This window comes from Cellulophaga sp. 3_MG-2023 (assembly GCF_030546975.1).
Classification (GTDB): Bacteria; Bacteroidota; Bacteroidia; order Flavobacteriales; family Flavobacteriaceae; genus Cellulophaga.
In genome coordinates, this window is sequence record NZ_JAUOPS010000002.1 from 749,730 (window position 1) to 865,072 (window position 115,343).

Below are 115,343 nucleotides of genomic sequence, written 5' to 3' on the forward strand. Positions count from 1 at the left end.
ACCAAAGCCCATAATACCCATTGTCCAACCTCCTGGCTTTAAAACAGCGTCTTTTAAATCTTTACCGTAAGCGGTTTCCGCAATAACTTCTTGCCAATTACCTCTAGTTGCACCACCCTGGTAACCATAACCTCTTAAAAATTCTTTACGATCTGTATCACCTCCTAAATTCCTAAACCTTGGAATATACACACCATTAGCTTTTCTTCCTTTATAATATTTATCTTCAAAACCATCAAACTTACCATTAGCTCCACAACCTAAGTGATGATCCATAATGTTTCTTCCTAATTGATCTGATTCGTTCCCCATACCATTAGGAAAAGTATCAGATTTAGACTGCATTAATATAGATGTAGATGCTATAGCAGAAGCACATAAGAAAATTACTTTAGCTTTAAACTCAATTTTTTCTTTTGTTAATCTATCTATAACTTTAACTCCTGTCGCTTTTTTTGTTTTTTCATCATAAATAACCTCGTAAACTATAGAGTCTGGTCTAAGTGTTAAGTTACCGGTAGCCTCTGCAGTTGGCAAAGTAGATGAGTTACTACTAAAGTAAGCTCCAAAAGGACATCCTCTACTACAACGGTTACGATACTGACATTTAGATCTTCCGTCTCCTGCAAATTTTTTATCACTGGTAATGTGGGCAACTCTACCAGCGGTAACAACACGACCGTCAAAATTTTCGGCTACGCTTTCTTTTAATTTTTCTTCTACACAATTAAGTGGCATCATTGGCTCAAACTTACTATCTGGTAACTGAGGCAATCCTAAACTTTCTCCAGAGACACCAATAAATGTTTCTACCTTATCATACCATGGGGCAATATCTTTATAGCGAACAGGCCAATCTACACCATGACCATCATTTTTATTTGCTTCAAAATCTATATCACTCCAACGGTAACTATGCCTACCCCACATTATAGATCTACCACCAACGTGGTAACCACGCATCCAATCAAAACGTTTTGTTTCATTATAAGGGTGTTTTAAATCATTAACAAACCAATGCTTAGTATCTGCATTTGTAGTGTAACCTGTTCTAGACTGCTTTAACTGCTTTGCTTTTTCTTCAGGAGAAATAGCTCCGTTGTTTGGCAAATCCCAAGATTCTTTAAAAGCAGTAGTGTAATCATCTCTATGTGTTACCATTCTACCCCTTTCTAATATTAAAGTCTTTAAACCAGCTTCACATAATTCTTTAGCAGCCCATCCTCCACTTATACCAGTTCCTACAACAATAGCATCATAAGACTCTTGTTCTTCGTTATAATAAAATTTGCCCATTCTTTGCGTTGTTTATTTGATAATTTTCTCAAATATAAAATAAATTTTCTACATTTAAACCCTGTAAATATTGAGGGTAACGTACTATAACGTTATAGTTGATGTAAATTCCTAAAAATTAAATATCTAAAAAATGAAAGTTAAAAACCTAGTTAGCCAGAGTGTAAAATACCCATTAATTTTACTTGTTTTCTGTTTTGCATCTTGTAAGGATACGCCTAAAAAAACTGAAGACATAAAAGAAGAAGTTGCTGCCACAACTACAGACGTGCAAAAACCTTTTTTTAAATTGTCTTTAGCACAATGGTCTTTACATAAACAAGTTTTTGATGGCGGTAATCCTTATGATTTTGCTGAAAAAGCAAATAAATTAGGTTTTACTGGCTTAGAATACGTAAGTGCTCTTTACAATGATGTTAAAGAAGCTAATTATTCTGATGAAGCAATGGCAGAATTTGTAGAAAAATCTAATGAAGCTGCAAAAAAACACGGAATGACAAATGTTTTAATAATGATAGATGGTCAAGGAAACCTTGCCCTAGCAGATGCTGAAGAACGTAAAAAAGCTGTTGAAAGTCATTACAAATGGGTTATAGCAGCTGCAGAAATGGGTTGCCACGCTATACGTGTAAACTTAGCAGGTGCTACTGAAGAAAAAGAATGGATAGCTAGTTCTGTAGATGGACTGAAACAACTTGGAACTTTTGCTAAAGAACACAACATAAACGTAATTGTAGAAAACCACGGTGGCTTATCATCTAATGGTAAATTACTTTCTGAAGTTATGAGCCTGGTAAATATGGATAACGTTGGTACACTACCAGATTTTGGTAATTTTTGTATTAAAAAGTCTGAAGAAGGTTGCGAAGAAATGTACGATAATTACAAAGGAGTAACAGAACTAATGCCTTACGCTAAAGCAGTTAGTGCAAAGTCTTATAATTTTGATGCTAATGGCAACGAAACTAAAATAGATTATGCTAAAATGCTACAAATTGTTAAAGATGCTGGCTACACTGGTTTTATTGGTGTTGAGTATGAAGGTGATGAAAAAGGTGAAGAAGAAGGAATTATTGCAACTAGAGATTTATTAGTTAATGCATCAAAAAATCTAAAATAAAAACATTTTAAAAGATATTTTTATGAGTAAAAAAATTAGACTAGGAATACTAGGCGGTGGCGGAGATTCATTAATTGGTGTTTTACACAGAGTTGCTTCTTTTATTAATGACAATTACCAAATTACTGGTGCTGTTTTTAATCCAGATTTTAATGCAAGTGTTAGTTTTGCCAAACAAATTGACATTCCTACTAACAGAATATATAAAGATTTTGATACTCTTGTTGAAGAGGAATTAAAGTTACCTGAAGAAGAAAGAATACAGGTCTGCTCTATTTTAACTCCAAACTTTTTACATTTTCCTATGGCTAAAAAGTTATTAGAAAATGGGTTTAATGTTATTTGTGAAAAACCAATGACAACCACCTATGAAGAGGCTAAAATTTTACAAGCTACTTTAGAAAAAGCAGGTACCATTTTTGCCGTAACACATACGTATACTGGTTACCCAATGGTACGTCAAATGCGAGAAATGATTAAAGCTGGCGCTATAGGAGATATTCAAAAAGTAGATGCACAATATTACCAAGGATGGATAAACCCAATTATTCATGAAAAAGATAAAAGATCTTCTACTTGGCGTTTAGACCCTGAAAAATCTGGCATTAGCTGTTGTATGGGTGATATAGGAGTACATGCTTTTAATATGATTGAGTACACAACTGGAATGCAAATAAAATCTTTGTTAGCAGATTTAAATTATTTGTATGATGACAATAAAATGGATATTGACGGCACCGCTTTAATTCGTTTTAACAGCAACGCTAAAGGCATTATAAGATCTAGCCAAATAGCAACAGGTGAAGAAAACGGACTTACCATTAGAATATACGGAAATAAAGGCGGTTTAAAATGGGAACAAGAAAACCCTAATTACTTGTATGTTATGAGTGATGACAAGCCTGTACAAATTTACAAACCTGGACACGCTTATAATTCGGACTTATCTTTAGATGGCACAAAATTACCTCCAGGACATCCAGAAGGTATTTTTGATGCAATGGCAAATATTTACTTAGGTGTTGCCAGAGCCGTTAGAGGAGAAAAGTATAACGATGGCGAGTTCCCAACAATGTTAGATGGTGTACGCGGCCTTAACTTTATACAAGGTAGTGTAACATCACATCAAAAAGGAAATGTTTGGATAGATTTAGATTAATTTACTTACCATACATAAAACAAAAACCACACTTTAATGTGTGGTTTTTTTGTGCTTATTTTTTTATGATTTTTTAAAAAACTTTTTCAAACTCTTCACAAACCACAATCATACTATCCGTAGGTTGCTTTTTAAACTCAGCTAACTCTCTCTTATAATAATCTACGTGTGTGGTTTTCCAGTATTTTAAACTTTTATCTCCCTCACCTTCTTTTTGCGCATAATTTTCATCAATACTAAACAAAGGTTTTAACTTTACAGCTGTAGTACGCACAATGCATTTTGCTTGTCCTTCCCAATCTGTAACAATTCTAAAATCTCCAATTTTTGGCAAACGCTCTTTACGCAGTTGCAATCCTAAAAGCGAGTGTGTTGTTGCTTTTTTTATCCCTTTTTCTACCAATAAAACACATTCATTGGCATCTTTTTCATTATCACAAAAATGCTCTACTTTAGGGTCTTCTACAAAAGCATCTTCTAAATGCTTATCTAAATAATCTCCCCATAAACTCTTAGCTGACCTATTGTTTTCCACAGATATAGATTTATATTTTTATTCTAATATAGATTTTATGTTGTTCATCCCACAAAACCACTCAATTCGTATAAAAAGAGACCACAAATCATTTACAAATTATTATATTTATGACTTGGGTTATTCTTAGTTATAACCTTAAGAGTTAAACGTTAAATATAGCATTAAATTACATAATACAAACACATAAAATGAAGACAATTAAAGGTCCATCGGTTTTTTTAGCACAATTTATAGACAGTAAAGCACCATTTAATTCTTTAGAAGGACTATGCAAATGGGCGGCTGACCTTGGCTATAAGGGAATACAAATTCCTACTTGGGAAACTTTTTTAATAGATTTAGATAAAGCAGCAGATAGTCAAGAATATTGTGATGAGCTAAAAGCAAAAGTTAACTCTTACGGCCTAGAGATTGCAGAATTATCTACTCATTTACAAGGACAGTTGGTTGCTGTACACCCAGCTTATGACGTTATGTTTGATGGTTTTGCACCAGAACACTTAAAAGGTAACCCAAAGGCAAGAACAGAATGGGCAATAGAAACCGTTAAAAAAGCAGGTACCGCAAGCAGAAGATTAGGTATTAAATCCCACGCTACTTTTTCTGGTTCTTTACTATGGCATACAATGCACCCTTGGCCACAAAGACCTCCTGGTTTAGTGGAACTTGGCTTTGAAGAACTAGCTGCCAGATGGTTGCCAATTTTAGATCATTTTGATAAGGAAGATGTAGATGTTTGTTATGAAATTCACCCAGGGGAAGATCTTCACGATGGTGATACTTTTGAACGCTTTTTAGAAGCTACTGGCAATCATAAACGTGTAAATATATTGTATGACCCTAGTCATTTTGTACTGCAACAATTAGATTATATTGCCTTTATAGATCATTACCACCCATACATAAAATCTTTTCACGTAAAAGATTCTGAATTTAATCCTACAGGAAAAAAAGGCGCTTTTGGAGGTTATAACGACTGGAAAGATAGAGCTGGAAGATACCGTTCTTTAGGAGATGGCCAAATAGATTTTAAAACCATTTTCTCTAAACTTACCCAATACGGATGTGATGTTTGGGCTACTATGGAATGGGAATGCTGTATTAAAAGCCCAGAGCAAGGCGCAACCGAAGGTGCAAAATTTATACAAGATCACATAATTGAAGCTACAGAAAAAACTTTTGATGATTTTGCCAAAACTGGCACCGATAAAGAAATGCTAAAAAAAATGCTTGGCATTTAATAAACAACAATTACTACTTATGAAAAAGACATTACTAATAGTTTGCCTATCCGCTTTAGCCTTTAGCTGTAAAGACAAAGCCCCTAAAGAAACTAAAGAAGCAGAAGCTACTGCAGAAAACACTATTAAAGAAGAACCTAAAGAAAATGAATGGACGGTTTTGTTTGATGGTAGCAACCTAGATAATTTAAAGTTATACGGAAACAATAATGCCATAGAAAACTGGAAGATAGTAGATGACGCTTTGGTTTTTTACCCACCTACAGATCGCCCAAAAGACACTTATTATAACCTTGTAACAAAAGAAGAGTACACAAACTTTGTCTTGTCTATAGATTGGAAAATTTCTGAAGGCGGTAACAGTGGTATTTTTTGGGGAATTAAAGATGATGGCACGTACGGACAGCCTTACGAAACTGGCTTAGAAGTACAAGTGTTAGATAATAAAAACCACCCTGACGCAAAAAACGGAACAGATCGTCAAGCTGGTGCGCTATATGATATGGTTGCGCCAAGTAAAGATGCTACAAAACCTGTTGGAGAGTGGAATACTGCCGTTATTACAATAAACCACAAAACAAACAAAGGCAGCTCTGTTTTAAACGGAGTTACTGTTGCTGAGTTTCCTTTAAATGGTAAGGACTGGGATAATCTATTAAAAAACTCAAAATTTAATGGCTGGGATGGTTTTGCTAAATACAAAACAGGAAAAATAGGTGTACAAGATCACGGAAATATTGTCTCTTACAGAAATATAAAAATTAAAGAACTAGATTAAGAATGAAAAAGATTTTACTATCCGTATTAGGCATAGCATTGTTGTTTTCTTGTCAAGAAAAAGTGACTAACAAAACTACAGAAGCTCCTAAAGAAGAAGATTATATTGTATATGAAGAATACAGCGGCACAGAACCTACAAAACCTGAAGAAACAGAACTATACAAGCCAGTTCCGCCAACAGTAACTCCAGCAAAAAATAACGCAGCCCCTAGCGACGCTATTGTTCTTTTTAGTGGTGCAAATTTAGACGAATGGACCAACGCAGATGGCAATCAAACAGCCCCTTGGAATGTTGATAAAGAAGGTGTTTTTTTTACTGTAAAAGACAAGTCTGGAGATATTAAAACAAAAAAAGAATTTGGGAGTATACAGCTACATATAGAATGGAGATCACCTGCTGAAGTTTTAAGAGATGGACAAAACCGTGCAAATAGTGGTGTATTTCTTCAAGATAGGTATGAGATTCAAGTACTAGATAATAATGATAATGATACTTATGTAAACGGACAAGTAGGGTCTATTTACAAGCAACATATTCCGCTTGCAAAAGCATCTGTACCAACAGGAGAATGGAATACTTACGATGTTGTTTATCATGAACCAGAATTTAATAAAGAAGGCAAAAAAATAAAATCTGGAACATTAACTCTTTTACACAACGGAATTCTTGTTTTAGACCATGTAGAAATTAAAGGAACCACACCTTATATTGGATGGCCCAAAAACGAAGCTCACGGCAAAGCTCCAATAAGACTGCAAGACCATGGTGATAACAGTAGAGTTAGCTACAGAAACATTTGGGTAAGGGAAATATAATTTTTATTGCAAATGAATAAAAAGTTTTAAGTTAAAGTTCTGTCTAAATATATAGACAGAACTTTTCTTTTAAAAACTAATCAATAGTACACAAAACGTTGCATTCACAACAAAAAAAGCTTTAAAAACAACCTCTTAGCCTCAACTAGTATAGTTTAATTATATTTGCATAAAATTTACAATATATGATTCAGTCCATGACCGGATTTGGAAAACACGTAGTGCAACTTCCATCAAAGAAAATTACCATTGAAATTAAATCTTTAAACAGTAAAAGTTTAGATTTAAATGCACGTATGCCTTCTGCATACAGAGAGAAAGAGCTGGAGTTACGTAAAACTATTGCTAACGGTTTACAAAGAGGCAAAATAGACTTCAATTTATATATTGAAAGTACCGGAGCAGACACATCTGCACAAATAAACGAAAGTGTTGTAAAACAATACATGCAACAACTAAAAGCTATTGCTGAAGGTGATGATGTAAAACTTTTAGAAATGGCATTGCGCCTACCTGACGCAATGAAAACAGAGCGTGAAGAAATTGATGCTGAAGAATATAAAGCTATACAAAATACACTTATAGAAGCTCTAAAAGAAATTAATGTATTTAGAACCGAAGAAGGTGCTGTTTTAGAGCAAGATTTTAAACAACGTATATCTTCTTTAGAAAACCTATTAGAACAGGTTATTGCTATAGACCCTGATAGACAAGCAGCTGTACGTGAACGTCTGGACAAAGCTGTCTCTGATTTAAAAACTGAAGTAGATCAAAACAGGTTTGAACAAGAACTTATTTACTATTTAGAAAAATACGATATCACTGAAGAAAAAGTACGCTTAGCAAACCACTTGACATACTTTACTACAACCATAAACTCTGACGATTCTAACGGAAAAAAATTAGGTTTCATTTCTCAAGAAATAGGAAGAGAAATTAATACAATTGGCTCTAAAGCTAATTATGCACCAATGCAACAATTAGTAGTGCAAATGAAAGACGAACTAGAGAAGATTAAAGAACAAATGCTAAATGTTTTATAATGAAAGGCGGTAAACTTATCATATTTTCAGCACCATCTGGCAGCGGAAAAACTACTATTGTAAGACACTTATTAGGTAAAGAAAATTTAAATTTAGCATTTTCTGTTTCTGCTACATCTAGACCAAAAAGAGGTAAAGAAAAAGACGGAGAACACTACTATTTTTTATCGTTATCAGAATTTAAAAACCACATTAAAAACGATGACTTTTTAGAGTGGGAAGAAGTTTATAGAGATAACTTTTATGGAACTTTAAAAACAGAAGTAGAGCGTTTATGGGCAGAAGGCAAAAACGTAATTTTTGATATTGATGTCGTAGGAGGCTTAAGAATTAAAAAGAAGTTTCCAGAACAAACATTAGCTGTTTTTGTGAAGCCACCAAGTATTGATGAGCTAAAAATTAGACTAAAAAAACGCAGTACAGAAAGTGATGATAAAATAAATATGCGAATTGCTAAAGCATCTGTAGAGCTAGCAACTGCACCGCAATTTGATACTGTTATTAAAAATTATGATTTAAATACTGCTTTAGCCGAAGCAGAAAAATTGGTTGCAGATTTTATTAGCAAGCCAAACTCATAAACAAAGTTTGATATGAAAAAAGTAGGGTTATATTTTGGAACCTTTAACCCAATACACCTAGGGCATTTAGTTATTGCAAACCACTTGGTAGAATTTACAGATTTAGACGAGGTTTGGTTTGTAATAACACCACAAAGTCCGTTTAAAACAAAGCAATCTTTATTAGATAATAATCACAGATACCAAATGGTTTTAGAAGCAACAGAGGAATACCCTAAGCTTAAACCATCTAATATAGAGTTTAATCTACCACAACCCAATTACACGGTACACACTTTAGCTCACTTGCTAGAGAAGTACCCAACTGGTTATGATTTTTCATTAATTATGGGAGAAGACAATTTAAAAAGTCTTCACAAATGGAAAAACTACGAGGTAATTTTAGAAAATCATGATATATATGTATACCCTAGAGTTTCTAGCGGTACTGTAGATCATCAATTTAAAAATAATCCTAAAATTAAAATGGTTACTGATGCGCCAATTATGGAAATCTCATCTACATTTATTCGTAAAAACCATAAATTAGGAAAAAATATAACTCCATTACTACCTGCAGCTGTATTTAAATATATGGATGAAATGAATTTTTATAGGTAAGTACTAGTTTAAATGCACACTTCTATACTCATTAACCATTGCAATAAACTCTAACTCCAATTTTAAAGGAGAACCGTCTGCTGCAATATTAGGGTGGTCTTCACCGTAGTCAAAATCATTATTAGCTATACGCAATTTTAGACTAGTTAACCCCATTAATATATTTCCTAAGTGAGTAGTAAAATTAGTAACAACAGGCATTGGCTTACCAAACTCTTTTACAATTAAGTCTTGATTTTCTTTTAAACCCTCTAGAGCAACGTAAGCAGCTCTAAGCTCTTTTATTTTAAGATTAATAACAGTAAAATCCAATGTTAAAAGTCCATCTACATCTCTACCTCCAATTTCATTCAGGATAGTTTCTGTAGCATTTATAGCAGTAAATAGGTTGTACTGCACAACCAATTCTTGTTCTTTAAACTTTTCTTTTTCATAGTTCTCTACACTGTCCTGTAGCCTATAAAAGACAATGGACATATCATCAAAAGTAGAAAAGTAATTTCTGTAAGCCTCTAGTAATTTTATATGTAATTTTTTTCCCTTGTTTACATCTACTTTTTCTACAATACCTTTTTTATAATACGCATCTAACTCTATTATGGTATTATATAAAATCTCTGCTGTTTTATATACCAAAAGCATATTTGCATCTACCTTTTTTATTGCAGGAGTGTGTACAATAGTAGATTTTAACAAGTCTAATTGATCTATAGGTAAACCTATTTTACTTTTTAAATTAGTAGTAATTTTTGGTTCGCTTTGGTTTACCCAGCTTAAGTAATTAGCATAGGATTTACGAACCTTATCATCATAGGTATTAAAAAACTCTATGTAATTATTATACTTAATTACAAAATCTGCAGAGTTATAAGAATCTTCAATAGTTGCAAGTTTTTCCTCTCTTTCGTCAGAAGAAAAAGGCTCTAAAGAACTAGTAACCGTTTTTAATTCCTTGTCATCTTCCTCTTGCTTTACGTTTTTGCAACTTACCACTACAAAAGCAATTAGACATGTATGTACAAGGTGTTTTATCATTTCTTATTTTTAATGAGGTGCAAAAATAAACAAAGTTATTGCGTTAACTATCACGGCTTACCGTGATAATTTGCATTTGTTATCAACAATTCACAATTACATTAACTTTTCTCTAACAAATAAGCTATTTTACATTTATTATCTTGTGATCCTAACAAACTCCTAATGAAAAAAATACTCTTATTATGCGTAGCTGCTACTCTTTTTTCTGCTACTAGCATAAATGCTCAAAAAAAGAAAAAATCCAAAAAAGGCAAAGCCGAACAAACAACTCCCCTACAAAAAACCAAAAAGGGAGACATTAAAAACTATAGTCAAGTTGTAACTAAAGATGCCATAACCGACGAAGGCTTATTTAAAGTACATAAAGTAGATAAAAAGTATTTGTATGAAATACCATTTAGTAAGCTAAACAAAGATATGTTATGGGTTACAAGAATTGCAAAAATACCTACAGGCTTAGGCGGCGGGTATATGAATGCAGGCTCTAAAACCAACGAACAAATGGTTAACTGGACGCGTTTTCAGGATAAAATTTTATTAAAATCTAAATCCTACAGCAATGTAGCAGATAGCACAAAAGCAATTAGCGCATCTGTAAAAGTTAACAATTACGAACCTACTCTGTTTGCTTTTGATATTGAAGCTTTTAGTACAGATTCTACCAGTGTAGTTATAGATGTAACCTCGTTATTTAGCACAGACGTACCAGCAATAAGTGGTTTATCTAGTAGGTTAAGAAAAACTTACAAGGTAAAAAGATTAGATCCAAAACGTAGTTTTATAAACAGCGTCAAGAGTTTTCCTGAAAACATAGAGGTTAAGCAAGATTTTACCTTTAACGCATCTGAACCATCTACTTTAAGATCTACAGAATCTATTAGTTTACAAGTAAATCAATCTATGATTTTACTTCCAGAACAACCAATGCAACCACGTATCTCTGATCCTAGAGTTGGTTATTTTACTGTTAGTCAATATGATTTTGGTAGCGATGAATTAAAGGCAGATGAAAAAACATATATTCGTCGTTGGAGATTAGAGCCTAAAGATCCTGAAGCATATGCAAGAGGCGAATTAGTAGAACCAGTAAAGCCTATAGTTTATTATTTAGACCCAGGAACTCCTGAAAACTTGAAAGAATATATAAAACAAGGTATTGAAGATTGGCAAAAACCATTTGAAACAGCTGGATTTAAAAATGCAATAATTGCGCGTGATGCTCCTACCGCTGAAGAAGATCCAGAATTTAGCCCAGAAGACATTAGATATTCTATGATACGCTATGTAGCTAGCACAACAAGAAATGCTGTTGGACCAAGCGTATCTGACCCTAGAAGTGGAGAAATTATAGAAAGTGACATTATCTGGTACCACAACCACTTGCGTAGTTACAGAAACAGATATTTATTAGAAACTGGAGCGGCAAACCCAAGCGCAAGAACATTAAAAACAGAGCCTAAAGAAATAGGTGACATGATGCGCATGGTTATTGCCCATGAAGTTGGTCACGCTTTAGGATTCCCTCATAATATGGCCGCTAGTTACGCGTACCCTGTAGACTCTCTACGTAACGGCGAGTTTACACAAAAAAATGGTATTGCTGCTAGTATTATGGATTATGCTCGCTACAACTATATAGCACAACCTGGTGATAAAAACATTAGATTTATTAGACAAATGGGACCTTATGACCATTATGTTACAAACTGGGGCTATCGTTATTTAGCATCTGAATCACCAGAAGCAGAAATACCTACATTAAATAAATGGATATTAGAAAAAGCAGACAATCCAATTTACAGGTACGGCAGACAGTCTAGTCGCTTTGATCCACAATCACAAACTGAAGGATTAGGAGATGACCCTGTTAAAGCAAGCACATACGGAGTTAAAAATCTAAAGTATGTAGCAAAAAATCTTAGCAGTTGGACATCAGACAAAACAAATAATTACGATGACTTAGAAGAGTTATACGGAGAATTATTAGGTGTTTATAGTAGATACGCAGGTCATGTAGTTACTAACATTGGTGGTGTTTTTGAAAACTTAAAAACTCCAAAACAAAGTGGCTCTGTATACACAGTTTTAAGTAAAGCAAAGCAAAAAGAATCTATGAAATGGTTACAAGATAATGTGTTTAGCACACAACCTTGGTTAGTAGACAAGACCATTTTACAAAATATAGACTACGCTGGCTACCCAGAAAATTTACGTAAAGTACAAGCCAGACACTTAAACAGTATTTTAAGTGCAGATCGTATTGGCAGATTGTTAGATGCAGAAACAACAAATAAAACGTATTACAGCGCCTTAGAAATGTTAAGTGACCTACGCAAAGGTATTTGGAAAGAAGCCTACACAGGTAGAAGCGCAGATATTTACCGTAGAAATTTACAACGCACCTATGTAGAACGTATGCAAACACTACTAACAGCTAAAAACGGTAGAGGTTCTAGTTTTGATGTAACCACTTCTGATGTTAGCTCTTTAGTTAGAGGAGAACTAAGAACATTACGTTCTAAATTAAAACTTGCTAAAAACGGAAATATAAACACCGTAACTCGCTACCATTATGAAGATGTAATTGCTAAAATAGACCAAGCATTAGATCCAAAATAAATAGAGTTTTAAAAAATAAAAAAGGGCAATCTGTTTAGATTGCCCTTTTCTCTTTTACAACACAAAAGCTTATTTTTTGGTAAGCACATCTGTACCTAAAAGCTTGTCTTCTTTATTAGTATACCAAGCTCTAATAGCCGGCATACGCACACCGTTTATAATTTCAGAATTGCTTAACACAATATACTCCCCATCATTCTTAGACTCATCGTGAAAAAACTGATACCTTTCCATATCTAAAGACTTAGGGTCAAAATAGAAATACCAAGTATCCTTACCAACTTCTTTATCATAAGTAGCTTTTATAACTTTATACCATTTTTGATTAATTTTTTTAGAGTAAATTTTAGGATCTATTATGGTACCTTTATCTTTTAGCTTCATTGGCAAACCATACAGATAGGTATAATAATTTCTCATAAAAAGCGCTCGCTCTTTAGTAAACTTAAACGTTTTTTGTTCGTCGGCATTTCTTATTTCTTTGTCATAAATAAAAAAACTAACACTATCATTTACAATTTTAGTAGTACGCTTTTTCCCATCTACTGTATTAGACAAAATAAAAGTACTCTTAGGTATATCTATATGAATATCCGTAACTCTATCTTCTTTATTTGGCGTACTCATAGTTACCACTAAATCTCCCTTAAAGGTTGGCCAATTATTATTAGGGTCGTGACGAGAAATTACTTTTTCTAAAAAATCCAAAGCACTATCTTCTTGCGCTTTTAAAGTTGTTAAACAACTAACAAATAGCATTATTACAAGGAAACTATTTTTCATAAAATATATTTTTTTCAATTTACAACAAAAGGTTAATGTTTAGAAAAAATTTATCAACTAGATAAAACTTATGTAATTTGTAGTAAAAAATAATCTATGAAGAAATCATCAATCTCCGTATTAATATTAAGCTTAACAACAACAGCTTTATGTGCACAGCAAAAAAATCAATTTAAATTAGATCCTATAATTTTAGAAACAGCTATTAATAAAACGTATTTGCCACAAAAAAAAGATGACTTATCTAATACTTTTGCTAGTTACAACAAAGAACATTTATTAAAATACAAACAAGATAATTTTCTGCTCACTCCTCCTTTAAAACAAAAAGCAGAATTTATATCTAAAATGCCTGTACACAAACCCAAGGGAAAATCTATAAGCAATACCATAAAAATAGATTCAACAGTTAATTACAGCTTACGAATTATAAAGCTTTAACCAATAAGGTTTAAAACAAAAGAAAGCCCAACACCTAAGGTATTGGGCTTTACTTTTTATAGTATTTAATTATGATATAGTTGCCGGTGGCACACTACTATCATGTTCATTATAATACAGCTCTAACATATTTATTGTTGCCGTCATCAAATCTTTTGTCTCTAGCAATAAAGAGAAATAAAGCGTTGTATTTTTAGGACTAGATTCTTCTGTTCTAGTACGCTCTACTTGCTTCTGTATTTTCTGAGAAAGCAACTCAAATAATGCTTCTTTCTCTTCTAAAATTTGTGCAATTTTATCAAAAGAACGTGTTTCAAATACAGCTTGAGTTTCATTTAAAATATGCTCCAATTTATAGTCAATTTCTTTTAACTCTTTAATTTGGTTGTATTTTAATTTTTTGTGATTGTTGTTTATATGCTTGTATGAAATTTTAGTAATATACTCTAATGACTGAGCCATATCTTGTAACGAGCCAAGTATATTAATATAAAAGTTACTTGCACCAACACTAGCATCGTCTAAGTTTTTGATAAAATAAAATATGTGATCTCTTAAATCATCTACCTCATCACCTAACTTAACCACTCCTTTTTTATTCTTTTTAAGAATATCCAAGTTTTGCTTAGCCAAACCATCTATAGCATTTGTATATATTTTGTTGGTTCTTTTTACAACGTTAGCTGTATTTTTAGCACTTTCTACAATAACACCTTGTATAGAGCTACTTTCTGCTCTTCTAAGACTATCTTCTGCTTTTATTTCTTTAGACTTTTTATTGTAAGAGATATAATTTCTTGCCAATAACAATATTGCCACAAATAATAAAATAGCTATGGCAGCGCCAGTACCAAAATTAATAAGAGTTAAAATAATACCCGCGGCAGTAAATGCAATAATTGCAGTACCAAACCATCCGCCAATAACATTTAAAACACCAGCCACTCTATAAACAGCACTTTCTGCTCCCCAAGCCCTATCTGCTAATGATGTACCCATTGCAACCATAAAAGTTACGTAAGTAGTAGACAAAGGCAATTTAAATGATGTTGCCACAGATATTAAAATACCTGCAACCACCAAGTTAACAGCTGCCCTTACCATATCAAAAGCTGGCATATCATACGTTTTATCTTTAGCCAGAGCTATCTTTGGCTTTTCAAATCTAGCTTCAACCTTATCTGTAATAGATTTAGGCATAACAGATGATGTGTATGTAGAAATTGCTATTCCAATTCTAACTATTCCTCTAGATAAAAAGTTAGGTTCAAAACGCTCTTTACCTTCACCTTCTCTAGATAAGTTAATTTCAGTTTCTGCAACATAACGTGCCTTTTTAGAAAACCATAAAGTAGCCACCATAATCATCCCAGAAATAAACAACAACAAAGTTGGTGTTGGTACTTTTTCTGTTAATATAGCCATACTAAATGCAGATGCATCTACGCCAGATGCAGACCATTCTGTATAGGATTGGTATGCAGCAATTGGCACACCTATAAAGTTAACCAAATCGTTACCTGCAAAAGCCAAGGCTAAAGCAAAAGTACCAACTCCAATAATAATTTTATAGATATTAAGTTTTGCAAATACAGTTAATACGTATGACACAACAAACCAAATAACAAAGTTTACAAGCACTATAGGAAACCATTGTACTTCTAAAAAGTGTTTAATAGTCATATCTCCTATAATATCTATACTCTGACTTGCAAAAGCAGTACCTTTTATACCTTTCATAAATATAAAGTACGTAATAGCAGATAAACCAACACCTCCAAAAACAGCACCTACCCATTTAGCCTTTCTCTCAAAATCATAAGACAATAGCAAACGAGAAAACCATTGCACAATTGCACCTATAGAAAAGGCAATAACAACAGAGAGGAGAATACCTATTATAATCTCTGTTGCTTTAGATGTATTAATATAATTTACTACATCTGATGCACTACCACCAGCTTGTAATATTTTAATTAATGCCATTGCTACAGCTGCACCTAGCAACTCAAAAACAATAGAAACCGTTGTAGACGTTGGCATACCCAGGGTATTAAAAAAGTCTAACAACAGAATATCTGTAATCATTACGGCCATAAAAATGAACATAATTTCATTAAAGTAAAACTCATTGGGGTTAAAAATACCTTTTCTAGCAACCTCCATCATTCCACTAGAAAATATAGCGCCACAAGCAATACCCACACTGGCTACAATCATTATACTTCTAAAAGAAATAGCTTTAGATCCTATAGCCGAATTTAAAAAGTTAACCGCATCATTACTAACACCAACCACAAGATCTGCAATAGCTAAGACAGCTAAAGCAATAATCATTATTAAGTAAATATTACTCTCCATAATTTATAAAAATTCAATTTGCAAATATGCTTTGTTTTAAACTGTCTAACGTTATGTTAAGGTTATTTTTTTTCTTAAAAATGAACCTCTAATTGCAGTCTGTATATAAGTCCGTCAGGCCCACCAACTTCTGTTAAATAAGTAGCATCTGTTTGTACTTTTAATTTGTGCCCCACTAAATACTTAGACACTCCAAATGTATATTGATTTTCTTTATTTTCATTTGTAATTTGCTTATCTAATTCTACAGATGTATACCTACCCGTAATTTCCAAGTTATTTTTAAAAACATAACCAGACATTAGATTTAAACCCTTACCTACTTGTACCACATCTCCCGTGGCAGTACCGTCTTTGTTTACAGCAATAGCGTTATCTGCTTTACGATCTGCATATTCTCCTAAAAACGAAAACCCATTGTATTTAAAAATAGCATTTACAAACAACGTATTAATATCTGTCTCATAAAAACCAGTATCAGTAAACATATAATCACCTTGATTACTTCTTGTTTTTACCGCATTTTTATTTGCATCATAAGCTACACCAAGTAATAACTTTGGAGATTGCTCCCTTTTTAAATCACTTCCTACATACTCTGTATTTCCTGTAAAAGCCCCAAAAGGCAATAATTCTAAACGAGTTGTATACTGGTAACCGCCCAAATTTCCTTTAGACACATTCCTTCCTTCTCCTTGAGACAAAGCAAATGCCTCCCGAATTAAGAACTTATCTGACAAATAAAATTTATGCCTTAACTGAGCTCCCATATCCCTATCTATAGTAAACCTATTATTTAGCAAAGACCTATCTACCAATTGCATATTAGCAGATGAAACTATACGCTCTATATTTCCTGGTAATTTTGTTTGCCCAATCCATAACTCAAAATTTTCATAGAAATTCCACATCACAAAAGCATCTAAAATATAACGTGGTGCGTCGTGTGTAAACTCAGATGCCCCAGAAATATCTCTGTTAGACAAACCTAACTCTACCTTATATTTTAATTTAGGAGAATACGCAAAACCTTTAAATTTTAAACGCCCTCTTCTAATTAAAAAATTAGATCCAATAGAGGATAATTTCTCATTATCATTCTCTGACCATTGTCCTATACCCAAAAATTGCATTCTTCCAGAAACATTCATACTCCAAGTACTATCTTTTCCTACTAGGTTTAAAATACCTTTACCAAAAGCAGGCGCCTTAACCTCTTGGGATTTAACCGAGTTTAAACCAATAAAAAGAAATAATACCGTTAGAATTCTAAAACACATAAATGCTATTTTTTTCGATTACAACAATCCACCTCTGATGTTAATTAATTGTTTCTAAATTATTAACTCATTGCAAATTTAGGGAAACTAAGTTAAAGACTAAGGTGTTATTATATATAACCGATGTAGACACTAAAGTTGGCTGATACAAAATTCTTTTAAGTTTAATCTACTTTGTTTAAAAAGCTATTTAAGTATCTTGCAACTTTAAAATTGAGCATTATGAACTGGGAGCAATTATTATCTTTAAAACGCTTTGGAGACACCAATAAAAGACTACGAAAAGAACAGGATGAAACTCGTTTAGGATTTGAGGTAGATTATGACCGTGTCATTTTTTCATCTGCATTTAGAAGCTTACAAGATAAAACCCAGGTAATTCCTCTTTCTAAAACAGACTTTATACACACCAGACTTACACATAGTTTAGAGGTTTCTGTGGTTGGTCGTAGTTTAGGACGTATTGTTGGTAAAAAAATACTAGAAAAACACCCACACTTAAAAGAAGTTCACGGTTACCATTACAATGATTTTGGAGCTATTGTTGCCGTAGCATCTTTAGCGCATGATATAGGAAATCCACCATTTGGACATAGCGGAGAAAAAGCTATTGGCGAATATTTTAAAACAGGTAATGGCCTAAAATATAAGGATCAACTAACCGATAAAGAATACCAAGATATTATAGATTTTGAAGGTAATGCTAACGGATTTAAGCTATTAACAGAGTCCAGAACAGGTGTAGAAGGTGGTTTAAGATTAAGTTATGCTACGCTAGGTACCTTTATGAAATACCCAAAAGAATCTTTACCTAAAAAACCCACAAAACATATTGCAGATAAAAAATTTGGTTTTTTTCAGACCGAAAAGGATTTTTTTAGCGAGGTAGCAGAAGAACTGGGATTAATGCAAACCAGAGATGGTAAAGACATCTCTTTTTCTAGACACCCACTAACTTATTTGGTTGAAGCAGCAGATGATATTTGCTACACAATTATAGATTTTGAAGACGGAATAAACCTTGGTTTAATATCTGAAGATTACGCTTTAGAATATTTAATTAAGTTGGTAAAAGACAAAATAAACACTAAAAAATACAATGAAATGGTGTTTATGCAAGATCGTCTTAGTTACTTACGAGCTCTTGCAATTAACACACTTATTACAGATGCTGTTGCTATATTTTTAGAAAATGAAGAAGCTATTTTAGATGGATCTTTTGACGTATCTCTTTTAGATAAAAGTAACTACATTGCACAAATAAAAGATATTATATCTTTAAGCGTATCCAAAGTTTACAAATCACAAGAAGTAATAGAAAAAGAAATAGCTGGATATAAAATTATATCAGACATTTTAGATGTTTACACAAATGCTCTAGTTAAAACAGCAAATGGCACAGCCTCTAATTATGATAATATAGTGCTACAGACATTACCAGAGCGCTACCAAAATACAGATGCTCCTCTTTATAATTTACTATTAAACACTTGCTGCTATGTTGCTAGTTTATCTGATAGTGGCGCTGTACATATACATAATAAAATTATGGGCAAACAACTTTAAAAATCATAAGACAACCCTACACCAAGCAATTGCTTAAATTGTATTTTAGGCCTGCCTTGCGTAGTAACTACTCCGTCTGTTACAACCTCATCAAAAAGTATATCGTCATCATACAAAAGGTTGGTGCCAATATTAGCTTTTACATATTGGTTTACCTTCATGTCTAAACGTAACTCCCAATCTATATCAACGTTACCAAAACTATTTAGATAATCGGTATACAAAGTTAAATCATGCGCTAAAGTCATATTTTTTGCTACGTTGGTTTTCCACGTGTTGGTAACCAAAAAACCAAATTCCATTAAAGTACGCTCTCCTTCTTTAGTGATGTTACCATCTGCATCTCGCTCGGCTTTTTTAACACCAAAGGCACCAGAATTTGCCAACTCTTGATCTAAAACAAATGTTGCTTTTTGGGTAATAGGAGAAATGTATAAGTTAAACTTTTTCCCCTCTGGAATATAAGACGTACCCGCACCTATAAACACATAACCTGGAGCCATAAATGTAGAAATTATATTTTCTGTATTAGGATATTTATAACCATCTGCAAATTGCGTATTAAAGTTTGCTTTTACAGAGTAATACCAATTACTTATTGTATCTCTTCTGTAGGCAAAAGTAGAACTAAAACGTATGGCGTCATCTGCCTTCCTAAGCTTTTCGCCCTCTATAGCACTTAATCCAAATCTAAGATCTAAACTATTGCTCCACTGTACGTATCTAAATTTGTAATTACGAACAAATTTAACCTCCCCAATGGCAGAAACAGAATTGTTACCACCGGCTTTCCAGTTTACAAATGCAACTTCATTTATATTAACTCCTAAATGATTGGTTTTTTCCCAGAATGAAGGAACCGTAAACCATCCAAAATTCTCCTTTCTTGGATTGGCTTCATAAGTAAGCCTAGGATTTGCCAATTTAACACCCCTAGGAATATTTTTTATCTTCTCTTGATTTTTACGAACCACAATAGTACCTACAATAGTAGTATCTACTTTTACTGAATCTACCTCTACAGGGTTAGCTACCTGTGCATTTAGTGCACTTATACATAGAGTTAAAACTAAAAGTGCAATTGTTTTTTTAAACATAATCCTATTCATTTTCATACAAAGATTCTATATAAGCCGTAAAGCTATTTGCTCCAATATTATTTAACTCGTGCAGTTCTTCTACATTGCCATGCTGCACAAAAACATCATCTATACCTAAAATATGCACTTTATTAGAGTAGTTATTAGCATTTGCATACTCTAAAATTGCACTACCAAAACCTCCAATTTTACAACCATCCTCAACAGTAACTATTATTGAATATTTGTTAAAAATAGACATTAATTTATTAGTATCTAAAGGTTTTACAAAACCCATATTAATATGTCCTATTTTTCTAGTTTCCAAATCATCTAAAACAGAGGCTACCATATTGCCAATATGACCTATAGATAGCACCACAATTTCTATGCCCTTTTTTAACTCCTTTGAGTTTCCAATTTCAATTTTAGTAAATGGCTTCTTCCAATCTTTGGTAACCCCTCTTCCTCTAGGATACCTTATAGCAATAGGATGCTGCAACCCCAATTGAGCCGTGAACATAATATTTCTAAGCTCAACCTCGTTCATAGGAGCATATATTATTAGATTAGGAATACAGCGCAAGTAAGCTATGTCATAAACCCCATGATGTGTGGCACCATCTTCACCAACTAGACCAGCTCTATCCAGACAAAAAATCACAGGTAAATTTTGTAGTGCTACATCATGAATAACTTGGTCATAAGCACGCTGTAAAAAAGTAGAATATATATTACAAAATGGCACCAAACCTTCTGCTACCATACCAGCAGCTAAAGTTACCGCATGTTGCTCTGCTATACCAACATCAAATGCCCTATCTGGAATTTCTTCCATCATAATTTTTAAAGAGCTACCTGTTGGCATTGCAGGTGTAATACCCACTATGCTTTTATTTTGTTTGGCCAACTCAACAATAGTTAAACCAAAAACATCTTGGTACTTTGGAGTTCCTGCCCCATTAGACTTTGGAATTAAATCTCCGGTAAGTTTATTAAACTTTCCTGGAGCATGGTAAGTGACTTGGTTTTCTTCAGCTTTTTTAAGTCCTTTTCCTTTGGTGGTAATAACGTGCAAAAACTTAGGTCCTTTAACCGTTTTTAATCGCTCTAACTCTTCAATAAGCAATGGTAAATTATGACCATCTACAGGACCCGAATAATCAAAATTTAAAGCTTCAAAAATATTATCTTGTTTTGCCGTGCCTTTTTTAACATTGGTAAGGTATTGCTTTAAAGCACCAACACTAGGATCTATACCTATAGCGTTATCATTTAAAATAATTAACACATTTGCATCTGTAACACCTGCGTGGTTTAAACCTTCAAAAGCCATACCACTAGCTATAGAAGCATCTCCAATTACAGCAATATGTTGCTTGGTATGCTCCCCTTTAATTTTAGACGCTATAGCCATGCCCAAAATAGCAGAAATAGATGTAGAACTGTGCCCTGTTCCAAAATCATCATAAACACTCTCTTCTCGCTTAGGAAAACCACTAATACCGTTTAACCTCCTATTTGTACTAAATACATCTTTCCTGCCAGTTAATATCTTGTGACCATATGCTTGGTGACCAACATCCCAAACTAACTTATCTACAGGCGTATTAAATACATAGTGTAAAGCAACCGTTAAGTCTACAACACCCAAACTAGCACCTAAGTGCCCCTCTTTGGCAGAAACAATATCAATAATAAAATCCCTTAATTCCTGCGCAACAATTGGCAAGCTTTGCGTTGGTATTTTACGCAAATCATTTGGAGTAGCTATGTTGTTTAAATATATCATCTAAAAAGCAAATTTAAACGGTATTTATGAGTTAATAAAGAAATAAGCAAAGAGTTATACCTTTACAACCAATTGTATTACAAAAAGTTGGTGTTTTTATTTCTAGACTGATAAAAAACAATACATTACACTACAAATAGCTGCTGCTTATTTTATACTTTTGACACTATGATAAACCCTTTTGATGACACCTATTTTATGAAAAAAGCTTTAGAAGAAGCTAATGTTGCTTTTGATAAAGGTGAAGTACCCGTTGGCGCAGTAATAGTAATTAAAGATCGTATTATAGCACGGGCTCATAATTTAACAGAACAATTAAACGATGTTACAGCACATGCAGAAATGCAAGCAATTACTTCCGCAGCTAATTTTTTAGGTGGTAAATATTTAGAAAACTGTACACTCTATGTAACCCTAGAACCCTGCCAAATGTGTGCAGGAGCTTTGTACTGGAGCCAGATTTCTAAAATTGTATACGCAGCTAAAGATCCTAGGAGAGGCTATATTGCTATGGGCACAAAATTACATCCAAAAACAAAAATATCTGGTGGTTTATTAGAAGAAGAAGCTTCTGAGCTTTTAAAACGTTTTTTTGTTCAAAAACGAAATTTAAACTAACACTGCTATAAATAGAAAAAGCCTTGCTACTGCAAGGCTTGTTTTTTAATCAAAATAAATATACTTTATTAGATTACTTGCACTTGGCCAGCAACCACTCCTTTTCTTCCTTCTTCCTCAACGTATTCTACTTTGTCTCCTTCGTTTAACTCTGTTCCGTTTAACGATGTTGCATGAACAAAAATGTCTTTTCCTGTTTCGTCGTTTGTAATGAATCCATATCCTTTAGAGTCATTATAAAATTTTACTGTTCCAGTCATTAAAATAAATTATAAAAAATGTTAATACTCAAATATAAGATATTTTCATTAGAGGAATGTTAAGAGAAGCTAAAATTGTTCAAAATTATTGATTTTCAGTCTTTTCCAAGTTTTTTCCTTGCATTTTTCTAATATTTTCTTCGTTTAACATATAATTTTTAACATTCTTCCCCTTACTAACTCGTATTAAAAAAAGTGGCATTGCTATAAAAAATATTCCTACAGTTCCAAAACCAATACACTTGTGTGCAACAACTTCATTTCCTTCTAAAATAATAAAACCATAAATTATTAAACCCAGTGCAATTAATGCAACTATACCACTACTATACTTCATCATACTAAACTATTTATTTTGTAAAATCTATTAATTTACGCCTGTATGCCGTTAATAATTTTGACTTAGACACAAACCCTATATATTTACCTTCTTTTACAATTGGTAAATTCCAAGCTCCAGAAAGCTGAAATTTATTCATTACCGCTTGCACATTATCTTCTTCGTAAACTATTACATCTGGCACATTACGCATAAAATCTGACACTTTTAATGTTTTGTATAAATCTTGTTTAAACATTACATCCCTAATATCATCTAAAAGCAAAATACCCTCTAAACATCTTCCTTTTTTATCTAAAACAGGAAAAATATTTCGGTTAGACTTTACAATTGCTGTACGCACAACATCCCCCAAGGTCATTTTTTGTTTTAGTGCTATAAAATTAGTTTCTATAACCGTATCAATATCCATTAATGTTAATACCGCATGATCTTTATTATGCGTTAGCAACTCACCTTTACGACCAAGCTCCATTGTGTACACAGAGTGCGGATAAAAATACCTTGTAATACCAAAAGACAATGTAGCCGTAATCATTAAAGGTACAAAAAGCTCATAACCACCAGTAACTTCTGCAATTAAAAATATAGCTGTTAATGGCGCATGTAAAACTCCCGCCATTAAACCTGCCATTCCTATGAGCGTAAAATTACTCTCAGATACAGGAGAACTAACCAAGCCTGAGTTATTAATAATTCTGGCAAAGCAGTTTCCCATAATACTACCCATAAACAATGTTGGCGCAAAAATACCACCAACACCACCTGCTCCAAAAGTTAAGGAACCTGCAATAACCTTAAAAAAAACTAATCCGGCTAAAAGTGCAATTATAACCCATACATTCTCCAAGTCTAAATGCAGAGAGTTATTTGCCAATGCTTTCTCTGGTTGCCCAGCCATAAGATGATTAATAACATCAAAACCTTCACCGTAAAGCGGCGGAATAAAATAAACCAAAATCCCAATAGAGAGTCCGCCAATAATTAATTTTTTTAAAGGCGATTCTATCTTATCAAAAAATTGCTGAATACGATCATAAACCTCTGTATAATACATAGAAACTAATGCAGAAACTACACCTAGTGCCATATAAAAAGGAACATCAGAAATAACAAACTTATCTTCTAATGTAAATGGTAATAAAACATCATCACCAAAGAAAAAATAAGATGTAATTATTGCTGATAATGACGCAAGCAACAAGGGTAGCATAGATGCTATTGTTAGGTCTAAGCTAAAAACCTCAATTGCAAAAACTATTGCTGCAATAGGTGCTTTAAAAATTGATGAAAGTGCACCAGCTGCCGCACAGCTAATTAATAAGTTACGGGTGGTTTGGTCTAAATGAAAAAATCTAGATAAGTTAGAGCTTATTGCCGCTCCTGTTGCAACGGTGGGTCCCTCTAACCCCACCGAACCACCAAATCCTACCGTTATAGGTGCCGTAATTAAAGATCCAAACATTTGGTACCTTTTCATAAACCCTTTACGCTTAGCAATTGCGTACAATGTAGACGGTATACCGTGACTAACTTTGTTTCTAATAACGTATTTAACGCAAAGATATACTAGGAAAAAACCTAGTATTGGCGATAAAAAATAAAATGCATGATGGTAATTAGCCACCAATTTACCCTCTAACGCGTGTTGTATAAAATGAGTTGCATTTTTTAGCAACACTGCGCCAATACCAGATGTTATACCTACTATTACACTAAGAATATAAATAAACTGCCTATTTGTAATGTACCTTGCCCTCCATACTAAAATACGTTTAAGCAACTTTTTGTTAGGCATTACGAGGCAATTTTAAATTCTTAATTATTAATTTTCACTTGCAAGCTTAGTTCTTTTAATTGATCGTCATCAATAGCCGCAGGAGCATCTATCATGACATCTCTACCACTATTGTTTTTAGGAAAAGCAATAAAATCTCTAATTGTTTCTTGCCCTCCTAAAATAGACACTAATCTATCTAAGCCAAAAGCTAAACCTCCATGAGGCGGTGCACCGTATTGAAAAGCATCCATTAAAAAGCCAAATTGCTCTTTAGCCTCTTCTGGCGTAAAGCCTAAGTGCTTAAACATTGTAGCCTGTGTTTCTTTATCGTGTATACGTATAGACCCACCTCCTATTTCATTACCATTTAAAACTAAATCGTAAGCATTTGCTTTTACAGCTCCCGGATCTGTATCTAACAACTCTAATTGCCCTGGTTTAGGAGATGTAAATGGATGGTGCATTGCGTGGTAATGACCTGTTTCTTCATCTAATTCTAACAAAGGAAAATCTATAACCCAAAGTGGCGCAAACTCATTAGACTTACGTAAACCTAAACGTTCTGCCAACTCCATACGCAAAGCACTTAATTGTGCACGCACTTTGTTAGTTGGTCCAGACAACACACAAACCAAGTCTCCTGCTTTAGCATTTGTTCTTTCCGCCCATTTAGCAAGATCTTCTTGGTCGTAAAATTTATCTACAGAAGATTTAAAAGAACCATCATCATTACAACGAGAATAAACCATACCTAAAGCACCAACTTGCGGACGCTTTACCCAGTCTATTAATTTATCTATTTCTTTTCTTGTATAAGCATTACCACCTGGCACTGCAATACCAACTACCAACTCTGCATTGTTAAAAACGCCAAATTCTTTGTGCTGTGCAATATCATTAAGTTCGCCAAATTCCATTCCAAATCTAATGTCTGGCTTATCATTACCATACAAACGCATAGCATCATCAAACAACATTCTCGGGAATTTATCTACTTCTACTCCGTTTATTTCTTTTAATAAGTGACGCGTTAAGTTTTCAAAAATATTTAAAATATCTTCCTGCTCAACAAAAGCCATTTCACAGTCAATTTGAGTAAACTCTGGCTGGCGATCTGCACGTAAATCTTCATCTCTAAAACATTTTACAATCTGAAAATATTTATCCATACCACCTACCATAAGCAACTGCTTAAAAGTTTGTGGCGACTGTGGTAATGCATAAAACTGACCCTCGTTCATACGGCTAGGAACCACAAAATCTCTTGCTCCCTCTGGAGTAGATTTTATTAAATAAGGAGTCTCCACCTCTATAAAACCGTTACTAGATAAAAAATTACGCACTTCCATAGAAACCTTACTTCTAAAAATAAGATTATCTTTTACAGGATTTCTACGAATATCTAGGTAACGATATTTCATACGTAAATCTTCACCACCGTCGGTTTCATCTTCAATAGTAAACGGAGGCACAATAGCTTTGTTTAAAATAGTTAATTCTGAAACAAGAATTTCTATTTCACCAGTGTTCATATTAGGATTTTTAGAAGCTCTTTCTATCACCTTACCTTTAACTTGTATTACAAACTCACGCCCTAATTTTTGAGCACGCTCCATCATTTCTTTACTAGTACGCTCCTCATCAAAAACCAATTGAGTTATACCGTAACGGTCACGTAAATCTACCCATACAATAAAACCTTTATCTCTTGATTTTTGCACCCACCCAGAAAGTGTTACTTCTGTATTTATGTGTGATGCGTTTAATTCTCCACAATTGTGACTTCTATACATTTTTAATAGCTAAAGTTGAAAGCAGCAAAGGTATAAAAGTATCTTATTAACTTAAAAACTATATCAACATTAAAAAAAATAACCTACAGTAAGAAAAAGATTATAAACAAAAACATAATTTAAGTGTGTTAAAAACACACATTTGTTAATTTATTATTTGTTTATATGAATAAAATGTCATTATCTTGTCATATAACTAATAAAACACTTAATTAAATGAAAAATTATTTATCAAGAAAATTACTCGGTTTAATCTTTCTTGTTTCCCCATTATTTGCAATGGCTCAGGGTGAGATAAGCGGAACCGTTACAGATCAGAACAATGAGCTTTTACCTGGTGTAAATATTGTTATTAAAGGGACTACAAATGGTACTACAACAGATTTTGATGGCAACTATAGTATTACAGCAGAAAGCTTTCCTGCAACCTTAATTTTTTCTTCTATTGGCTTTAACACTAAAGAAATGGTTGTAAACGCTGCCGGAAAAGTTAATATGACTCTACAAGAAGGTTTAGCTTTAGACGAAGTTGTACTAACAGGTAACAGATCTAAACCTAGAACTATTTTAGATTCCCCTGTTCCAATAGATAATATAGGTGTAGCAGAACTTACTAGTAGTGGCAAACCTACAGTAGACAGAATGCTAACCTTTAAGGTACCTTCTTTTAACGCACAAACACAGGCAATTTCTGATGCAACAGCACATTATGATCCTGCAGATTTACGTGGATTAGGACCAAGTAGAACTTTAGTTTTAGTAAACGGTAAACGTAAAAACCAAAGTGCTCAAGTATACCTAAACAGAACACCTGGTAAAGGTGAGGTTGGTGTAGATTTAAAAAGTATACCTACAGCTGCTATAGAAAGAGTAGAGGTATTAAGAGATGGTGCATCTGCACAATATGGTTCTGATGCCATTGCAGGTGTAATTAATATGGTGTTAAAGAAAAACGCTAAATACACTACAGTATCTGCAAGAACAGGAATTACATCTGAAGGAGATGGTTTTAATTTTGCTGCAGATATGAATACTGCCTTTAATTTTGGTGATGGCGGTTTTATAAACTTAACTTTAGGGTATTACAACCAACAACTTACAAACAGAGCAGGTTCTCCTGGTATTGCAGATTTACCAAATGACGCTAGACCTAATGAAATACAATGGGCTACTGAAAATCCTGAATTAGGAATGAAAGTTGGACAGCCAGATTTAGAAAAAGGTGACTTGTTTATTAACCTTGGACACCCATTAGGTGAAAATGCAGAGTTGTACTCTTTTCACGGATACTCTACCAGAAAGGGACGTAGTTTTGCTTATTACAGAGCTCCTTATTGGAGAAGAGATGTTGCTGACTCAGAATTTTTAACGAGATCTGAAGATTTTGTAGGTTACCAACCAAGTTTTGAAGCAGAGATAGATGACCATATCAATGCTTTGGGTGTTAAGTTTGACATTACTGATACGTTTAATGCAGATGCCAGTGTAACTTACGGATCTAACAGCGTAGATTACACAGTAAACAACTCATTAAACAGAGACTACTTAGCAGACAAAGGAACCTCTCCAAGATCTTTTTCTCCAGGAGGATATACATTAAGCAATGTAGTAATGAACTTAGATTTTGCTAATGTTTTTTCTGAGCAACTTTCTTCTTCTTTTGGTATTGAGTACAAAAAAGAATATTACGAAGCTAGGGAAGGTAATCCGCTTTCTTATTACAAAGGAGGATCTGATTCTTTTGCTGGAATTAAGCCAGATGAAGCTGGAAAATGGAACAGAGACAACCTAGCTTTTTATGCAGGCTTAGATTATGATATTACTGAAGATTTATTATTAGGTTTAGCTGGTAGATATGAAGACTTCTCTGATTTTGGAGATAATTTCTCTTGGAAAGTATTTGGACGTTACAAAATAGGAGACAAAGGAGCTATTAGAGGTTCTTACAGTACAGGTTTTAGAGCGCCAACATTACACCAACGTTACCTAACAAACAGCCAATACATTATTGCTGATGGTTCTCCAGAGCCTGTATTACAAGGTACTTTAGCAAACGACAACCAAGCTGTTAAAGATTTAGGTGTACCAAGTTTATTTGCCGAAACTTCTAGAAACATTTCTGCTGGTTTTACATATAAAATTAACCCTAAATTCTCTGCATCTATAGATTTTTACCAAATATATGTAGACGATAGAGTTTTATTCTCTTCTCAACAAGGATACAAGCAAGATGCCGGCGATGTAGACACAGACAATGATGGCGATGTAGAAGGCGATGAATTGCTACAAGACGTAAACCCTGTAGAACAAATTCTTATAGACAATAACGTAGTAGCATTACAATATTTTATTAACGCAGGAGATACTAAAACTACTGGGGTAGATTTTGTGCTTAACTATAGAGGTATAAATATGGGCGAAGGCAAACTTAATGTGAGTTTAGCTGCCAATGTTAACGAAACTACTATTGATGCTATTGAAACACCACAGGTTCTTGCAGACAATGGATACAATATTTTTACAAGAGAAGAGAAAGGTTTAATTATAAACTCTAGACCTAAGTCTAAATTTATTTTAGGGATAGACTACGATACAGATAAATTTAATATAGGTTTAAACAACACTCTTTTTGGTAAGGTAACTGTTACTGCTCCAGAAACAGGAGGTATAGACCAAGAGTTATCTTCTATGTTAGTAACAGATTTAAACTTGAGTTACAAGGTAACAGACAAGCTTAGCTTTACAGGCACAATTAACAATATGTTTGATGTGTACCCAGATAAAACTTTAGCAACCACTAATACTGCAGAAGCTGGCGGAAGATTTCAGTACTCCTCTGAGGTACAACAAGGTGGACAATTTGGAGCTAATTTTAGCTTAGGAATGAACTACAGATTTTAATTAAAAAAAATAAATAATTCTAAAAGCGGCTGATGAGCCGCTTTTTTTATAGATGAATGTTAAGTAGTTAAAATACATAATGATTTGAAAATCAATTATTTAAAGTTTTAATGTAAATTTAATGTTAACTTAAAGTGTGTTTATTGTAAAATAAAATGTATCTTTATAACGTTAATGTTAAGCAGATAATAATTAAAACCTACATATCATGAAAAAAATAGCACTAGTATTCGCATTTATATTCTCTATAGCAATAGTTAACGCGCAAAGCACAAAACCAGTTTTTGAAAAAGCAAACAACAAAGTTAAAGCAACATATTTTCACTCTAACGGAGAGATTGCACAAGTTGGACATTTTTTAAACGGCAAGTTAGATGGCGAATGGACAATGTTTAACGAAGAAGGAAAAAAAGTTGCTAAAGGAAATTACGCTGAAGGAAAAAAGACAGGAAAATGGTTTTTCTGGAATGATGCTGAGCTAAGTGAAGTTGATTACCAAAACAGTAAAATTGCAAATGTAACAAAGTGGAAAAGCGAAGGAACTTTAGTGAAAAACTAAAACTCCTAAACCATAAAATATTAAAAAACCCAGTGAATTTAAATTCACTGGGTTTTTTATTTTGAGCTGTTTTACTAAACAAACAAATGGCAGTCTTTACAATCTTTAATTTCTCCGTAATACGTTTGCCTATATTTATAAAGCGTTTTTACAGGAATTCCTAAAACGTATTTCTTAACGTAGGTTACTTTAGCCACAAGCTGCCCCATTCTTTTGGTGTATCTCTTTTCTACTTTGCTTTTTCTTTTGACTTGTATAATCTTCATAATTGAAATTGTTTGCCTTAACATACATTTATACGAGCCAAATGCAAGATAAAAGTGTTAATGTTTTGTTATAACACTTAAAAACCCACACTACAACGTTATAGCAACAACCTAATTTACAATTACTTACTTTTTTTAAAAATGAAAAACTAGCACCAAACATGGTGCTAGTTAAACAAACTAAAAAACGATATTTAAAAATGTATATAAATACCTTACTTTAAAATCCACATTTGTGAATTAATATTATCACCACTAGTAAACTGCCTATTAATAGCTTCCTCTAAATTTTCAGGGTTATTAGTAGACTCACTTGTTGGGTACAACCATCTTTTTGGTATTCTAGCTTCGTTTAATGTACCGCCTCCGTCTACATTAAATTCTGGATAACCCGTTCTACGTTGGTCATAAAACATTTGCCAACCAGTATTTAAAAACAACGCGATGTGTTTTTGAGTTGCAATACTCTCTATAGGGTTTGTAACATTGAGTTGCACATTTGGGTTTGCCAAATAATCATCAGTATTTGTAATACCATAAAACTCCATAGAGGCCTTAATACCCTCTGTATAATACGCAGAAGCATCACCAGAAATCCATCCTTTTACAACGGCTTCTGCTAAAATAAACTGTAGCTCTGCATAACCAATTAACAAGCTAGACTCATTAACAGGGTCATTATAATACCTTGGAGCAATTCTAGATGCATTACCAGCTACTGCCTTGGTTGCATTATCACTAAAAACAGCACTACCATATAATCCTCCATAAGCATTAAAATCTGTTTCATCTAAAGCAGAAGCACTTGGCATTTTCTCTGCAAAAACAAATAACCTTGGGTCTTCTAAATTTTTCAATTTATTTACAAAAGACTCTTCTAAATAATATGCAGTTTGCAAGTTGTTGTTGTTAAATAACGGGTAACGATTGTTTTGTATGTTTACAAAAGTTAACGCCCCATTATCATTATTAGAACTAAACAAAGGATATTTACTTGGGTTACCCACAACCTCCTTAAACCTACCCACAACGTTTAAAGATGCAACATCTGTTTTATTAGACAACATTAACAAAACTCTTAAGTAGTACGAGTTAATTAACTTTTGCCATTGCTGTTTATCTCCATTGTAAATTACATCACCCAAAATAAGTTCATCATTAGCAGCAAGCTCATTAGATGCCGATTTTAAATCTGTTAACACCTTTAAAAAAATTTCTTCTTGTGTGTCATATACAGGTGCATAAACTTGCTCCTCTACAGCAATAGCCTGGCTGTAAGGGACATCACCAAAAACCAATGTAAGCTCTGTTATAAAGTACGAGTTAAAAAACTTGCCCAAAATAGCATAAACCTCAGACTCTGCATTCTGGCTCTCTTCTATCATTTTATGAACTTGCTTTATATTGTCATAATTAGCAAAAGAAGCTTGTTGCCAATTGTAGTATTGATTTTCATTAACACCATCTGTAAATGCTAAATACCTACTTGCCAAAGCACTATTTAAACTAACAGTATTAAATGCTAGGGTTTGAATGTTGGTTAGCAATAAATCTGGACTAACTGCTGTTGCCCTGTTAGGATCGTCTTGTAACTCTCCTATATCTGTACAACTTACTGTAAAGAAAATTGCACATAAAATGTATATACTAAATTTTTTCATTATGCTTTTATTTAAAATTTTACATTTAAGTTAAGTCCAATATTCCTAGTTGACGGAGCCTGTAATGCATCTACACCAGAATCTGGATCTACATTTGGCACATCAGAATTTAACCAAAGGTTACGTCCAATTAAGGACAAACTAAACTCATGTATAGGTGTGTTTGTTAATGCTTTTTTTGGAAAATTATACGTTAATGTAACCTCTCTAAGTTTTACAAAAGACTCTTTATAATAATGGTAGTTTTTATTTTGACCGTTACTAGTTGTCTGCATAAAGTTAATGTAGTTAACAGCAACATCATTAGGAGCATATGTACGCGTATCACTAGTAATATTACCATTAACATCATACGTTGCTGTGCCGCTTACAACCTTTACTCCCGGAGCAACATAAGAACTAACTCCGTTATTTGCATCATCTCTAAACTGGTTTACCGTGCCTTTGTGTTTACCACCCCACCACATTTTTTGATTAGTAGTAGAGTAAATTAAACCTCCTATTCTACCATCAAACAAGAACGATAAATTAAGATTTTTATACTTAAAAGTATTTGTAATACCGTAAGTCCAATCTGGATCATCATCTCCAATATATCTCTGGTAAGGATCATTTACAGGGAAACCATTTTCATAAATAACTTCACCGCTAGAATTAGTTTGGTATACGTTAGCATAAATTTGATCTGTACGTTCACCAACTTTTACAAAACCTTCTGTTTGCTCTCTATCTCCGTAAATTTCTTCTTGAAACCTTCTAAACCTACTAAAGTTTACAAGCATATCCCAACTAAAATTAGCTGTTTGTATAGGTTTAGCATCAAAAACAAACTCTAACCCCTTACGCTTATACTCATCTCCATTAAGTAAAACACTCTCATACCCAGATCCTTCAGAAATTGGACTATAAATTAGGTTATTGTAATCTTTAGCTTCAAAATAAGCAACATCTAAACCTAAACGATTATTAAACAACCTAACATTTGCACCAACCTCCCAAGTGTCTGATGTTTCTGGTTCTAAACCAGGAGAAAGCAAGCTAGATCCAAAAGACGCTGACGTATTTCCGTTCCACGTTGTTCCCTTATCATAAGCTTGTATATAACTATAAGGATCGTCTCCTATTTTACCTTCTGACACCCTAGACCAAGAACCTCTTAATTTTGCAAAACTAATAGCCTGTGGCATATCAAAAAGACTAGATAAAACTAAAGAACCAGATACAGATGGATAAAAGAAAGAATTGTTTTCTTTTGGCAATGTAGATACCTTATCGTTTCTACCAGTAATAGACAAGTAAAATGCATTGTAAAAAGACATATCTACAAAACCATAAACACTCTTTATAGCTTCTTCTTGCTCTAAGTTAGAGGCAATATAACTTACCCCAGCATTATTAGCAAAATTGTAAAAACCAGGAATATTTAAACCATCTGTTTGCGTACTTGCAGCTGTAGATTTACGATAGTAGTTAGAGTAAGCAACTTCACTTTTTAGTGTAAAATTATCTGAAAAATTCTTTTCAAACTTTAAACCAAAATCTGTAATAATATCAAAATATCTACTATCTGCATTGGTAAAATTACCAAGAGATTTATTACCATACCCTACATAACTTTTAGGCTCTTTATACGTTCTGTTTAAGCTGTAAACATTTATACCGCTTGTGCTTTTTACACTTAGTTCTGGCGTAATATTATACTCAAAGGCAACATTACCGTAAATATTATCTTTATCATAACCACGCTCATACTCATATGCCTGAAAATAAGGATTGTTATAATATGACACATTAAAATGTCTTTGTTGGTAACCCTCTTGCCCCTCTCTCCAATAGTTACGCAAATCTTTAACATCTACATCTACACCTGTCCATAAAACTAAATTGTACAAATAATTTGTTGGTCCGTAACCAACTTCAGGAAAATTATCTGTGTATTGTTTATTGTAAGTTAAGTTAGAACTTACTTTAAAATTATCAGACGGATTTAATGTGCCACCAATTGCAAAAGAAGTGTTACCCAAATCTGTATTAGGAACAATACCCTTTTGATATACGTTAGACACAGACATTCTATAACTAGCTTTATCATTACCCCAATTTACACTTACGTTATTGGTTTGTATAGATCCTGTTTGAAAAAAATCTTTGATATTATCTTTACCTCTAGATGTAAACGGAATTGGAATTAAATTACCAGCAGCATCTGTAGGACTATTGTATTGTGTAGTTTCAAAAAAACCGCTTGCTGTACTTGGATCTAATTGATTTACTTTAGGTCCCCAAATCCAGCCACCACCTTCAGAGCCACTACCTAAACCGCTAATATACGCGTATTGCCCTTGATTACCATTGCCATAAACCCTTTGTACATCTGGTACTTTTATAAAAGAAGGTTGAAAAAGTACTGAACTATTAACTGTTACAGTTAACCTTCCTTTTTCTCCTTTTTTACTTGTAATCATTATAGCTCCGTTTCTACCAGCAGAACCATAAAGAGCAGATGCAGTTGCACCTTTAAGCACACTAATACTTTCTACATCATCAGAATTAATTTTCCAAATATCTGCAGAGCGGTCTGGTATACCATCTATAACAACTAATGGTGTTGCTCCTCTTAAACTAATTTTAGGATTCTGAAATAAGTCGGTAGAGTTTTTAATATTTAAACCAGCTACTTTACCCGTTAAAGAATTTACCAAGTTAGGCTCTTTAGCTTTTTCTAAAGAAGCTCCCTTAACTTCTTGTACAGCGTAACCCAATGCTTTCTTTTCTCTTTTAATACCTAAAGCCGTTACCACTACCTCTTCTAATGCCGCAGCATCTTCTAAAAGAGTAACATTAATTACTGCAGCATTTAAAACCGTAATTTGCTTTGTTTTAAACCCCATTGATGAAAATGTAAGCACATCTCCCTTTGCAGCATTAATGGTATAATTACCATCAAAATCTGTTGTTGTACCATTTGTAGTATTAGCAACTACAATGCTAACACCCATTAATGGTGTATTGCCCTCATCTACAACACTCCCCGTAATAGTTTGTTGTCCGTAGCTAAAACAGCATACAAACAACATTACAATAAACGTAATTCTAAAATTCATTTTCTTTAATGTTAAGTTAAATTGGTTATTAGTTATTGTTTATGTACCAAGTATTTAGCACATTATTTGGAGTCTCTAATACTATTTTTAACATCTTGCCCGTATGCTTTTTAAGCGATAGCGTAGTCTCTTCACTAGTCAAACTCACTGTTACCTCCTTTGTGTAAGTATCTTTTTTTCCTTCTTTAAATTGATTTGTAGCAGAAGTATAAATTGTTCCTTTTACGTTTTTGTCTGAATTACTTTTCCAGCGAACAACAATTTTGTCGCCTTCTTTAACAGCGGATAAACCATAAGCATCTACCTCGCCTATAAAAGGAGTTCCGTCAATTTCATAAGCAATATCTTTTGAAACATCAATATTTAAAAAACGAAGCATAGTTGGGTAAATATCTGTAATTGCTAGGGTTTCATTTTTAAAATAATTGTTAGTGTTTTTCTTATTAGTTACAATCCAAGTAGCACGCTCTCTATCTGTTTGTCCTCCATGATGGCGCCCATCTTTTGGACTACGACCGTGGTCTGTAGTAACTACCAACAACCAATCTTCATTAAACTTAGCTTCACGTATTTTAATAGCATTCCTTATTTTGCCAACCAAAGCATCTTCATACGTAATTGCATCATCTAGTTGCGGACTATCACCTAAACCGTGGCCAACATCATCTGTATACTCTAAATACACCCAAGACAAATCTGGCGCATCTGTTTTTATATACCTAGCAGCCTCAACAGCCACATCATTATCAATTTTTTTAATGTATTGCTTGTAAACATCATGCGGATAATTAATAGTGTCTAATTCAAAACCATCAAAAGCATAATCTAGCTCTACATTTTTTGTTTCAGATTCTCCCTCAATAAGTTTTGTTCTGTTATCTAGCCAAGTAGAAAAAATAGCTGTTTTTTTAGACGGATATTCATCTTTAAATACCTTAAAAATTGTTGGATAATTGTAATTTGGCTTTTTAATACTGTTACCATATACATTGTGTTTATTAACCCAAGTACCTGTAAGCAGACTATTATAACCTACCGCAGAAATTGTTGGTGTTTGCGAGTAACCTCCTTTTTTACCACCCACATAGGCTTTAGTATAACTGCCAATATTAGCTATACTATCTAAAAAAGGAGTTGGAGCTTTTTGCAGCATATCTGTAGAAATACCATCTACTATAACAAACACTACTTTCTTGTTTTTTATAGCCTTGTGAGTTTGTTGAGTAAAACCTACCTGCACAATTAAGCACATAACAAATACTACATATTTAATTTTATTCTCCATTTTTTAGATTGATTGGTTACACTAAAATCCGGGTCAAAAGTATTTTTATAAATTATAAATTGAATGAATGTTCAATTAATAAAACTTTAAATAAATGTTAACTTGCACAGGCAAAGCAAGGCTTGTAATTATCTTAAAATGTTACATTTGCCTAAATAAAAATCTTACATGGGAAGAAAAAGTGTATCTGTACAAAGACGAAAAGAAATTATAAAAGCATTTTACAAAGTTGCCAAAGACATAGGCCTAGAAAACACCTCTATTGCTAAGGTTGCAGAACATTTAAGCATAAGTAACGGCTTAATAATGCACTATTTTAAAACCAAAGATGAGCTATTAATTGGCTTAAATGAGTTTATATTAGAACAGCACTTAAACATTGTACAAAATGACGAAAATGGAGAAATAAACTCAAAACAAAAACTTGACAATCTAATAACGTCACTTTTTTCTAGAAACTGGAACAAATATTTTGATGATGGAGTTTTTTATAGTTGCTACGCTTTAATTTACAGGAAAAAAGATTTTAACGATAGCTTTAAAAGCTACCTACAAGCGCTACACACGGTTTTACACAAAAAACTAACAGAAGCAAAAGAGCACCAAATTATTACCAATACAAACATTGATGAAATAACAGAGGTAATTTTTGCCTTAATAGATGGAGCTTACTATTATCTGGGACTTTTTAATGAAAAAACAGAAGATTACAAGCAAAAAGAAGCTATTTATATTAAGTATGCGTTAAATATACTAGAATTTAAAAACGAGTAAACGATTATTTAACAACCTTAACAATAGCGTAGAGCCCAATACAAGCCCATACAGCGTTAACTACAACATTAGGAAAATCATTTAACGCAAAGCCATTAATAATTAAGCATACAGCACCTAATATATTTAAAATATGGTACACTTTAGATTTAGATGATAGTTTACCTATGCTTAACAACAAGTAAGACACTACAAACAATAAGGCCCCGAGCCAACCTATTATAGAAAACATAGATTTGTAATTTTAAGACTGAAAAGATACAGGAAAAAACAAAACAACTATAAACTATATAATTGAAGAAACTATATAAAAGCAAAAAACCTCAACTATTTCTAGTTGAGGTTTGTTTTGCTCCCCCTCTTGGGCTCGAACCAAGGACCCTCTGATTAACAGTCAGATGCTCTAACCAACTGAGCTAAGGAGGAATGTTAGCAGACATAACGTCTGTAAGCGGGTGCAAATATAAAAGCTTTTTTAATATCTACAAAGCAAAAATAAAAATTTATATAAATTTCTTTATAATATTCCAGATGTCGTTTCCAAAGACAATTGCCATTAATCCCATAAGTATTACAAAACCAACAATTTGCCCTTTCTCTAACACTTTTTCACTTGGTGGACGTCCAGAAATAATTTCATATAATAAAAACATAACGTGTCCGCCATCTAGTGCAGGAATAGGTAAAATGTTTAAAAAAGCCAACCATACAGAGAACATTGCCATAAAGTTCCAAATAAATGTCCAGTTCCACTGTTTTGGCATCATCTCTACAATTCCAATTGGGCCTTTTACTTGTTTGTAAGCTCCTGTTTTAGTGTTAAAAATAACTTTAAACTGCCTAATTTGTTTAGTTAGCACCTCAATTGTTTTGTTAAAGCCTTCTGGTATTGCTGCGCCAAAACTATAAGTATCTGTAACAAATAAATCCTCTCTATTTAACACAACTCCTATTGCCGCTTCCTCAGGAACCGTCATTCGTAATGTTTTTGGCTGTCCGTTACGTAAAACCTCTAACTCTATTTCCTTTTCAGGTGATTTTTTAATCACTCCAACAAACTCATTCCAATACGAGGTCTTTTGTCCGTTAACAGCAACAATCTCATCTCCTTTAAGAACACCTGCTTTTTCGGCTACCATACCAGACACAACACTATCAATGGTTGCTTTTTGTCTATAACTTAAAAAGTTTCTTCCTTGCGTACTAAAAACAGCCTCTTTACCTTCTGCACTTAACGGCACTATAATTTCTTTACCGTCTCTTTTAACAGTAACCTCATCTCCTAAAATAATATCTAATACGGCATCCGTAAACTTTTTACTTTTTTTGCCATCTATAGCTAAAATTTTATCTCCTGTTTTAAGTCCTAGTTGCTCACCAATAGAATCTATTAAAATTCCGTGCTTTAAATTATCTGCAGGTATATAAGTATCTCCGTTATTAAATAATAACATTGTATAAATAAACCAAGCTAAAAAGAAGTTAACTGTTACACCACCCAACATTATAATTAAACGTTGCCAAGCCGGCTTGCTTCTAAATTCCCAAGGTTGTGGTTCACTCTTCATTTGCTCGGTATCCATACTTTCGTCTATCATACCGGCAATTTTAACATAACCACCTAAAGGCAACCAGCCAATACCGTAAACAGTATCACCTATCTTCTTTTTAAAAAGTGAAAATTTCACATCAAAAAACAAGTAAAACTTCTCTACTTTAGTTTTAAAATATTTGGCAGGAATAAAATGCCCCAGTTCATGCAAAATAACAAGCACTGATATAATTAATATGAACTGTACTATCTGAATAAATAATTCCATTAAATCTCTTTTAGTTTTTAAGAACGAACAAAAGTACACTTTTACGGGTTCTTACAAAAAGATATACTTGCAATGACAGTATTTTTATGAATTATTTAATATGCTATTGTATTGATTATTACTTACACCTATTGTAAATTTGCACAAAAAAATATGGGCGCATTTTTTAGTAAATTTAAAGTTTTTGGCATTATACTTTTAATAATATCTGCCGTAATAATTACGCTATTTTACAATGCTTTAAAACCAGAAGTAAAGCTTCCTATTTACCAACCTGCAGACTTTAACACAGAATTGGTAGACTCTACACTTTTACATAAAAAAAAGTACCATACAGTTGCCAATTTTAAACTTACAAACCAAAACGGAGAAACTATTACTCAAGACAATTATGCTAATAAAATTTATGTAGCAGATTTCTTTTTTACCACCTGCCTAACTATATGTCCTACTATGACAAAAAATATGGCAAAAATACAAGAGGTCATTAAAGACGATGATGATGTTATGCTATTGTCACATTCTGTTACTCCAGAGATAGATTCTGTTGCTCAACTAAAAAAATACGCTATTGAAAAAGGGGTTATAGATAGTAAATGGAATTTAGTAACTGGAGACAGAAAAGAAATTTATGATCTTGCACGCAAGTCTTATATGGCTGCAAAAACAGACCTTAACAACCCATACAGTATGGTGCATACAGAAAATTTTGTTTTAGTTGATAAAGAAAAACGTATTCGTGGCACTTATGATGGTACAAACCCTAAGGAAATTAAAGAGCTATTAGAGGATATCAAAATTTTAAAAGCATCATATAAAGAGTAATATTGATATTAAAGAATATAAAAAAAGCATTGTATAAGTCTGTTGTTTTGCTTTTTTCCCTTATTTTTGCTCTTACTTAAAATCAATCTAAATAAAAATTGAGCACTACTGTAGCACAACTAAAAAAAGGGCAAAGAGGAATTATTAAAGATTTCTCTGAAGACACCTTACCAATAAAACTCTTAGAAATGGGATGTTTGCCAGGTAACGTTGTAGAACTTATACAGATTGCTCCTCTAAAAGACCCTATTTACATTAACGTAAATGGCTCACATATAGCGATAAGAAAATCTACTGCTACCTTAATAGAAGTAGATTTAATTGAATGAATGTAATTGAGTATGAGCAAAAATATTAATGTAGCCTTAATTGGAAATCCTAACACCGGAAAAACATCTGTTTTTAATCAGCTTACAGGGTTAAAACAAAAAGTTGGTAACTACCCAGGTATTACTGTAGAAAAAAAAGAGGGTATTTGTAAATTACCTCGTGGTGTAAAGGCACATATAATAGATTTACCAGGAACATATAGTTTAAATACTACTTCTTTAGATGAAAGTGTTGTTGTTGAATTGCTTTTAAACAAAAACGACAAAGATTTTCCAGATGTTGCCGTAGTTGTAACAGACGTAGAAAACCTAAAAAGAAACTTACTTTTATTTACACAAATAAAAGATCTTAAAATACCTGCCATTTTAGTTATTAATATGGCAGACCGTATGGCTAGAAAAGGTATTACATTAGACATACCTTTACTAGAAGAAAAATTAAACACAAAAATTGCACTTGTTAGTACTAGAAAAGGTGTTGGTATAGACAATTTAAAAGAATTAATTGCAGACTACAAAAACCTATCTACAAAGTCTAACATAGATACAACTACAATTGCTCCTGAATATTTTAACAAACTTAGAGCAGCATTCCCCAAAGAAGATGTATACAAGCTTTGGCTGGTTATTACACAAGATGTAAATTTTATGCCTATAGAGAAAAAACGCATTAAAGATGTTACTTCTTTCTCTATTAAATCTAACACAGAGCTTAAAAAGCTTCAACACAGAGAAACTGTTTTAAGGTATCAGTTTATAAATAATATTTTAAAAGAAACATACAAGGTAGACCTAACAGTTGCAAAAGGTTTTAGAGCTACTTTAGACAAAATTTTAACGCATAAAGTCTATGGCTACTTAATATTCTTTTTAATACTATTAGTTATTTTCCAAGCAATTTACGAGTGGAGTAGCTACCCAATGGATTTTATAGACGAGTCTTTTGCGCAAATGAGCGAATGGACAAAAATGACGCTACCTGCAGGGGATTTTACCAACCTTTTAGCAGAAGGCATTATAGCCGGCATAGGTGGTGTTGTAATTTTTATACCACAAATTGCTTTTCTATTCTTATTTATATCTCTGCTTGAAGAAAGCGGTTATATGAGTAGAGTTGTGTTTTTAATGGATAAGCTTATGCGCCCATTTGGACTAAGCGGTAAGTCTGTAGTTCCTTTAATTTCTGGTACCGCTTGTGCTATACCAGCGGTTATGGCAACAAGAACTATTGAAAACTGGAAAGAACGCTTAATAACCATTCTTGTAACACCATTTACAACCTGTTCTGCACGTTTACCCGTGTACTTAATAATTATTGCGCTGGTTATACCAGATGGCACATTTTTAGGCCTTAGTTATCGCGCACTAACCTTAATGCTATTGTACCTATTAGGCTTTGGAATGTCTATTTTCTCTGCAATGGTTTTACATAAAATATTACAAATTAAAAGTAGAACATTTTTTGTTATAGAAATGCCTAACTATAAACTTCCGCTATTTAAAAATGTAGCTTATACTGTTTGGGAAAAAACAAAAAGTTTTGTGTATGGTGCTGGTAAAATAATTTTAGCAATCTCTGTTATCTTATGGGTTTTAGGATCATATGGCTTATCTGACAATTTTAAAAACGCAGAAGAAATTGTTAAAAACAGAATAAATACGGTTGGCTATTCTGAATTTAACCAAGACCACATTAGTGACGAAATAGCAATTTACACAGGTGAGCTTTTTACCAATTACCCAACGTTGGAGAGTAACGCTATTAAAGATTCTATAGCTACACGCACTGCTGCATTAAAATTAAAAGCTGAGAACGAGGAAATAGCTAGTTTTAAATTAGAACATTCTTTTATTGGCTATGCTGGTAAAGCAATAGAACCTATTGTAAAACCTTTGGGTTATGACTGGAAAATTGGTATTGCAGTAATAACATCGTTTGCAGCGCGAGAGGTATTTGTTGGCACATTAGCAACTATTTACAGTGTTGGTAATGACGAAGAAGAAACTATTAAAAACCGAATGGCAGCAGAGGTAAACCCTTGGAATAATAAGCCTTTATTTAATTTAGCGTCTGGAGTATCTCTATTGTTGTTTTACGCCTTTGCAATGCAATGTATGAGCACCTTAGCCATTGTAAAAAGAGAAACTAATAGCTGGAAATGGCCTGCAGCACAACTAGTTTTTATGAGTGGCTTTGCATACATAGTAGCACTTATTGCATATCAACTTTTAAAATAAGCTACGCAAACCTATAACTAAAACTACCATCTTTTTTTTCTATTATAAAAATGATTGCAGCCTTAACGTTTAAGTAGTTTATAAAGTTATTTTTTTCTTTTAATTGATGAATAAAACTTTGGTAAACCATAGATTTATAATCCCAAGAACATCGTAATTCTAACGCTCTTTTGTGTTCTTTAAAAGAATGATGCACTATAAACAACCTGTTTTGCAAGCAACTACGCTTACCTACACTCTGCTTGTTATAGTAAAAGTTTACAATTTTTTCTGGATGCTCTAAACTAAAACTACTACGTAACTCTTTTGGCACAACTGTTCCTTTAACGTCAAAACGCAATGCAGAATTATTATAAAACTCCACATCATACTCTTGATCTCTGCTATTTGGGTTTCTGGTTACATTATTATTTGCATAAAACAAATACTCATCACACCTAGAACACTGCCATAAAAACCATCGTCTTTTAAAATAGTTTTTATCATCTGTAGTTAAACTATTAATATCTTTTTCTAAAGAGCTGAGTGTTTTACATCTAAAAAGGTTTACTTTTTTATCTGTAGTGTTGTTTTGCACTTTTCCCCATTGCAATGGTATTTCTGGAGCTAGTTTTCGCAATTCTATACTAAGCGTATCAAACTCTAATGCGTTCATAATGGTATCTTTTAAAATGAAAACGCAATGCTAGAATATGTTTTTTATATCTAAACTTACACTTCTAAAGTTTCTCTAACCGCTAAAGCAATTGCTTTTGCTAATAAAGGCGGTACAGCGTTTCCTATTTGCACCATTTGTTTTCCTTTTGCTCCTTTAAAAATAAAATCGTCCGGAAAAGATTGTAGTCTAGCCATTTCGCGTACGGTAATAACTCTAGACTCTATTGGATGTATATTTACACCGCCGTGGTTTTCTTTTATAGTACAGCTAGCTTCATTCCAAGGGCATTTTTTCCAAGAGTCCGAATAATTATCATACAAACTTTTACCCTCTGGCACTTTACCCAAGCGCTCTTTCATAGCATCACTATGCTTTGCTCTAACGTGATTAAAACTAGCGTCGTCTTTCAACCTTACCAAATCCTCTATTGCCTCTTTAGTGGTAATGTAATTTTCTGGTGACAATAATGGTTTAGGGTGTAAATTCTTTTTCCCTATTCGGTTAGCCACAAAAATGATACGTTCTCTTTTTTGAGGTACGTAAAAATTAGCTGCATTTAACACAGTAACATTTACCTCATAACCAAGGTTAGCAATATCTTCTTTTATTTTATCTTCTACTTTGCCCTTAAGCATAGATCGTAAACCTTTTACGTTTTCGGCTACTATAAACTGGGGCTGTAACTCTTCAATAATTTGCAACATATCTTTATACAAAGAATTGCGCTCATCCTCTACTATACGACTACCAGACATACTAAACCCCTGACAAGGAAATCCGCCAGACAAAACAGTTAATGACTCACCATTAAGCGAATCTTTAACTGTATTTATAAATTCATCCTTAACACTCCTTTCTGTAATATCTCCTAAAATATGTGGGTGCTTAAAGTTTTCTCGGTATGTCATACCTGCCTCCTTAAACCAATCTAAACCGCCAACCTGTGTAAAACCAGCCATTTCAAAACCTTTTGCCATACCACCTGCCCCACAAAACAAATCTGCAGAAGTAAGTTTGGTTTTAGAAGGTTTCTCCCAATTTTTAGATATATCTGTCCAGTTTACAACATCAGTCTTTATAGATTTAGAGACCTTTTTAAGCGACTCTTTATTTGGAGAAATAGTTAGCGCATCACTCTTTTTAAAAACAGCTACATCTTTAGGACTTAAATAATGTACACCAAAAGTTTTTGTAGATTTAAGAGCACCAGAATGTATGTGTTTCCTAATTATTTTTTGAGAAACACCTAACTGTAACGCTACATCTTCAATACGTAAAAATTGCTCTTTAACCGCCATATAGTTAATTACTCTCCTAATTCTGTAATTTTCTTTTCGTATAAATTTTTACTTTCAATAACAGCAACATTTAACTCTTGCATAATGCCTTCTACTCTACTTTCTATACTCTCCATTTGGCTATTTATATTATCAAAAGAGTTTAGAGCAGCTGCCACCTCTAGTGCCTTTACAACCTCCACAGCATCTCCGTGCAACAATCTTAATTTTGCAATTGCTTTAGAGGTATTTGCTAATGTGCCATTGTATTTTGTTTTTGCTTTATTAATGGCTTTTAAAAGTGTTTTTCTGCTTTGCTCGTCACTTAAGCTATTGGTTTGGGTTTCCATAGCTGTAAACAAATTAGAGGCTTTAGTTTTTAAATCCTCATACTCCTTATTTAAATTTTCTACACGCTTATTAACCTTTTCCCAGTCACCGTATACTTTAGCAAACTCTTTATCCTCATTTTTAGCATCCTCTAGGGCACCTTTTAAAGCACTTAAAGATGTTAAACCTTTGGTTACGTTTTTGTTTGCTGTAATTTTTTTCTTTTCAAAAGAAGCTACTTGAGATTTAAACTTCTCTTTTAATCTAATTAGATCTTCTGGACTTTTGTTTTTCCAACAAGATGATAAGGTTAATAAAATAACCAATAAGGCAATACTCTTTTTCATATGTTAATTTAGTTAATGGTGGTGTAAAAATAGAAAAATTAAACTACTACTGTTTTGCTCGTTGGTAATCTGTTAATTTTTGTGGCCCTTCTAACAGCACACGCACCACCCGCAACGTACCATCTTCTGTAGTTGCAATCTGCCATTTAATTAACGATATTTTACCATTTTCTATCTCTATACCTGTAATGCTTCTTGGGTGAACGCAACTACCATCATTAAAAAAAGGAATATCTCCTGGTTCCGGAAAACGAGGTCTATGCGTATGTCCTACAACTGTAAGCTTTTCATTGTTTTGCAATATCCAACGTTTAATTCGTTTTTCAACCTTTATTAATTCTTGGTGATTTTTAGCCGGACTAGTAGGATCTGCTATACCCCAAACCTGTAACGGCTTCCAAAGTACACGCACTAAAAATCTCCCTACACGCCAAAACGTATAGTTCCACCAATCTGCTTGGTGTCCGTGTGTTAAAAAAAGTTCTTGTTGAGTATCTTTATGCTTTAAAACAATACCTTCATGATAAGTTATACCAATAAATAAATCTTTGTCTTTACCATCTATTGGCTCAAAATAACTAGACAAATGCTTTTTTACATAACTAGGGTCTTTGTACACCATATCATGGTTTCCCCAAATCATAAACAATCTATTTTGTAAATGAAACTCTCTTAATAAACCATATATGTTTTTATGTGCCGTAAAAATAGACTCAAAAGATGTGTTCTCCCAAAGCTCATCACCATCTCCCAACTCAAAATAACTATAACCTTCTTTAAAATAATGTTGTAATGCGTGGTAGTAAATGTTTCTATTATTTGCAAAATCATCTGCAAAACTATTATCTCCTCTATGACAGTCACTAAAAAGTATTAACTTAGAGCTATCATCAAAAGATACTATTTTAGACTTATTATACGCTCTGGTTAATCTAGTAAAAGAAGACATATTTTAATTTTTGTATAAATATCTAAAAAAGGGATTAAATAGGATTACAACAAACGCAATAAAAAGTAATAATTATTTTGTAATTTTGCAGGCTATTCTTAGACTAAGTAAGGACAATGAAATTTGAAAACGAAATAGAGTTACCACTAAAAAGTCTTGTCAGTTTTGATAAGCTTCTTAAACAGTACGATAAAATGGCTGTTGGTAATGACCTGTTCCTTGCCCAAAAAGCAAGATTTATTTTAAATTACCAAAAACCTTACCCAGAACTACGTGAAGGTTTTACAGATTTAACTTTACTTGATAAACATAAAGATGTAATTAATGTTATTCTACAAGATACTTTCTCTGAGGTACTAACTAAGAATGAAATAAAAGCAGCATCCTTACCCTATGCAAACGTAATTTTTAACTCGTCTGAGAGATTTAAAAAAATTATAGAGGATGCAGGTGAAGGTTTTGAACTTGAAATTAAAAACGTAGAAGAAAGATTAAATTATATTATGGCAAGTACCGTAATATTGAATTTTCATTATGGTTTTAATTTAGACTTTAGAAGACCTATGTTTTATGAAATTCCGGATAAAAACGGAGTTATGAGACACTATAGAATATTGTATAATGCAGATTTTATAGATATTAAACCAAACAAAAATGCTAAAAAACTAACACAAGCAGATGTAGATGAACTATTAGAAAACTTTGATAATCTAGAACTATGGAAAGAAAAAATTCCGCCAAATAGTTTTACATCTAAAGGTTTTGTAATTTCTAATATGTTTGATGTTACAGCAGAGCACTCAATCTCCGAAATAAAATCTAGTCTTATTTCAAGTGACAAAAGAGGCTCTGAGTTTTTTATGGAAGACTTCCAAAATACATTTAAGTCGTTATTTGGCCTTCCTAATTTAAAAGTTGGTTTTTCTATACATAATAGCAAAGAAGATACTTTTGAAAAAGTACACGGAATAGGTATAGAAAGTTTTATACTTAATAAAAGTGCCAATGTAGATTGTAAAACTGCATTGTGTAAAAACACTTACGAGACAATTTTAAAAGAGCATAAATACTTTGTAATTTCAGACTTAGATAAATATGCCAAATCAGCTCCAGATAACAACCTATATGCTACACTTGCAGAACAAGGAATAAAAAGTGCAATTATAGCACCAATATCTGATGGCAAACAATTGCTTGGTGTTTTAGAATTAGCCTCTACAAAAAGATACAACTTAAACAATGTTAACGCGCAAAAATTACAAGATGTAATGCCATACATTGTAACAGCTGTTTTACGTTCTAAAGCTGAAGAAGAAAACCTTATTGAAGCTGTAATACAACAAGAATGTACTACAGTACACTCTTCTGTTCTTTGGAGGTTTGAAAACGAAGCAATACGCTTTATTAGAGCAAATGCTGAAGGTCTAGACCCTACATTTAAAGAAATTGTTTTTAAAGATGTACACCCTCTTTATGGTCAAATAGACATTAAAGATTCATCTACATTTAGAAATAATTCTATACAAAAAGACCTTTTAATACAACTAACCGAAGTAAACAATGTACTTACTAAGGCTTGGGAAATTAATAAATTACACATTTATGAAGAATTATTGTTTAGAAGCAATAGTTATTTAGATGAAGTAAAAGAAATTTTAAATACAAATAGCGAGCAAACTATATTAGAGTTCATAAAAAAGGAGATAGCTCCTGTTTTTAAACACTTAAAAAATACAGAGCCTAAAATTGCAAATTTAATTAACACTTACGAAGAAGGTATAGACCCTAATACTGGGTCTTACTATGATCATAGGAAAAACTATGACCAAAGTGTTATGAAGATTAACGAGAAACTTGCTCAGGTTTTAGACAAAAAACAAGTGGAAGCACAAGAAATGTTTCCGCATTATTTTGAGCGCTATAAGACAGATGGTGTGGAACACAATATCTACATTGGAGAATCTATATCACAGAGTAAAGAATACAATCCTTTTTACCTAAAAAACTTAAGGTTGTGGCAGTTGCAGGTAATGTATGATATGGAAAATGAGTACTACAACCTAAAACCAAAACTACCAATAGCATTAGATGTTGCATCTTTATTATTAGTTTATAACACATCTTTATCTATTAGATTTAGAATGGATGAAAAACGTTTTGATGTAGATGGCACATATAATGCCAGATATGAGGTTATTAAAAAACGTATAGACAAATCTTATATAAAAGGAACTAACGAAAGGTTAACCCAAAAAGGAAAACTTTCTATTGTTTACTCTCAGAAAAAAGATGAGTTAGAGTACTTACGCTACATTCGTTTTTTACGCTCTAAAGGATATTTTTCTAAAAATGTAGAAGTACTAGAGCTAGAAGGCTTACAAGGTGTTGCTGGTTTAAAAGCAATACGTGTAGAAATTTTATACAAAAAAGATAAAGAGTCTAAAGAAACATACACTTATGATGATTTAATGCACGAGTTAAAGCATTAATAAATAGATCATAAAAAAAGGCGAATATTACATGTAATATTCGCCTTTTTTCTATTTTATAACTTAGCCACTACAATATTACTGCTTCCCTTGGCCCATAAAAATGTAATGCTAAAAAGAAAGACAATACTGAGACTATCATTCCAAACATAAAAATAGCATAGGTCCACCTTAACAATTTATATTTTCTATCTAAAACCAATCCTAAAAAGTACAAATCTTTAGTTAGGGAAGAATATACATAGGACTGATCTTTAATTAACTCTTTCATAGCCCACTCATAATCCTCTAGTTTCATTTTATGAAAATTACCAAAAAACAATAAGTTTACTTTTTTATTATCTACATCTTCTTTAGTAAACTGTCCGCTTGTAATATTTGGTCTTGTAGCAATTATAGACAAAACCATAGATATTACACTAAAAAACATAAACAAAGCCGTAGGGAGTATTAAGTACTTATTAGAAGGACTATCTAGTTTTGGCATTAAATCTGCCAGTACTAAAGAAATAATTATAGCATTTACAGACAGTAAAATATTTGCTTTAGTATCTGCAATATCGCTTAACTTTAAGTGGTTACGCATAGTAACCCTATACATAGTTTGCACACCTCTTTCCGGGCTCTTGTCTTTAAATTCTGATTTATATTGCGCCTTAACTTTTTCCTTTTTTACCAGCTTCTTCATTTTCTTCCTAGCCTTAATTAATTTAGCCAAGTTATCATCTTTGGTTTCTTGCCAGTTTTTAATAGCATACTCTGTATAAAACCTATGTTTGGTCTGAAACATTCTTATGTTAGTGTCTCTCCACTCTGCTGGGGAATAGTCTACCAATCCTAATAATGATAATTCTTCCCTTAGCATTTCTGTAGTCTCTAAGTAACTTTCTTTTCCTAAATGAGACCCATCTGCATCTCTAATAATTTCCTCCTGAAGGTTTTTAGGTTCATACCCTTTTTTAGTTGCTAAAATTAAATTACAAATATTTTCTATTCGTTTTTCCTCAAAAGATTTTCCTTTTAAAAATTCACGAGCAATATCACAACTACGCTCTTCATGTTCTTTAGCACTCTTAGTGTAACCTGCATCATGAAACCACGCTGCTAAAAGTAAGTCGTCATGCTCTTTTACGTCTAACTTATAAAAATCTAACAATTCTTGCGTACTTTTGACAACACGTTGAGTATGCCTAATGTTGTGGTACAAAAAACTAGAGCTTAACTCGTTGGTTAATAGACTAATTACATAATCTTCGGTTTCCTGAATAATATTTGCCATAACTTTAATATAAGATGCATCACAAATTACAAAATTAAAATCTTTATGAATACTTCTATTAGTAAATATTGTTGGTCGTTAAGTATTTTTATCCTTACTGGTTGTGCAACAGTAAAAACCAAATATGATAATAAGAAGCAGAGCATAGACGTTACTACTAATAAAGAAATAGAGCACACTTTTTATTTAATTGGGGACGCAGGCAAATCACCTATTAATGGTATGAATCCTGTTTTAAAGTCTTTCAAAAAAAGAATTGATAAAGCAGACAAAAATAGCTCTGTTTTATTTTTAGGCGATAATATTTACCCTGCTGGAATGCCAGACCCTAAAGATTCTACTGCAGCGTATTTAACAGCTAAAAGTCATTTAGATGCACAACTAAAAACTTTAGAAAATTTTAAAGGAAAACCACTTTTTATTCCTGGTAACCATGATTGGTATACCGAAGGTTTAGTAGGACTAGAACGAGAGCAAAAATACATACAAGAAGCACTAGGCAGTAAAGATGTATTTTTACCAGAAGATGGCTGCCCATTAGAAACCATAGAGGTAAATGACAACCTAATAATTATAGCCATAGATACAGAGTGGTACTTAACCAACTGGAATAAACGCCCAGATATTAACGACAAATGTGATATTAAAAGCAGAGAAAAGTTTTTAATAGAGTTAGAAAGTTTAATTTCTAAAAACAGACAAAAAACTACGGTTATTGCAATGCATCACCCAATGTTTAGTTACGGTTCTCACGGCGGACAATATTCGTTTAAAAAACATTTTTACCCTAAACCTGGAGTTGGTCCATTACCTATTTTAGGCACTTTTTTAAATATACTTAGAAAAACAGCCGGACCATCTTCTGAAGACTTACAAGGTAAAAGGTACAGAGAATTAAGAAACCGAGTTGTTACACTTGCACAATACTCTAACAAAGTAATTTTTGTGTCTGGTCACGAGCACTCTTTACAATATATTGTAGAAGAAAACACACCACAAATTGTTAGTGGTGCAGGAGCTAAAAGTGGAGAAACAAGACTTATTAATGGCAGCAAGTTTTCTACAGGAGAAAAAGGGTACGCTACTTTAGAAGTTTACAAAGATGGTTCTTCTAGGGTGCGCTATTTTGGACTAGATGATAACAATAATGAGAAATTTTTATTCACCTCTGAAGTTTTACCAGAAGACAAAAAATTATTTACCAAAAAACTGCCAGATAGTTTCCCTGCAACAACAACGGCATCTATATACACACAAGAAGAAATTACAAAAACAGGTTTTCATAATTTTATATGGGGAGACCGTTACCGAAAATACTATGGCACATCTGTAACAGTGCCAACCTTAAGTTTAGATACTATTTACGGCGGATTAACTCCTGTTAGAGCAGGTGGTGGTCACCAATCTAAATCGTTACGTTTAGCAGATAAAAACGGCAAAGAATACGTAATGCGTTCTATGCGCAAAAGTGCAGAATTGTACTTACAATCTATGGCTTTTAAAGATCAATATGTGGTTGGTGAGTTTGAAAATACTGCCGTAGAAAAACTACTTATGGATTTCTATACAGGCTCACACCCGTATGCACCATATATTGTTTCTACATTATCTGACGCTATAGACATTTACCACACCAATCCTAAATTATACTACATCCCCAAACAAAAAGCATTAGGAGATTTTAATGTAAATTATGGTGATGAGTTATATATGTTTGAAGAACATGCTGGTGATAACCACGGAAATTTAAAAAGTTTTGGCTATGCTAATGAGCTTAAAAGCACAGACAGTATGCTTGAAGATTTACGTGATGATGAAAAATACGCAGTTGATGATAAACTATACTTAAGAGCACGTCTTTTTGATATGGTAATTGGTGATTGGGACAGACACACAGACCAATGGCGTTGGGCAGAAAACAAGAAAAATAAAAAAATAATTTATAAGCCAGTACCTAGAGACAGGGATCAGGTTTTTTCTAATATGGGAGACGGACCTTTGATGAGTTTGGCAACCAGAATTGTACCTTCTTTACGCTTAATGGAAGGTTTTAACGAAGAAATAAGAAGCGTACGAGGTTTTAATTCATCTCCTAAAACTTATGTATTAGATATTGCCTTGTTAAGCGAAACCAACCTTAAAGATTGGATAACAGAAGCAGAATACATACAAGACAACCTAACCGAAGATGTTATTAACAAATCATTTAAGGATTTTCCTGTAGAAATACAAGATAGCTCTTTACCAAAGCTTAAAGAAATATTACTATCTCGTATCTCACATCTAAAAGAATACGCTAAAGAATACCACAGAATTTTAAACAAATTTGCAGTAGTAACAGGTACAGATAAGGATGATTGGTTTGAGATTAATCACTTAAACAAAAAAGAAGTACAAGTAAAAGCATACCGTAATATTAAAGGAGAAAAAGATAAACTTTTTTTTGATAAAACTTTTAATAGTGATGTTACTAAAGAGATATGGATTTACGGCTTAGATGACGATGACTATTTTGAAGATAATGGTACCGCACGTAACAATATAAGAATTAGAATTATTGGCGGACAAAACAATGATATTTATAACCTTACTGAAGGTCAAAAAATAACCATTTACGATTATAAGTCTAAGAAAAATACATTTAAAGAAACTAATAAAGCAAGAATTAAATTAACCAACGATTACAACACTAATGTTTACAATCCTCTAGCAATACGCAATAGTGTTAACCAAATTATACCAACAGTTGGTTTTAATCCAGATGATGGTTTAAAAATTGGTTTTACAAACACATTTACATACAATGGCTTTAGATTAAATCCGTTCACAGAAAAACACACTTTTAACGCTTCTTTTTACTTTGCTACGCAAGGTTTTGATTTTGGATACACTGGTGAGTTTGCAAACATCTTTGGAAACTGGAATTTTGAGGTTGAAACAAGGTTTACCAGTCCAAACTTTAGTGTAAACTTTTTTGGTTTAGGAAACAAAAGCATTAATAATGATGACAATCTAGGAATGGATTACAACCGTGTTAAACTAGAGCAAATTAAAGTTGTGCCTTCTATAGTTTATAACGGACAATTAGGTAGTAAATTTAAAGCAGGTATTGGTTTAGAAACTATTGAGGTAGAAGAAACAGAAGACAGGTTTATTAATACATTTTACGTAGCTAATAATGAAGATGTACGTAATACTTTTTTAGGCGTAGATGCTACATATACTTACGAAAATAAAGACAATGCTGCTTTTCCTACAATGGGAATGTCTACAATGATAAAAGCGGGCTACAAACAATCATTAGTAAATGACAGTCAAAATTATGCCTATATAATTCCTAGTCTTGCTTTTGATTATAAGTTAGTACCAAACGGAAGATTAGTATTAGCTACTAAATGGAAAGCTCATTTTAACATAGGAGATGATTATGAGTTTTACCAAGGAGCAACAGTTGGCGGCATAGATGGCTTAAGAGGCTATAGAAACCAACGTTTTACAGGAAAAAAAGCATACTACCAAAATACAGATATACGTTTTAGTCTTAGAAAAATGAAAACAAACATAATACCTATATCACTAGGTGTGTATTCTGGTTTTGATTATGGACGTATTTGGTTACCTACAGAAGACTCTGATGAATGGAAAACATCTTACGGTGGAGGTCTATTTTTAAATGGAGCAAATGTAGTTTCTGCTAGAGTTGCTTTGTTTTATGCTGATGAAGGACCAAGATTTACATTTGGACTAGGATTTGGCTTTTAAACCCTAGTTTAGCTTGTAAACATATAAATTACCGCCTGTTTTTTTTCTTGCCTCATCTGCCAAATACAGCGTTGTATTATTTATAAAACAAACAGATTCTAGTTGTGTCCTTACTCCTAAATCTATAGACTCTACAGTTCCTGTTGTAAAATCATCGGTATTAAAATTTGTAAATTTCCAAAGCATACCGTTACCTATAAGCACAATTGTTTTCTCGTCTGGAGAAATAGCGGCAGACGTTACCCTGCTTGTACGTTCGTCTGTACCTGCCATAAAACTACCAACAAGTTCCGCTTTATACTTACCTTTAACAGCTGGCACCTTGTAAATAAAAGCTTCACCTGTAAACGGAGTAGCTCTATTTTTTGTAATTATGTAAAGATTATTTTTCCAATAAAAAAGTGATTCTGCATCATACAAAAGTCCTTTTTTCTTTGGTGAAAAATCGGTTTGATCCGGATAGCTAAATTCTATTTTCTCAGCCTCTATATCATCACCTTTTATGGTACTTGGGTTTGGAACTTTTAAAATCTCTAGATCATCTCTGTCACTAGCATTATTGCCAAAATCAGCTATATAAACATTTCCTTTATTGTCTTTGGTTAAATCTTCCCAATCGTGATTTTTACCATTTTTAACCTTTAGTGTTTTTTGCCAATCTCCAACAGCATTAATTTTATAAAGTTCATCTTTATTCCCCTTATCTTCAATTAACCATATATGATCTTCTCCAAAATTAACCAATCCAGATACTTCCTTAAACTCTTCAGGTATATTAGCAACTACTTTTAATTGACCGTAATTACTACAGCCAACTAAAAGTAATAAACAACTTAGTCCTAAATAATTTTTCATAGACTATGCTCCTGGAAAATTTGCTTTTCTTTTTTCTAAAAATGCAGTAGTACCCTCTTTAAAATCTTCGGTCCCAAAGCAAGCACCAAAAGCCTCTATTTCTACATCATAACCATCTTTTACATAGCCAGCGTTAACCGCTTTTATTGCTGCAGAAATTGCAACAGAAGAGTTATTCGTTATTTTACCTATTAGCTTACTGCAAAGCGGCATTAATTCTTCTTGTGTAACAACATAATTTACCAAACCGTAGTTTAATGCTTTATCTGCAGAAATCATTCCTGCTGTCATTATAAGCTCCATAGCTCTTCCTTTGCCTACTAATTGAGGCAAACGTTGTGTACCACCATACCCTGGAATTACACCTAAAGAAACTTCTGGTAAACCCATTTTTGCATTATCACTAGCTACTCTAAAATGGCAAGCCATAGACAATTCTAAACCGCCACCTAAAGCAAAACCATTAATGGCTGCAATAACTGGTGTCCTTAAATTTTCAATTAAATTAAAAAGCTCATCTTGACCTTTACGAGCCAATTTAGCTCCTTCTTCTTCAGAAAAATCTGCAAACTCAGATATGTCTGCACCAGCAACAAAAGCTTTCTCTCCACTACCCGTTAAAACAATTGCCTTAACACTTTTATCTGCTTCTAAATCTGTAAAAGCGGTGTGCAGCTCTAAAATAGTAGCTTTATTTAAAGCATTTAATTTTTTAGGTCTGTTAATAGTTACAATTGCTGTACTCTCTTGCTGTTCAATTAAAATAGTATCAAACTTCATATTTTTTTCTTTTTATTTATTTTCTTTTGGAAAACGAACAATAAACACCGTTCCTTTATCTGGCTGAGATGTAAGTGTTATGTCTCCTTTATAAGTTTCTACAATATTTTTTACCATTCCTAAACCTAATCCCATACCACTTGTTTTGGTAGTAAACTTTGGCTCAAAAACTTTATCCTTAAATTCATCTGCTATACCAACACCGTTGTCTGCCACAGATATTTTCACAAAATCATCTTCTGAAGCCACTGTAACTAAAACCCTTGGATTGTCTACCTCTGGCACAGCTTGCATAGCATTTTTTACTAAATTAGTAACCACGCGCACTAATTGTGTACGGTCTAATTTTGCTACAATATGCTCTTCTTCTGCTATAAAGTGAATATAACTTTCATTAAAAATATCTACAGCTAATTTAACAATTTTAACTACGTTTAATGTCTCATTTTGCTGTGCAGGCATTTGTGCAAAATTAGAAAAAGCAGAAGCTATACTGCTCATAGTATCTATTTGCTGAATTAAGGTTTTAGAATAATCTGCTAGCTTTTCTTTAATATCTGGATCTTCAGGATTAAACTTACGCTCAAAACTTTGTACACTTAAGCGCATTGGTGTAAGCGGATTTTTAATCTCGTGTGCCACTTGCTTAGCCATTTCTCGCCAAGCCTGTTCTCTTTCACTCTTTGCAAGTTTTACAGCACTTTGTTCTAATTCATCAATCATCCTATTATAGGCATCTACCAAACGGCCTATTTCTTCACTAGGATTATCTATTAATATTTTAGGGTTTCTAATGCTTAAATCTGTTTTACTTAATTTATCAGAAATTGTTTGTAAAGATCTAGTAATGTATTTAGAGGTAAAATAAGCCAAAATAATAGCTATTATTAACATAAAAACATACACCAAACCTAATCGTAACAAAAACTCTGGAAGCTCTTTATCCTCAAAAGAAGTATCTTCTACATACTCTAATTTTAAAATACCAATATCTCTAAATTTTAAATCTTTTATAAACGTGTACGAAGACCTAAAAACCTTTTCTTCATTAGATATTTTTTCAATGTGATTAACTTCTTCTACATAACGTTGATTTTCGCTAGTTTTAAGCTTTTGAAGAACTAAAGCATCTAAACAATCTGTAACAGATGTTTTATTAAGTAACGGGTGTGAGTCTATAATTAAGCTACCTTCTAAATCGTAAATACTAAAGTTTACATTCTGAATTTCTGCTATTTCAAAAATTTCATCTTTAAAAATTAAATGCAATTTTTCTGTAATTCGCTCAAAAGAGGTTTTCCTAATGGTAAGGTTTACGCTTTCTTTTATTTGCGCTTCTTTACGGTCTAAACGGTCTCTGTTATACTCTTTAGACTGTTCTCTATATTGATAAATAGTAACACCTGCTATTAGTATTGATGCCATAAGCACCAAAAACATCATAGTAATAAAGATACGCGACCTAAGTGATAGTTTTTTAAACAAGAATATAATATTTACCCTCAAATATAGCAATTATTAAGCCAAAATAGGCCGCTTAAAAAACTTCTTAAATACAGGTGTACTTAGCTAGAATATTGATTTTTATACCACACTTTTTGCCACTCTCTTTTTAAAATTAAAAAAGCTACCTGATCTGCTACTTCTACCGCATCTGTAACTTGTATTTTTTTAAGAGTTTGCTCAGGTATATCTATAATGTAAAGCAGATTTAAATATTCTGTAAAACGCTCTAAAAGTAGTTGGTAAATTTTTTCTCGTAATGCAGCAGTTAATTCTTGCGGAGAAATTGTATTGTTTTCTTGTAACAAGCTAAAGTCTATATTAGCTAAACTAAAGTCTTTTTGCAGTTGAGCAACCAAGTTATTATATAAGTTTTGGTTACTTACAGTAGTTAAAAGAGTGTCGGTATCTGGATAATTAAATGTCATCTCTTTTATGTACGCACAAAAAGAAAGTATGGTTTATTTCTAAACCATACTTTACTATTTTTAACACTATTTTCTAATTTTTTGCTCCCAGTCCCAGGCAGATTTCATAGCTTCATCCAAAGTAGATTCTGCTTTCCAACCTAAAACGGTATTTGCTTTTGTGGTATCTGCATAGGCAGTAGTAATATCTCCTGGTCTACGGTCTACAATTTTGTAATTTAATTTTTTGCCAGACACACGCTCAAAACTCTGTATTGCCTCTAACACAGAACTTCCTGTTCCTGTACCAACATTAAAAACCTCATAATTACTATCATTATTACCAGCAATTAAACGTTCTAATGCTACTACGTGTGCTTTTGCTAAATCTACAACATGAATATAATCTCTAATACAGGTACCATCTGCAGTAGGGTAATCTCCTCCAAAAACAGACAATTGCTCTCTAATACCAGCTCCTGTTTGTGTAATAAAAGGAACCAAATTCTGCGGTACACCAATAGGTAATTCGCCTATTTCTGTGCTAGGATGTGCACCCATAGGATTAAAATAACGCAATGCTATTGCATTTAAAGCAGGTACAACTTTACACGTATCTCTTATTATTTCTTCGCCCATTTGCTTGGTATTACCGTAAGGAGACTCTGCCTCTTTAACTGGCGCACTCTCTGTAATTGGCATTTTATCTGCCTGGCCGTATACTGTACAAGAAGAACTAAAAATAAAATTAGCTTTCTGCATACCAGACAACTCTTGCAATAAGTACACTAATGTTCCTATATTGTTTTCATAATACAGTAATGGTTTTTCTACACTTTCACCTACAGCTTTAGATGCTGCAAAATGTATAACACCAGCAATATTAGAATGACGTTTAAAAAAATCTTGAACCTTAGGTTTTTCTTTTAAATCGAACTTTTCAAAAGTTGGTTTTGTACCCGTTATAGCAACAATACCATCTAGCACTTTTTCTGAAGAATTAGATAAATCATCAATAATAACGACTTCAAAACCCTTGTTTTGTAATTCTACCACAGTGTGCGAACCAATAAAGCCTAATCCGCCAGTTACTAATATTTTCATCTATTTCTATATTTTGGTTAGTTATTTAAAAACTCTAAAACCGCATCTGTGATGTATGTAATTTGCTCATCATCTAACTCGGTATGCATTGGTAAAGAAATCACTTCTTTTACAAGTTGGTTTGTAACAGGAAAATCTGCTTCATTATACCTACTATCTTTATATGCTTTTTGCAAGTGTAGTGGAATTGGGTAATACACACCACAAGGAATATCTTTAGATTGCAAATGTTTTACAAGAGCATCTCTGTCATTGTTTTTTATTTGCAATGTATATTGATGAAATACGTGACAATCACAAACACAAGTATCAGAAGAACAACATACTGCCATTTTAGGTGTAACAATATCTTTATGGTTTGCTAAAGCCATAGAGTACTTTAATGCTGCAGCTCTACGTTTTTGGTTGTATGTATCTAAATTGGGTAGTTTGGCTCTTAAAACTGCCGCTTGTATAGAGTCTAACCTAGAGTTTACACCAACAACATCATGATGGTAACGCTCGTACATTCCGTGATTTACAACACCTCTTAATGTATGGGCTAACTCATCATCATTTGTAAAAATAGCACCACCATCTCCGTAAGCGCCTAAGTTTTTAGAAGGAAAAAAAGAGGTTGCAGAAACGTGTCCCATTGTACCAGCTTTTTTCTTTACACAATCTTTACCAATATAACTTGCACCAATAGCTTGTGCATTATCTTCAATTACATATAAATTGTGTTTTTCTGCAATTTCTAAAATAGCATCCATATTTGCACATTGCCCAAATAAATGTACAGGTACAATTGCCTTAGTTTTTGGCGTAATTGCTTTTTCTATGGCAACAGGGTCTATGTTAAACGTATCTGGTTCAACATCTACCAAAACAGGCGTTAATTGCAGTAATGCAATAACCTCAACTGTAGCCGCAAAAGTAAAATCTGCAGTAATAACCTCATCACCTGGTTGTAAACCAAGACCCATCATTGCAATTTGCAAAGCATCTGTACCATTTGCACAAGGTATCATATGTTTAACACCTAAATAGTCCTCCATTTCTTTTTGTAATGCGTGTACTTCCGGACCATTAATAAATGCTGATGTCTCTAATATCTGAGCTATAGAAGTGTTTACTTGCTCTTTTATATCTTGGTATTGACCTTTAAGGTCTACCATCTGAATTTTTTTCATTACCTTAATTTGAAAGGTAAATTTACAAAAATACCAATGGGCAACAATGAAATTAATGAAAGAAACGTATTTTTACGGCAAATAAACATTAGGTGCATCTTTTATATAACATTGTAGTACATATTGCCTCATTTTTAGTTAAAATTATAGCCAATTTTAATCCAAAAATTAAACTCTTTGTTCAGGGCCGTAAAGACATTTACAAGAGATTAGAAAAAAGTATACACAAAACAGATAATGTAATTTGGATACATACTGCCTCTTTAGGAGAATACGAGCAAGGCCTACCTATTATTGAAAAAACAAAAGAAGAATACCCTACTTATAAAATTGTAGTTACCTTTTTTTCTCCCTCTGGTTATGAGGTTAAAAAAAATGATGACATTGCAGACGCTATTGTTTACTTACCATTAGACACGCTAAAAAATGCAAAGAAATTTATAGCAGCTGTAAACCCTAAACTTGTCATTTTTGTGAAATATGAGATTTGGCCAAACCACCTTAAAATTTTAAAAGAAAAACAAATACCTACACTTTTAATTTCTGCTTACTTTAAAAAAGAGCAATCGTTTTTTAAATGGTATGGCGGGTTTATGCGTAAAAGCCTAACTGCTTTTACACACTTTTTTGTGCAAGACAACCACTCCAAAGAGTTACTAAAAAATATAAATTACAACAACTGTACAATTGTTGGTGATACTAGATTTGACCGTGTTTCTAAAATATTAGAACAAGACAACACATTGGACTTTATGAGCAGTTTTGCACAAAACAAAACCTGTGTAGTAGCTGGTAGTACTTGGCCAAATGGGCAGTTATTTTTATCAACCTATATAAATAATACAACTGTAGAAAACGTACAGTTTGTAATTGCCCCACACAATATTATTGACTCTCAAATACAAGAATTAAAAAATAGTATACAAAAAAAAGTAGTTTTATTTTCTGAAATTAATGGCAGAGACATTTCTTCTTTTGATGTTTTAATAATTGATACCATTGGTATTTTAACCAAAGTATATAGCTATGCAAACATTGCTTACGTAGGTGGTGGTTTTACAAAAGGTGGTTTACACAATACTTTAGAACCTGCTGTTTTTGGAGTTCCTATTATCATTGGCCCTATTTATAAGGGCTTTAAAGAAGCTGAAGATTTAGTCCAACTAAAAGGAATTTTACCTACTGCAAACCAAAATGAATTTACGGATACTTTAAACCAGCTAATTTTAAAAAAGGAATATTACAACACAACAGCAGTAATTAATAAAAATTATGTTGCTAAAAATATTGGCGCTACAGAAAAAATAGCATCATACATAGCCACACTACTCTAAAATACAACTTGCTGATTTACAGTTGCTAAAATTGTTAAAGTCGATTTTAATTTGTAAATTACTAGAAACTATTGAGATATGAAAGAATTAACTGTTGGCACAAAAGTCTTAAACAGTTTCCTAGGCGCAATGGTTGTTGTACTTATTGCAATATTAATTGCCGTTGTAGGATGCTTAATTTTGGCTGCCGTAGGTGTCTTATAAAAAAGACATAAAAGCACTTTCCCCACGTCTTGTTTTTGAATTTAGCTTTAAAACGCTATAAATTATAATAAAAAAAAGCCCTTCATTTTAGAAGGGCTTTTTCGTTGAAAAAGTAGAGAACTAAAAAACTAATTCCATCCGCCACCTAAAGCATGGTATATGTTTACATGCGCTAGCATTTGTGCTTTTTTGGTTTCTACTAGTTCTATTTTTGCCTCTAAAGCATCACGCTGTGTTAGTAATACCTCCATATAATCTGCTCTTGCAGACCTAAATAATTTATTAGAAATTTCTATGGACTCTGTTAACGCATTTACTTCTTGCTGTTTTACCTCAAAACTTTTTTTAAGGTTTTTTATGTTAGACAATTGGTTTGTGGTTTCTATGTAACCGTTTAAAATGGCCTTTTCATACTCGTACACCGCTTTTATTTGTCTTTTGTTTGCATTTTTATAAGCAGCCTTAATAGCATTACGGTTTATTAGTGGTGCAATAACATCACCAACAACATTATAAAGTACAGACTCTGGTGTTCTTGTTAAAAATTTAGGCTTAAAAGCCTCAAAACCTACTCCTGCTTTTATACCAATTGAAGGATAAAAATTAGCCTTGGCTACTTTTATGTTCAACTTATTAGCCGCTAACTCATATTCCGCACGCTTAATATCTGGTCTGTTTTGTAGCAACTGACTTGGTATACCTGCGTGTACAGGATTAGTAAAAATTTCTACAAAATTTGTTGTGGTTCTTTTAATATGCTTAGGATAGGATCCCATTAGAAAACAAATTTTATTTTCTGCCTCTGTAATCTGTTGCTGTATTTGATATCTAGAACTTTGGTTTTTTAATACCTCAGCCTCAAAACGTTTAACACCCAATTCTGTTGTTCTAGCAGCTTGTTTTTGCAGCTTAACAATTTCTAACACATTATTTTGAATAGCTATATTCTGGTCTATTATTTTAAGCTGATTGTCTAAAGCTAAAAGCTCATAGTATGAAGAAGCAATTTCAGAAACCAAATTAGTTACCATAAAATTTTTCCCCTCTTCTGAAGCTAAATATTCTAGTACAGCAGCTTTTTTAGAGTTTCTAAGCTTTTTCCAAACGTCTAATTCCCAAGATGCAACAGCTGCTACTTGATAATTGGGTAATGGCTCTGGAAATTCTTCTCCCTCTCTAATATCTGTAGTAGCGTCATTAGCACCTTGACTAGTGTAACGCCCCACTTTTTCTACCTCTGCTCCTGCCTGTATGTTTACAAATGGTAAATACTCACCTTTTCTAACCATAATTTCATTTTTAGCCACCTGCACTTCTTGCAACATAATATTTAGCTCTTGGTTGTTTACCAAAGCGGTATCTATAATTGCTTTTAAATTGGGATCAGAAAAATACTGATCCCATTTCATAACAGCAGAATTTACAGTGTCTGTAGTTGCGTTATTATATACAGTTGGCACTGTAGTATTTTCATTTTTTATTTCTCTTGTTGGAACGCAAGAGTATACTACTAAAAATGAAACCAACACAAACACATGTACAAACCTTATTTTTAATAATTTGATGTTACTCATTTTTATTATTTTTTCTTAATTTATTTAGAATTCTTGTAAGCTTGTTAATACTTTTTGTATTAGCTTTTGTTTGACTTTCACCTTCTGATATTTCAATAAGTTCTTCAGATAGTGGTGCTGTTTCTTCATCTTTTATAAGACTACGACCATCTGCCATTTTTGCAAATACATAATACAAACCAGGAATTACAAGCACTCCAAAAACAGTACCTATAAGCATACCTCCTAAGGCAGACCCACCAATTGTTCTGTTTCCTATTGCACCTGCTCCGCTAGCAATTATTAACGGAATTAAACCTGCTACAAAGGCAAAAGATGTCATTAAAATTGGTCTAAACCTCATTTTAGAACTTATAATAGCCGCATCTAAAATAGAAGCTCCTTCTCTTCTTTTTTGAACAGCAAACTCTACAATAAGCACGGCATTTTTACCTAACAAACCAACCAGCATTATCATACCAATTTGTGCGTAAACATCATTAGAAAGTCCCATCAATTTTAATAAAAAGAAAGAACCAAAAATACCCACTGGTAATGATAGTATTACGGCTAACGGAAGTAAAAAACTTTCATACTGCGCTGCCAACACTAAGTATACAAACACTAAAACAATGGCAAAAATGTAAATAGACTCGTTACCTCTACTGGCTTCATCATAAGACAATCCTTCCCAAGCAACATCATAACCACGAGGTAAAGATTCTTTAGCTACTTCCTTTATTGCATTAATAGCATCTCCACTAGTATAACCAGGAGCCGGAAGCCCTCTAATTGCAGCAGAATTATACAGGTTATACCTAGTAATTTCATTAGGACCAAGACCTTTTTCTATGGTCATAAACGCAGAATACGGTACCATTTTACCTTCTTCACTCTTTACAAAAAGCTTTTCTAAATCTGATGGTAGACTTCTATATTCTGGAGCTGCTTGTGTATACACTTTAAAGAACCTACCAAACCTAATAAATCCTTGTTCATAGGTACTACCTATTAAAATATTTAGGTTTTCCATAGCTGCACCAATAGACACTCCTTTTTGCATTGCTGCTTTATTATCTATTTTAAGTTTATACTGCGGATAATTAGCTGCGTAAAAAGTAAACAAACCACTTAATTCTTTACGCTTACCTAAAGCCTCCATAAAGTTGTTGTTTATTTTCTCGAACTCGTGATAATCTGTACCATTGGTTTTATCTAATAAACGCATAGAAAATCCGCCAGAAGAACCAAAACCAGGAACAGCGGGAGGCTCAAAGTACTCTATAATTGCGCCTAAATCTTGTGTTTCCTCTTCTAACTTTTCCATGATATCGTGTACAGAGTTTTCTCTTTCTGACCACGGCTTAAGGTTAATTAAACACGTACCAGAGTTAGATCCACGACCTTCTGTCATAATTTCATATCCTGCCAAAGAAGAAACAGATGCAACACCTTCCATTTCTTCACAAATAGCTTGTAGTTTTTTAGCAACTTCATTGGTACGCTCTAAAGTTGCACCCGGAGGTGTTTGTATAATAGCGTATATCATCCCTTGATCTTCATTAGGAATGAAACCTGCCGGCAGCACTTTGTTTGTTACAAAAATACCTACACAAAAGGCTATTAAAATACCAAAAGTCACAACCCTTCTGTTTACTATGTATTTTAAAAAACCAACATACTTCCCTGTTAATTTTTCAAAACCATTATTAAACCAATCTATAAATTTATCTATAGGCGATTTCTTTTTAGGTTTACCATGATTATTTTTAAGCATCATAGCACATAAAACCGGAGTTAAAGTTAATGCTACAATAGCAGAAATTACAATTGCCCCAGCCATTGTTATAGAAAACTGTCTATAGAAAACACCAACTGGTCCACTCATAAATGAAATTGGAATAAAAACCGATGTCATTACCAAAGTAATTGCAACAATGGCACCACCTAGCTCACCAAGCACAGCATAAGATGCCTTAAATGGTGTTAAGTTTTCTTCTTCCATTTTAACGTGCACACCCTCTACCACAACAATAGCATTATCTACCACAATACCTATGGCGAGTACCAATGCAAATAGCGTAATCATATTTATAGACAAGCCAAATAATTGCATTATAAAGAAAGTACCAATTAAAGATACTGGCACTGCTATAATTGGAATTAAAGTAGATCGCCAATCTCCTAAAAACAAAAACACTACAATAGCTACAAGAATAAAGGCATCTCTAAGTGTATGCAATACTTGCTCTATAGAAGCATCTAAAAAATTAGAGACATCATAACTAATTTTATAATCTATTCCAGGAGGTAAATCTGCCTTTAACTCCTTTAGTTTATCTTTTACAGATGCTATTACATCACTACCATTACTACCAAAGGTTTGCTTTAACACAATAGAAGCAGATGGCTTACCATCTAGATTAGAATAAATATCAAAAAACTCACTACCAAGCTCTACATCTGCAATATCTTTTAGTTTAAGAATTTCACCTTCTTCATTAGCCTTAATAATAATGTCTTTATACTGGTCTGGCTCACTATACCTATCTTGGTACACCAATGTATATTCTAATGATTGTGATTTTTTACCAGAGCTTCTACCAATTCTACCAGGCCTTGCCAATATACTTTGCTCCTCCATTGCTTTTAGCACCTCTTCTGCAGATACATTATAGGCTCGCATACGGTCTGGCTTTAACCACACACGCATAGCATACTTACGGCTACCTAAAATTTTAGCACTTGCAATACCATCTATACGCTGTATTTCGGGTACCATTTTTGTGTAGGCATAGTTGTATAAAAACTTTTCGTCTGTATGCTTTTTATTACTGTATAAGTTAACATACATAAGCATACTAGGCTGCACAGGAGTAATAATTACACCTTCACGCTGTACTAATTCTGGTAGTAAAGGCATTACTTGATCTACACGTGTTTTTATCTTAACTACAGCCTCACTTGGGTCTGTACCTGGTTCAAAAATTACACGTAAAGTTCCTTCACCAGCACTTGTAGCATCAGAAGCAATGTAACGCATACCTTGTACTCCGTTTATAGAAGTCTCTAAAGGAACTAAAGTTGATTTTACCAACACATCTGCACTTGCTCCAGGATAAGCAATAAAAATATTTACCGTGGTTGGTGCAATTTGTGGAAACTGAGATATGGGCAATTGGTTTATTGCTAACAAACCTGTAAATATTATAATTACAGAGATAACAATAGCCAATACCGGTCTATGTATAAATTTACTAAACATATTTTTATAGTTACATTTTGTAATTACTCTGCGTACAGATCTAATTTGTTTAACACCTCATTAGGCTCTAAAAACTTTGTATGTATTTTTTCGTTGTTTTTTACCATACGCAAACCTTCTAATAAAATTTCATCTTTAGTAGATAGGCCTTTACTAACTATAAATAAGTTTGGTAAAGTAGCTTCAATTTCTATTTCTCTTTGTTTCACAACTCCGTCTACATTTATAACATATACGTAGCTTTTATCTAAGATTTCAAAGATTGCTTTTTGTGGTATTAACAAAGCATCATCAAAAGGTACAGACATAAGCACACTACCTGTTTCTCCATGTCTTAATATTTTATCTGGATTAGGAAATGTTGCTCTAAACGCTATATTACCTGTTTGGTTATTAAACTCACCCTCTATTGTTTCTACAATACCAGACTGGTTAAACATTTTGTTGTTTGCCATAATTAAACTAACCTCCTTGGCTCTTGCTTTTCCAGTGTTGGTAATATAATCTAGATACTCTGCTTCTGGCACATTAAAATACACCCACATTTTACTATTGTCTGATAAGGTGGTAAGTTTTTCACCTTCATCTAAAAGGCTACCTTCCCTAACCTCTAAATGATCTATAATACCATCAAAAGGAGCTCTTATATCTGTAAATCCTAAATGTGTTTGTGTTAAAAACACCTCTGCTTTAGCTTTATCATATTCTGCTTTAGACATTGCTAATTCATTTGCAGAAACCACATTACTATCTGCTAGTAGTTTTGTGTTTTTGTATTCTATTTCTGCTACTTCTGCTTCTGCTTTTGCTTTTTGCAAATCTGCCTGATATACGTTTGGCATTATATTAAATAGTTTTTGACCTTTTTTTACAAACTGACCTTCATCTATAGAAATATGCTTTAAATAACCTTTTTCTAAAGCTCTTAATTCTATATGGCGAATAGAATGAATTTGACACACGTAATCTTTTTTAATAACAGTGTCTTTTTTAATAGGATTGGTCACAAGAAATGTAGATTCCTCTTTCTTTTCTTCCTTTTTAGACTCACAGCTGGCAAAACAAAGCACAAGCAATAGGCCTATGAGTGTAGAAGTTCTCCTCATAATACGATTGATTTTTTTAAGTAATTGATTGTTAAAATTTGGCAGAAGCACGTAGCTATTTTATACGAGCTATGCCGTTGTCATTAGACAAATAAAAAAGTGGTGTTTAAAAGCAACAGTGGTTTAGCTGCCTTTTAGTTTTCTAAATTAGAAGTACTTGATATCTAATATAGGTTTTAGCTGCATTTTGTAGTATAAAATGAGCTAGTGTATTTGTTTTTGTAGGTTTTAAACAAGATAGTCCAAAGTTTTTTGCATAAAAAAAGGCAACTTTAAAATTGCCATTGTCTTTACTTATTTTTTCTGAAGCAATATTTTCTGTTACTTCTTCTTCATCTACTTCTATTACTTCTGCAGCAAAGTCTTTATGTTGCTCTATAATAGGTAACCCCAACTCTGCACCTAATGTATTTACAGAACTTACTTGCTCATTAACATTTAAAATTGCGTTGTTATCTGTTGTGGTACTAGCATATAAGTTACCCAACATTGTAATAAACAATGCCAAAAGGATATTAAACTTATTTTTAAATGCTACTTTCATACAAAGTGCAAAATAATGCGACACAAATTTACTGGGCAAAATTTTACTGTTAATAAACGTTAAAACATATTTTATTTTTAAAATAGTCATATTACAACCAATTAAAATTCATTGATTATTTTTATACTTAGATTTTAGATATGGACTTATTTAATACAGACATACAAAAAAACATACTTCCTTTTGATGGTGAAGTGTATTATTACGGACCAATACTTTCTATAACTAAAGCCCAAGAGTATTACAATTATTTACTTAGCAACATACAATGGGAGAATGACAAAGCTGTTATTTTTGGAAAAACCATTACAACAAAGCGTAAAGTAGCTTGGTATGCTACAAATCCGTTTAGTTATACCTACTCTAAAATTACTAAAACAGCTTTACCGTGGACAAAAGAACTACTAGAACTAAAAGATTTAGTAGAGATAAAAACCGGAGAAACATTTAACTCTTGCCTATTAAACTTATACCACACAGGAGAAGAAGGTATGGCTTGGCATAGCGATGGCGAAAAAGATTTAAAAGAAAACGGAGCAATAGGCTCTTTAAGCTTTGGCGCAGAACGTAAGTTTAGTTTTAAACACAAAGAAAACAAGCAAAAAATAGACATTAATTTAGACAGAGGAAGTTTATTGGTAATGACAGGCACTACACAAAAAAACTGGTTACACAGACTACCACCAACAAAAAAGGTAAGTACACCCAGAATAAATTTAACGTTCAGAACTATTATAAAATAAAAAAAACCTTCCAGTTTCCTGAAAGGCTTTTATAATCTATTTTAAAACCTAGTATATAAATACTACAAACTATCTATTCCGTTTTTAATGCTAGTTACAGAGGGATGATCGTTTAAACCACCGGCTTTTTCATTGGTTTCAAAAAATACATTAAAATGTTTTAATGCTTTTTCTTTATTACCTGCTTTTAAATACAATTTAGAAAGCAATAAATTACCCATTATTAAACCATCATTACCAGCAATCATTTTATGCCCCAATTGTAAAGCTCTATCTAACGGCTCTTTAAAACCATTAAATTTAGGGTTTGCATATACTTCATTTCCTATATCATGCAATTTATACACATAATTAGGTTTGTTTTTAAATTCTTCTGCCTCTTCTAATTTTAACTCAAACCATTTGTCAAAATCTTTTTGAGACAAATAAAAAGTATATACTAAACCTTTCTCTAAACTAGTCTGGTATTTAGATACATTGTCTTTTTTACACAATTCAATTTCTGTATTTAATTTTTCTATAGAAGAACAAGTACTAGCTATTTTGTTTAAGTGTCTGCTTATAGCTCCGTTTAAAACAGAAAAATACTGAGTAGAATCTACCTTATTTAACAGCTTAGCTTTATTCTCTAAAACGTAATTATACTCTTTAGATTTATATGTTACACCTGCATTAGCAACAACCTTAAACATATCTTTATTTGCAAATTTTTCAATTGGCAAACTAGCCAATAATTCTTTAGACACCTGTGCACTTTTTCCTTTATTGTACGCTTCATCTAAACTCTTAATGTAACTTAAAACAAAGTCTAAATCTCTATCTCCGCTTGCATAACGTGCAGCTACACTTGTACTTCTTTTATTGGGATCTAGAGCATCTTTTCCTCCTTGTATTAAATCATTAGCCTGTTTACCGCCCACCATTTTATGCACAACTTTTCCGTTAGCATTTAAAAACAGTAACGTAGGAAAAGCAGTAACCGTGTATTTGGATGCAATACCAATACCCTCGCCTTTTTCACAATCAATTTTTATACTCACAAAATTTTCATTAAAAAATTCCCCAACCTTCTCTTGCGGAAAAATTTCTTTTGTCATCCACTTACAAGGCCCACACCATGTAGTATATGTGTCTACAAAAACTAATTTATTTTCTTTTTGCGCCTTGTCTAAAGCCTCTTGTAAAGTACCGTGCTCAAAATTAATTCCCTGAGAGAAAACTGTAATGGTCATTAAACCAAATAAAAGTAAAACTGCTATTTTTTTCATATTGTTAGGTAGTTATTTACTTAATTCTAAATTAAAATTAAGTGAGTTAGTTCGTAAAAAATTATAATACGTATACCCCTATGAAGCATTTTAACCACCTGCCCCTTGTTAAAAAATGTTAATATTGCTTTATCCCTAACAAACTAGCAACTATTTAAACCTCTTAAACCAAAGATTTTAAAACCAAAAAAGCCTCTCAGTTTCCTGAAAGGCTTTTTGTTTGTACAGGCGGAGAGACTCGAACTCTCACACCTCGCGGCACTAGATCCTAAGTCTAGCGTGTCTACCAATTCCACCACGCCTGCATTTTTCAACTAACAATTTTGCTAATTGGGTTGCAAATATAATGTAAAAAATCAATTTTGAAATACTTAATCATAAAAACTTCTTTTTTTGTACATTTATACTTTATCAAAAACATATTATGCAAGACGTAAAAAGCTTTATAGATAGCAATAAAGACAGATTATTAAATGAACTTATAGAACTTTTAAAAATTCCATCTGTTAGTGCAGATCCTGCATATGCACATGATGTACTTACCACAGCAGATGCTGTTAAAGCTGCTTTAGAAAAAGCTGGCTGTGACACGGTAGAAATATGCGAAACTCAAGGTTTTCCTATTGTGTACGGAGAAAAGTTAATAGACCCTTCATTACCAACCATTTTAGTATACGGACATTATGATGTACAACCAGCAGACCCAATTAATTTATGGGACTCTCCACCATACGAGCCCGTAATTAAAAAAACAGAATTACACCCAGAAGGTGCAATTTTTGCTCGTGGTGCTTGTGATGATAAAGGACAAATGTATATGCACGTAAAGGCATTAGAATTTATGGTAAGTACCAACCAACTACCTTGTAACGTTAAGTTTATGATAGAGGGCGAAGAAGAAGTTGGTAGCGTAAGTCTTTCTACATTTGTAAAAGAAAACAGAGAAAAACTTAAAAACGATGTTATTTTAATTAGTGACACGGGTATGATCTCTAAAGATGTACCATCTATAACAACAGGCCTAAGAGGGTTAAGTTATGTAGAGGTAGAGGTTACAGGGCCAAATAGAGACTTACACTCTGGCTTGTATGGCGGTGCAGTTGCCAACCCAATAAACATATTAACAAAAATGATTTCGTCTTTACATGACGAGAACAACCATATTACCATACCTGGTTTTTATGACAATGTAGAAGAGCTATCTACAGAAGAGCGTGCAGAAATGGCAAAAGCACCTTTTAACTTAGACGGTTACCAAAAATCTATAGGTATAAACTCTGTTTACGGAGAAAAAGGATACACTACAAACGAGCGTAACTCTATACGCCCAACTTTAGACGTAAACGGTATTTGGGGCGGCTACACTGGCGAAGGTGCAAAAACCGTAATAGCAAGCAAAGCATATGCAAAAATATCTATGCGTTTGGTACCAAACCAAGACTGGGAAAACATAACAGAATTGTTCTCTAAACACTTTAAAAGTATAGCTCCAGAAGGTGTAACCATAAAAGTAAACCCACATCATGGTGGTCAAGGTTATGTAACACCAATAGACAGCATTGGGTACAGAGCAGCTTCTAAAGCATACGAGACCACATTTGGCAAAACACCAATACCACAACGTAGTGGAGGTAGCATACCAATAGTTGCCTTGTTCGAGAAAGAGCTACAAAGCAAAACCATACTAATGGGCTTTGGTTTAGATAGTGATGCCATACACTCTCCTAACGAACATTTTGGCATTTGGAACTATTTAAAAGGTATAGAAACCATACCTTATTTCTACAAGAATTTTACAGATATGAATTCTTAAACACAAATATAACAACATTAAAAAGTCCGTTTCTTACTAATAGAGACGGACTTTTTTTTGTGCAAATATTTTTATTAGGGCGTCCCTACGGGCAGGCTATACGTTACAAGTCCTCGCTACGCTGTGGGCTTTTCACTACTATCCTTAACGCAAAATACTAGCGTAATTACTTTCAAATAAAATAGTACATTTACAAAACCAACCTTTAAAATTTAGTTATGAAATTAAAAGTATTATCGCTTCTTGCTATTTCAATATTTGGAATAAGTAATATAGTAGGTAGAGCAAGAATTCCAATACCTTACGGAGAAGAGCAAAAAATAGTTAAAATAGTAGACCTACCAGACACAGAAGATTTTCAGTTAGACGACGGTACTTATTTTGATATTGGTAAAATGTATACCATAAGTCATATTGTCTGGTTGCCATACAGTAATACAGAGCCTATAATAACTGGCTACGTAGATGATGACACCTATGTAGAGTTATCTGCAGAAAACTTAAAAGAAATAGCAGAAATAGCAAAGGTTGAAATACCAGAAACCGCATCTGCATCGTTTTTTGACCGTTTAGGCGGAAAAATAATTTTAGGTCTAATAGGCATAGTTGTACTTTACGGAATATATTCTAGCTACTTTGGCAAAGACGAAGACGAAAAAGAAACAGCTTAAAATAACTGTTTACCATATTAAAAAGTCCGTTTCTATTACAGAAACGGACTTTTTTTATACACCTAAAAAAAACTATACAAGGCAATATAACTCACAGGTTTTAAGACATTAAACACAATTACAATAACAAAATAACTAACTCTACATTTGTAGAATTCATTTTTTTATTCTACGTTTGTAGAGAACATTCTAAATATGTAGAGCTATGCAGTTGTCAAAATCTGAAGAAGAACTAATGAACCACCTCTGGAAATTAGAGAAAGCATTTTTAAAAGATTTACTAGATCAATATTCAGATCCTAAACCTGCAACAACCACTGTGGCTACAATGTTAAAACGTATGGCAGACAAAAATTTTGTAGCCTACAACTTATATGGCAAATCCAGAGAATATTATCCGTTAGTAAAAAAGAAAGCCTACTTCTCTAAACACGTAAACGGCTTAATAAAAAACTTTTTTAATGATAGTGCATCACAATTTGCATCGTTCTTTACTAAAGAAACCAACCTAACAAAAGAAGAGCTGGCGCATTTAAGAGAATTAATAGACCAAGAACTTAAAAACAAATAGTTATGCTTATATACCTATTAAAATCTACAGCTTGTTTAGCCATATTATTTCTTTTTTATAAAGTGTTTTTAGAAGAGCAAAATATGCACAAGTTTAAACGTTTTTACCTACTAGCTGCTTTAGCTTTAAGTTTTGGCATACCGCTAATAACGTTTACAACATACATACAAGTGCCAACAATAATTTATAAAACACCATTGGAGTATGGCAACATAAATAGCACAGAAATTATTGCAGAACCTACCAATTACTGGCCATACATAATTTGGAGTATTTATGGCTTGGGCGTTTTAATTTTTAGCATAAAATTCATTAAAAACAGCACTAACTTATTTTTAAAAATAAAACAAAATCCTAAGCAAAGGTTACAAAACCATACCAATGTACTGTTAACTGAGAAAACTACACCACATACTTTTTTAAGTTATATATTTTTAAATAAAAAAGCCTATCAACATAAAAAAATACCAAAAGAGGTGTTGCTGCATGAAATTACACATGCAAAGCAAAAACACTCTATAGATGTATTACTTATAGAGGTATTGCAAGTTGTATTCTGGTTTAATCCGCTTATCTATTTTATAAAGCACACTATTAAATTAAATCACGAATTTTTAGCAGACCAAGCAGTCCTAAATCAGGGTGCGGACACTGTTAGCTATAGAAAAATTTTACTCGCATTTTCATCAAATGCAACAGAGCCCCATATGGCAAACTCAATTAATTATTCATCAATCAAAAAACGATTTACAGTTATGAAAAAAAGAACCTCAAAACGGTCGGTTGTATTAAGAAGCTTGCTTCTTATACCTTTAGCAGCATTGCTTTTTTACAGTTTTAGCAACAAAAAAACAGAAGAAGTATTAGTAGACACTCAAGCCTCACACACAAATAAAAATGTAGGGAAAGGTGCTTCAGAAAAAATGATGCAAGAGTATATTAATTACATTCAGAATTACCAAAACGCTAAGAAAAAGGTAATTAATATGCCAGATTATAATAGAGTAGTTGCCATTTATGATCTAATGACAGAAGAACAACGTGCAACCGTTACAGACCATAAAACTATTCTTAAATTCCCTAGCATAGATTTAAAAAACACAACAAAAAAAGCACCAACACAATCGGAGTTTAATTCTTGGAAAAACAAAGAAAACTTTGCTATTTGGATAGACAATAAACACGTTCCTAATTCTATATTAAACAAGTATTCGGCATCAGATATTGTTCATTTTAACAATAGCTTTGTGTACAAAAATGCACGTAGCGCAAAGTTTCCGCAAGAACACCAAGTAAATTTATTTACCAAACAAGGGTTTGCCAATACATACATTAAAGCAGATGTAAATAAGTATAATAGTATACTCCAAAATTATAATAGCGAGTTAAATGTATTTAAAAATAACAGCGCAACCTCTAACGATGATTTAGACATAAAAAATGTTCAACTAAAAAAACTTTATGCTGAGTTTAGCAAAGAAGAAATAGAAAAATACAACATTCTTTTCCCTGAAAGCATTCCTGTTAAAAATTCTGAACAGTTGGGTATAGTTATAAGAGAAGAAAAACAAGATCCTTTAGAAACCTATAAAAAAGAATACAACACATATGTAACCTTAACTAAACAAGAACCACATTATATACATAGATCAGAAGCTGAGAAAAAGAAAATGGATGACCTTTTTACACTTTTAGGCAGCCTGTACTTTAGCTTAAGCAAAGAAGATCGAGCTAAGGTTAAAACAGCTAATCCACCTATTTTACCATACGTTATACTAATTAGAAATGGCAAAACAGAATACAAAAAGAGAAGCGAGTTAACGGCAGAAGATAAAAAATTATTACCACCACCTCCGCCACCACCACCTGCAGCAAGTGCTAGTTTAAAACATAATTCTAAAGAGCTAAAAAAAGCTTGGACAGATTGGACTAAGGATGCTACTGAATATGCTGCTGCTGTAAAAGCATACTCTAAAGGAGAAAAAATAACCAAGGAAGAGTTAACAAAATTATATAACAAAACAATGAAGACTCTGGTTATATACAATGCCGTAGCAAAAAAAGAAAAAATAGAGTCTAATATCGTTCCGCCACCGCCACCACCATTACCTCCATCAAATAACAAACAAGATTCTAAAGAACTTGCAAAAGCCAGAGCTACTTTTAAAAAAGATGCTAATACATATGGTACTGCCGTTAGTGAATACAGAAAACAAGGAAAAGGAACCAAGGAAGAGTTAAGTAAATTACACAAAAAAACAATGGAAAGCTATGAGAGATGTAGCGCTTTAATTAAAAAAGAAAAAGGAGCAGCTCTGTTACCACCACCGCCACCTCCTGCTCCACCAATAAAGGAGTAATTATTCATAATAATGTCTTAAAAAGTAATAAAAAGCCTCATTTAGAGGCTTTTTCTGTAACAAATCATTGCAAAATGCGTTCTTATAGGTACATCAATCATCAAAAAAAGAACACTTATGATTAAACGTTTTTTTATACTCTGCTCCGGAGCAGATACTGCTATACTAGAAACTTGCTCTAACGGTGAGCAAAACAAATACGCTGGCATTGGCGCAACTGTATTTTTTACTGCCGTTATGGCTTTTATTGCTTGTGCATATGCATTATACACTGTTTTTGACAATGTTTATTACGCTGTGTTTTTTGGACTTGTTTGGGGCTTACTTATTTTTAATTTAGATCGTTTTATTGTTTCTACCATTAAAAAAAGAGACAATTTTAAAAGTGAATTGTTACCGGCCACACCACGTATTGTTTTAGCTGTTATAATAGCCATTGTTATTTCTAAACCTTTAGAAATGAAGATTTTTGAAAAAGAAATAAATCAGGTTTTACTAGAACAAAAGAACGATTTAACGCTTGCAAACAAGGAACAAATTGCATTACAGTACAATCCAAAAAAGGAAGTCATTCATCAATCTATAGAAAAATTAAAACAAGATATTACAATTAAAGAAGCAGAAACCAACGCGCTTTACAACACTTATATTGCCGAGGCAGAAGGTAGAGAAGGTACTAAACTACTAGGCAAAGGACCTGTTTATGAAGAAAAAAGACAAAAACATGATGCTGCCTTGCAAGAATTACAAAAACTAAAAGAAACCAATGCAGTAAAAATTACAGCACTTGAAGAGCAAGCAGTGGCATTAGATACAGCATATGCTACTTCTGTTAAAGACTCGCAACCTATTATTGACGGTTTTGATGGTTTAATGGCGCGTATAACGGCTTTAAACAAGTTACCATGGTTGCCATCATTCTTTATATTTTTATTGTTCTTAGCAATAGAAACGTCTCCTATAATAGCAAAACTACTAGCTCCAAAAGGTATATACGATTATAAATTGGAAGAAGAAGAAAGTGTTGTAAAAACTTGGGTAACACAAAAGGTAGAACAACGCAATATGTTAATGCAAACAGATGCTGCTATTAACAAAAAAGTATATGAAGATATTGAACAAGAAAACGAAGTTTATAATTATAAAAAGCAACAAGCAGAAAAATTACTAAAACAACAAACTGATGCTTTCCATAACATACAAGCCAAAAACTTGTAATAAAAAAAGAGGCTAGTTTAGCTAAACTAGCCTCTTTATATTTTAAAATACAATTACTTAATTAGCAAAGTAAACGTATATAGCTACTACTATTAAACAAATAACAATACCTATTTGGTTTACGTACTTATAAGGCTTTATTTCTACTTGCTCTGTGTATTTTTGCTCAAAAGCAGTTTCTCTTGGCTTAATTTTACCAATAGCTAACATTATTAAAGAGTTTACTACGCATAATATAGCCATAACGTGTAAAAAGTGAGGGTAAGCATCTGCTTCTACTACAGCTAATGCATCTACACCAGTAACTCCGGCTGCTTCTGCTTTTTCTAAGGCAGAGCTTACAAAATAAGGCTTCATTAAAAACTGACTAATAATATATAACAAAGAACCTGTTATAATACCAACTTTAGCCGCTATTGCAGGAACTCTTTTAGTTAAAAAACCAATAATTATTACTGAAAAAATTGGAATACTATAAATACCATTTACTTCTTGTAAATATCCAAATAAACTACCCGCATTTGCTATAAAAGGAGCAATAAACATTGCTGCCAAGGCCAATACAATTCCAAATATTTTACCGTTTTTAACCACTTTAGTTTCACTTGCCTCTGGGTTTATATGCTGTTTGTAAATATCTAAACCAAATAAGGTTACAGAACTATTTAAAACACTATTAAAAGAACTTAAAATTGCACCAAATAATACTGCTGCAAAAAAGCCAACTAAATAGTCTGGCAATACTTTACCAACTAGTAAAGGGTATGCGCTAGAAGAGTCTATTTTACCTTCAAAAATATGAAACGCTATAATGCCTGGTAAAACTAAAATTAATGGACCTAATATTTTTATAAAAGAAGCCAATAACAATCCTTTTTGTCCTTCTGCTAAGTTTTTAGCACCTAAGGCTCTTTGTATAATTTGTTGGTTTGTTCCCCAATAAAAAAGGTTAACCAACATCATCCCTGTAAAAATTGTAGAAAAAGGAACTGAGTCTGTTTTAGTTCCCATAGAGTTAAATTTCTCTGGGTTTTCTGTAGTTAAAATAGATAAACCATCCATTATACTACCGTCTCCAATATACATTAATCCAAAAACAGGAATTAAAATACCACCAATTAACAAACCTATTGCATTTATAGAGTCTGATACAACAACAGCTTTTAAACCACCAAAGACTGCATAAATACCTCCTATAATTCCTATTCCCCAAACACATAGCCATATAGATGCTGTGTGACTAATTCCTAAATTTTCTGGCACATTAAACATTCCGCTTATGGCAACAGAACCAGAGTATAAAATTACAGGTAATAATACAACTACGTAACCTGTTAAAAACAAACCAGATGTTATTGTTTTTGTAGTAACATCAAAACGTTCTGCTAAAAATTGCGGTACAGTTGTTAAACCACCTTTTAAATACCTTGGCAATAAAAAAATAGCAGTAATAACTATTGCTATTGCTGCTAACGTTTCCCAAGCCATAACAGACAAGCCATCTGTGTAAGCATCAGAATTTAAACCTACTAATTGCTCTGTAGAAAGGTTTGTTAGTAAAAGAGATCCTGCAATAACACCTGCAGTTAAACTTCTTCCTCCTAAAAAATACCCATCAGAAGAGTTTTCATTTGTTTTTCTTGTAGCCAAATAAGATATAACGGCCACCAAAACTGTAAAGCCCACAAAGGACAGTAATGTTAATAACATAGTGCTAAATAAGTTTGGTTTAAGCTTATAAATATATCGGATTATTTTGTGGATAAAAAATAACACAGACATCATTTATATCTCTTTTGTTATAAATTCAACCGAAAACGATGTAGTTCAACTTAAACTTTAATGTAATCCTAAAACAATTGCTATTTTAGGAATACTTTTTTTTAATGTATGTAACATTTAAAGATACCAAGCGTTACTATAAAGTAATCTTAAGAAAACTAATGATGAAGAAAATTGCAATGCTACTCTTGTTACTTATTGGCTTTACTGCCACTGCACAAAAAATGCAGGTAACTTATAAGTTTAGTGAAAAATATGCCGATAGATACAAATACTCTAATTTGCTTACCATTGATAACGATGGCGCAAATGGGTCTGTACTAGTACGCTCCTATTATACTGGCTTAATTTTAAAGCCTAAAGGGTATTACATAGAGCATTACAATAAAAACTTAGATCTGGTAAGCGAGTTTAATTACAAACTAAAAGACAAGGATTTTGTAAATGGTTTTATAAACAACGGACAGCTATACCTTATATTTTTAGAGTTTAACGCTGCAAAAGAAAGTTATGATTACATAGTACACCAAAGTCCGTTAGACAATTTTGCTTTTACACAAAAAACTATCTTATCTGTACCGTCTAAACAAGTAGACAACCCATTAGACAAAAACTACTATAACCGTAATTTTGCATCTGGCTTTACAACATCCGTATTATTTAACAAACGTAAAGATGCCTTTGTAATTAGCGCACACTTTAAAAAGGCAAAAGATAATCAGCATTTTATTTATGTTTTTGATAATAACTTAGATTTAGTAATTACACACGACTTTTCTGCTGAAGTTGAAACAAAAAATTATGCTTTTGAAAGCGTTGAAATTACAAAAGACAAAAAAGAAGTATTCTTGGTTGCTAAAGCATATTTTAAAAAGAGACGTTTTTCTGCCCTAGAGCGTAAATTTCAGTACGAATTATTAAAGGTTTCTGAAGAAGAGCGAGTAATGAAAACTTTTGATGAACCTGGTAAATTTTTAGAGGCTTTAAAACCAATACTTACAGATGAAAAACTTGTTTGCGTAGGTTTTTATGCTACACGTAAAGACAACAGATATAACGGCCTTAGTTATTTTAAGTTAGATGAAGGCTCTTTAGACATTAAAGACAAAAAGTTTATTCCGTTTTCTGCACAGTTTATGGCAGACAAATTTGGCAAGGAAGATGACAATAAAGAAATTAAAAACTTAATCTTTAAAAATGCAGAAATAGCTAGTGATGGTTCAATACTTTTTAATGCCGAAGAATATTTTGTAACATCTGGTTACCAGAGTAATCCGGGTGGTGGATCTAGAGTTAAAATTAGCAGATACCATTACAATGATATGGTTGGCGCTAAACTTAGTGATGATGGCGACCTTATTTGGGTACGTAACATTAATAAGTCTGAGGTTACACAAGGTGATGGTGCATACGCATCATACAGTACATTTACAAAAGGAGACAACACTTACTTTTTTATAAGCACAGCGGCAGAAAATCCACAACTAATAAATAATGAGCGTTTGGTATTTAGACAAGGTTTAAGCAGAAACAGAAACATATTTTTAATTAAGTTAGATGCAAAAGGCTTTATGACTTATGATAAAATTATAGATAGTAAAACAGCTAGGTTACCGCTAATGATTTCTAAGCCATTAACTAACAAAAACAATATTTTGTTTTACGCAAAGCGTGGCACAAAAAAGCAAATGGTAGAAGTAGCTTTTTAAAAAGCAAACCTTATAAATTACAATCCTCTTGCCTAAAAGTAAGAGGATTTTTTTGTTTAAACTGATCTTCTTTTTCAATTAATTATTAAAACCACTAACATCTAATTGCTTCCTGAAAGGTTTCTACCGTATTTTCGTCTAACAATACATTAATACTAAAAGATAAAATAGTTATGCAAATACATATATGGTCTGATATTAGATGCCCGTTTTGTTACATTGGTAAACGTAACTTTACAGCTGCATTAGATAAATTTCCGCACAAAGATAAAATTACGGTAGAATGGAAAAGCTTTGAATTAGATCCTAATTTAAAAACGCAAACAGACATTAATGCTATAGACCACTTTATGCTAAGCAAAGGAGTAGACGAGGTTAATGCTAAAGGTATGTTTAACAGAGTTACAGAAATGGCTAGTGGTGTTGGTCTTAATTTTAAAATTGAAGACATTGTTACCGCTAATTCTTTAAATGCGCACCGTTTATTACAATATGCAAAAACAGTAGGTTTTGCAGATGCTACCAAAGAAGCATTGCTAAAAGCACATTTAGAAGATGGGAAAAATATAGATGATATCTCATTTTTAGTAGATACAGCTGTTGCAGTTGGTATGGACAAAACTACTGTTGAAGAAATATACAAAACAGATGCTTTTACCTACGAGGTTAGACAAGACGAAATGGAAGCTCGCAACATAGGCGTTAGCGGTGTACCTTTTTTTGTTTTAGATAACAAGTATGGAGTTTCTGGAGCACAACCAGTAGAAGCTTTTACCGAGGCTTTAGAACAAGCTTGGGAAAAACATCAAAAAGAGTCATTAACCATTTTACCAACAACAGGCGGAGAATCTTGTGATGTAGATGGCAATTGTGATTAATTTACAACTCTAAATAAATAAAAAGGCGCTATTAGCAATTGTTAATAGCGCCTTTTGTACTTTAAAATACTTTTATTTTAGTTCCCATCCTTTTCTATAGTCACGAGAAACCCATTCGTTAGCCATATCAAAATTTGTAACTTTCATATTGGCAGCGTCCCATTTTATAGTACGTCTACCAGGGTAGTTATAAGGATCCCAATCTCCTACTTTTTTACCCGCTTTTAATGTTTTATATTGGTATGCTTTTATGGCTAAATTACCCATAAGCACACCCTCTGTTAATGGTCCGGCTTTAGTTACAAAGTCTGATGATGCGGTTGTACCATTTAAACAACCCTCTACCCAGTTATTTTGGTGTCCTGCTGAACCGCCTTTTATTCTTGGTAATGTTTCTTTTGGCTTATTAAACATACTATTAACATCTGCTGGTAACAGTCTAGGGTTAGCAGAATACACATCTGTTAAAATAATACCTTTTGTACCGTGAAAAACTACGCCACCATCTCCGTTTCCTAATTTTTCACCATCGGCTAGCTCACTAGGAATATCTGGCATAATTCCACCATCATACCAATTTAAATCTATACTTCCTTGGTTTGGCGCATCTACTTTTAAACGCACTACAGATGAAGGCGGACAAGAGCTAGAGTAATCTGCCTCTACAAAATCTCCTACCCAAGTAGTTGTACAACTAGCCTCTGCTTCTGTTGGTGATCCTAAACCTAAAACACTATATGGAGTTTCCATAATATGGCAACCCATATCACCTAAAGCACCTGTTCCAAAGTCCCACCAACCACGCCATTTAAATGGCAAATAAGCAGGATTATAATCTCTCATTGCCGCTGGCCCTAACCATAAATCCCAATCTAACTCTTTAGGAATTGGGTGTCCGCCTGCTGGTGTTTTTACTCCTTGTGGCCACACTGGTCTGTTGGTCCAACAATCTACTTTAGTAACATCTCCAATTACACCAGCATCTATCCATTCTTTAGCTGTTCTACTACCAGGACTAGACGCTCCTTGGTTCCCCATTTGGGTAATAATTCCGTTTTCTTTAGCTACTTTGGTCATTAACCTTACCTCTTCAATATTGTGCGCTAGAGGTTTTTCTACGTACGCGTGTTTTTTGGCACGCATAAAAGGCAATGCAATGGTAGCGTGTGTGTGGTCTGGTGTTGCCACCATAATAGCATCAATTTCATTTAAATGTTTATCATACACTTCTCTAAAGTCCTTATACCTTTTTGCTTTTGGGTGTAATTTATGACTGGCAGCAACTCCTCTTCCATCTACATCACAAAGAGTAACAAACTTAACTTTACCTGTTTCTGTAAGTTCTTTAATTACAGATGATCCTCTACCTCCTACTCCAAATGCTCCTATGTAAAGTGTATCACTAGGTGGCACGTGATTTTTACCAAGTACAAAACTTGGAACAATAGAAAATGCAGCAGAAGATGCAGCTACATTTTTTATAAATTTTCTTCTTCCCATAATAAGGTTGCTTATAGTTTACTGGTTGAAGATACATAAAAAATACAAGCAACACTTTTGCAAAAAATGTTAAAAGAAAAACTATAACGTTGTAGTAAAACCTATTATTCTTTACCGTTCCACTCGTTATAAAACTGCTCTAAAAAAGTCTCCATATAAGAATGCCTTTGTGCTGCTAGCTTTGTACCCGTTTGGGTGTTCATTTTATCTTTTAAAAGCAGTAATTTTTCATAAAAATGATTAATTGTTGGTGCTGTAGATTTTTTATATTCCTCTTTAGTCATATTTAAATTAGGAGCAATATCTGGGTTGTACATTTCCCTATTTTTAAATCCACCATAATTAAAAGCACGTGCTATGCCAATGGCGCCAATGGCATCTAGCCTATCTGCATCTTGCACCACTTGTAGCTCTAAAGATGTAAAAGGTTTTGCTGTAGTTGCATCATCAACCTTTAAACCACTTTTAAAAGAAATGTTTTCTATAATTTTTACAACGTGATCTATAATTTTTTCATCAACCTGTATAGATCTTAAAAAATCTGTTGCCATTTTAGGACCAACAGTTTCATCGCCATTATAAAATTTAGCATCAGCAATATCATGTAATAACGCACCAAGAGCAACTACTAATAGGTCTACAGCTTCATCCTTAGCCAAAAGCATTGTGTTATTGTACACACGCTCTATATGAAACCAGTCGTGACCACCTTCTGCACCTTCTAAAGTTTTTTTTACAAAGGCTTTAGTTTGTGCAATTATATCAGAATTTATCATTTAAAAGAGGTTACGCCAGCGGTTACTGTTTGTTCTACTTGTGCAATTATATCGTCTGCATTTCCTTTAATTTCTATAGGTGTGTGCACGTCTATTGTAAAGTGACTACCTAAACCATATGGGTATTTACCGTATTTTAAAAGTTTCCAAGAATTGTTAATACTTATAGGAACTATTAAGGCTGATGGTGCATTTTTCATAAGAATTTTAAGTCCCATTGGTTGAAACCTTTTAGGATGCCCTGTTCTACTTCTGGTACCTTCTGGAAAAATTACGGCACTACGCTTGTGTTTTTCTATGTATTTACCAAGTTTAGCAATTTCTGTAAGTGCTTGCCTAGCATCTTTACGGTCTATTAAAACAGAACCTCCGTGCCTTAAATTATAAGATACACTTGGTATTCCTTTACCTAACTCCTTTTTACTCACAAATTTTGGGTGATTTTTTCTAAAAAACCAAATAAGTGGCGGAATATCATTCATACTCTGGTGGTTTGCCACAAATATAATAGGCCTATCTGTAGGTATTTTTGCCTCTTTTTTAAACGAATAACGCGTACCTAAAAAGTGTGTGCTACGCATTAAAAACCAATTTAATATACTAACACTTTTTTTATGTGCGGTGTAACCAAACACATTAAAACAAACCCATTGTATAGGATGAAAAATGATTAGTGATAATCCAAAGGATAAAAAATACAATGCCGTTAATGGGTATGATATTAGTTTTTGCATGCTACAAAAATAAAAAAACCGCCCTATGTATAGAGCGGTTTTTTAAGATAATTTAAATTCTATTAATTAACAGAATTCATCATAAGCTTGTTTTAAGTTTTCAGCAATCATTTCTGCTGGTCTACCTTCAATGTGGTGACGTTCTATCATATGCACTAACTCTCCGTTTTTAAACAAAGCCATACTTGGCGATGATGGAGGAAAAGGAACCATAAGTCCTCTTGCTGCATTAACTGCGTCTGTATCTACACCTGCAAAAACTGTAACAGTATTACTTGGTTTTTTATCGTTAAGTAAACTCATTTTTGCGCCTGGTCTTGCATTAGCAGCAGCACAACCACAAACAGAGTTAACTACCACTAAAGTAGTACCTTCTGCATTTATTGCTTTTTCTACAGCTTCTGCTGTGAATAATTCCTCAAAACCTACAGAGGTTAAATCCTCTCTCATTGGTTTTACTAATTCTGCTGGGTACATATATTTTAATTTTATTATGTTAATAAGCGTTACTACAAAAGTAACTAATTTGTCGCATTTTTCTATAAACCTTAACTTTTCATTTAATCTTAACCTTTATCTTTGAAAAAATTTAGAAAAAAGTATGTTAAAATGGATAGCTGCGATACTAGGCAGCATATTTTTTAAAATCCCTGGAGGTATTGCCGGCTTTTTTATTGGTAGCCTTTTAGACAACCTTACTGGAAGTAAAAATAATAGAGGCGGAAATACTGTTTTTAATGATATGACTCGCCAAAAAGTCTCTCCTGCAGATTTTGAAATGCAATTAATATCACTCTGTTCTATTGTTATAAAAGCAGATGGAAAAGTTAGCCAACCAGAGCTAGACTATGTACGCCAATATTTTGTACAGACTTATGGAAAGGAAAAGGCAAATGCTATTTTTAGAACCTTTAATGAGGTTAATAAAAAGCACGAAATTTCTGCAAAGCGCATTTGTTACTATTTAAATCAGCGTGTACGTTATGAGGTTAGGTTACAATTAGTACATTTTTTATTTGGCATTGCACAAGCCGATGGTTCTGTTACTGGTGCAGAAGTGGAAGTAATTAGAGATATTGCTGCTTACTTTAAATTAGGAAAAAGAGATTACGAAAGTGTAAAAGCAATGTTTGTAGCATCTGCAGATACGGCTTATAAAATACTAGAGATTGATAAAAGTGCTACAGATGACGAGGTTAAAAAAGCCTATAGATCTATGGCAAAAAAATACCACCCAGATAAAGTTGTTACCCAAAACGAAGCCATAAAAAAAGGAGCTGAAGAAAAATTTAAAGAGGTACAAAAAGCATATGAAACTATACAGAAAGAACGCGGTATTAGCTAGTTAATTTTTAATCATTTATTTATAAAAAGAAATTATGGAACAGTTTTTATTTTACATAGGATTAGGTTTAGAGCACGTATTAGACCTTAGTGCTTATGATCATATTTTATTTTTAACTGCTTTAGCCATTCCTTTTTCGTTTAAAGATTGGAAAAATGTTTTACTCTTAGCTACAGTTTTTACTGTTGCGCATTGCTTCTCTTTAGGTTTATCTAGCTACGGATATGTTACACCTGATACTGGTTTAATAGAATTTCTAATTCCGGTAACTATTTTTATTACAGCATTATTTAATATTTATGCTGCTAAAAACAAGCAAACTTTAGCATCTATAAAATTACACGTTATTGCCACCGCCTTTTTTGGTTTGGTTCACGGTTTTGGTTTCTCTAACTATTTTAAAATGCTAATGGCAGAGGAAGAAAATAAATTTACACCTTTACTTGGCTTTGCTACAGGTATAGAAATGTCTCAACTATTAATATTGGTCTTAGCGCTTGCATTAACTTTTGTAGTAGTAAGCTTATTTAAAGTTAAACAGTGGCTGTATGCCATAGTAGCATCTATAATTGTATTAGCTATTACAATACCAATGTTAATAGATACGTTCCCATACTAAAAGGTTTTAGTGTTAAAATTATCCTTTATTGATTGTGTGCGTTAGCTAAAGCCTGTATCTTGTGGCCATTACAACAAAAATGAAAGACAGCAAACAAAAAAAATACGACGAAGCTTACCTACGTATGGCTCAGGAATGGGCAAAATTATCATACTGTGATCGTAAGCAAGTAGGTGCAATTATTGTAAAAGATAGAATGATAATTTCTGACGGATACAATGGAACACCAACTGGTTTTGAAAACATTTGTGAAGATGAAGAAGGATACACAAAATGGTATGTATTACATGCTGAAGCAAATGCAATATCTAAAGTAGCTTCTTCTACACAATCTTGTACAGGTGCAACTTTATACATTACGTTATCTCCTTGTAAAGAATGTAGCAAGCTTATACACCAGTCTGGCATAGTACGTGTGGTATACCAAAATGCTTACAAAGACGATTCTGGATTAAAATTTTTAGAAAAAGCAGGCATAAAATTAACCCATTTACCACTGCAATAGTAGTATGAAAAATAAAATGTATTACATATGGCCCATTGTAATTGCCGCAGCTTTAGCGCTTGGTATTTTGCTTGGTGGTAAGTTAAACTTTAACGATTCTCCTGAGCGTCTTTTTACAACAAATTCTAAAAAAGACAAATTAAATAGGCTAATAGACTACATAGATTATGAATATGTAGACGATGTTAATACAGATAGTATTGTAGATGTTACCGTAAATAATATTTTAGGCAAGCTAGATCCACATTCAGTTTATATTCCTAAAAAGGAAATGGCTGAAGTATCTGAAAGTATGAAAGGTGACTTTGTTGGTATAGGTATTAATTTTTATATGTACCAAGATACAATTTCGGTTATAAAAACAGTAGAAAATGGACCTAGTTACAACAAAGGAATAGAAGCCGGAGATCGTATTTTAAGAGCCAATGGTGAAGAATTATTTGGCAAAAAGCTAGCAAGTGGTAGCATTGTAGACCAACTAAAAGGTAAAAGAGGCTCTACTATAGACTTAGAAGTTTACCGTAAAAAAGAAGACCGTACATTTACTGTATCAGTAAAAAGAAATACCATACCCTTAAAAAGTGTAGACAGCTATTATATGCTAACCAAAGATATTGGTTACATAAAGGTTAACAGGTTTGCAGAGTCTACCTATAAAGAATTTAAAACTGCTCTTAAAGCATTACAAAAACAAGGTGCAACCAAACTTACTCTAGACCTAAGAGACAATCCTGGTGGTTATTTAGGTATTGCAGAGCAAATGGCAGATGAGTTTTTAAAAGACGGAAAACTTATTTTGTTTACTAAAAATAAAAAAGGTACAATTGAAAATGCTTATGCTACAGACAAAGGTAGTTTTGAAGATAATCCTGTATTTGTTTTAATAAACGAAAGGTCTGCATCTGCTAGTGAAATTGTTGCTGGCGCATTACAAGATAATGATATAGGTACAATTGTAGGCAGACGCTCTTTTGGAAAAGGACTAGTACAAAGAGAAATGGATTTAGGAGATGGCTCTGCCGTGCGCTTAACTATTTCTAGGTACTACACACCAACAGGAAGATCTATACAGCGTGATTATAAAAAAGGTAATGTAGATTATTACCAAGAATTAATGAAACGTTATGCAAACGGGGAAATGCGCGATGCAGATAGTATTAAAGTTGCAGACTCACTAAAATACACTACTCCTAAAGGAAAAACCGTATATGGTGGTGGTGGTATTATACCAGACGAGTTTGTACCTATTGGAAACAATGAACAAGAAGCAATTATAGACTTAGACAGCTATGGTTTTATATCATACTTTACTTTTGAACATTTAGACAAAGACAGGTCTAGATATAATATGTTCTCTAGAGAAGAATTTATTAGAGATTTTAAGGTTGATGAAAATCTGTTTGTAGAGTTTATTACTTACGCTAAAAAGAATAATCTTTCTTTAGACTTTTACAAGTATGAGGTTAGTTTAAAAAGATACTTAAAAGCAACTTTAGCAGATCAGTTATTTGATGCTAATGCATATGCAGAAATAAAAAGTAAATCTGACCCAATGCTACAAAAGGTTTTAGAACTTACAAATGAGAATTTTGAAGACAAAGACCTGCAAAATCAGGAGGAAATAGACAACTAGTATTTAACATACACAAAGCTCTTTTTTGGTATATTGCATACCATGATGGATATACTACAAAAGCAACACGCGTTTTTTAAGTCACAACAAACTAAAGACATAATATACCGTAAACAAGCTTTAAAAAAACTTAGGCAAGAAATTATAACTAGAGAAGCTGCAATATGCGATGCTATTTATGAAGATTTTAAAAAGCCTAGATTTGAGTCTATGGCAGCAGAAACACAGTTTGTTTTAGCTGAGCTTAACTACACCATTAAAAATATTAAAAAATGGGCTAGACCAGAAAAAGTGTCTGGTGCATTATTAAATTTTCCATCATCAGACTGGTTGTATAAAGAGCCTTATGGGACTGTGCTTATTGTTGCTCCTTGGAACTATCCTTTTCAACTAGCAATTGCCCCCTTAATTGGCACCATTGCAGCAGGTAATACGGCAGTTATAAAACCATCAGAAATAACACCAAACACCTCTAAAATTATAGTAGAACTAATTACTGCAATTTTTAATGATGAATATGTTGCCGTTGTAGAAGGAGGCGTAGAAGTATCTAAAAACTTACTAGCTCAAAAATGGGATTATATTTTTTTTACAGGAAGTACCAACGTCGGAAAAATATTTTACAAAAGTGCAGCCGAACACCTAACACCTATTACCCTAGAACTTGGTGGTAAAAACCCTGCTATTGTAGACCAAACTGCCAATATAAAACTTGCTGCAAAGCGTATTGTTTGGGGAAAATTTTTAAACGCAGGACAAACCTGTATTGCTACAGACTATATTTTAGTGCATAAAGATGTAAAAGATAAGTTAGTAGCTTCTTTGCAACAAAGTATTTTAGACTCTTATGGCAAAGATATAGAGGCATCTAAAGATTATGCTCGTACGGTTAGTAAAAATCATTTTAATAACCTTACTGAATTGTTAGAAGGGCAGGAAATTATTTTTGGCGGACAAACAAATGCTAACGATAATTACATTGCTCCTACGCTTGTTAACGAACCTAGTTTAGATAGTAAGTTAATGCAAGGAGAAATTTTTGGTCCTATTTTACCAATTATTGCATATACTACAGAAGAAGATATAGAAAAACATATTATGAACTATGGTAAGCCACTTGCCACATATATTTTTTCTACAAACAGGAAATTTCAACAAAAAATAATAACCAAATACAGTTTTGGTGGCGGTGCAATTAACGATACTGTGATACACATTACCAATAAAAAACTTCCGTTTGGCGGTGTAGGTTCTAGTGGTATTGGCGCTTATCATGGTAAAACTTCTTTTGATATTTTTTCACATCAAAAAGCAATTATAAAAAGAGCAAATTGGTTTGAGGCTCCTTTGCGTTACCCACCATACAACTTACCTCTAAAAATAGTAGAAAAAGTAAAGCACTTATTTTAAATAAAAAAGGCGAATAATTTTACAATTATTCGCCTTTAAAATATTTTTATTTTTTGTTTAGAACTGGTATCTAATACCTAATGCTATATCCAAATCTAGATCATCAGAGTAATCGTCATTAAACCCTAATTCTGGTCTCATATCTAAAGATAAAATTAAAGGAATATCAAAATTATATTCTATACCTATATCACCAGCAACCAATGCAAAAGTACCGTCGTTTGCACCAGCATCAAAAGATCCAATACCTGCACCTGCACCAACAAACCAGTTAAAGTTACCATCTAAAGGCATTACCCATTGGTATAAACCAACTAATTTAAATGCATCTACATCATTAGAATCTCTCCAACCTAAATCTACTTCTAATCTGTTATTTTCTCCTAAGTGACGTTGGTAAGATACTTCCCCTCCAAAACCATCATTGTCTCCTAAACGTAAACCAATTGCATTTTCAGAAATTGACTGTGCTTGTACACTAACAACTGTTAGCGCTAAAATTGAAAATAAACCTAATATCTTTTTCATTGTTTTTGTTTTAATTATTAAATATACGGTGTAAACACCAAAAAAAGACAACTGCTACGCTGTCTTTTTTTACTAAAATTATGTTAATTTTAGTTATTAGTTATCATCAGTAGCGTCATCTATCTCATCGCCAACTTCCTCTACTCCTTCTTCAATTCCGTCACCTACTTCTTCTACTCCATCTTCAATTTTTTCTCCTGTAGTTTTTGTATCTCTACAGCTTGTAAATACAGATCCTACTGCAAATGCTATTACTGCAAAATATGCTATCTTTTTCATAATTGTTGCTTTTAATGTTGTTTTTGTTTTCGTTTTATTTTGTGTGTGTATGTGTCTGTGTTGGGGCACTAAATGTTTCTTTTTCTTCCTGTAATTAATGACACTACAAAAAGTATCAGAAATAAAAAGAATAAAATTTTAGCGATACTGGCAGCACCTGCTGCAATACCTCCAAATCCTAAAACTCCGGCTATTAAAGCTAGAACCACAAACGTAATTGTCCATCTCAACATAATATTTTTAATTTAAAGGTTAATACTATTATTTTTTTTGAATACTTAAATTCTATACAGCAAAGATGAAGCTTGTTTAGAGATCATCTTGACACAATCAATCCAATTCTTAACTCATTTAAAAACAAGTAAATAATGCCCTTTATATATATAATAGGTATAGTTTTCTAAATATAGTATTAGAGTTAAAAATCAAACTAAAAGAGCTAAACCAATTTAATAGGTATAAGTAGTTTTGTTGCAGACATATTAGGCATAAGAAAATAGTAATTATGCTTTTTTTAATCAAACTAAACCCCACAACCTTATGAATTATTTAAATATTAGCGACAATAAATTAGTGCCTGTTGTAGGCGAACTAAATATGCTTTTAGCAGACTACAGTGTGTATTACCAAAAATTGAGAAGTTTTCATTGGAATGTTCTTGGACAAAACTTTTTTGATTTACACGTAAAATTTGAAGAATTATACACAGACGCAAGAATAAAGATTGATGCCGTTGCAGAAAGAGTATTAACCTTAAGATACCACCCAGTAAGCAACTTTAGTAAGTACTTAAAAATTTCTTCTATAGAAGAAGTATCTCCACTAATAACAGATACCGAAATGGTTGCAGAAATACTTAGTGATCATCAAAAAATATTAAAACAAATGAAAACTACTATTGAAGCTGCAGAGGAAGCAGGTGATGAAGGTACAATGGATATGATGGGATCTTACATTGCAGATTTAGAAAAATCTAGTTGGATGTTAGATGCTTGGCGAAAAAACACAGAAGACCAGCTAAAAATAAGAGCTAAAGAAATGACTTCATAAAGGTTATTGCTCATAAAAAGCAATTAATAACCTTATAAATTTTTAAAATATGAAAAATAAAATTGAAGCCTCTTTTATAGATATTTATGATAAAATAGAAGGTTGGGTAACAACTTTAATTGAAAATTTACCCAACATAATTGTTGCCATTATTGTAATGGTGATATCTTATTATGCTGCTCGCTTTGTAAACAAATGGGTAGTAAAATTAGCATCTAAACGTATTCCGCAAGACAGTATATCTAACCTTGTTGGACGCATAAGTGCTACTGCTGTTGTTCTTTTAGGGCTATTTTTAGCCTTAGGTGCAATGGACTTAAGTAAAACATTAAATACCTTACTTGCCGGTGCAGGTATATCTGGTTTAGTAATTGGTTTAGCCTTGCAAGGAACACTTTCTAACTTATTATCTGGTGTTGTTTTATCGTTTAGAAAAAAGATTGAAATAGGAAACTGGATAGAAACCAATGGTTACTCTGGTGAAGTAATGGACATTAATTTAAACAGTCTGGTACTTAAAGAGTTTGATAATAATTTGGTGGTTATACCCAACAAAACTATAATAGAAAACCCTTTTAAAAATTACTCACTAACAACACGTATGAGAATAGTTGTATCATGTGGTGTTGGGTATGAGTCGGATTTAGAACAGGTTCAGAAACTAACAAAAGAAGCAGTTGGTAGTTTATATAAAAACGACGATGATTCTGAAATAGAGTTTTACTACACAGAATTTGGAGACAGCTCTATAAACTTTATATGTAGATTTTGGGTAGATGCAGAAAATGCCAAAAACAAATTAGACGCTAAAAGTGTTGCAATTAAAGCAATTAAAAAACACTTTGATGCAAACGATATTAATATTCCGTTCCCTATTAGAACTTTAGAATTTAATAACAAACTAAATATAAACTCACCCAACAAAGAATAATTAATAAAATACATAGAAAAACAAACAAGTTTATTGTTGTTGAGTAGTAACATATTCAACGTTTTATTTGTTTGGTTTGTGGTGATGAAAAAGACTTCTTTTAAGTAAGAGGTCTTTTTCTTTTTTATAACCACTGTAGATTTCATAATAAATTCTTAAATACAAAAACGGTATGTGTGTACTTACTATATTTGTGTTTAAGCTTATGATAAAAACAAGTAAACTTCAATTTTCATACTCATCAGAAAACAGTTTTAGTTTTCCTGATATTTCTCTGCAGCAAGGAGAGCATTTGCTAATATTAGGATCTTCTGGTGTAGGCAAAACTACTCTTTTACATTTATTAGCTGGTTTACTACCTGCTAGTTCTGGTAGTATTACTGTTGGTAGCACAGAGCTACAAAATTTATCTAGAAAAAAACTAGATGCCTTTAGGGGTAGAGAAATGGGTATCATTTTTCAGAACGACTATTTTATAAATGCACTTAGTGTTGAAGAAAATTTAGCACTACGACTTTATTTTCCTGATAAAAAGAAAGATACCACTAGAATAAAAGAATTAGCTGAAAGACTTGACATAAGCAACTTATTACACAAAAAAGTAACCGCTTTAAGTGAAGGTCAGCGCCAACGGTTATCTATTGCCTTGGCCTTAATAAATAAACCAAATGTAATTTTTGCAGATGAGCCTACTGCAAGCTTAGATGACAAAAATTGTGAAAAAGTAATTGCATTACTTAAAGAAGAAGCTAACACTAGTAATGCTAATTTACTTATAATTACGCATGACCAAAGAGTAAAAACAATGTTCAAAAACCACTTGTATTTATGAATCTTGTAAAACTCAGTTTTAAAAATCTAATATCTAAGCCACTTAATGCTTTACTTAGCTTATTACTTTTAGTTTTAAGTGTGGCTTTGGTTACGTTTATGCTTCAATTAAGCGACCAAGTAAAAGGCAATTTAGACAAAAATATAAAACCGGTAGACTTGGTTGTAGGCGCAAAAGGTAGCCCATTACAGTTGGTACTTTCATCGGTCTTACATATAGATGCACCTACAGGAAATATTAAATTAAAAGACGCCGAAAAACTAAGAAAAAGCAGACTTGTAAAAACAGCTGTTCCTGTTTCTTATGGTGACAATTATAAGGGAGTACGCATTTTAGGCACAGAAACTAGTTACTTAAAATTATACAATGCTGAGTTAGCAACAGGTGAGTTATTTAGCAAATCACAACAAGTAGTTTTAGGTAGTACAACTGCTAAAAAACTACAATTAAAAATTGGAGATACTTTTTTAAGTTCTCACGGTTTAGCAGACCAAAGCCTAGAGGAGCATCACGGACACCCTTTTAAAGTAGCTGGTATTTTAAAGCCAACAGGTAGCGTTGTAGATAATTTAATTATTACAAATTTAGAAAGTATTTGGGATGTTCACGGTCACGCTGAAGAAAAAGATGATGAACACCACCACGAAGAAGACCTAGAGGTTACATCATTACTTATACAATTTAGCAATCCAATGGCTATGATGCAATTGCCAAGGTATATTAACGATAAAACCAATATGCAGGCAGCATTACCATCTTTAGAAATTAACCGTTTGGTAAAGCTACTAGGTGTTGGTGTACAAACCATACAGCTTATTGCTATTGCTATTTTATTGGTATCTGGTTTAAGTATTTTTATTAGTCTATTAAAGGCAATTAGGGAGCGTAGACAAGAACTAGCGTTATTACGTACTTATGGTGCTACAGCTACACAGTTACTTTGGTTGGTTCTTTTAGAAGGTCTATTTTTAGGTTTTATAGGTTATGTTATTGGTTGGTTAATTGGCAGATGTGGACTTTGGATTATATCTAACTACGCACAAAACAGCTACGGTTATACTTTTAATTTAGCTACAATAACTAAGTGGGAAGCCATACTATTACTTGCAACTTTAGGAATTACTGTTGTTGCGTCTGTACTGGCTTCGCTATCTGTTTTTAAACTAAATGTTTCTAAAATTTTATCTTCAGAAAAATAAAAAACACATTTGGAATAATTATTGGATTACTACCTTTGAAAAAAAATATTATTATGATAAAAAAGTTAAGTCTTTTATTATTAATTATATGCTCTACACAACTAACATCTGCACAGGCATTGTTAGACTGGGAAGATATGATACAGGGTGTTACCTACACTACTCCAGAAGGCGGAGCAGAATTAGGAGAATTTTTAACACCAACGTATACTAAAAAAATGCTGGCTTTAGAAGGCCAAGAAATTTCTATTACAGGTTATTTTTTGGTATTAGAAGGTCAAAAAGACTCTTTTATGCTATCTAACAACCCTATGGCTTCCTGTTTTTTTTGTGGCAATGGCGGACCAGAAACTATTATAGAGTTATATTTTGACAAAAGACCAAACTTTTTTATGGACGATTTAATTTCGGTAAAAGGAACATTAAAACTAAACAGAGATGATCCAGACCATACATATTACACTATAGAACATGCAAATGGTTTTACTATAAAAATGTAAAACTACTTACTTTATAAAATTACAAGCTCTTTACTTCTTTTAAAGAGCTTTTTTTATGCCTGTTTTTTAAATCAGTTAAAGATTTAATTGCTTGGGCTACTCCCTTTTTTAATTTATACGGAATTTAGTAGTGGTATAATTTACGCCTATTTAACCACAAGCTATGATTAATAAAAAGAAGAATATTATAAAAATTACAACGGCAGTAATAGCCTTGTTTTTTGTCTTTTTATTATGCGCACATTGGTTTGTTAAGTATAAAATAAACCAACAATTACAATACAATTTACCACAGCATATTACTATAAATTACAACAGCATTAGCCTTAATCTTTTATTAGGAAACGTTGGTTTAGACAAAATTAGTTTTAAAGAAAAATCTAAAGGTAACAATAAAACTAAAACAGTATTAAAGGCTGCTAAAATAGCCATAAAGGACCTTAGTTATATAGATCTATTATTTTATAAAAAATTAAGTCTAAATAAGTTAAAGATAACCAGTCCAGAGCTTACAAAATATACAGTTTTGGATACCATAACTAGTTATAAAGAAGAAAAAAAAGAGGGCATATTTACAAACCCTATAAGTATTAGTGAATTTAGAATTACCAACGGAAATATTACTTTTTTAAATGCACAAAAGACAACTACTGCAAAGGCAGAACATATTTTTATTAACTTAAAAGATGTTGTTTTTAAGGCCGATAAAGAGAAAAACACGAATCCATTAGAATATAAATACAGTAATATTTCTGCTCACAAATTATATGCTAACTTAGGTAAGTTTGAAGAAATTAATGCTGAAAAATTAAAGGCACAGAATGAATCTATCTTGTTTAAAAATCTTCAACTAAAAACAAAATACACCAAAGAAGAATTATCAAAAAAAATAACAATAGAAAGAGATTTTATCAATCTAAAAATTAAAGAATTAGCATTAGAAAACACTTCATTTAGTTATTCAAAATTAACATCACTCTTAAACATTTCTAAAGTATATATAGCAAAACCAAATTTAGAAGTATATAGAGATAAACTTATAGCAGACGATTTTAGTTACAAGCCAATGTATAGTAAAATGTTAAGAGATTTATCATTAAAAATAGGTGTAGATTCTATTCTAATACAACAAGGAAACATTGCTTATCAAGAAAAATTAACGCAACATATAAAGCCCCAAAAACTAAGTTTTAATAATATAAATGCAACTATTAGCAACTTAAATAATTACAACAATAAAACAACCACAGTACATACAAACTCTTTATTAATGAACAAAACACCTTTAGAATTAAACTGGAGTTTTAACATACATAAAACAACAGATTTCTTTAAGGCTTGGGGAAGTTTTACAAACTTAGACATTGCAAGTATAAATCCGTTTTTAAACACCAATTTAAGAGCAACAGCAGAGGGAGATATGCAACAGATGTATTTTACGGTTAGTGGTAACAAACAAAAATCTGCAGGAGATTTAAAAATTAAATACAACAATTTTAAGTTCAAGGTTTTAAAAAAGGACAGATTGGGAGTAAATAAGCTCTTAACCAAATTAGGTAATTTATTAATAAAAGAAGGCTCTAAAGCAAACCCTGAAGATTATAGATACGGAGAAATTGAGGTAGAGAGAGATACCACAAAATCGTTTTTTAATTATTTATGGATAAATGTAAAAGCTGGTTTATTAGATGCCTTAACCGGAAAAGGAACCAAAAAACATTAAAAACACCACAAAAACAAAGTTTAACACTTAAAACAAACTAAAATGGGAGTAATAGCAACAAATAGTAATAAAATAACATTAATTTATAACGGAGACAACTCTATAGGAAAACAAACAGTTGGTTATGTAGAGTCTGCCAGTAAAGATATTTTAACAAAAGACACCTCTAAAACAAAAATTACAGGCACACAATGGGCAGAAATTGCTGATAATTTGCAACTAAGCATTTGTAATTTAGTAGATCAAAATCATCCTAATTTTATTAAAATATATGGAGATGAAAAAGTAGATATTACGGCAGACGACTGTATTAAAATATTACAAAATAGTCCAGAAACATTAGCTTATGCAATTTTAATAAATGGCAATGAATTCCATTTAATTAAAACACCATCTGACGTAGAAAAGTATCTAGAAATTAAATCAAACAATAGCAACCAATAATAGGATGAAAAAGCGTAAAATATATAAAAAGAAAAGGTACGCAATACCACTAGCAATAGTAATTATTGTTATAGTGGTACGCTTACTTTTGCCAACGCTTGTAAAAAATTATGTAAACAATGTTTTAGCTGAAATTCCTGGGTATTATGGGCAAGTTAAAGACATTGACATTTCATTAATTAGAGGTGCGTATGTTATTAATGGTTTGTATTTAAATAAAAAAGAAGCTAAGTCTCAGGTGCCTTTTATTGCTGTAGACAAAACAGATATTTCTATACAATGGAAAGCTCTTTTAAATGGCAAAATTGTTAGTGAGTTGCACCTAACTAAACCTAGCATTATTTATGTTTTTGAAGACCACAAAACAACAGATAGTACAGATATAGACGATTGGTCTAAAGCACTAACAGATATTGTACCTATAGATATTAACCACCTTACTATTACAAACGGAAAAGCAGCCTTTGTAGAAATAAACACTAGCCCTAATATAGATTTACATTTAGACAACATTGATTTACAAGCAGACAACCTAAGAAACGTTGTCCAAAAAAAACGAAACCTACCCTCTACCATTACAGCAACTGCTGTTTCTATAGGTAACGGAAAGCTAAAATTAGATGGTAAAATGGATTTGGTAAAACAAATTCCTGATATGGATATGTCTTTATCACTACAAAATGCAGATGCAACCGCTTTAAACGATTTTACAAACCATTACAGTGGTATAGATTTTAAAGAGGGTAACTTTAATGTTTATAGTGAAATTGCCATTGCAGATGGTTTTTTAACAGGCTATTTTAAACCTATTTTAAAAGATGCTAAACTTATAAGTAAAGAAGATGGCTTTTTTGAAACCCTTTGGGAAGGTTTTGTTGGCTTTTTTAAGTTTATTCTTAAAAACCAAAAGCAAAATACACTAGCTACTAAAATTCCTATAGAAGGCGATTTAAACAATGTAAAAACAAAAATATTCCCAACGGTAACTAACATTTTTAAAAATGCTTGGATATCTGCTTTTAAAGGTAAGGTAGATGACAACGTAACTTTTAAAGATGCAGAAAAAGGTGCCGACAAAAACAACAAAAAGAAGAAAAAAAAGTAACTTTATACTAGCAATAATTTAATGTTTTGCGTTAAACAAGCTTTAGATTCTTGCCTAATTTTGATGAACAAGAAATATTAATTTTTTAATTATCACAGCTATGAGCAACACAGTAACTACTACAAATCCGTTTACCGGAAAAGACATAAAAACATACAATTTACACACTAAACAAGAAATAGATTCTGTTTTATCTACAGGAGAAAAAACTTTTAAAGATTGGAGAAAAACGAGTATTAAAGAACGTACTTCTTTATTAAAAAAATTAGCTAAACAGTTAGAGAAAAAACGAGATGACTTATCTGCTTTAATGACTGCAGAAATGGGTAAACCTATAGCACAAAGTAAAGCTGAGATAGATAAATGCGTTTGGTTATGCGATTTTTATGCTAAAAACGCAGATAACTTTTTAAGTGATGCCATTATAGATACAGAAGCACAAGAAAGTTTTATTAGTTATGATCCTATTGGAGGTGTATTGGCTGTAATGCCTTGGAACTACCCTTTTTGGCAAGTTTTTAGATTTGCTGTTCCTACGCTAACTGCTGGTAATGTTGGTGTTTTAAAGCACGCTGCAAATGTAACTGGTTGCGCACTAGCAATACAAGATTTATTTTTAGATGCTGGGTATCCACAAGGTTGTTTTCAAACAATTATTGCAGACCATAAAGCAACAGAAACTGTTTTAGAAAGTAGTTTTATACAAGCTGTTAGTGTAACTGGAAGCGAAAAAGCTGGTAAATCTATAGCTAGTATTGCAGGTAAAAATCTAAAAAAATCTGTACTAGAATTGGGTGGCAACAATGCCTGTATTGTATGGGATAATGCAGATTTAGATACGTACATACCTACAATGGTAAAAGCTAGGTTCCAAAACACAGGACAAAGCTGTATTGCTGCAAAACGATTTATTGTTGAAGAAAGCATATATGAAGAGTTTTTAGAAAAATTTAAAGCAGAAGTTGAATCTCTAAAAATTGGAAACCCTGAAGAAGAAGAAACTTTTATGGCTTCTATGGCACGTACAGATTTGGCTGAAGAATTAAAAAAACAAGTTGATGAATCTGTAAAAAAAGGAGCAAAAGTACTTATTGGCAACACACTTAATGGTGCTAACTATGCGCCAACCATACTTACTGATGTTACCGAAGATATGCCCGTTTTTAATGAGGAAACTTTTGGACCAGTAGCTGCAATTACAAAGGCAAAAAATAAAGAGCATAGTTTAGAACTTGCTAGTAACTCTAGATTTGGTTTGGGTGCTATGCTGTTTACAGAAGATATAGCTGCTGCCAGACAAGCAATAGACCAAATTGAAGATGGCGCCTTTTTTATAAACGAAATGGTAAAATCTGACCCAAGATTACCTTTTGGAGGTACAAAAGCATCAGGTTACGGTAGAGAACTATCTAAAGAAGGAATGTTAGAGTTTGTAAATAAAAAAACTGTTTACATTAAATAATATAACTTAGAAGACATAAAAAAGCTTCAAACTAAAGGTTTACCCAACAGTTTGAAGCTTTTTTATATCAAATATTAGTCTACCAGCTCCGTAAGTTTTGCTGCTAATTTATTTAAGTTATCTTTATTGTACCCCATAGAAATATAAACAACTACTCCGTTTTTATCAATTATATAATTTAAAGGTATTCCTTGCTTTTTGTAGCTACTATAAAACTCATTTTTAGGATCTAAATACACATTAAAGTCTACACCTCTACCTTTAAGTTCTGTCATTTTTTTAACTACAGTAGAACGTTTTTCTCCTACCGAAACAGGAATAAAAACAAAATTCTTGTCTTTATTGGGTGATAAAATAGCTTCTGGTATTTCATAAAATTCTCGTAAACAAGGTACACACCAAGTAGCCCAAAAATTTAGCAATACCACTTTACCTTTTAAGTCTGTACTTTTTAAAACATTTCCGTTTATATCTTCTAATGCAAAAGCAGTAATAGTATCGCCAACTTTAATTTTAGAAGCAGCTACAGTTTCTTTTTTTACAACTTTAGCTTCTTTACTTTTAGACTTACTTTTTGTTGGCTGCTTATTTTTATTAGCCAACATCTCTTCATCAGAAAAGACTTCAATTTTCATTACAAAGTTGTTGTCCAGTCGTTCTTTAAAACGTTTTACAATGGCTTTTTTTTCTTTTTTAGAAACACCATTATGCATTGCTTTTATTTTATTTTCTTTTTGTAAAACCGTAAGATATTCTTCTGTAACCTCTTGGCCATTTACAATAAAAATCATTTTTGGTTTTACTTCTTTTTTATCTTGTGCATAAGCATTATAACTAGATGCAAAACATAAAAAAAGTACAGAAATACAAATGTACCTCTGTACTAAATTACATAGTATCTTCATTTTTTACTTTAAAGTTATTTCAATAACACCATTTTTAGCTCTAGCTCCGTATTTAGCTCTTGCACTTTCATTTTTTAAAACATTTATAGCCTCTATATGTTCAGGGTTAATCATACCAACATCAAAAGGTTTAGGAACTTCTTGTCCGTTTACAACAAAAAGTACGTTATCCATTGTTGCATTATTATTTATTCTAAAACCAATTTTCTCTATGACTTTTGATTTTTCTGAAGTAGTTACATAAAAATAAAAAGGATCAATGGCAATTTTATCAAGCTCAGTGTATGTTTCCGTTTTATTATCTTTTGTTTTATAAACTGCAGATATACTTATTAAATTACCCTTAGCATCACGCTTTATTCTAGTAAAAGACAAATCTACTTTTTCTTTTTTTGCGTCAGCAATATAGCTAGCTAAATCATTTTCTGATGTTTTAGAGTTTATGTCTATTTTTAAAAGTTTAAAATTTTCATTACCCTCTTTTTTAGAAAATGTAAAGCTATTAGATTGCGCATTTATACTTAAACTTAACAGGCAAAATACTGCTGTTAGAATAGATGTAGTCATCACAATTTTTACTGATTTCATTTTTTGTAACATAACTGTTCGTTTTTAATTGATTAAAGATTGATTTTTATTTTTTCGTTGTAATTTCTACCACACCATTTTCTCCTTTTTTACCAAACCTATCTATAGCAGATTGATTTTTAAAAATATTTATATGCTCAATATTTTCAGGAATTAACAGATTCATATCAAAAGAGCTTGGCATTACCTCTCCATTTACAATTATTAAAGGTTTTTTACTTGTTAAATAAGAATTTTCAGGTGTTTTGGCTTCACGTATTGGCGTAGTCATAGAAACAGGAGTAATAAAAGTTTGCACATTATTTTCTATTTGAAAATTATATGTGTTAGACACTTTCGTCTGCTTTTCTTTTAACTGAATATCAACAGTTTGGGTTTGCTTTTTAGCCTTACTTTCTATTGTTTTAACAGAGTCTTTTACACCTATAGTCTCTCTATTTTTTACAATAGTTACTTTAGAAATATCACTAACTAAGTCATTAGAAACAGGTTTAGATTGGGCAATAGTTTCTGTATTAAATACTACAACAGCACAAAACAACATTGGTACTACCAATCCCATTTTTAATATGCTTTCTTTTCTAGACTTACTTTTGTTAAGCATTACAATACGTTTTTTTACTAATGAGTTAAAAAATGTATTGGTTACTGATAAAGATGCCATACTATGCACAGACTGTTGCAATAACAAATACTGATATTCTTTTTTATTTTGATGCGATACTATTGCATCATCAACAAGGTACTCTAAGTTTACAGAAACCATTTTTTTGTACCACCACGCAAAAGGGTTTGCCCATTGCAATACACATAACAAATGTGTAAGTAACATATCTAGAGAGTGTTTTTGCTTGGCGTGTAACTCTTCGTGCTTAATAATTGTTTTAAGCTCATTTGCCGTATGTAAATTAGGATTATACACAATGAAATTAAAAAATGAAAACGCACTGGTATCCGCAGTAACCTCAACCATTTTATACCTACCTACTCTTGTGCTTGTTCCTTTATTAATTAAACTAAATAAAGACGCCAATTGCACTAAAAATCTACCTAAGAAAAATACACAACCCACAACGTAAACACTCAAAACTACCAACCACCAATTTATATTTTCTATTGATGAATTATTGACAACAGTATTGCTTAATTTATTAAAATCTACAATAGGAGCATTAATAAAAACTACTTTGGTTATAATTAAAAAAGGAAATACCATTGCTACAAATATTCCTGCTAGCAAAAACAACCTATTCGCTTTAAAAAATGTTTCGTTACGTAAAAACATCTGAAAACAAATAAAAAACAATGCTATAACCAAGCTGCTTTTAGCAATAAAAATTAAATACTCCATTACTTATTGTTTTCTATATGGTTAATAATCTCTTTTAGCTCATCTACACTAATTTTATCTTCATTAACAAAGTTAGACACCAAACTCTTGTATGAGTTGCTGTAAAAGTCTGTAATTGCCCTGCTCATAAATCCTTTTCTGTACACTTCTTTTTCTACTATTGGGTAATATTGATGAGTATTGCCATATGCAGTATGACTAACATATCCTTTTTCCTCTAAATTTCTAATCATAGTAGATAATGTATTGTAATGTGGCTTATCTTCTTTAAATTCTGCCAAGACATCTTTAACAAAAGCTTTTTCTAGCTTCCACAAAATTTTAAGTACTTCTTCCTCTTTGTTTGTTAACTTTTTCATTTTGTATCTATTACAACTCGTTTTTATCAGAAACCAAACTTAATCCTATTTTTTTAGTTACACAACTATTTTTATAGTTAATAAACTAAAATAGCAGTTTTAAACTTCTAAAAACGAGTAAAGGCTACTCCTAAAAGAGTAGCCTTTACTTATAAAATTATATTATTGCTAGTTTAAAACTACCAAATACGCACTCTTTTTTCTGGTGCAACATACATAGGATCCCCTTCTTTAATATCAAAAGCATCGTAAAAAGCATCAATATTTAATAAAGGTTGTACCGCTCTAATCATTCCTGGAGAGTGTGGATCTGTTTTTACTTGGTTACGTAGAGCTTCATCTCTAGACTTAGTTCTCCAAACTGTAGCCCAAGACATAAAGAAACGTTGTTCTGCTGTAAAACCATCAATATCTTCTGGTCTTCCATTTTCTTCAAATAACAATTGTAAACCGTCATAAGCACCTAAAACACCACCTAAATCACCAATGTTTTCACCTAAAGTAAATTTCCCGTTTACGTAAACGCTATCTAAAACTTCTAAGTTACTGTATTGCGCTGCTAAAGCATCTCCTCTTTCTGTAAAAGCAGCCAAATCTTCATCTGTCCACCAGTTTTTAAGGTTACCTTCAGCATCAAAACGAGCACCACTATCATCAAAAGCATGAGAAATTTCGTGTCCAATTACAGCTCCAATACCACCATAGTTTACAGCATCATCTGCAGTATAGTTGTAAAAAGGAGGTTGTAAAATTGCAGCAGGAAAAACAATCTCGTTGTTCATTGGGTTAAAATATGCGTTAACCGTTTGCGGAGACATTCCCCACTCGCTCTTATCTACTGGCTCTCCAATTTCTGCAAAGTTTTTTGCTCTACCCCATTTACCAACAGCCGTCATATTATCAAAATAAGACTTGTCTGCTGCTACTTCCATATTAGAGTAATCTTCCCAAGAATCTGGATAAGCTATTTTAACAGTAAATTTGTCTAACTTTTCAATTGCTTTAACTTTTGTATCCTCACTCATCCAATCTAATTTCTTAATTCGGTTTTTGTAAGCTGTAATTACATTAGCAATCATTTTTTCTGCTTTTACCTTAGCTTCTGGCGGAAACTTAGCATCTACATACAATTTACCCAAAGCCTCACCAACTGTACCGTTTACTGTTGCTAGAGCACGCTCATCTGCAGGACGTTGCTTTTTAGCACCTCTTAAATATTTGCTGTAAAACTCCCAACTAGCTGTTTCTGTAGCTGTAGTTAACCTACCAGTTGCTCCGTTAAAAGTATCCCATTTTACAAGAGTTTTTAAATCTTCAATAGGTGTATTTTTTAATAACTTATCTAAAGCTGCTGTGTATTTTAGTTGTGTTACCAAAATAGTATCAAACTTTTTAGTCATTCCTAGATCAGCAATCATTTTTTTAACATCTAAAGAAGAAAGCATAGCATCTGCTTCTGCAACTGTTTTAGGATTATTAAAATTTCTTGCATCACGACTTTGTACTTTGTCTAAACGTGGTTCTGCCAATTTAGTTTCTAGATCTAAAATAGTTATAGCTGCCTTATTAGCAACTTCTTTAGAATCTCCTAACATTTGTAACATTTTAGAGATGTATTTTTTATACTGTTCTCTAATTTCTTTAGACTTACTATCTTGCTCTAAGTAATAATCACGGTCTGGTAAACCAAGACCAGCACCACCCATATAAACAGCATTCATTGCAGAGTTATTTAAGTCTGCACGTACACTAAAACCAATAAACGGAGAAGAAACCGCTGGATTTTTAGCTAAAACTGTTTGTAAGTCTGATAAACTTTTAACCTCTGCTATTGCTTTTAAAGCTGGTTCTATAGGTGTTAAACCTGCTTTGTTTCTTGCAGTTGTATCTAACTTAGTTTCAAAAATAGCAAGTGCTTTTGCCTGGTCTGTGTCTGCACCATATTTGCCACTTTCTTTAGCTTCTGCAATAATTTCTAAAACATCTGCATCTGTAGACTGGCGTAACACAGAGAAACCACCCCAACTAGATCTGTCATCAGGAATATCTGTATTCTTCATCCAACTACCGTTAACGTAGTTGTAAAAATCTGCTTTAGGATTTACTAAAGTGTCCATATTCTCTAGTACAATACCAGGAATTTTTTCTACTTCGGCTTGGGCTACAACGTCCTCTTTTTTAGCTTCTTTACCATCTTTACATGAGGTAATAGCAAGAGCACCAGCCAAACCAACTACCAGTAGTGATTTGTTAGTAATTTTCATTGTTGAGTTTTTTAAATTGTTAATTAGTATCCATACAAAAATAACAAAAAGATAAAATAAAGCTTCATTTACTATGTTAAATACATTTTTGCAGGCAAATCATTAGGTTTCACTAAAATATTTTCAATGATGTTTAATAACACCCAAGATCTAATAAATCTATATTATCTTTAAAAATAGTATTTTTACTTTTTAAGCAACAAATACTTTTTAGGTTAGATTTATGAAGAATGATAAAATAAAAAATGTGTTTAAAGAAGGCGCTATCTCTAGTGCTTTTATTGGTGAAGCTATTGCCAAACACCAAAGTAAAACACAAATTGGCGCTCACAATATATTTTTAGGTCAGGTTAGAGCAGATAAAATAGATGACAAAATTGTAAAAGCTATTGAGTATACCGCTTATGAAGAAATGGCGAACCTTAAGTTTCACGAGATAAAAGAAACTACATTTTCTAAGTTTGATATTACTTGTATGCACATTTACCATAGTAAAGGTATTGTAAACATAGGTGAAATATGTTTATTTGTTTTTGTTTCTGCACCACACAGACAAGTAGTTTTTGATGCGCTTAATTATGTTGTAGAAGAAATAAAGGCACAAGTACCTGTTTTTGGAAAAGAGGTTTTTGAAGACAGCTCATATCAATGGAAAGTAAATAAATAACAATGGTAGATATTACACAAAAAGCAATTACGTTAAGAACTGCAATTGCACAAGCCGTTTTAAAGGTAAGTACACAAGCTACTATAGATGCTATAAACAATAAAACTGTTCCTAAAGGAGATGTATTTGCTATGAGTAAAGCTGCTGGTTTACTTGGTGTAAAAAAAACACCAGATTTATTACCAGACTGCCACCCTTTACCAATTGAATTTACAGATATTACGTACCAAATTAACGACTTAGAAATAACAGTTTTAATTACCATAAAAACAAACTACAAAACCGGTGTAGAGGTAGAAGCTATGCACGGAGCAAGTATTGTTGCCTTAAATATGTACGATATGCTAAAACCCATAGACAAAGGCATAGAAATACACCATATAAAGCTTTTAAAGAAAACAGGTGGCAAATCTGACATTACCAATAAGTAAAATATTACTTTTTATATTTTACAAGCAATTAACTTTAGGGGTTTTGCGTTTTTAAGAGAATAAACTAATTTTAATAACTCGCATATTGCGTGTATTACAATTCTCCAAAAAATAGCTGCTATGGATAACCTTAAACGAGTAATTGTAGATTTTAAAAAACTTACTCCAGAAGTTTTAAAACTACTAGTAGATCGCTATCCTGCTGGGTATGGCGATAGTGACATTATAGTGTTTAAAAATGCTAAAAATGAAACTATTGAGGCAGTAGAAGTACTTACACAAGACACTAAATACCTTGTGAAAATTAGTGCAAAGTTAGAGTACACTATGGAGAATTATGACGAGGACGACTATGAGGATTTTAAAGATGATGACCCCACAGCCATCCCAGACATATCATTACATAATAATGAGAATTAATTTAGTTTGCTAAATTCTTCAGCATTGTTTCTGTAGTTTTTTCTAGATCAAATTCTGCTTTCCAACCCCAATCTTTTTCTGCTGTAGAAGCATCTATACTTTGCGGCCATGAATCTGCTATTTCTTGTCTAAAATCTACATTATAATCAATCTTAAACTCTGGTATTTGTTTTTGTATGCTTGCAGCAATTTCTGTTGGAGTAAAACTCATTGCAGCTAAGTTGTATGATGAGCGCTCTTTTATGTTTTCGGCCTCAGTTTCCATAATAGACACTGTAGCTCTAATAGCATCATCCATAAACATCATTGGTAATTTTGTGTTTTCAGATAAAAAACAAGTATATGCTTTATTCTCTAATGCTTTATGGTAAATTTCTACAGCATAATCTGTTGTGCCACCACCTGGCAGTGTTTTCCAACTAATTAAACCTGGATAACGTAAACTACGTACATCTACTCCATATTTATTATGATAATAACTACACCAACGCTCACCAGATTGTTTACTAATACCATAAACAGTACTTGGCTCCATAATTGTATTTTGTGGCGTGTTTTCTTTAGGAGTATTAGGTCCAAAAACAGCAATACTAGATGGCCAAAATATTTTACTAATTTTTTTATCTTTTGCTAAGTTTAAAACATTAAAAAGAGACCCCATATTTAAGTCCCAAGCACGCATAGGAAATTTTTCTGCAGTTGCACTTAACATTGCTGCCATTAAATAAACCTCATCTATCTCATAATGCATTACAACATTTTCTATAGCCTTGTAGTCTGTAGCATCTAAAAGCTCAAAGGGACCACTAGCCATAAGATCTTCACCGCCTTCTCTAATATCACTAGCAACTACATTATCGTTACCGTGTTTTTCTCTTAGAGCTAAAGTTAGCTCTGTACCTATTTGCCCACAGGCTCCTATAATTAAGATAGATTTTTGCACAATAATTGGTATTCTAAAGTTAAGCCACAAAGATATATCTATTAAATTAACTTTGGTCGTAATTACATATTTACTACTTATTTAACTAAATTTATAAATGAATTGAAAGTGATCAAACTTCTTATCTTATTCTTTTTTTATACTTTCGCCCTATGAAGCCATTTTTCCTTTTTTTTATTTTGATTTTTAGCGTGATTTCTTGCTCAGACACCAAGAAAGAAACCGTAAAAGAAGAGCAAGTTGCAGACAAAATTACTTTTAATGCTAAAAAGCTACCAAAGAAGATAAAACTAGACCCAAAAGTAGTTGCCGTTTTAGAGAACTGGCAAGAGTACAAAGATTTTAATGCGGCTATAGATGGCATGTATAAAGCTGAAAATGATGAAGACTTACGTTTAACGCTAGACCAAATTATTGACACTCAAAAAAAGCTAGAAAAATCTACTTACCCTGAAGAGTTTAACAAACCACATATAAAGAGCAGGCAAACTGTTATAAAAACATATACTTTAAAAACTAAAGGTGCTATAGAATATAGTTTAGATGTTTTAGAACCTGCGACAGAGTTAATTACTGCTTATAACAATTTTAGAAACCAGTTTAACATAATTGCTAACAATACTTTAGACACTAATTTAATTTTAGAAAATGAATAACAAGCTATTATTAATTATTATGCTAGTTGCAACTTTACAAGTTACAGCTCAAAAAACTGAAATTAATACGGTTGTAGATGCTTGGCATAAGGCTGCTGCCGATGCAGATTTTGACGCTTACTTTGACTTAATGACTAAAGATGGTGTTTTTATTGGTACAGATGCTACAGAAAATTGGCAGAACAAAGATTTTAAAGCTTTTTCTAAACCTTATTTTGATAAGGGAAAGGCTTGGAGTTTTACTGCCTTAGAACGAAATGTTTATGTAGATAAATCTAAAAAAATTGCTTGGTTTGATGAGTTACTAGATACCCAAATGGAAATATGCCGTGGTTCTGGTATTTTAAAAAAAGTAAAAGGCGAATGGAAAATAGCACATTATGTTTTATCTATTGCCATACCAAATGAGGATGTAGACAAAGTTGTTGCTCTTAAAAAAGAAAAAGACATACAGCTAAAAAAAGAATTAAAACAAAACTAAAAAAGGAGCGCTAAAGCGCTCCTTTTTTTATTTATAACAAACTAACTCTTATTTTTTTGGAGCCGTTTCTTCTGCTTTTCTTGCCTCTATAGCTTGTTTGCTTAAACCAGCTAAATTAAAATTAGGAGCAATTGCCAATGCTTCATTAATTAACGCTAAAGCCGCTTCTGGGTTAGCCTGGTTGTTATTAAATTCTATTAATGCTTTTAAGTGTAAAAAAGCTGCTTTAAGAGGCACTTCATAAGGTTGTTGTCTCTCGTAAAAAGCATACTTCATACCATCCTTAGCATTAGCCAAACCATACTCAATATTTGTAATTGCACCAGCTTTATCTCCTGTTTGTATTTTTAAATCTGCTAACTCATACGCTAAAAAAGCGTTAGGAGTTCTTTTGTTTAAAATCTCAAATTGTGCAATAGCTCTTTTTACATCTCCAAGAGCTTTTAATGCTAAGGCTCTTACTTGTACAGCAAGGTTAGAGTCACTATCTTTTGTTTCTACACCAATAACACGCAATGCCTGCATATTTTGGTTGCTGTTTGCATACATAAATGCTAACGTATCTTTACGAGACTCACTTGGCGCTAAAACGTTTAAATGTGTTATAGCATTAATTATTCCTTGAGTATCTCCTTGTGCTTTCATTTGCTTATAATACGCTTCATAATGCGTTAACAAGTCGCTTTTTTTTTGCGCAGTCATACTTACTGTACAAAGTAACACAACTGCAATAATTATCTGTTTCATTCTCATAATTTTAGTGACTCAAAACTATAAAAATAATTCAAGTAAACAGTAAAAAAATAAACAAGGAGGGTTATAATACAAAAAAAGCCCTCTAAAGAGGGCTTATAGGTTAAATTTGATAATAAGATTTGGGATCTTTTTATATCATTTTTATGAAAAAGGCCAGATTTGGGAAAAAAGGCGTTTTATATCGTTTGTGTAATTAATTCATTTAGATTTTTACAACCCTTGTTTCTTAATTACAGTGTAAATATATGGCGAACCTTAAAAGTCTGGCAATTTATGTTGTGAACCTGCCTTATTCTGTTGTATAAAAAATAAGCGGTTCACTTTCTTCGATAAAGTGCGCTTTTCTAGATAAATAGTAATTTATTACCGCTAACATTTAGTACTCATCTAAATGCTCTGGGTATAAAAAGTTATTATAAGGAAAACGCGTTACGTGTATGTCTCTAACCTCATCATAAACTCTTTTTCTAAACGTATCTAAGTTCTCATTATTTAATGCTGAAATAAACAAAGCTCTATCTCCTACTTTCTGCATCCACGTTTTTTTCCACTCATCTAAAGTAAAGTGTATTTCGGTTTTTTCAGTTACCAAATCATCTTCATCTATAGTCTCGTGTGTAAACTGGTCTATTTTATTAAAAACAATTATAGTTTTTTTATCGTCTGCCTTAATTTCTTCTAAAATCTTCTGAACAGATGCTATGTGATCTTCAAAATTAGGATGTGATATATCTACTATATGTAATAATAAGTCTGCTTCTCTTACCTCATCTAAAGTACTTTTAAAACTCTCTACCAGTTGTGTTGGCAGTTTTCTAATAAAACCTACAGTATCACTTAATAAAAATGGCAAATTACCTAAAACAACTTTACGTACAGTAGTATCTAATGTTGCAAATAATTTATCTTCTGCAAAAACTTCGCTTTTACTAACCACATTCATTAATGTAGACTTACCAACGTTGGTATATCCTACTAAAGCAACCCTAACTAGAGCACCACGGTTACCACGTTGGGTTTCCATTTGCCTATCTATTTTAGATAACTTCTTTTTAAGTAATGTAATACGGTCACGTACAATACGCCTATCTGTTTCTATTTCTGTTTCACCAGGTCCACGCATACCAATACCACCTTTTTGGCGCTCTAAGTGGGTCCATAAACCAGTTAATCTTGGTAATAGATATTGATACTGTGCTAACTCTACCTGCGTACGTGAGTAACTTGTTTGTGCACGCTGCGCAAAAATATCTAGAATAAGTGTTGTCCTATCTACTATTTTACACTTTAAATGGCGTTCTATGTTACGTTGCTGTCCTGGAGTAAGTTCATCATCAAAAATAACTGAACCTATTTCATTTTCCTCAACATAAAGTGCAACTTCATCCATTTTACCGCTTCCTATATATGTCTTAGGATTTGGTTTGTCTATTTTTTGTACAAATCGTTTGTAAACTTCGCCACCAGCAGTATAGGTTAAAAACTCTAACTCATCTAAGTATTCTGTTACCTTTTCCTCTGTTTGTGTGCTGCTTATAACTCCTATAAGAACAGCTTTTTCATATTCTACGACTATCTTCTCTAGCATATGTTTAATTTATAATGCAAATCTAATCAATACTTGCTAAGCTATTTTTGTATTTTAGCATCTAATATTAAAAAGTGAGCACTTTTTTTACTACCTTAAAATAATAAAATAAGATTAATTTGGTTACAATTGCCTTTTATAATTTAGAAAACCTATTTGACACTATTGATGACCCCACAACTTTAGATGATGATTATACTCCTAAAGGCGTAAAAAGGTGGACAAATAATAGGTACAAGAAAAAGCTTTTTAAACTATCTAGCACTATGTCGCAGATAGGAACTCATAATTCTGACAATCCGCCAGCACTTGTTGGTATAGCAGAAGTAGAGAATGAGACCGTAGTAATAGACCTTCTTAATACTGCTAATACAGAGAATATAAATTATGCTTATGTACATTATGATTCTCCTGATGAGCGCGGTATAGATACTGGTTTAATTTACCACAAAGACCATTTTACAGTTATACACTCTGAGCCTATACACGTACATATTATTAATACTAATGGCGAAAAAGATTATACCAGAGATATACTTTATGTACACGGTAAGTTAAATGGCGAAGAAGTACACGTTTTTGTAAACCATTGGCCATCTAAAAGAGAAGGAAAAATATCTACAGATTACAAAAGAATTGAAGCCGCCAAAGTACTTGTAAATTTTATTGAAAAGCTTGAAGAAAAACACCCTAACCCTAACTATATTATTATGGGTGATTTTAATGACAGCCCTAAATCTGATAGTATAAAAGTACTAATGGATACTAATAAATTTTATAACCCTAGTGACCACTTATTAACCTTTGAAAAAGGTAGTGCTAGTTACAAAAGAAAATGGAGTTTGTTTGATCAAATAATTATATCTCATAGCTTTTTAAATTATGAGAAAGGCACACACAGTTTTGTAGAGGCAAATATTTTTGATGAACATTTTTTAACCGAGTTTGATGGCAAGTTTAAAGGCACACCTTTTAGAACCTATGTTGGTCGTAAATATGTTGGTGGTTACAGTGACCATTTTCCTGTGTTTTTACAATTTAAATATAACGAGTAACACCAAAATTATACCCTCTTAATTTCATCGGCATCTAACAACTCTTCATTGCGTAGCCTAAGAAAAACTTGGGCTATTGCAATAACATCTAATTCGCAATACTTTACAATACGGTCTATATCGTTATCAACATAAAAAACATCTCTAACCATACTACCGTCTATATCTTCTTTAGGAGAAGGTATACCAAGTACATTAGCCATTAATTTTAACGAGGTGTAGTGTTTAAAGTCGCCAAATTTCCAGAGCTCCATAGTATCTATATGCGGAACTTCCCAAGGCTTTTTGCCAAACAAATTAAGTTTTGGAGGTAAATCTATACGGTTAATTACCATACGACGAGCTATATAAGGAAAATCAAACTCCTTACCATTGTGTGCACATAATATATATTTAGGTGATGCAAAGTGTGTAGTTAAAAGGTTTTTAAACTCTTTTAATAATATATCTTCTTCTCCAAAAAAAGTAGTGACTCTAAAATTACGCAAATCTCCTTTTGTGTTAAAATACCCTACAGAAATACAAACAATTTTACCAAATTCTGCCCAAATACCTGCTCTATCATAAAATTCTTCTGGCGTAAAATCTTCTTTTCTTTTATAAGCTGTTTTACCTGCCCATAATTCTTTCTTTTCATCGGTCATATGGCTATATAACTCATACTCAGGGACTGTTTCAATATCTAAAAAAAGAATATGTTCTAAATTAATTTTATGTAGCATAATATTGGTTTAGTGTACTATAAGAAAAATGAATATAGGTATAAATTACCGTTTATCGAAATACAACATATACAACCAATAAAATCTTACAAATACAGTTTGTTATAAAAACAATTTACATACTATGAAATTAAAATTATTACCATTAGCATTAATTGCCGTTACTTTATTTTCTTGCTCTAGTAGTGATGACAGTGAAAATGACAACAATGTTGATGATCCTGAAAAATCTGAAGAACAAACTGCAAGCTGTGATAAAGTAGAAAACTTTGTCTTTGTTGAAAAAGATGGGCTAGTTAGCGTTGAGTTTGAAAATGCTGTTTTTAATGACTTATGGAAATTAAAAAAAGATGACAACAATGCTACAGGAAAAGGCTATATGGTTTGGGATGGAGCCCAATATTTAAATAAGCCGGGAGAAGGCTTAGCTACGTATAGCATTAAAATAAATAGCCCAGGAACTTATCGTTTTATGTGGAAGTCTGCTGTTAAAAAAGGAAACAGTGGATCTGAGCATAACGACTCATGGTTACGTTTTGCTGATGCTGATGATTTTTTTGGAGAAAAAGAAGGTAGTACAGTATACCCAAAAGACACAGGAAAAACACCAAATCCTAACGGATCATCTAAAGACGGTTGGTTTAAAATATACAGAAGTGGTAACGATTTAGATTTTAAATGGCAAGCAAGCACATCAGACAACGATAGTCACCCTGTTTTTGTAACTTTTGATAAAGCCGGAGTTTATACTATGGAAATATCTGCAAGGTCTCCAGGACATGCAATAGATAAATTTGTTCTTTTTAAAGATACAATTAAACAATCTGATGCTATTGCTGAAGATATGAAATCTAGTGAAATTACGTGTAAAAACTAAACTATTTTCACCTCAATAAAAAGTAAAATCCGATTTAGTACTAAATCGGATTTTTTTATGTTTTTAAAATAAAGATGTTTGCGTAACTGGGCTCTCATGTTCTAGCAACCACTTTTTACGGTGCAAGCCACCTGCGTAACCAGTTAAAGAGCCATCACTACCTATAACTCTGTGGCAGGGAACCATAATCCACAATGGATTTTTACCATTTGCAGCCGCAACAGCTCGTATGGCTTTAGGGTCTCCCAGAACTTTAGATAATTCTAAATAAGAATACGTTTTACCATATGGTATTTGTAATAGTGCATCCCATACCTTTTTTTGAAACTCTGTACCTGTTGGGTTTAGAGTTAAACTAAATTTTGTACGTTCTCCTCTAAAATATTCTTGTAGTTGGTAAACTGCATCTTCAAGCACTTCTGGAATTACTTCCGTTATTTCGCCATCATCTAAAACAGAAATTACAGAAAGTCCGCCTTCATCGCCTTCTAATTTAGCAATACCTAACGGAGTCTTTATGTAAGCTGCTTCTATCATTTTATATCTTCTGCAGCATCTGGTTTTGTTTCAGAAGTATCAATTTTACCTTCTTCTTCAACAATTAACCCCATTTTTTTAGCTCTATTTTCCCAGTTTTTTCTGGCTAAAGATTGTAGGTCGGCTATATGGTCACTCTCATCCATAATCTCCATTCCTAGCAAGGTTTCTATAACATCTTCCATAGTAACCAAACCACTAACAGAACCATACTCATCTACAACCAAAGCAACATGTTCTCTTTTCTTTATAAAAGTTTCAAATAGTTGCGGAATTGGAGTATTACGCTCTGTTGCTAAAATTTCTCTTTTTATGCTAGATAACGGAGAACTCCCATTTTTATTAATAACTTCTTCTAATATATTATCTTTTAGTACAAAACCCGTTATATTATCTAAGGAGCCACTGTATATTGGAATTCTAGAAAAGCGCATTTTAGGATTAGCGTTATAAAACTCCCCTATTGTTGCTGTTTCTGCAGCAGATTTTAAAACTGTACGTGGCGTCATGATGTGTTTGGCTAAAATTTCATCAAACTCTAATAAATTACGAATAATTTTAGATTCAGATTCCTGAAAGACACCCTCTTCATGCGCAATATCTGCCATTGTTGTAAAGTCTTCTCTACTTAATACACTACCGTGGTGTTCTTTACTACCAACCAGTTTAGTAAACACTTGTAACAACCAAAGTAGGCCTGTATATTTTAAAATTAAGACCATTATATTTAATGCCTTTGTTGTAAAATTTGCAAGTTGTTTCCAATAAGTTGCACCAATAGTTTTAGGTATAATTTCTGATGCTACTAATATTAAAACTGTCATTAAAGTAGACACAATACCAACCATTAAATCTTCTGTAAAAGTAACTCCTAATACACTTGTTGTGGCACTACCATACATTTCTGCATAAGCAACTTTTGCCTGTACACCTACTAAAATTGCACCAACGGTATGCGCAATAGTGTTTAGTGTTAAAATTGCAATTAACGGCTTATCTACATCTTTTTTTAATGCCTCTAATTCTGTAGCAAAGCTTTTACCTTCTTTCTTTTTAACGTTTATAAATGTAGTAGTAACACTTAACAAAACAGCCTCAAGAATAGAGCATAAAAAAGAAAAGAAAACTGAAATAAATGCGTAAAATAATAATAAACCCATAGTATATATTTAAAGTACGAAAATAGCAAAAAGTTAGCAGTTCTAAGATATTAAAAGTTAATTGCACACTGATTTCTCTTTGCTTTATTAGGATTGATAGTTACCACAAACAAAATCTGTATGCTAAAATTAACTAAAAAAGCTAACCTTAACATACAGAAACTAATGAGTAAACTTAAAAATATTACTCAAAATCCGATGCCTTAAAAGGATATTTTCTAGGTGTTTTTTGAATGGTAATCCAATGTGCGGATGTAAATGATTTTACACCCCATTGCCCATTAAATCTACCTAAACCTGAGTTTTTGACTCCACCAAATGGTGCATAGGCACTATCGTTAACAGGCTGGTCATTTATGTGGGTCATACCAGCTTCAATTCCTTTGGCAAA

The 115,343-nt window shown here is 32.6% G+C and carries 105 protein-coding genes and 2 tRNA genes (2 of these 107 cut by a window edge); 51 read left to right on the forward strand and 56 right to left on the reverse strand.

Going from position 1 to position 115,343, the window contains the following annotated elements:
• Positions 1-1,296, reverse strand: the 5' portion of a protein-coding gene (locus Q4487_RS08200) for a GMC oxidoreductase (RefSeq protein ID WP_303540190.1). 423 nt of this gene lie to the left of the window's left edge; 1,296 of the gene's 1,719 nt are visible here — the first part of the coding sequence; it begins with the start codon at positions 1,294-1,296; its stop codon lies beyond the left edge, outside the window.
• A 133-nt stretch (positions 1,297-1,429) separates the two neighbouring features.
• On the opposite strand from Q4487_RS08200, the gene Q4487_RS08205 reads away from it, so the two are divergent.
• Together Q4487_RS08205 and Q4487_RS08210 are read left to right on the forward strand one after the other, a co-directional pair.
• On the forward strand, positions 1,430-2,416 hold the full coding sequence (locus tag Q4487_RS08205) for a sugar phosphate isomerase/epimerase (protein WP_303540188.1): 987 nt from the start codon (positions 1,430-1,432) through the stop codon (positions 2,414-2,416).
• 22 nt (positions 2,417-2,438) lie between these two features.
• The gene (locus tag Q4487_RS08210; protein WP_100894082.1) at positions 2,439-3,575 is read left to right on the forward strand and encodes a Gfo/Idh/MocA family protein; all 1,137 of its coding nucleotides are present in this window, start codon (positions 2,439-2,441) and stop codon (positions 3,573-3,575) included.
• A 73-nt stretch (positions 3,576-3,648) separates the two neighbouring features.
• Here Q4487_RS08210 and Q4487_RS08215 read toward each other — a convergent pair whose 3' ends face one another.
• A complete protein-coding gene (locus tag Q4487_RS08215) occupies positions 3,649-4,110 on the reverse strand; it encodes an ASCH domain-containing protein (protein ID WP_100894083.1) in 462 nt (153 codons plus the stop codon).
• Positions 4,111-4,301: 191 nt separating this feature from the next.
• Between Q4487_RS08215 and Q4487_RS08220 the strand changes: the two genes are divergently transcribed.
• The 6 genes from Q4487_RS08220 (at position 4,302) to nadD (ending at position 9,174) form a co-directional block, all read left to right on the forward strand.
• On the forward strand, positions 4,302-5,354 hold the full coding sequence (locus tag Q4487_RS08220) for a sugar phosphate isomerase/epimerase (protein WP_303540185.1): 1,053 nt from the start codon (positions 4,302-4,304) through the stop codon (positions 5,352-5,354).
• 19 nt (positions 5,355-5,373) lie between these two features.
• Positions 5,374-6,132, forward strand: coding sequence for a DUF1080 domain-containing protein (locus Q4487_RS08225; protein ID WP_303540183.1), 759 nt, complete (start codon positions 5,374-5,376; stop codon positions 6,130-6,132).
• A gap of 2 nt (positions 6,133-6,134) precedes the next feature.
• A complete protein-coding gene (locus Q4487_RS08230) occupies positions 6,135-6,950 on the forward strand; it encodes a DUF1080 domain-containing protein (RefSeq protein WP_303540181.1) in 816 nt (271 codons plus the stop codon).
• 185 nt (positions 6,951-7,135) lie between these two features.
• Positions 7,136-7,993: a YicC/YloC family endoribonuclease gene (locus tag Q4487_RS08235; RefSeq protein ID WP_303540179.1), complete on the forward strand. Its 858-nt coding sequence runs from the start codon at positions 7,136-7,138 to the stop codon at positions 7,991-7,993.
• Positions 7,993-8,574: a guanylate kinase gene (gmk, locus tag Q4487_RS08240; protein WP_303540177.1), complete on the forward strand. Its 582-nt coding sequence runs from the start codon at positions 7,993-7,995 to the stop codon at positions 8,572-8,574. Before Q4487_RS08235 ends, gmk begins: the two co-directional genes overlap by 1 nt.
• 12 nt (positions 8,575-8,586) lie before the next feature.
• Positions 8,587-9,174, forward strand: a complete 588-nt coding sequence (nadD, locus tag Q4487_RS08245) for a nicotinate (nicotinamide) nucleotide adenylyltransferase (protein ID WP_303540175.1) — start codon at positions 8,587-8,589, stop codon at positions 9,172-9,174.
• A gap of 3 nt (positions 9,175-9,177) precedes the next feature.
• Here nadD and Q4487_RS08250 read toward each other — a convergent pair whose 3' ends face one another.
• Positions 9,178-10,209 (reverse strand): YiiG family protein, encoded by a 1,032-nt coding sequence (locus Q4487_RS08250; RefSeq protein ID WP_303540173.1) that lies wholly within the window; start codon positions 10,207-10,209, stop codon positions 9,178-9,180.
• Between the two features lie 165 nt (positions 10,210-10,374).
• Here Q4487_RS08250 and Q4487_RS08255 point away from each other — a divergent pair, with 165 nt between their 5' ends.
• Positions 10,375-12,831 carry a zinc-dependent metalloprotease gene (locus Q4487_RS08255; protein ID WP_303540171.1) on the forward strand — a complete coding sequence of 819 codons (2,457 nt, stop codon included), beginning with the start codon at positions 10,375-10,377 and terminating at the stop codon, positions 12,829-12,831.
• Between the two features lie 69 nt (positions 12,832-12,900).
• Here the strand turns inward: Q4487_RS08255 and Q4487_RS08260 are convergent, their stop codons facing one another.
• Positions 12,901-13,614, reverse strand: coding sequence for a DUF6503 family protein (locus tag Q4487_RS08260; protein ID WP_303540169.1), 714 nt, complete (start codon positions 13,612-13,614; stop codon positions 12,901-12,903).
• A 96-nt stretch (positions 13,615-13,710) separates the two neighbouring features.
• Here Q4487_RS08260 and Q4487_RS08265 point away from each other — a divergent pair, with 96 nt between their 5' ends.
• The gene (locus tag Q4487_RS08265) at positions 13,711-14,055 is read left to right on the forward strand and encodes a hypothetical protein (protein WP_303540167.1); all 345 of its coding nucleotides are present in this window, start codon (positions 13,711-13,713) and stop codon (positions 14,053-14,055) included.
• A gap of 69 nt (positions 14,056-14,124) precedes the next feature.
• Here Q4487_RS08265 and Q4487_RS08270 read toward each other — a convergent pair whose 3' ends face one another.
• Both Q4487_RS08270 and Q4487_RS08275 read right to left on the reverse strand, forming a co-directional pair.
• On the reverse strand, positions 14,125-16,416 hold the full coding sequence (locus Q4487_RS08270) for an inorganic phosphate transporter (protein WP_100894094.1): 2,292 nt from the start codon (positions 16,414-16,416) through the stop codon (positions 14,125-14,127).
• A gap of 74 nt (positions 16,417-16,490) precedes the next feature.
• Positions 16,491-17,696: a porin gene (locus tag Q4487_RS08275; RefSeq protein WP_303540163.1), complete on the reverse strand. Its 1,206-nt coding sequence runs from the start codon at positions 17,694-17,696 to the stop codon at positions 16,491-16,493.
• 222 nt (positions 17,697-17,918) lie between these two features.
• On the opposite strand from Q4487_RS08275, the gene dgt reads away from it, so the two are divergent.
• Positions 17,919-19,262, forward strand: coding sequence for a dGTP triphosphohydrolase (dgt, locus tag Q4487_RS08280; RefSeq protein WP_100894096.1), 1,344 nt, complete (start codon positions 17,919-17,921; stop codon positions 19,260-19,262).
• Here the strand turns inward: dgt and Q4487_RS08285 are convergent.
• A complete protein-coding gene (locus Q4487_RS08285) occupies positions 19,259-20,359 on the reverse strand; it encodes a DUF3078 domain-containing protein (protein ID WP_303571882.1) in 1,101 nt (366 codons plus the stop codon). The genes dgt and Q4487_RS08285 overlap by 4 nt on opposite strands.
• A 4-nt stretch (positions 20,360-20,363) precedes the next feature.
• Entirely contained in the window at positions 20,364-22,133 is a 1,770-nt protein-coding gene (locus Q4487_RS08290) for a 1-deoxy-D-xylulose-5-phosphate synthase (protein ID WP_303540158.1), read from the reverse strand.
• A gap of 168 nt (positions 22,134-22,301) precedes the next feature.
• Between Q4487_RS08290 and Q4487_RS08295 the strand changes: the two genes are divergently transcribed.
• Positions 22,302-22,751, forward strand: coding sequence for a nucleoside deaminase (locus Q4487_RS08295; RefSeq protein WP_303540156.1), 450 nt, complete (start codon positions 22,302-22,304; stop codon positions 22,749-22,751).
• Between the two features lie 68 nt (positions 22,752-22,819).
• Here Q4487_RS08295 and Q4487_RS08300 read toward each other — a convergent pair whose 3' ends face one another.
• The 4 genes from Q4487_RS08300 to aspS all read right to left on the reverse strand — a co-directional run bounded on the left by Q4487_RS08300 (position 22,820) and on the right by aspS (position 26,924).
• Positions 22,820-23,011, reverse strand: coding sequence for a cold-shock protein (locus Q4487_RS08300; protein WP_072303621.1), 192 nt, complete (start codon positions 23,009-23,011; stop codon positions 22,820-22,822).
• 85 nt (positions 23,012-23,096) lie between these two features.
• The gene (locus Q4487_RS08305) at positions 23,097-23,351 is read right to left on the reverse strand and encodes a hypothetical protein (RefSeq protein WP_232732587.1); all 255 of its coding nucleotides are present in this window, start codon (positions 23,349-23,351) and stop codon (positions 23,097-23,099) included.
• A gap of 10 nt (positions 23,352-23,361) precedes the next feature.
• Complete coding sequence (locus tag Q4487_RS08310) at positions 23,362-25,149, reverse strand: chloride channel protein (protein ID WP_303540152.1); 1,788 nt, start codon at positions 25,147-25,149, stop codon at positions 23,362-23,364.
• Between the two features lie 20 nt (positions 25,150-25,169).
• The gene (gene aspS / locus Q4487_RS08315; protein ID WP_303540150.1) at positions 25,170-26,924 is read right to left on the reverse strand and encodes an aspartate--tRNA ligase; all 1,755 of its coding nucleotides are present in this window, start codon (positions 26,922-26,924) and stop codon (positions 25,170-25,172) included.
• A gap of 216 nt (positions 26,925-27,140) precedes the next feature.
• Here aspS and Q4487_RS08320 point away from each other — a divergent pair, with 216 nt between their 5' ends.
• Together Q4487_RS08320 and Q4487_RS08325 are read left to right on the forward strand one after the other, a co-directional pair.
• Positions 27,141-29,825, forward strand: coding sequence for a TonB-dependent receptor (locus Q4487_RS08320; RefSeq protein ID WP_303540148.1), 2,685 nt, complete (start codon positions 27,141-27,143; stop codon positions 29,823-29,825).
• A 208-nt stretch (positions 29,826-30,033) separates the two neighbouring features.
• The gene (locus tag Q4487_RS08325; RefSeq protein WP_100894103.1) at positions 30,034-30,384 is read left to right on the forward strand and encodes a toxin-antitoxin system YwqK family antitoxin; all 351 of its coding nucleotides are present in this window, start codon (positions 30,034-30,036) and stop codon (positions 30,382-30,384) included.
• 74 nt (positions 30,385-30,458) lie between these two features.
• Here the strand turns inward: Q4487_RS08325 and Q4487_RS08330 are convergent, their stop codons facing one another.
• From Q4487_RS08330 to Q4487_RS08345, 4 genes are all read right to left on the reverse strand, one after another.
• The gene (locus Q4487_RS08330; protein ID WP_100896783.1) at positions 30,459-30,650 is read right to left on the reverse strand and encodes a hypothetical protein; all 192 of its coding nucleotides are present in this window, start codon (positions 30,648-30,650) and stop codon (positions 30,459-30,461) included.
• Between the two features lie 215 nt (positions 30,651-30,865).
• The gene (locus Q4487_RS08335) at positions 30,866-32,311 is read right to left on the reverse strand and encodes a SusD/RagB family nutrient-binding outer membrane lipoprotein (protein WP_303540144.1); all 1,446 of its coding nucleotides are present in this window, start codon (positions 32,309-32,311) and stop codon (positions 30,866-30,868) included.
• 11 nt (positions 32,312-32,322) lie between these two features.
• Positions 32,323-35,415, reverse strand: coding sequence for a SusC/RagA family TonB-linked outer membrane protein (locus Q4487_RS08340; protein WP_303540142.1), 3,093 nt, complete (start codon positions 35,413-35,415; stop codon positions 32,323-32,325).
• A 28-nt stretch (positions 35,416-35,443) separates the two neighbouring features.
• A complete protein-coding gene (locus tag Q4487_RS08345; RefSeq protein WP_303540140.1) occupies positions 35,444-36,700 on the reverse strand; it encodes an alkaline phosphatase family protein in 1,257 nt (418 codons plus the stop codon).
• Between the two features lie 168 nt (positions 36,701-36,868).
• On the opposite strand from Q4487_RS08345, the gene Q4487_RS08350 reads away from it, so the two are divergent.
• Positions 36,869-37,474 (forward strand): TetR family transcriptional regulator, encoded by a 606-nt coding sequence (locus tag Q4487_RS08350; RefSeq protein WP_303540138.1) that lies wholly within the window; start codon positions 36,869-36,871, stop codon positions 37,472-37,474.
• Between the two features lie 4 nt (positions 37,475-37,478).
• On the opposite strand, the gene Q4487_RS08355 is transcribed toward Q4487_RS08350, so the two are convergent.
• The 3 genes from Q4487_RS08355 to rseP form a co-directional block, all read right to left on the reverse strand.
• Positions 37,479-37,706 carry a hypothetical protein gene (locus Q4487_RS08355; protein WP_013621206.1) on the reverse strand — a complete coding sequence of 76 codons (228 nt, stop codon included), beginning with the start codon at positions 37,704-37,706 and terminating at the stop codon, positions 37,479-37,481.
• 120 nt (positions 37,707-37,826) lie between these two features.
• Positions 37,827-37,900 (reverse strand) — tRNA-Asn (locus tag Q4487_RS08360).
• A 77-nt stretch (positions 37,901-37,977) separates the two neighbouring features.
• The gene (gene rseP, locus Q4487_RS08365; RefSeq protein ID WP_303540136.1) at positions 37,978-39,294 is read right to left on the reverse strand and encodes an RIP metalloprotease RseP; all 1,317 of its coding nucleotides are present in this window, start codon (positions 39,292-39,294) and stop codon (positions 37,978-37,980) included.
• 153 nt (positions 39,295-39,447) lie between these two features.
• Here rseP and Q4487_RS08370 point away from each other — a divergent pair, with 153 nt between their 5' ends.
• From Q4487_RS08370 to feoB, 3 genes are all read left to right on the forward strand, one after another.
• Entirely contained in the window at positions 39,448-40,119 is a 672-nt protein-coding gene (locus Q4487_RS08370) for an SCO family protein (RefSeq protein WP_303540134.1), read from the forward strand.
• 98 nt (positions 40,120-40,217) lie between these two features.
• The gene (locus Q4487_RS08375) at positions 40,218-40,448 is read left to right on the forward strand and encodes a FeoA family protein (protein ID WP_100894110.1); all 231 of its coding nucleotides are present in this window, start codon (positions 40,218-40,220) and stop codon (positions 40,446-40,448) included.
• 12 nt (positions 40,449-40,460) lie between these two features.
• On the forward strand, positions 40,461-42,686 hold the full coding sequence (feoB, locus tag Q4487_RS08380; protein ID WP_303540131.1) for a ferrous iron transport protein B: 2,226 nt from the start codon (positions 40,461-40,463) through the stop codon (positions 42,684-42,686).
• 1 nt (position 42,687) lies between these two features.
• Here the strand turns inward: feoB and Q4487_RS08385 are convergent, their stop codons facing one another.
• Genes Q4487_RS08385 through Q4487_RS08400 form a run of 4 tightly spaced genes read right to left on the reverse strand, consistent with a single transcriptional unit; the run spans position 42,688 to position 46,247 of the window.
• On the reverse strand, positions 42,688-43,341 hold the full coding sequence (locus Q4487_RS08385; protein ID WP_303540129.1) for a hypothetical protein: 654 nt from the start codon (positions 43,339-43,341) through the stop codon (positions 42,688-42,690).
• Positions 43,342-43,397: 56 nt separating this feature from the next.
• Positions 43,398-44,642: a DNA cytosine methyltransferase gene (locus Q4487_RS08390; RefSeq protein WP_303540127.1), complete on the reverse strand. Its 1,245-nt coding sequence runs from the start codon at positions 44,640-44,642 to the stop codon at positions 43,398-43,400.
• 8 nt (positions 44,643-44,650) lie between these two features.
• Positions 44,651-45,298, reverse strand: coding sequence for a hypothetical protein (locus tag Q4487_RS08395; protein WP_100894114.1), 648 nt, complete (start codon positions 45,296-45,298; stop codon positions 44,651-44,653).
• 46 nt (positions 45,299-45,344) lie between these two features.
• The gene (locus tag Q4487_RS08400) at positions 45,345-46,247 is read right to left on the reverse strand and encodes a metallophosphoesterase (RefSeq protein WP_100894115.1); all 903 of its coding nucleotides are present in this window, start codon (positions 46,245-46,247) and stop codon (positions 45,345-45,347) included.
• A gap of 116 nt (positions 46,248-46,363) precedes the next feature.
• Here Q4487_RS08400 and Q4487_RS08405 point away from each other — a divergent pair, with 116 nt between their 5' ends.
• A complete protein-coding gene (locus Q4487_RS08405; RefSeq protein WP_303540123.1) occupies positions 46,364-48,736 on the forward strand; it encodes a GAF domain-containing protein in 2,373 nt (790 codons plus the stop codon).
• A gap of 70 nt (positions 48,737-48,806) precedes the next feature.
• On the opposite strand, the gene Q4487_RS08410 is transcribed toward Q4487_RS08405, so the two are convergent.
• Positions 48,807-50,015 (reverse strand): Pycsar system effector family protein, encoded by a 1,209-nt coding sequence (locus Q4487_RS08410; RefSeq protein WP_100894117.1) that lies wholly within the window; start codon positions 50,013-50,015, stop codon positions 48,807-48,809.
• 45 nt (positions 50,016-50,060) lie between these two features.
• On the opposite strand from Q4487_RS08410, the gene Q4487_RS08415 reads away from it, so the two are divergent.
• Positions 50,061-53,777: a metallophosphoesterase gene (locus Q4487_RS08415; RefSeq protein ID WP_303540119.1), complete on the forward strand. Its 3,717-nt coding sequence runs from the start codon at positions 50,061-50,063 to the stop codon at positions 53,775-53,777.
• 3 nt (positions 53,778-53,780) lie between these two features.
• Here Q4487_RS08415 and Q4487_RS08420 read toward each other — a convergent pair whose 3' ends face one another.
• From Q4487_RS08420 to Q4487_RS08445, 6 genes are all read right to left on the reverse strand, one after another.
• Positions 53,781-54,632, reverse strand: a complete 852-nt coding sequence (locus Q4487_RS08420) for a hypothetical protein (protein ID WP_303540117.1) — start codon at positions 54,630-54,632, stop codon at positions 53,781-53,783.
• 3 nt (positions 54,633-54,635) lie between these two features.
• Positions 54,636-55,412, reverse strand: coding sequence for an enoyl-CoA hydratase/isomerase family protein (locus Q4487_RS08425; RefSeq protein ID WP_303540115.1), 777 nt, complete (start codon positions 55,410-55,412; stop codon positions 54,636-54,638).
• A 12-nt stretch (positions 55,413-55,424) separates the two neighbouring features.
• On the reverse strand, positions 55,425-56,855 hold the full coding sequence (locus Q4487_RS08430; RefSeq protein WP_100894121.1) for an ATP-binding protein: 1,431 nt from the start codon (positions 56,853-56,855) through the stop codon (positions 55,425-55,427).
• A gap of 122 nt (positions 56,856-56,977) precedes the next feature.
• Entirely contained in the window at positions 56,978-57,343 is a 366-nt protein-coding gene (locus Q4487_RS08435; protein ID WP_100894122.1) for a hypothetical protein, read from the reverse strand.
• Positions 57,344-57,409: 66 nt separating this feature from the next.
• On the reverse strand, positions 57,410-58,426 hold the full coding sequence (gene galE, locus Q4487_RS08440; protein ID WP_100894123.1) for a UDP-glucose 4-epimerase GalE: 1,017 nt from the start codon (positions 58,424-58,426) through the stop codon (positions 57,410-57,412).
• 17 nt (positions 58,427-58,443) lie between these two features.
• A complete protein-coding gene (locus Q4487_RS08445) occupies positions 58,444-59,598 on the reverse strand; it encodes a DegT/DnrJ/EryC1/StrS aminotransferase family protein (protein ID WP_303540109.1) in 1,155 nt (384 codons plus the stop codon).
• 92 nt (positions 59,599-59,690) lie between these two features.
• On the opposite strand from Q4487_RS08445, the gene Q4487_RS08450 reads away from it, so the two are divergent.
• Both Q4487_RS08450 and Q4487_RS08455 read left to right on the forward strand, forming a co-directional pair.
• The gene (locus Q4487_RS08450) at positions 59,691-60,932 is read left to right on the forward strand and encodes a 3-deoxy-D-manno-octulosonic acid transferase (protein ID WP_303540108.1); all 1,242 of its coding nucleotides are present in this window, start codon (positions 59,691-59,693) and stop codon (positions 60,930-60,932) included.
• A gap of 78 nt (positions 60,933-61,010) precedes the next feature.
• On the forward strand, positions 61,011-61,136 hold the full coding sequence (locus Q4487_RS08455; protein ID WP_013621187.1) for a hypothetical protein: 126 nt from the start codon (positions 61,011-61,013) through the stop codon (positions 61,134-61,136).
• Between the two features lie 128 nt (positions 61,137-61,264).
• On the opposite strand, the gene Q4487_RS08460 is transcribed toward Q4487_RS08455, so the two are convergent.
• The 4 genes from Q4487_RS08460 to Q4487_RS08475 form a co-directional block, all read right to left on the reverse strand.
• Positions 61,265-62,710 carry a TolC family protein gene (locus tag Q4487_RS08460; RefSeq protein ID WP_303540107.1) on the reverse strand — a complete coding sequence of 482 codons (1,446 nt, stop codon included), beginning with the start codon at positions 62,708-62,710 and terminating at the stop codon, positions 61,265-61,267.
• The gene (locus tag Q4487_RS08465) at positions 62,703-65,954 is read right to left on the reverse strand and encodes an efflux RND transporter permease subunit (RefSeq protein WP_303540105.1); all 3,252 of its coding nucleotides are present in this window, start codon (positions 65,952-65,954) and stop codon (positions 62,703-62,705) included. Before Q4487_RS08465 ends, Q4487_RS08460 begins: the two co-directional genes overlap by 8 nt.
• Positions 65,955-65,977: 23 nt before the next feature.
• Positions 65,978-67,060, reverse strand: a complete 1,083-nt coding sequence (locus tag Q4487_RS08470; RefSeq protein WP_303540103.1) for an efflux RND transporter periplasmic adaptor subunit — start codon at positions 67,058-67,060, stop codon at positions 65,978-65,980.
• Positions 67,061-67,202: 142 nt separating this feature from the next.
• A complete protein-coding gene (locus tag Q4487_RS08475; protein ID WP_303540101.1) occupies positions 67,203-67,604 on the reverse strand; it encodes a hypothetical protein in 402 nt (133 codons plus the stop codon).
• Positions 67,605-67,744: 140 nt separating this feature from the next.
• Between Q4487_RS08475 and Q4487_RS08480 the strand changes: the two genes are divergently transcribed.
• Positions 67,745-68,347 carry an alpha-ketoglutarate-dependent dioxygenase AlkB gene (locus Q4487_RS08480; protein WP_303540099.1) on the forward strand — a complete coding sequence of 201 codons (603 nt, stop codon included), beginning with the start codon at positions 67,745-67,747 and terminating at the stop codon, positions 68,345-68,347.
• A 62-nt stretch (positions 68,348-68,409) separates the two neighbouring features.
• Here the strand turns inward: Q4487_RS08480 and Q4487_RS08485 are convergent, their stop codons facing one another.
• Positions 68,410-69,615, reverse strand: coding sequence for a thioredoxin domain-containing protein (locus Q4487_RS08485; RefSeq protein WP_303540097.1), 1,206 nt, complete (start codon positions 69,613-69,615; stop codon positions 68,410-68,412).
• A 223-nt stretch (positions 69,616-69,838) separates the two neighbouring features.
• A tRNA-Leu gene (locus Q4487_RS08490) sits at positions 69,839-69,920 on the reverse strand.
• 119 nt (positions 69,921-70,039) lie between these two features.
• Between Q4487_RS08490 and Q4487_RS08495 the strand changes: the two genes are divergently transcribed.
• From Q4487_RS08495 to Q4487_RS08515, 5 genes are all read left to right on the forward strand, one after another.
• Positions 70,040-71,428 carry a dipeptidase gene (locus Q4487_RS08495; RefSeq protein WP_303540095.1) on the forward strand — a complete coding sequence of 463 codons (1,389 nt, stop codon included), beginning with the start codon at positions 70,040-70,042 and terminating at the stop codon, positions 71,426-71,428.
• Between the two features lie 218 nt (positions 71,429-71,646).
• Positions 71,647-72,099, forward strand: a complete 453-nt coding sequence (locus tag Q4487_RS08500) for a hypothetical protein (RefSeq protein ID WP_303540093.1) — start codon at positions 71,647-71,649, stop codon at positions 72,097-72,099.
• Positions 72,100-72,304: 205 nt separating this feature from the next.
• Complete coding sequence (locus Q4487_RS08505; protein ID WP_038505687.1) at positions 72,305-72,670, forward strand: BlaI/MecI/CopY family transcriptional regulator; 366 nt, start codon at positions 72,305-72,307, stop codon at positions 72,668-72,670.
• Between the two features lie 2 nt (positions 72,671-72,672).
• The gene (locus Q4487_RS08510; RefSeq protein ID WP_303540091.1) at positions 72,673-75,030 is read left to right on the forward strand and encodes a M56 family metallopeptidase; all 2,358 of its coding nucleotides are present in this window, start codon (positions 72,673-72,675) and stop codon (positions 75,028-75,030) included.
• A 117-nt stretch (positions 75,031-75,147) separates the two neighbouring features.
• Positions 75,148-76,248 carry a DUF4407 domain-containing protein gene (locus Q4487_RS08515; RefSeq protein ID WP_303540089.1) on the forward strand — a complete coding sequence of 367 codons (1,101 nt, stop codon included), beginning with the start codon at positions 75,148-75,150 and terminating at the stop codon, positions 76,246-76,248.
• A 57-nt stretch (positions 76,249-76,305) separates the two neighbouring features.
• Here the strand turns inward: Q4487_RS08515 and Q4487_RS08520 are convergent, their stop codons facing one another.
• The gene (locus Q4487_RS08520) at positions 76,306-77,958 is read right to left on the reverse strand and encodes a solute:sodium symporter family transporter (protein ID WP_303540087.1); all 1,653 of its coding nucleotides are present in this window, start codon (positions 77,956-77,958) and stop codon (positions 76,306-76,308) included.
• Positions 77,959-78,191: 233 nt separating this feature from the next.
• On the opposite strand from Q4487_RS08520, the gene Q4487_RS08525 reads away from it, so the two are divergent.
• On the forward strand, positions 78,192-79,739 hold the full coding sequence (locus Q4487_RS08525; protein WP_336622656.1) for a hypothetical protein: 1,548 nt from the start codon (positions 78,192-78,194) through the stop codon (positions 79,737-79,739).
• A 173-nt stretch (positions 79,740-79,912) separates the two neighbouring features.
• Positions 79,913-80,617: a DsbA family protein gene (locus Q4487_RS08530; protein WP_303540085.1), complete on the forward strand. Its 705-nt coding sequence runs from the start codon at positions 79,913-79,915 to the stop codon at positions 80,615-80,617.
• Positions 80,618-80,689: 72 nt separating this feature from the next.
• Here Q4487_RS08530 and Q4487_RS08535 read toward each other — a convergent pair whose 3' ends face one another.
• The 4 genes from Q4487_RS08535 to Q4487_RS08550 form a co-directional block, all read right to left on the reverse strand.
• Positions 80,690-82,117 carry a Gfo/Idh/MocA family protein gene (locus Q4487_RS08535; RefSeq protein ID WP_303540083.1) on the reverse strand — a complete coding sequence of 476 codons (1,428 nt, stop codon included), beginning with the start codon at positions 82,115-82,117 and terminating at the stop codon, positions 80,690-80,692.
• Between the two features lie 104 nt (positions 82,118-82,221).
• Complete coding sequence (locus Q4487_RS08540; protein WP_303540081.1) at positions 82,222-82,893, reverse strand: HD domain-containing protein; 672 nt, start codon at positions 82,891-82,893, stop codon at positions 82,222-82,224.
• The gene (locus tag Q4487_RS08545) at positions 82,890-83,627 is read right to left on the reverse strand and encodes a 1-acyl-sn-glycerol-3-phosphate acyltransferase (RefSeq protein WP_100894140.1); all 738 of its coding nucleotides are present in this window, start codon (positions 83,625-83,627) and stop codon (positions 82,890-82,892) included. The genes Q4487_RS08540 and Q4487_RS08545 overlap by 4 nt, the downstream gene beginning before the upstream one ends.
• Before the next feature lie 66 nt (positions 83,628-83,693).
• Positions 83,694-84,104 (reverse strand): BrxA/BrxB family bacilliredoxin, encoded by a 411-nt coding sequence (locus tag Q4487_RS08550; RefSeq protein WP_100894141.1) that lies wholly within the window; start codon positions 84,102-84,104, stop codon positions 83,694-83,696.
• Positions 84,105-84,228: 124 nt separating this feature from the next.
• Between Q4487_RS08550 and Q4487_RS08555 the strand changes: the two genes are divergently transcribed.
• The 5 genes from Q4487_RS08555 (at position 84,229) to Q4487_RS08575 (ending at position 89,139) form a co-directional block, all read left to right on the forward strand.
• Positions 84,229-84,972 carry a TerB family tellurite resistance protein gene (locus Q4487_RS08555; RefSeq protein WP_100894142.1) on the forward strand — a complete coding sequence of 248 codons (744 nt, stop codon included), beginning with the start codon at positions 84,229-84,231 and terminating at the stop codon, positions 84,970-84,972.
• 34 nt (positions 84,973-85,006) lie between these two features.
• Entirely contained in the window at positions 85,007-85,591 is a 585-nt protein-coding gene (locus tag Q4487_RS08560) for a HupE/UreJ family protein (protein ID WP_100894143.1), read from the forward strand.
• A gap of 79 nt (positions 85,592-85,670) precedes the next feature.
• On the forward strand, positions 85,671-86,096 hold the full coding sequence (locus Q4487_RS08565) for a dCMP deaminase family protein (protein WP_303540076.1): 426 nt from the start codon (positions 85,671-85,673) through the stop codon (positions 86,094-86,096).
• Positions 86,097-86,100: 4 nt separating this feature from the next.
• A complete protein-coding gene (locus tag Q4487_RS08570) occupies positions 86,101-87,729 on the forward strand; it encodes a S41 family peptidase (protein ID WP_303540074.1) in 1,629 nt (542 codons plus the stop codon).
• A 42-nt stretch (positions 87,730-87,771) separates the two neighbouring features.
• On the forward strand, positions 87,772-89,139 hold the full coding sequence (locus tag Q4487_RS08575) for an aldehyde dehydrogenase (RefSeq protein ID WP_303540072.1): 1,368 nt from the start codon (positions 87,772-87,774) through the stop codon (positions 89,137-89,139).
• A 57-nt stretch (positions 89,140-89,196) separates the two neighbouring features.
• On the opposite strand, the gene Q4487_RS08580 is transcribed toward Q4487_RS08575, so the two are convergent.
• The 3 genes from Q4487_RS08580 to Q4487_RS08590 all read right to left on the reverse strand — a co-directional run bounded on the left by Q4487_RS08580 (position 89,197) and on the right by Q4487_RS08590 (position 90,179).
• Complete coding sequence (locus Q4487_RS08580; RefSeq protein ID WP_303540070.1) at positions 89,197-89,667, reverse strand: hypothetical protein; 471 nt, start codon at positions 89,665-89,667, stop codon at positions 89,197-89,199.
• A 96-nt stretch (positions 89,668-89,763) separates the two neighbouring features.
• Positions 89,764-89,946 carry a hypothetical protein gene (locus Q4487_RS08585; RefSeq protein ID WP_303540069.1) on the reverse strand — a complete coding sequence of 61 codons (183 nt, stop codon included), beginning with the start codon at positions 89,944-89,946 and terminating at the stop codon, positions 89,764-89,766.
• Positions 89,947-90,014: 68 nt separating this feature from the next.
• Complete coding sequence (locus Q4487_RS08590) at positions 90,015-90,179, reverse strand: DUF1328 family protein (RefSeq protein ID WP_100894149.1); 165 nt, start codon at positions 90,177-90,179, stop codon at positions 90,015-90,017.
• Positions 90,180-90,486: 307 nt separating this feature from the next.
• On the opposite strand from Q4487_RS08590, the gene Q4487_RS08595 reads away from it, so the two are divergent.
• From Q4487_RS08595 to Q4487_RS08635, 9 genes are all read left to right on the forward strand, one after another.
• On the forward strand, positions 90,487-90,996 hold the full coding sequence (locus Q4487_RS08595; RefSeq protein WP_303540065.1) for a Dps family protein: 510 nt from the start codon (positions 90,487-90,489) through the stop codon (positions 90,994-90,996).
• Between the two features lie 49 nt (positions 90,997-91,045).
• The gene (locus Q4487_RS08600; protein ID WP_100894151.1) at positions 91,046-91,927 is read left to right on the forward strand and encodes a mechanosensitive ion channel family protein; all 882 of its coding nucleotides are present in this window, start codon (positions 91,046-91,048) and stop codon (positions 91,925-91,927) included.
• Between the two features lie 205 nt (positions 91,928-92,132).
• Entirely contained in the window at positions 92,133-92,759 is a 627-nt protein-coding gene (locus Q4487_RS08605; protein ID WP_303540062.1) for an ABC transporter ATP-binding protein, read from the forward strand.
• Positions 92,756-93,958, forward strand: coding sequence for an FtsX-like permease family protein (locus Q4487_RS08610; protein ID WP_303540060.1), 1,203 nt, complete (start codon positions 92,756-92,758; stop codon positions 93,956-93,958). The genes Q4487_RS08605 and Q4487_RS08610 overlap by 4 nt, the downstream gene beginning before the upstream one ends.
• 53 nt (positions 93,959-94,011) lie before the next feature.
• Positions 94,012-94,458, forward strand: a complete 447-nt coding sequence (locus tag Q4487_RS08615) for a hypothetical protein (RefSeq protein ID WP_303540058.1) — start codon at positions 94,012-94,014, stop codon at positions 94,456-94,458.
• 163 nt (positions 94,459-94,621) lie between these two features.
• Entirely contained in the window at positions 94,622-96,181 is a 1,560-nt protein-coding gene (locus Q4487_RS08620; RefSeq protein ID WP_303540056.1) for a DUF748 domain-containing protein, read from the forward strand.
• A 42-nt stretch (positions 96,182-96,223) separates the two neighbouring features.
• Positions 96,224-96,625 carry a hypothetical protein gene (locus tag Q4487_RS08625; protein WP_303540054.1) on the forward strand — a complete coding sequence of 134 codons (402 nt, stop codon included), beginning with the start codon at positions 96,224-96,226 and terminating at the stop codon, positions 96,623-96,625.
• 4 nt (positions 96,626-96,629) lie between these two features.
• A complete protein-coding gene (locus Q4487_RS08630; RefSeq protein WP_303540052.1) occupies positions 96,630-97,730 on the forward strand; it encodes a DUF748 domain-containing protein in 1,101 nt (366 codons plus the stop codon).
• A gap of 100 nt (positions 97,731-97,830) precedes the next feature.
• On the forward strand, positions 97,831-99,192 hold the full coding sequence (locus tag Q4487_RS08635; protein ID WP_303540050.1) for an NAD-dependent succinate-semialdehyde dehydrogenase: 1,362 nt from the start codon (positions 97,831-97,833) through the stop codon (positions 99,190-99,192).
• A gap of 74 nt (positions 99,193-99,266) precedes the next feature.
• On the opposite strand, the gene Q4487_RS08640 is transcribed toward Q4487_RS08635, so the two are convergent.
• The 5 genes from Q4487_RS08640 to Q4487_RS08660 form a co-directional block, all read right to left on the reverse strand.
• Entirely contained in the window at positions 99,267-100,097 is an 831-nt protein-coding gene (locus tag Q4487_RS08640; protein ID WP_303540048.1) for a TlpA disulfide reductase family protein, read from the reverse strand.
• Between the two features lie 3 nt (positions 100,098-100,100).
• Positions 100,101-100,685 (reverse strand): TonB-dependent receptor plug domain-containing protein, encoded by a 585-nt coding sequence (locus Q4487_RS08645; protein ID WP_303540046.1) that lies wholly within the window; start codon positions 100,683-100,685, stop codon positions 100,101-100,103.
• 46 nt (positions 100,686-100,731) lie between these two features.
• Complete coding sequence (locus Q4487_RS08650; RefSeq protein ID WP_303540044.1) at positions 100,732-102,036, reverse strand: M56 family metallopeptidase; 1,305 nt, start codon at positions 102,034-102,036, stop codon at positions 100,732-100,734.
• Positions 102,036-102,395: a BlaI/MecI/CopY family transcriptional regulator gene (locus Q4487_RS08655; RefSeq protein WP_013621148.1), complete on the reverse strand. Its 360-nt coding sequence runs from the start codon at positions 102,393-102,395 to the stop codon at positions 102,036-102,038. Before Q4487_RS08655 ends, Q4487_RS08650 begins: the two co-directional genes overlap by 1 nt.
• Before the next feature lie 179 nt (positions 102,396-102,574).
• Positions 102,575-104,659, reverse strand: a complete 2,085-nt coding sequence (locus tag Q4487_RS08660; protein ID WP_303540042.1) for a M13 family metallopeptidase — start codon at positions 104,657-104,659, stop codon at positions 102,575-102,577.
• A 223-nt stretch (positions 104,660-104,882) separates the two neighbouring features.
• Here Q4487_RS08660 and Q4487_RS08665 point away from each other — a divergent pair, with 223 nt between their 5' ends.
• The 3 genes from Q4487_RS08665 (at position 104,883) to Q4487_RS08675 (ending at position 106,177) form a co-directional block, all read left to right on the forward strand.
• On the forward strand, positions 104,883-105,326 hold the full coding sequence (locus Q4487_RS08665; RefSeq protein ID WP_198519398.1) for a molybdenum cofactor biosynthesis protein MoaE: 444 nt from the start codon (positions 104,883-104,885) through the stop codon (positions 105,324-105,326).
• A 2-nt stretch (positions 105,327-105,328) separates the two neighbouring features.
• Entirely contained in the window at positions 105,329-105,757 is a 429-nt protein-coding gene (moaC, locus tag Q4487_RS08670) for a cyclic pyranopterin monophosphate synthase MoaC (protein ID WP_303540037.1), read from the forward strand.
• Between the two features lie 120 nt (positions 105,758-105,877).
• Positions 105,878-106,177: a hypothetical protein gene (locus tag Q4487_RS08675; RefSeq protein WP_100894164.1), complete on the forward strand. Its 300-nt coding sequence runs from the start codon at positions 105,878-105,880 to the stop codon at positions 106,175-106,177.
• A 1-nt stretch (position 106,178) separates the two neighbouring features.
• Here Q4487_RS08675 and Q4487_RS08680 read toward each other — a convergent pair whose 3' ends face one another.
• Entirely contained in the window at positions 106,179-107,120 is a 942-nt protein-coding gene (locus Q4487_RS08680; RefSeq protein WP_303540034.1) for an NAD-dependent epimerase/dehydratase family protein, read from the reverse strand.
• Between the two features lie 191 nt (positions 107,121-107,311).
• Here Q4487_RS08680 and Q4487_RS08685 point away from each other — a divergent pair, with 191 nt between their 5' ends.
• Together Q4487_RS08685 and Q4487_RS08690 are read left to right on the forward strand one after the other, a co-directional pair.
• Complete coding sequence (locus Q4487_RS08685; RefSeq protein ID WP_303540032.1) at positions 107,312-107,776, forward strand: hypothetical protein; 465 nt, start codon at positions 107,312-107,314, stop codon at positions 107,774-107,776.
• Positions 107,769-108,257 carry a nuclear transport factor 2 family protein gene (locus Q4487_RS08690; protein WP_303540030.1) on the forward strand — a complete coding sequence of 163 codons (489 nt, stop codon included), beginning with the start codon at positions 107,769-107,771 and terminating at the stop codon, positions 108,255-108,257. The genes Q4487_RS08685 and Q4487_RS08690 overlap by 8 nt, the downstream gene beginning before the upstream one ends.
• Before the next feature lie 48 nt (positions 108,258-108,305).
• Here Q4487_RS08690 and Q4487_RS08695 read toward each other — a convergent pair whose 3' ends face one another.
• On the reverse strand, positions 108,306-109,004 hold the full coding sequence (locus Q4487_RS08695) for a hypothetical protein (RefSeq protein ID WP_100894168.1): 699 nt from the start codon (positions 109,002-109,004) through the stop codon (positions 108,306-108,308).
• Positions 109,005-109,389: 385 nt separating this feature from the next.
• Positions 109,390-110,601 carry a GTPase HflX gene (gene hflX / locus Q4487_RS08700; protein WP_100894169.1) on the reverse strand — a complete coding sequence of 404 codons (1,212 nt, stop codon included), beginning with the start codon at positions 110,599-110,601 and terminating at the stop codon, positions 109,390-109,392.
• Between the two features lie 119 nt (positions 110,602-110,720).
• Here hflX and Q4487_RS08705 point away from each other — a divergent pair, with 119 nt between their 5' ends.
• Entirely contained in the window at positions 110,721-111,656 is a 936-nt protein-coding gene (locus Q4487_RS08705) for an endonuclease (protein ID WP_303540027.1), read from the forward strand.
• 8 nt (positions 111,657-111,664) lie between these two features.
• Here the strand turns inward: Q4487_RS08705 and Q4487_RS08710 are convergent, their stop codons facing one another.
• The gene (locus Q4487_RS08710) at positions 111,665-112,378 is read right to left on the reverse strand and encodes a 3'-5' exonuclease (RefSeq protein ID WP_303540025.1); all 714 of its coding nucleotides are present in this window, start codon (positions 112,376-112,378) and stop codon (positions 111,665-111,667) included.
• Between the two features lie 124 nt (positions 112,379-112,502).
• Here Q4487_RS08710 and Q4487_RS08715 point away from each other — a divergent pair, with 124 nt between their 5' ends.
• A complete protein-coding gene (locus Q4487_RS08715; RefSeq protein ID WP_303540023.1) occupies positions 112,503-113,255 on the forward strand; it encodes a hypothetical protein in 753 nt (250 codons plus the stop codon).
• A 63-nt stretch (positions 113,256-113,318) separates the two neighbouring features.
• On the opposite strand, the gene Q4487_RS08720 is transcribed toward Q4487_RS08715, so the two are convergent.
• The 3 genes from Q4487_RS08720 to Q4487_RS08730 all read right to left on the reverse strand — a co-directional run.
• Complete coding sequence (locus Q4487_RS08720; protein WP_303541286.1) at positions 113,319-113,789, reverse strand: methylated-DNA--[protein]-cysteine S-methyltransferase; 471 nt, start codon at positions 113,787-113,789, stop codon at positions 113,319-113,321.
• A complete protein-coding gene (locus Q4487_RS08725) occupies positions 113,789-114,952 on the reverse strand; it encodes a CNNM domain-containing protein (protein ID WP_100894173.1) in 1,164 nt (387 codons plus the stop codon). Before Q4487_RS08725 ends, Q4487_RS08720 begins: the two co-directional genes overlap by 1 nt.
• A gap of 184 nt (positions 114,953-115,136) precedes the next feature.
• Positions 115,137-115,343, reverse strand: the final stretch of a protein-coding gene (locus tag Q4487_RS08730) for an aldehyde dehydrogenase family protein (RefSeq protein ID WP_303540021.1). It continues 1,284 nt past the right edge of the window; only the last 207 of its 1,491 coding nucleotides appear in the window; its start codon lies off the right edge, out of view; it ends in the stop codon at positions 115,137-115,139.

Excerpts from the sequence above, each read along its gene's own strand:
- Q4487_RS08395 (WP_100894114.1), bottom strand. The coding sequence starts at position 45,298 with ATGAAAAAGAGTATTGCCTTATTGGTTATTTTATTAACCTTATCATCT.
- nadD (WP_303540175.1), top strand. The coding sequence starts at position 8,587 with ATGAAAAAAGTAGGGTTATATTTTGGAACCTTTAACCCAATACACCTA.
- Q4487_RS08410 (WP_100894117.1), bottom strand. The coding sequence starts at position 50,015 with ATGGCAAATATTATTCAGGAAACCGAAGATTATGTAATTAGTCTATTA.
- Q4487_RS08290 (WP_303540158.1), bottom strand. The coding sequence starts at position 22,133 with ATGATATATTTAAACAACATAGCTACTCCAAATGATTTGCGTAAAATA.
- Q4487_RS08265 (WP_303540167.1), top strand. The coding sequence starts at position 13,711 with ATGAAGAAATCATCAATCTCCGTATTAATATTAAGCTTAACAACAACA.
- Q4487_RS08520 (WP_303540087.1), bottom strand. The coding sequence starts at position 77,958 with ATGTTATTAACATTACTGTCCTTTGTGGGCTTTACAGTTTTGGTGGCC.
- Q4487_RS08320 (WP_303540148.1), top strand. The coding sequence starts at position 27,141 with ATGAAAAATTATTTATCAAGAAAATTACTCGGTTTAATCTTTCTTGTT.
- Q4487_RS08250 (WP_303540173.1), bottom strand. The coding sequence starts at position 10,209 with ATGATAAAACACCTTGTACATACATGTCTAATTGCTTTTGTAGTGGTA.
- Q4487_RS08545 (WP_100894140.1), bottom strand. The coding sequence starts at position 83,627 with ATGCAAAAACTAATATCATACCCATTAACGGCATTGTATTTTTTATCC.
- Q4487_RS08695 (WP_100894168.1), bottom strand. The coding sequence starts at position 109,004 with ATGAAACAGATAATTATTGCAGTTGTGTTACTTTGTACAGTAAGTATG.
- Q4487_RS08330 (WP_100896783.1), bottom strand. The coding sequence starts at position 30,650 with ATGAAGATTATACAAGTCAAAAGAAAAAGCAAAGTAGAAAAGAGATAC.
- aspS (WP_303540150.1), bottom strand. The coding sequence starts at position 26,924 with ATGTATAGAAGTCACAATTGTGGAGAATTAAACGCATCACACATAAAT.
- Q4487_RS08285 (WP_303571882.1), bottom strand. The coding sequence starts at position 20,359 with ATGTTTAAAAAAACAATTGCACTTTTAGTTTTAACTCTATGTATAAGT.
- Q4487_RS08625 (WP_303540054.1), top strand. The coding sequence starts at position 96,224 with ATGGGAGTAATAGCAACAAATAGTAATAAAATAACATTAATTTATAAC.
- Q4487_RS08495 (WP_303540095.1), top strand. The coding sequence starts at position 70,040 with ATGCAAGACGTAAAAAGCTTTATAGATAGCAATAAAGACAGATTATTA.
- Q4487_RS08710 (WP_303540025.1), bottom strand. The coding sequence starts at position 112,378 with ATGCTACATAAAATTAATTTAGAACATATTCTTTTTTTAGATATTGAA.
- Q4487_RS08445 (WP_303540109.1), bottom strand. The coding sequence starts at position 59,598 with ATGAAAAAAATTCAGATGGTAGACCTTAAAGGTCAATACCAAGATATA.
- Q4487_RS08505 (WP_038505687.1), top strand. The coding sequence starts at position 72,305 with ATGCAGTTGTCAAAATCTGAAGAAGAACTAATGAACCACCTCTGGAAA.
- Q4487_RS08305 (WP_232732587.1), bottom strand. The coding sequence starts at position 23,351 with ATGATGAAGTATAGTAGTGGTATAGTTGCATTAATTGCACTGGGTTTA.
- Q4487_RS08390 (WP_303540127.1), bottom strand. The coding sequence starts at position 44,642 with ATGGCGGTTAAAGAGCAATTTTTACGTATTGAAGATGTAGCGTTACAG.
- Q4487_RS08655 (WP_013621148.1), bottom strand. The coding sequence starts at position 102,395 with ATGAAAAAGTTAACAAACAAAGAGGAAGAAGTACTTAAAATTTTGTGG.
- Q4487_RS08460 (WP_303540107.1), bottom strand. The coding sequence starts at position 62,710 with ATGAGTAACATCAAATTATTAAAAATAAGGTTTGTACATGTGTTTGTG.
- Q4487_RS08665 (WP_198519398.1), top strand. The coding sequence starts at position 104,883 with ATGAAGAATGATAAAATAAAAAATGTGTTTAAAGAAGGCGCTATCTCT.
- Q4487_RS08385 (WP_303540129.1), bottom strand. The coding sequence starts at position 43,341 with ATGAACGCATTAGAGTTTGATACGCTTAGTATAGAATTGCGAAAACTA.
- Q4487_RS08255 (WP_303540171.1), top strand. The coding sequence starts at position 10,375 with ATGAAAAAAATACTCTTATTATGCGTAGCTGCTACTCTTTTTTCTGCT.
- Q4487_RS08475 (WP_303540101.1), bottom strand. The coding sequence starts at position 67,604 with ATGAAAGTAGCATTTAAAAATAAGTTTAATATCCTTTTGGCATTGTTT.
- Q4487_RS08550 (WP_100894141.1), bottom strand. The coding sequence starts at position 84,104 with ATGTACCCAGCAGAATTAGTAAAACCAATGAGAGAGGATTTAACCTCT.
- Q4487_RS08350 (WP_303540138.1), top strand. The coding sequence starts at position 36,869 with ATGGGAAGAAAAAGTGTATCTGTACAAAGACGAAAAGAAATTATAAAA.
- Q4487_RS08675 (WP_100894164.1), top strand. The coding sequence starts at position 105,878 with ATGGATAACCTTAAACGAGTAATTGTAGATTTTAAAAAACTTACTCCA.
- galE (WP_100894123.1), bottom strand. The coding sequence starts at position 58,426 with ATGAAAATATTAGTAACTGGCGGATTAGGCTTTATTGGTTCGCACACT.
- Q4487_RS08205 (WP_303540188.1), top strand. The coding sequence starts at position 1,430 with ATGAAAGTTAAAAACCTAGTTAGCCAGAGTGTAAAATACCCATTAATT.
- Q4487_RS08405 (WP_303540123.1), top strand. The coding sequence starts at position 46,364 with ATGAAATTTGAAAACGAAATAGAGTTACCACTAAAAAGTCTTGTCAGT.
- Q4487_RS08345 (WP_303540140.1), bottom strand. The coding sequence starts at position 36,700 with ATGGAGAATAAAATTAAATATGTAGTATTTGTTATGTGCTTAATTGTG.
- Q4487_RS08585 (WP_303540069.1), bottom strand. The coding sequence starts at position 89,946 with ATGAAAAAGATAGCATATTTTGCAGTAATAGCATTTGCAGTAGGATCT.
- Q4487_RS08420 (WP_303540117.1), bottom strand. The coding sequence starts at position 54,632 with ATGAAAAATTATTTAGGACTAAGTTGTTTATTACTTTTAGTTGGCTGT.
- Q4487_RS08595 (WP_303540065.1), top strand. The coding sequence starts at position 90,487 with ATGAATTATTTAAATATTAGCGACAATAAATTAGTGCCTGTTGTAGGC.
- Q4487_RS08530 (WP_303540085.1), top strand. The coding sequence starts at position 79,913 with ATGCAAATACATATATGGTCTGATATTAGATGCCCGTTTTGTTACATT.
- Q4487_RS08535 (WP_303540083.1), bottom strand. The coding sequence starts at position 82,117 with ATGGGAAGAAGAAAATTTATAAAAAATGTAGCTGCATCTTCTGCTGCA.
- Q4487_RS08715 (WP_303540023.1), top strand. The coding sequence starts at position 112,503 with ATGAAATTAAAATTATTACCATTAGCATTAATTGCCGTTACTTTATTT.
- Q4487_RS08370 (WP_303540134.1), top strand. The coding sequence starts at position 39,448 with ATGGGCGCATTTTTTAGTAAATTTAAAGTTTTTGGCATTATACTTTTA.
- Q4487_RS08485 (WP_303540097.1), bottom strand. The coding sequence starts at position 69,615 with ATGAAAAAAATAGCAGTTTTACTTTTATTTGGTTTAATGACCATTACA.
- Q4487_RS08325 (WP_100894103.1), top strand. The coding sequence starts at position 30,034 with ATGAAAAAAATAGCACTAGTATTCGCATTTATATTCTCTATAGCAATA.
- Q4487_RS08235 (WP_303540179.1), top strand. The coding sequence starts at position 7,136 with ATGATTCAGTCCATGACCGGATTTGGAAAACACGTAGTGCAACTTCCA.
- gmk (WP_303540177.1), top strand. The coding sequence starts at position 7,993 with ATGAAAGGCGGTAAACTTATCATATTTTCAGCACCATCTGGCAGCGGA.
- Q4487_RS08605 (WP_303540062.1), top strand. The coding sequence starts at position 92,133 with ATGATAAAAACAAGTAAACTTCAATTTTCATACTCATCAGAAAACAGT.
- Q4487_RS08555 (WP_100894142.1), top strand. The coding sequence starts at position 84,229 with ATGTTAAAATGGATAGCTGCGATACTAGGCAGCATATTTTTTAAAATC.
- Q4487_RS08455 (WP_013621187.1), top strand. The coding sequence starts at position 61,011 with ATGAAAGAATTAACTGTTGGCACAAAAGTCTTAAACAGTTTCCTAGGC.
- moaC (WP_303540037.1), top strand. The coding sequence starts at position 105,329 with ATGGTAGATATTACACAAAAAGCAATTACGTTAAGAACTGCAATTGCA.
- Q4487_RS08275 (WP_303540163.1), bottom strand. The coding sequence starts at position 17,696 with ATGTGTTTTAGAATTCTAACGGTATTATTTCTTTTTATTGGTTTAAAC.
- Q4487_RS08425 (WP_303540115.1), bottom strand. The coding sequence starts at position 55,412 with ATGAAGTTTGATACTATTTTAATTGAACAGCAAGAGAGTACAGCAATT.
- rseP (WP_303540136.1), bottom strand. The coding sequence starts at position 39,294 with ATGGAATTATTTATTCAGATAGTACAGTTCATATTAATTATATCAGTG.
- Q4487_RS08725 (WP_100894173.1), bottom strand. The coding sequence starts at position 114,952 with ATGGGTTTATTATTATTTTACGCATTTATTTCAGTTTTCTTTTCTTTT.
- Q4487_RS08400 (WP_100894115.1), bottom strand. The coding sequence starts at position 46,247 with ATGTCTTCTTTTACTAGATTAACCAGAGCGTATAATAAGTCTAAAATA.
- Q4487_RS08270 (WP_100894094.1), bottom strand. The coding sequence starts at position 16,416 with ATGGAGAGTAATATTTACTTAATAATGATTATTGCTTTAGCTGTCTTA.
- Q4487_RS08225 (WP_303540183.1), top strand. The coding sequence starts at position 5,374 with ATGAAAAAGACATTACTAATAGTTTGCCTATCCGCTTTAGCCTTTAGC.
- dgt (WP_100894096.1), top strand. The coding sequence starts at position 17,919 with ATGAACTGGGAGCAATTATTATCTTTAAAACGCTTTGGAGACACCAAT.
- Q4487_RS08430 (WP_100894121.1), bottom strand. The coding sequence starts at position 56,855 with ATGATGTTTTTGGTGCTTATGGCATCAATACTAATAGCAGGTGTTACT.
- Q4487_RS08580 (WP_303540070.1), bottom strand. The coding sequence starts at position 89,667 with ATGAAAAAGATATTAGGTTTATTTTCAATTTTAGCGCTAACAGTTGTT.
- Q4487_RS08690 (WP_303540030.1), top strand. The coding sequence starts at position 107,769 with ATGAATAACAAGCTATTATTAATTATTATGCTAGTTGCAACTTTACAA.
- Q4487_RS08650 (WP_303540044.1), bottom strand. The coding sequence starts at position 102,036 with ATGGAGTATTTAATTTTTATTGCTAAAAGCAGCTTGGTTATAGCATTG.
- Q4487_RS08635 (WP_303540050.1), top strand. The coding sequence starts at position 97,831 with ATGAGCAACACAGTAACTACTACAAATCCGTTTACCGGAAAAGACATA.
- Q4487_RS08525 (WP_336622656.1), top strand. The coding sequence starts at position 78,192 with ATGATGAAGAAAATTGCAATGCTACTCTTGTTACTTATTGGCTTTACT.
- Q4487_RS08615 (WP_303540058.1), top strand. The coding sequence starts at position 94,012 with ATGATAAAAAAGTTAAGTCTTTTATTATTAATTATATGCTCTACACAA.
- Q4487_RS08355 (WP_013621206.1), bottom strand. The coding sequence starts at position 37,706 with ATGTTTTCTATAATAGGTTGGCTCGGGGCCTTATTGTTTGTAGTGTCT.
- Q4487_RS08220 (WP_303540185.1), top strand. The coding sequence starts at position 4,302 with ATGAAGACAATTAAAGGTCCATCGGTTTTTTTAGCACAATTTATAGAC.
- Q4487_RS08435 (WP_100894122.1), bottom strand. The coding sequence starts at position 57,343 with ATGACATTTAATTATCCAGATACCGACACTCTTTTAACTACTGTAAGT.
- Q4487_RS08510 (WP_303540091.1), top strand. The coding sequence starts at position 72,673 with ATGCTTATATACCTATTAAAATCTACAGCTTGTTTAGCCATATTATTT.
- Q4487_RS08645 (WP_303540046.1), bottom strand. The coding sequence starts at position 100,685 with ATGAAATCAGTAAAAATTGTGATGACTACATCTATTCTAACAGCAGTA.
- Q4487_RS08590 (WP_100894149.1), bottom strand. The coding sequence starts at position 90,179 with ATGTTGAGATGGACAATTACGTTTGTGGTTCTAGCTTTAATAGCCGGA.
- Q4487_RS08515 (WP_303540089.1), top strand. The coding sequence starts at position 75,148 with ATGATTAAACGTTTTTTTATACTCTGCTCCGGAGCAGATACTGCTATA.
- Q4487_RS08565 (WP_303540076.1), top strand. The coding sequence starts at position 85,671 with ATGAAAGACAGCAAACAAAAAAAATACGACGAAGCTTACCTACGTATG.
- Q4487_RS08415 (WP_303540119.1), top strand. The coding sequence starts at position 50,061 with ATGAATACTTCTATTAGTAAATATTGTTGGTCGTTAAGTATTTTTATC.
- Q4487_RS08210 (WP_100894082.1), top strand. The coding sequence starts at position 2,439 with ATGAGTAAAAAAATTAGACTAGGAATACTAGGCGGTGGCGGAGATTCA.
- Q4487_RS08295 (WP_303540156.1), top strand. The coding sequence starts at position 22,302 with ATGATAAACCCTTTTGATGACACCTATTTTATGAAAAAAGCTTTAGAA.
- Q4487_RS08340 (WP_303540142.1), bottom strand. The coding sequence starts at position 35,415 with ATGAATTTTAGAATTACGTTTATTGTAATGTTGTTTGTATGCTGTTTT.
- Q4487_RS08570 (WP_303540074.1), top strand. The coding sequence starts at position 86,101 with ATGAAAAATAAAATGTATTACATATGGCCCATTGTAATTGCCGCAGCT.
- Q4487_RS08600 (WP_100894151.1), top strand. The coding sequence starts at position 91,046 with ATGAAAAATAAAATTGAAGCCTCTTTTATAGATATTTATGATAAAATA.
- Q4487_RS08500 (WP_303540093.1), top strand. The coding sequence starts at position 71,647 with ATGAAATTAAAAGTATTATCGCTTCTTGCTATTTCAATATTTGGAATA.
- Q4487_RS08465 (WP_303540105.1), bottom strand. The coding sequence starts at position 65,954 with ATGTTTAGTAAATTTATACATAGACCGGTATTGGCTATTGTTATCTCT.
- Q4487_RS08310 (WP_303540152.1), bottom strand. The coding sequence starts at position 25,149 with ATGCCTAACAAAAAGTTGCTTAAACGTATTTTAGTATGGAGGGCAAGG.
- Q4487_RS08335 (WP_303540144.1), bottom strand. The coding sequence starts at position 32,311 with ATGAAAAAATTTAGTATATACATTTTATGTGCAATTTTCTTTACAGTA.
- Q4487_RS08640 (WP_303540048.1), bottom strand. The coding sequence starts at position 100,097 with ATGAAGATACTATGTAATTTAGTACAGAGGTACATTTGTATTTCTGTA.
- Q4487_RS08230 (WP_303540181.1), top strand. The coding sequence starts at position 6,135 with ATGAAAAAGATTTTACTATCCGTATTAGGCATAGCATTGTTGTTTTCT.
- Q4487_RS08540 (WP_303540081.1), bottom strand. The coding sequence starts at position 82,893 with ATGATAAATTCTGATATAATTGCACAAACTAAAGCCTTTGTAAAAAAA.
- hflX (WP_100894169.1), bottom strand. The coding sequence starts at position 110,601 with ATGCTAGAGAAGATAGTCGTAGAATATGAAAAAGCTGTTCTTATAGGA.
- Q4487_RS08470 (WP_303540103.1), bottom strand. The coding sequence starts at position 67,060 with ATGAGGAGAACTTCTACACTCATAGGCCTATTGCTTGTGCTTTGTTTT.
- Q4487_RS08300 (WP_072303621.1), bottom strand. The coding sequence starts at position 23,011 with ATGACTGGAACAGTAAAATTTTATAATGACTCTAAAGGATATGGATTC.
- Q4487_RS08575 (WP_303540072.1), top strand. The coding sequence starts at position 87,772 with ATGATGGATATACTACAAAAGCAACACGCGTTTTTTAAGTCACAACAA.
- Q4487_RS08630 (WP_303540052.1), top strand. The coding sequence starts at position 96,630 with ATGAAAAAGCGTAAAATATATAAAAAGAAAAGGTACGCAATACCACTA.
- Q4487_RS08610 (WP_303540060.1), top strand. The coding sequence starts at position 92,756 with ATGAATCTTGTAAAACTCAGTTTTAAAAATCTAATATCTAAGCCACTT.
- Q4487_RS08260 (WP_303540169.1), bottom strand. The coding sequence starts at position 13,614 with ATGAAAAATAGTTTCCTTGTAATAATGCTATTTGTTAGTTGTTTAACA.
- Q4487_RS08660 (WP_303540042.1), bottom strand. The coding sequence starts at position 104,659 with ATGAAAATTACTAACAAATCACTACTGGTAGTTGGTTTGGCTGGTGCT.
- Q4487_RS08480 (WP_303540099.1), top strand. The coding sequence starts at position 67,745 with ATGGACTTATTTAATACAGACATACAAAAAAACATACTTCCTTTTGAT.
- Q4487_RS08560 (WP_100894143.1), top strand. The coding sequence starts at position 85,007 with ATGGAACAGTTTTTATTTTACATAGGATTAGGTTTAGAGCACGTATTA.
- Q4487_RS08620 (WP_303540056.1), top strand. The coding sequence starts at position 94,622 with ATGATTAATAAAAAGAAGAATATTATAAAAATTACAACGGCAGTAATA.
- feoB (WP_303540131.1), top strand. The coding sequence starts at position 40,461 with ATGAGCAAAAATATTAATGTAGCCTTAATTGGAAATCCTAACACCGGA.